101 protein-coding genes, 3 pseudogenes and 1 riboswitch (2 of these 105 cut by a window edge) are annotated in these 115,343 nt (G+C 45.4%); of the genes and pseudogenes, 88 read left to right on the plus strand and 16 right to left on the minus strand.

The features are described from left to right. The 5 genes and pseudogenes from EIZ58_RS00575 to EIZ58_RS00595 all read left to right on the plus strand — a co-directional run. A pseudogene (locus tag EIZ58_RS00575) lies at positions 1–155 on the plus strand (adenosylcobalamin-dependent ribonucleoside-diphosphate reductase) (its annotated part extends 508 nt beyond the left edge of the window); the annotation flags it as partial. 211 nt (positions 156–366) lie between these two features. Continuing rightward, positions 367–1,245 (plus strand): LAGLIDADG family homing endonuclease, encoded by an 879-nt coding sequence (locus tag EIZ58_RS00580; RefSeq protein WP_134698586.1) that lies wholly within the window; start codon positions 367–369, stop codon positions 1,243–1,245. A 98-nt stretch (positions 1,246–1,343) separates the two neighbouring features. After that, a complete protein-coding gene (locus EIZ58_RS00585; RefSeq protein WP_370297586.1) occupies positions 1,344–1,739 on the plus strand; it encodes a glycyl radical enzyme family protein in 396 nt (131 codons plus the stop codon). Positions 1,740–2,099: 360 nt separating this feature from the next. Then, positions 2,100–3,563, plus strand: a pseudogene (locus tag EIZ58_RS00590) (TSCPD domain-containing protein); the annotation flags it as partial. An 833-nt stretch (positions 3,564–4,396) separates the two neighbouring features. After that, positions 4,397–4,591 (plus strand): hypothetical protein, encoded by a 195-nt coding sequence (locus EIZ58_RS00595; RefSeq protein ID WP_134698587.1) that lies wholly within the window; start codon positions 4,397–4,399, stop codon positions 4,589–4,591. A 784-nt stretch (positions 4,592–5,375) separates the two neighbouring features. Here EIZ58_RS00595 and EIZ58_RS00600 read toward each other — a convergent pair. Then, complete coding sequence (locus tag EIZ58_RS00600; protein ID WP_134698588.1) at positions 5,376–5,777, minus strand: VOC family protein; 402 nt, start codon at positions 5,775–5,777, stop codon at positions 5,376–5,378. Between the two features lie 259 nt (positions 5,778–6,036). Beyond that, positions 6,037–6,990 (minus strand): EamA family transporter, encoded by a 954-nt coding sequence (locus tag EIZ58_RS00605; protein ID WP_134698589.1) that lies wholly within the window; start codon positions 6,988–6,990, stop codon positions 6,037–6,039. 110 nt (positions 6,991–7,100) lie between these two features. Between EIZ58_RS00605 and EIZ58_RS00610 the strand changes: the two genes are divergently transcribed. From EIZ58_RS00610 to EIZ58_RS00740, 27 genes are all read left to right on the plus strand, one after another. After that, positions 7,101–7,991, plus strand: coding sequence for an AraC family transcriptional regulator (locus EIZ58_RS00610; RefSeq protein WP_134698590.1), 891 nt, complete (start codon positions 7,101–7,103; stop codon positions 7,989–7,991). Positions 7,992–8,009: 18 nt separating this feature from the next. Next, positions 8,010–9,320, plus strand: a complete 1,311-nt coding sequence (locus EIZ58_RS00615) for a TolB family protein (protein WP_167577413.1) — start codon at positions 8,010–8,012, stop codon at positions 9,318–9,320. Positions 9,321–9,579: 259 nt separating this feature from the next. Then, positions 9,580–10,674, plus strand: a complete 1,095-nt coding sequence (locus EIZ58_RS00620; RefSeq protein ID WP_134699585.1) for an MBL fold metallo-hydrolase — start codon at positions 9,580–9,582, stop codon at positions 10,672–10,674. A 172-nt stretch (positions 10,675–10,846) separates the two neighbouring features. Continuing rightward, on the plus strand, positions 10,847–11,308 hold the full coding sequence (locus tag EIZ58_RS00625) for a glutathione peroxidase (protein ID WP_370297615.1): 462 nt from the start codon (positions 10,847–10,849) through the stop codon (positions 11,306–11,308). A gap of 494 nt (positions 11,309–11,802) precedes the next feature. Then, the gene (locus EIZ58_RS00630; protein ID WP_134698592.1) at positions 11,803–12,807 is read left to right on the plus strand and encodes an LLM class flavin-dependent oxidoreductase; all 1,005 of its coding nucleotides are present in this window, start codon (positions 11,803–11,805) and stop codon (positions 12,805–12,807) included. Between the two features lie 360 nt (positions 12,808–13,167). Next, the gene (locus EIZ58_RS00635; protein WP_134698593.1) at positions 13,168–14,142 is read left to right on the plus strand and encodes a carbohydrate ABC transporter permease; all 975 of its coding nucleotides are present in this window, start codon (positions 13,168–13,170) and stop codon (positions 14,140–14,142) included. A 27-nt stretch (positions 14,143–14,169) separates the two neighbouring features. Next, complete coding sequence (locus EIZ58_RS00640; protein WP_134698594.1) at positions 14,170–15,006, plus strand: carbohydrate ABC transporter permease; 837 nt, start codon at positions 14,170–14,172, stop codon at positions 15,004–15,006. A gap of 13 nt (positions 15,007–15,019) precedes the next feature. Next, a complete protein-coding gene (locus EIZ58_RS00645; protein ID WP_134698595.1) occupies positions 15,020–16,849 on the plus strand; it encodes a cache domain-containing sensor histidine kinase in 1,830 nt (609 codons plus the stop codon). Next, positions 16,842–17,603, plus strand: coding sequence for a response regulator transcription factor (locus EIZ58_RS00650; protein WP_134698596.1), 762 nt, complete (start codon positions 16,842–16,844; stop codon positions 17,601–17,603). Before EIZ58_RS00645 ends, EIZ58_RS00650 begins: the two co-directional genes overlap by 8 nt. Positions 17,604–17,705: 102 nt before the next feature. After that, the gene (locus tag EIZ58_RS00655; RefSeq protein WP_134698597.1) at positions 17,706–19,196 is read left to right on the plus strand and encodes a sulfatase family protein; all 1,491 of its coding nucleotides are present in this window, start codon (positions 17,706–17,708) and stop codon (positions 19,194–19,196) included. An 8-nt stretch (positions 19,197–19,204) separates the two neighbouring features. Next, positions 19,205–20,764, plus strand: coding sequence for a sulfatase family protein (locus EIZ58_RS00660; RefSeq protein ID WP_134698598.1), 1,560 nt, complete (start codon positions 19,205–19,207; stop codon positions 20,762–20,764). Continuing rightward, on the plus strand, positions 20,730–22,277 hold the full coding sequence (locus EIZ58_RS00665) for a sulfatase family protein (protein ID WP_134698599.1): 1,548 nt from the start codon (positions 20,730–20,732) through the stop codon (positions 22,275–22,277). Before EIZ58_RS00660 ends, EIZ58_RS00665 begins: the two co-directional genes overlap by 35 nt. Beyond that, positions 22,274–23,755, plus strand: a complete 1,482-nt coding sequence (locus EIZ58_RS00670) for a sulfatase (protein ID WP_134698600.1) — start codon at positions 22,274–22,276, stop codon at positions 23,753–23,755. Before EIZ58_RS00665 ends, EIZ58_RS00670 begins: the two co-directional genes overlap by 4 nt. A gap of 193 nt (positions 23,756–23,948) precedes the next feature. Further along, complete coding sequence (locus tag EIZ58_RS00675) at positions 23,949–25,493, plus strand: ABC transporter substrate-binding protein (protein ID WP_134698601.1); 1,545 nt, start codon at positions 23,949–23,951, stop codon at positions 25,491–25,493. Positions 25,494–25,575: 82 nt separating this feature from the next. Further along, the gene (locus EIZ58_RS00680) at positions 25,576–27,015 is read left to right on the plus strand and encodes a sulfatase family protein (protein ID WP_134698602.1); all 1,440 of its coding nucleotides are present in this window, start codon (positions 25,576–25,578) and stop codon (positions 27,013–27,015) included. 9 nt (positions 27,016–27,024) lie between these two features. Next, the gene (locus tag EIZ58_RS00685) at positions 27,025–28,362 is read left to right on the plus strand and encodes a sulfatase family protein (RefSeq protein WP_134698603.1); all 1,338 of its coding nucleotides are present in this window, start codon (positions 27,025–27,027) and stop codon (positions 28,360–28,362) included. A 19-nt stretch (positions 28,363–28,381) separates the two neighbouring features. Continuing rightward, positions 28,382–29,752 carry a sulfatase family protein gene (locus EIZ58_RS00690; protein WP_167577414.1) on the plus strand — a complete coding sequence of 457 codons (1,371 nt, stop codon included), beginning with the start codon at positions 28,382–28,384 and terminating at the stop codon, positions 29,750–29,752. 93 nt (positions 29,753–29,845) lie between these two features. Beyond that, entirely contained in the window at positions 29,846–30,013 is a 168-nt protein-coding gene (locus EIZ58_RS00695; protein WP_205672087.1) for a hypothetical protein, read from the plus strand. Between the two features lie 296 nt (positions 30,014–30,309). Further along, a complete protein-coding gene (locus tag EIZ58_RS00700; protein ID WP_134698605.1) occupies positions 30,310–30,555 on the plus strand; it encodes a hypothetical protein in 246 nt (81 codons plus the stop codon). Between the two features lie 135 nt (positions 30,556–30,690). After that, on the plus strand, positions 30,691–31,941 hold the full coding sequence (locus tag EIZ58_RS35085; RefSeq protein WP_370297616.1) for a glycoside hydrolase family 3 protein: 1,251 nt from the start codon (positions 30,691–30,693) through the stop codon (positions 31,939–31,941). Beyond that, positions 31,875–32,699, plus strand: coding sequence for a glycoside hydrolase family 3 C-terminal domain-containing protein (locus EIZ58_RS34710; RefSeq protein ID WP_134698607.1), 825 nt, complete (start codon positions 31,875–31,877; stop codon positions 32,697–32,699). Before EIZ58_RS35085 ends, EIZ58_RS34710 begins: the two co-directional genes overlap by 67 nt. 231 nt (positions 32,700–32,930) lie before the next feature. Then, positions 32,931–35,189 (plus strand): glycoside hydrolase family 3 protein, encoded by a 2,259-nt coding sequence (locus tag EIZ58_RS00715; RefSeq protein WP_240688904.1) that lies wholly within the window; start codon positions 32,931–32,933, stop codon positions 35,187–35,189. Next, a complete protein-coding gene (locus EIZ58_RS00720; protein ID WP_134698609.1) occupies positions 35,186–36,130 on the plus strand; it encodes a fumarylacetoacetate hydrolase family protein in 945 nt (314 codons plus the stop codon). The genes EIZ58_RS00715 and EIZ58_RS00720 overlap by 4 nt, the downstream gene beginning before the upstream one ends. Positions 36,131–36,132: 2 nt before the next feature. After that, on the plus strand, positions 36,133–36,633 hold the full coding sequence (locus EIZ58_RS00725; RefSeq protein ID WP_134698610.1) for a DinB family protein: 501 nt from the start codon (positions 36,133–36,135) through the stop codon (positions 36,631–36,633). 18 nt (positions 36,634–36,651) lie between these two features. Next, a complete protein-coding gene (locus tag EIZ58_RS00730) occupies positions 36,652–37,773 on the plus strand; it encodes a cupin domain-containing protein (RefSeq protein WP_134698611.1) in 1,122 nt (373 codons plus the stop codon). Between the two features lie 14 nt (positions 37,774–37,787). Then, positions 37,788–38,414, plus strand: a complete 627-nt coding sequence (locus EIZ58_RS00735) for a chromate transporter (RefSeq protein ID WP_134698612.1) — start codon at positions 37,788–37,790, stop codon at positions 38,412–38,414. Then, entirely contained in the window at positions 38,411–38,950 is a 540-nt protein-coding gene (locus EIZ58_RS00740) for a chromate transporter (RefSeq protein ID WP_134698613.1), read from the plus strand. Before EIZ58_RS00735 ends, EIZ58_RS00740 begins: the two co-directional genes overlap by 4 nt. A gap of 475 nt (positions 38,951–39,425) precedes the next feature. Here EIZ58_RS00740 and EIZ58_RS00745 read toward each other — a convergent pair whose 3' ends face one another. Both EIZ58_RS00745 and EIZ58_RS00750 read right to left on the minus strand, forming a co-directional pair. Beyond that, positions 39,426–41,720: a copper amine oxidase gene (locus EIZ58_RS00745; RefSeq protein WP_134698614.1), complete on the minus strand. Its 2,295-nt coding sequence runs from the start codon at positions 41,718–41,720 to the stop codon at positions 39,426–39,428. 88 nt (positions 41,721–41,808) lie between these two features. Continuing rightward, on the minus strand, positions 41,809–42,582 hold the full coding sequence (locus tag EIZ58_RS00750) for a helix-turn-helix transcriptional regulator (RefSeq protein WP_134698615.1): 774 nt from the start codon (positions 42,580–42,582) through the stop codon (positions 41,809–41,811). 160 nt (positions 42,583–42,742) lie between these two features. Between EIZ58_RS00750 and EIZ58_RS00755 the strand changes: the two genes are divergently transcribed. Further along, positions 42,743–43,390 carry a TraX family protein gene (locus EIZ58_RS00755; RefSeq protein WP_167577415.1) on the plus strand — a complete coding sequence of 216 codons (648 nt, stop codon included), beginning with the start codon at positions 42,743–42,745 and terminating at the stop codon, positions 43,388–43,390. 814 nt (positions 43,391–44,204) lie between these two features. On the opposite strand, the gene EIZ58_RS00760 is transcribed toward EIZ58_RS00755, so the two are convergent. Continuing rightward, positions 44,205–45,821, minus strand: a complete 1,617-nt coding sequence (locus EIZ58_RS00760) for a PucR family transcriptional regulator (protein WP_134698617.1) — start codon at positions 45,819–45,821, stop codon at positions 44,205–44,207. A 176-nt stretch (positions 45,822–45,997) separates the two neighbouring features. Here EIZ58_RS00760 and allC point away from each other — a divergent pair, with 176 nt between their 5' ends. The 6 genes from allC (at position 45,998) to EIZ58_RS00790 (ending at position 52,534) form a co-directional block, all read left to right on the plus strand. Then, a complete protein-coding gene (gene allC / locus EIZ58_RS00765; RefSeq protein ID WP_134698618.1) occupies positions 45,998–47,245 on the plus strand; it encodes an allantoate deiminase in 1,248 nt (415 codons plus the stop codon). Next, positions 47,246–48,463, plus strand: coding sequence for a pyridoxal-phosphate-dependent aminotransferase family protein (locus EIZ58_RS00770; RefSeq protein ID WP_134698619.1), 1,218 nt, complete (start codon positions 47,246–47,248; stop codon positions 48,461–48,463). 62 nt (positions 48,464–48,525) lie between these two features. Further along, positions 48,526–49,113, plus strand: coding sequence for a chromate efflux transporter ChrB (gene chrB / locus EIZ58_RS00775; protein ID WP_134698620.1), 588 nt, complete (start codon positions 48,526–48,528; stop codon positions 49,111–49,113). After that, the gene (gene chrA / locus EIZ58_RS00780) at positions 49,113–49,652 is read left to right on the plus strand and encodes a chromate efflux transporter ChrA (protein WP_167577527.1); all 540 of its coding nucleotides are present in this window, start codon (positions 49,113–49,115) and stop codon (positions 49,650–49,652) included. Before chrB ends, chrA begins: the two co-directional genes overlap by 1 nt. Before the next feature lie 27 nt (positions 49,653–49,679). Then, positions 49,680–51,023 carry an allantoinase gene (locus EIZ58_RS00785; RefSeq protein ID WP_134698622.1) on the plus strand — a complete coding sequence of 448 codons (1,344 nt, stop codon included), beginning with the start codon at positions 49,680–49,682 and terminating at the stop codon, positions 51,021–51,023. 248 nt (positions 51,024–51,271) lie between these two features. Continuing rightward, on the plus strand, positions 51,272–52,534 hold the full coding sequence (locus tag EIZ58_RS00790) for a nickel pincer cofactor-dependent isomerase, group 22 (RefSeq protein WP_240688905.1): 1,263 nt from the start codon (positions 51,272–51,274) through the stop codon (positions 52,532–52,534). A 120-nt stretch (positions 52,535–52,654) separates the two neighbouring features. On the opposite strand, the gene garD is transcribed toward EIZ58_RS00790, so the two are convergent. Continuing rightward, positions 52,655–54,184 (minus strand): galactarate dehydratase, encoded by a 1,530-nt coding sequence (gene garD, locus EIZ58_RS00795; RefSeq protein WP_134698624.1) that lies wholly within the window; start codon positions 54,182–54,184, stop codon positions 52,655–52,657. 195 nt (positions 54,185–54,379) lie between these two features. Between garD and EIZ58_RS00800 the strand changes: the two genes are divergently transcribed. From EIZ58_RS00800 to gudD, 10 genes are all read left to right on the plus strand, one after another. Further along, the gene (locus EIZ58_RS00800; protein ID WP_134698625.1) at positions 54,380–56,284 is read left to right on the plus strand and encodes a sigma-54-dependent Fis family transcriptional regulator; all 1,905 of its coding nucleotides are present in this window, start codon (positions 54,380–54,382) and stop codon (positions 56,282–56,284) included. A gap of 139 nt (positions 56,285–56,423) precedes the next feature. Beyond that, the gene (locus tag EIZ58_RS00805) at positions 56,424–57,422 is read left to right on the plus strand and encodes a tripartite tricarboxylate transporter substrate binding protein (protein WP_134698626.1); all 999 of its coding nucleotides are present in this window, start codon (positions 56,424–56,426) and stop codon (positions 57,420–57,422) included. Between the two features lie 217 nt (positions 57,423–57,639). After that, positions 57,640–58,974, plus strand: coding sequence for a hypothetical protein (locus tag EIZ58_RS00810; RefSeq protein WP_134698627.1), 1,335 nt, complete (start codon positions 57,640–57,642; stop codon positions 58,972–58,974). Between the two features lie 163 nt (positions 58,975–59,137). Further along, positions 59,138–59,854, plus strand: coding sequence for a FadR/GntR family transcriptional regulator (locus EIZ58_RS00815; protein ID WP_134698628.1), 717 nt, complete (start codon positions 59,138–59,140; stop codon positions 59,852–59,854). 55 nt (positions 59,855–59,909) lie between these two features. Then, positions 59,910–60,389 (plus strand): tripartite tricarboxylate transporter TctB family protein, encoded by a 480-nt coding sequence (locus EIZ58_RS00820; protein ID WP_134698629.1) that lies wholly within the window; start codon positions 59,910–59,912, stop codon positions 60,387–60,389. A gap of 16 nt (positions 60,390–60,405) precedes the next feature. Further along, entirely contained in the window at positions 60,406–61,905 is a 1,500-nt protein-coding gene (locus EIZ58_RS00825; protein WP_134698630.1) for a tripartite tricarboxylate transporter permease, read from the plus strand. 80 nt (positions 61,906–61,985) lie between these two features. After that, on the plus strand, positions 61,986–62,984 hold the full coding sequence (locus tag EIZ58_RS00830) for a tripartite tricarboxylate transporter substrate binding protein (protein WP_134698631.1): 999 nt from the start codon (positions 61,986–61,988) through the stop codon (positions 62,982–62,984). Between the two features lie 176 nt (positions 62,985–63,160). Continuing rightward, complete coding sequence (gene kdgD, locus EIZ58_RS00835; protein ID WP_134698632.1) at positions 63,161–64,090, plus strand: 5-dehydro-4-deoxyglucarate dehydratase; 930 nt, start codon at positions 63,161–63,163, stop codon at positions 64,088–64,090. A 23-nt stretch (positions 64,091–64,113) separates the two neighbouring features. Beyond that, positions 64,114–65,577, plus strand: coding sequence for an alpha-ketoglutaric semialdehyde dehydrogenase GucD (gucD, locus tag EIZ58_RS00840; RefSeq protein ID WP_134698633.1), 1,464 nt, complete (start codon positions 64,114–64,116; stop codon positions 65,575–65,577). Positions 65,578–65,644: 67 nt separating this feature from the next. Next, entirely contained in the window at positions 65,645–67,006 is a 1,362-nt protein-coding gene (gudD, locus tag EIZ58_RS00845; protein ID WP_134698634.1) for a glucarate dehydratase, read from the plus strand. Positions 67,007–67,039: 33 nt separating this feature from the next. Here the strand turns inward: gudD and EIZ58_RS00850 are convergent, their stop codons facing one another. Then, the gene (locus EIZ58_RS00850; protein WP_134698635.1) at positions 67,040–68,134 is read right to left on the minus strand and encodes an iron-containing alcohol dehydrogenase family protein; all 1,095 of its coding nucleotides are present in this window, start codon (positions 68,132–68,134) and stop codon (positions 67,040–67,042) included. A 201-nt stretch (positions 68,135–68,335) separates the two neighbouring features. Here EIZ58_RS00850 and EIZ58_RS00855 point away from each other — a divergent pair, with 201 nt between their 5' ends. The 8 genes from EIZ58_RS00855 to EIZ58_RS00885 all read left to right on the plus strand — a co-directional run bounded on the left by EIZ58_RS00855 (position 68,336) and on the right by EIZ58_RS00885 (position 75,104). Continuing rightward, positions 68,336–69,037 carry a FadR/GntR family transcriptional regulator gene (locus EIZ58_RS00855; protein WP_134698636.1) on the plus strand — a complete coding sequence of 234 codons (702 nt, stop codon included), beginning with the start codon at positions 68,336–68,338 and terminating at the stop codon, positions 69,035–69,037. A gap of 136 nt (positions 69,038–69,173) precedes the next feature. Then, positions 69,174–70,058, plus strand: a complete 885-nt coding sequence (locus tag EIZ58_RS00860) for a YitT family protein (protein WP_134698637.1) — start codon at positions 69,174–69,176, stop codon at positions 70,056–70,058. Positions 70,059–70,136: 78 nt separating this feature from the next. Further along, positions 70,137–70,313, plus strand: a complete 177-nt coding sequence (locus EIZ58_RS32990; protein ID WP_167577416.1) for a hypothetical protein — start codon at positions 70,137–70,139, stop codon at positions 70,311–70,313. A gap of 121 nt (positions 70,314–70,434) precedes the next feature. Continuing rightward, positions 70,435–72,030 (plus strand): ATP-binding protein, encoded by a 1,596-nt coding sequence (locus EIZ58_RS00865; RefSeq protein WP_134698638.1) that lies wholly within the window; start codon positions 70,435–70,437, stop codon positions 72,028–72,030. Positions 72,031–72,036: 6 nt separating this feature from the next. Then, positions 72,037–72,735 (plus strand): response regulator, encoded by a 699-nt coding sequence (locus EIZ58_RS00870; protein ID WP_134698639.1) that lies wholly within the window; start codon positions 72,037–72,039, stop codon positions 72,733–72,735. A 152-nt stretch (positions 72,736–72,887) separates the two neighbouring features. Beyond that, positions 72,888–73,937 carry a tripartite tricarboxylate transporter substrate binding protein gene (locus tag EIZ58_RS00875; protein WP_134698640.1) on the plus strand — a complete coding sequence of 350 codons (1,050 nt, stop codon included), beginning with the start codon at positions 72,888–72,890 and terminating at the stop codon, positions 73,935–73,937. Positions 73,938–74,043: 106 nt separating this feature from the next. Then, positions 74,044–74,526, plus strand: a complete 483-nt coding sequence (locus EIZ58_RS00880) for a hypothetical protein (protein ID WP_240688906.1) — start codon at positions 74,044–74,046, stop codon at positions 74,524–74,526. Positions 74,527–74,597: 71 nt separating this feature from the next. Next, a complete protein-coding gene (locus tag EIZ58_RS00885; RefSeq protein WP_134698641.1) occupies positions 74,598–75,104 on the plus strand; it encodes a hypothetical protein in 507 nt (168 codons plus the stop codon). Between the two features lie 101 nt (positions 75,105–75,205). Here EIZ58_RS00885 and EIZ58_RS00890 read toward each other — a convergent pair whose 3' ends face one another. Beyond that, positions 75,206–75,493 (minus strand): hypothetical protein, encoded by a 288-nt coding sequence (locus EIZ58_RS00890; protein ID WP_134698642.1) that lies wholly within the window; start codon positions 75,491–75,493, stop codon positions 75,206–75,208. Positions 75,494–75,631: 138 nt separating this feature from the next. Between EIZ58_RS00890 and EIZ58_RS00895 the strand changes: the two genes are divergently transcribed. Continuing rightward, entirely contained in the window at positions 75,632–76,696 is a 1,065-nt protein-coding gene (locus EIZ58_RS00895; protein WP_134698643.1) for an NAD(P)H-dependent flavin oxidoreductase, read from the plus strand. A 28-nt stretch (positions 76,697–76,724) separates the two neighbouring features. On the opposite strand, the gene EIZ58_RS00900 is transcribed toward EIZ58_RS00895, so the two are convergent. Beyond that, on the minus strand, positions 76,725–76,877 hold the full coding sequence (locus EIZ58_RS00900) for a BH0509 family protein (protein WP_167577417.1): 153 nt from the start codon (positions 76,875–76,877) through the stop codon (positions 76,725–76,727). Between the two features lie 297 nt (positions 76,878–77,174). On the opposite strand from EIZ58_RS00900, the gene EIZ58_RS00905 reads away from it, so the two are divergent. Next, the gene (locus tag EIZ58_RS00905; RefSeq protein WP_134698645.1) at positions 77,175–78,251 is read left to right on the plus strand and encodes a metal ABC transporter solute-binding protein, Zn/Mn family; all 1,077 of its coding nucleotides are present in this window, start codon (positions 77,175–77,177) and stop codon (positions 78,249–78,251) included. 93 nt (positions 78,252–78,344) lie between these two features. Then, on the plus strand, positions 78,345–78,764 hold the full coding sequence (locus EIZ58_RS00910; protein WP_134698646.1) for a hypothetical protein: 420 nt from the start codon (positions 78,345–78,347) through the stop codon (positions 78,762–78,764). 36 nt (positions 78,765–78,800) lie between these two features. Here EIZ58_RS00910 and EIZ58_RS00915 read toward each other — a convergent pair whose 3' ends face one another. After that, positions 78,801–79,049: a type B 50S ribosomal protein L31 gene (locus EIZ58_RS00915; RefSeq protein ID WP_134698647.1), complete on the minus strand. Its 249-nt coding sequence runs from the start codon at positions 79,047–79,049 to the stop codon at positions 78,801–78,803. A gap of 64 nt (positions 79,050–79,113) precedes the next feature. Continuing rightward, positions 79,114–80,286: an FAD/NAD(P)-binding protein gene (locus EIZ58_RS00920; RefSeq protein WP_167577418.1), complete on the minus strand. Its 1,173-nt coding sequence runs from the start codon at positions 80,284–80,286 to the stop codon at positions 79,114–79,116. Between the two features lie 172 nt (positions 80,287–80,458). Here EIZ58_RS00920 and EIZ58_RS00925 point away from each other — a divergent pair, with 172 nt between their 5' ends. From EIZ58_RS00925 to EIZ58_RS00955, 9 genes are all read left to right on the plus strand, one after another. Continuing rightward, a complete protein-coding gene (locus EIZ58_RS00925) occupies positions 80,459–81,676 on the plus strand; it encodes a GTP-binding protein (protein ID WP_134698649.1) in 1,218 nt (405 codons plus the stop codon). Positions 81,677–81,701: 25 nt separating this feature from the next. Further along, on the plus strand, positions 81,702–81,851 hold the full coding sequence (rpmG, locus tag EIZ58_RS00930; RefSeq protein ID WP_134698650.1) for a 50S ribosomal protein L33: 150 nt from the start codon (positions 81,702–81,704) through the stop codon (positions 81,849–81,851). A gap of 212 nt (positions 81,852–82,063) precedes the next feature. Continuing rightward, on the plus strand, positions 82,064–82,447 hold the full coding sequence (locus EIZ58_RS00935) for a (2Fe-2S) ferredoxin domain-containing protein (RefSeq protein WP_134698651.1): 384 nt from the start codon (positions 82,064–82,066) through the stop codon (positions 82,445–82,447). Between the two features lie 40 nt (positions 82,448–82,487). Further along, a riboswitch (cobalamin riboswitch) is annotated at positions 82,488–82,685 on the plus strand. A gap of 451 nt (positions 82,686–83,136) precedes the next feature. Then, on the plus strand, positions 83,137–83,259 hold the full coding sequence (locus tag EIZ58_RS34715) for a hypothetical protein (protein ID WP_255438228.1): 123 nt from the start codon (positions 83,137–83,139) through the stop codon (positions 83,257–83,259). Positions 83,260–83,376: 117 nt separating this feature from the next. Then, positions 83,377–85,065 carry a PucR family transcriptional regulator gene (locus EIZ58_RS00940; protein ID WP_134698652.1) on the plus strand — a complete coding sequence of 563 codons (1,689 nt, stop codon included), beginning with the start codon at positions 83,377–83,379 and terminating at the stop codon, positions 85,063–85,065. A 204-nt stretch (positions 85,066–85,269) separates the two neighbouring features. Next, the gene (locus tag EIZ58_RS00945; RefSeq protein ID WP_255438106.1) at positions 85,270–86,361 is read left to right on the plus strand and encodes a hydantoinase/oxoprolinase family protein; all 1,092 of its coding nucleotides are present in this window, start codon (positions 85,270–85,272) and stop codon (positions 86,359–86,361) included. Continuing rightward, positions 86,264–87,307 carry a hydantoinase/oxoprolinase family protein gene (locus EIZ58_RS34720; RefSeq protein ID WP_255438222.1) on the plus strand — a complete coding sequence of 348 codons (1,044 nt, stop codon included), beginning with the start codon at positions 86,264–86,266 and terminating at the stop codon, positions 87,305–87,307. Before EIZ58_RS00945 ends, EIZ58_RS34720 begins: the two co-directional genes overlap by 98 nt. A gap of 2 nt (positions 87,308–87,309) precedes the next feature. Continuing rightward, positions 87,310–89,070 (plus strand): hydantoinase B/oxoprolinase family protein, encoded by a 1,761-nt coding sequence (locus tag EIZ58_RS00950; protein WP_134698653.1) that lies wholly within the window; start codon positions 87,310–87,312, stop codon positions 89,068–89,070. Further along, positions 89,071–89,544, plus strand: a complete 474-nt coding sequence (locus EIZ58_RS00955) for a DUF3830 family protein (protein ID WP_134698654.1) — start codon at positions 89,071–89,073, stop codon at positions 89,542–89,544. 25 nt (positions 89,545–89,569) lie between these two features. Here EIZ58_RS00955 and EIZ58_RS00960 read toward each other — a convergent pair whose 3' ends face one another. Then, positions 89,570–90,136: a helix-turn-helix domain-containing protein gene (locus tag EIZ58_RS00960; RefSeq protein ID WP_134698655.1), complete on the minus strand. Its 567-nt coding sequence runs from the start codon at positions 90,134–90,136 to the stop codon at positions 89,570–89,572. Between the two features lie 231 nt (positions 90,137–90,367). Between EIZ58_RS00960 and EIZ58_RS00965 the strand changes: the two genes are divergently transcribed. The 9 genes from EIZ58_RS00965 (at position 90,368) to EIZ58_RS01005 (ending at position 101,115) form a co-directional block, all read left to right on the plus strand. Further along, entirely contained in the window at positions 90,368–91,120 is a 753-nt protein-coding gene (locus EIZ58_RS00965; RefSeq protein WP_134698656.1) for an aspartate/glutamate racemase family protein, read from the plus strand. Positions 91,121–91,156: 36 nt separating this feature from the next. After that, the gene (locus EIZ58_RS00970; protein WP_134698657.1) at positions 91,157–91,906 is read left to right on the plus strand and encodes an aspartate/glutamate racemase family protein; all 750 of its coding nucleotides are present in this window, start codon (positions 91,157–91,159) and stop codon (positions 91,904–91,906) included. A gap of 143 nt (positions 91,907–92,049) precedes the next feature. Continuing rightward, positions 92,050–93,408 (plus strand): MFS transporter, encoded by a 1,359-nt coding sequence (locus tag EIZ58_RS00975; RefSeq protein WP_134698658.1) that lies wholly within the window; start codon positions 92,050–92,052, stop codon positions 93,406–93,408. Positions 93,409–93,444: 36 nt separating this feature from the next. Further along, positions 93,445–93,987 (plus strand): helix-turn-helix domain-containing protein, encoded by a 543-nt coding sequence (locus tag EIZ58_RS00980; RefSeq protein ID WP_134698659.1) that lies wholly within the window; start codon positions 93,445–93,447, stop codon positions 93,985–93,987. A 50-nt stretch (positions 93,988–94,037) separates the two neighbouring features. Further along, entirely contained in the window at positions 94,038–96,080 is a 2,043-nt protein-coding gene (locus EIZ58_RS00985; protein WP_134698660.1) for a hydantoinase/oxoprolinase family protein, read from the plus strand. A 4-nt stretch (positions 96,081–96,084) separates the two neighbouring features. Further along, complete coding sequence (locus tag EIZ58_RS00990; protein ID WP_134698661.1) at positions 96,085–97,827, plus strand: hydantoinase B/oxoprolinase family protein; 1,743 nt, start codon at positions 96,085–96,087, stop codon at positions 97,825–97,827. A 16-nt stretch (positions 97,828–97,843) separates the two neighbouring features. After that, entirely contained in the window at positions 97,844–98,179 is a 336-nt protein-coding gene (locus EIZ58_RS00995; protein ID WP_134698662.1) for a cupin domain-containing protein, read from the plus strand. Positions 98,180–98,246: 67 nt separating this feature from the next. Beyond that, a complete protein-coding gene (locus tag EIZ58_RS01000; RefSeq protein WP_134698663.1) occupies positions 98,247–99,359 on the plus strand; it encodes a M24 family metallopeptidase in 1,113 nt (370 codons plus the stop codon). A gap of 1 nt (position 99,360) precedes the next feature. Continuing rightward, positions 99,361–101,115 carry a hydantoinase B/oxoprolinase family protein gene (locus EIZ58_RS01005; protein ID WP_134698664.1) on the plus strand — a complete coding sequence of 585 codons (1,755 nt, stop codon included), beginning with the start codon at positions 99,361–99,363 and terminating at the stop codon, positions 101,113–101,115. 293 nt (positions 101,116–101,408) lie between these two features. Here the strand turns inward: EIZ58_RS01005 and EIZ58_RS01010 are convergent, their stop codons facing one another. The 4 genes from EIZ58_RS01010 to EIZ58_RS01025 all read right to left on the minus strand — a co-directional run bounded on the left by EIZ58_RS01010 (position 101,409) and on the right by EIZ58_RS01025 (position 104,989). Beyond that, complete coding sequence (locus EIZ58_RS01010; RefSeq protein ID WP_134698665.1) at positions 101,409–102,617, minus strand: NAD(P)/FAD-dependent oxidoreductase; 1,209 nt, start codon at positions 102,615–102,617, stop codon at positions 101,409–101,411. Further along, positions 102,618–102,953, minus strand: coding sequence for a (2Fe-2S)-binding protein (locus EIZ58_RS01015; protein WP_134698666.1), 336 nt, complete (start codon positions 102,951–102,953; stop codon positions 102,618–102,620). Next, positions 102,934–103,221 (minus strand): (2Fe-2S)-binding protein, encoded by a 288-nt coding sequence (locus EIZ58_RS01020; protein ID WP_205672089.1) that lies wholly within the window; start codon positions 103,219–103,221, stop codon positions 102,934–102,936. The genes EIZ58_RS01015 and EIZ58_RS01020 overlap by 20 nt, the downstream gene beginning before the upstream one ends. Before the next feature lie 121 nt (positions 103,222–103,342). Continuing rightward, complete coding sequence (locus EIZ58_RS01025) at positions 103,343–104,989, minus strand: sigma 54-interacting transcriptional regulator (protein WP_240688907.1); 1,647 nt, start codon at positions 104,987–104,989, stop codon at positions 103,343–103,345. 159 nt (positions 104,990–105,148) lie between these two features. Here EIZ58_RS01025 and EIZ58_RS01030 point away from each other — a divergent pair, with 159 nt between their 5' ends. The 10 genes and pseudogenes from EIZ58_RS01030 to EIZ58_RS01075 form a co-directional block, all read left to right on the plus strand. After that, a complete protein-coding gene (locus EIZ58_RS01030; protein ID WP_134698667.1) occupies positions 105,149–106,342 on the plus strand; it encodes an NAD(P)/FAD-dependent oxidoreductase in 1,194 nt (397 codons plus the stop codon). A 39-nt stretch (positions 106,343–106,381) separates the two neighbouring features. Next, positions 106,382–107,371 carry an ornithine cyclodeaminase family protein gene (locus tag EIZ58_RS01035; protein ID WP_134698668.1) on the plus strand — a complete coding sequence of 330 codons (990 nt, stop codon included), beginning with the start codon at positions 106,382–106,384 and terminating at the stop codon, positions 107,369–107,371. A 54-nt stretch (positions 107,372–107,425) separates the two neighbouring features. Further along, a complete protein-coding gene (locus EIZ58_RS01040) occupies positions 107,426–108,556 on the plus strand; it encodes a DUF819 family protein (RefSeq protein ID WP_134698669.1) in 1,131 nt (376 codons plus the stop codon). Between the two features lie 24 nt (positions 108,557–108,580). Beyond that, positions 108,581–109,597 carry a dipeptidase gene (locus EIZ58_RS01045; RefSeq protein ID WP_134698670.1) on the plus strand — a complete coding sequence of 339 codons (1,017 nt, stop codon included), beginning with the start codon at positions 108,581–108,583 and terminating at the stop codon, positions 109,595–109,597. A 175-nt stretch (positions 109,598–109,772) separates the two neighbouring features. Next, a pseudogene (locus EIZ58_RS01050) lies at positions 109,773–110,023 on the plus strand (L-dopachrome tautomerase-related protein); the annotation flags it as partial. 66 nt (positions 110,024–110,089) lie between these two features. Then, positions 110,090–110,299: a hypothetical protein gene (locus EIZ58_RS01055; protein ID WP_167577419.1), complete on the plus strand. Its 210-nt coding sequence runs from the start codon at positions 110,090–110,092 to the stop codon at positions 110,297–110,299. 40 nt (positions 110,300–110,339) lie between these two features. Continuing rightward, the gene (locus tag EIZ58_RS01060) at positions 110,340–111,746 is read left to right on the plus strand and encodes a sigma-54 interaction domain-containing protein (protein ID WP_134698672.1); all 1,407 of its coding nucleotides are present in this window, start codon (positions 110,340–110,342) and stop codon (positions 111,744–111,746) included. A 220-nt stretch (positions 111,747–111,966) separates the two neighbouring features. After that, positions 111,967–113,085, plus strand: a complete 1,119-nt coding sequence (locus EIZ58_RS01065) for an S-methyl thiohydantoin desulfurase family protein (RefSeq protein ID WP_134698673.1) — start codon at positions 111,967–111,969, stop codon at positions 113,083–113,085. Position 113,086: 1 nt separating this feature from the next. Continuing rightward, positions 113,087–114,457: a hydantoinase/oxoprolinase N-terminal domain-containing protein gene (locus EIZ58_RS01070; protein ID WP_134698674.1), complete on the plus strand. Its 1,371-nt coding sequence runs from the start codon at positions 113,087–113,089 to the stop codon at positions 114,455–114,457. Between the two features lie 48 nt (positions 114,458–114,505). Continuing rightward, positions 114,506–115,343: the 5' portion of a purine-cytosine permease family protein gene (locus EIZ58_RS01075; RefSeq protein ID WP_134698675.1), read on the plus strand. Its footprint extends 482 nt past the window's final position; only the first 838 of its 1,320 coding nucleotides appear in the window; it begins with the start codon at positions 114,506–114,508; its stop codon lies off the right edge, out of view.

Consider the following 115,343-nt stretch of genomic DNA (forward strand, 5'->3'; position numbering starts at 1 on the left):
TCATGTCACGTGGAGGCGGTGTTGGAATCAACCTATCCTCCTTACGACCAAGAAGAGCTTTAGTTAAAGGCGTCAACGGATCCTCCAGCGGTTCTGTAAGCTGGGGCGGATTGTTTAGTTATACGACTGGATTGATTGAGCAAGGTGGAAGTCGTTAAAACCATGGCGACTTAATCCCGTGAATTGCTGGGACACCCTTAGAGTCATAGACACTACAACGCAGCTGGCAACAGCAAGCGTGAAGGTTTGAAAAGGCTATGAATTGGGCAATCAGCAGCGAAGCATCTTTGGAAACGAAGATGAACGTTCAGAGACTATTGAAAGTCCCTAAAGTTTCCAGTATCCTTAAATTGGGAGGGGAACAACATGGGAACAAAGGGGCGAGTAAACCATATTAGACGGAGACGCTATTATGGGGCACGGGACAGGGATTTATTAAAACAGAGGGTAAAAGAATTCTATAATGAAGGTTTCAGTCAACATGAAATAGCTAGGATTATGGATATCCCAAGGGGAACGCTCTCTAGATGGATGACGGAAGATGGATTCATTGGACGAGACCCTGGACAGATGGGAAAAGAAAAATCGAAGATATATCAGTATGATGAAAATATCTTTGAAAATATCAATGATCCTAATTTAGCGTATATAGTTGGTTTTATAATGGGTGATGGTTGTGTCCACGATAGAGTGAAATCAAAAAGATTAGTTATTGCCATTGCAATCACTGATCGGCAAATACTGGAAGATATAGCGGATTACCTCGGTATGGTAGAACTCCTTAAGATTAGAAAAGCAAAGTACGAAAATGAACAGGATAAAATCAGCTTAACAATCAACAGTACAAAGCTATGTCATGATCTAATGAAGTATGGAGTTTTACCTCAAAAAACAGGTAGAGAATGTTTTCCAATATTTCAAGGAGAAAATCTTAGGTGGGCTTTTTTAAGAGGATTTTTCGATGCTGATGGTTATATACGACGGTATTATCGATCCAACCTTGAAAAACCCAAATTCACTCTAACTGGAAATGAAAAAATGATGCTACAAATCAAACACTTCTTAATAGCCCATGGCCTTTCTATTCCAAAAAAACCAATTTACCAGAAGGTCGGCTGTGTATCGTTTGAGTTAGCAAGCATTAAAACCATCAGGTTATTAGCAACCCATTTATATGCTCCAAATACTGGAACCCTCAGCTTAAAACGAAAACAAGAGATCTTTTTATCCTTCTTAAATTCCTGATGATATAGTCCGCTCTCATATGAAAATATGAGAGCTAGGCAGAAATGTCCTAGCCCACTCTTAAATAGAGTGAGTAACAATTTTTGCGTGGAGCCCTTATGTTAATGCTTTGGGACTGGCACCCAGATGTTCTTGAATTCATCACCATCAAGCAAACCGCAGGTCTAGTAACCAATGCGAATCTATCAGTATGTGTTAGTAATGCCTTCATGAAGGCTGTAAAAGAAGACTTGGATTGGGATTTCGTCTTCCCAGACACGAACGATCCAGAATACGATCAACTTTGGGACGGTAACCTAGACAAGTGGAAAGAGCTTGGAAAGGCCGTTAAAGTATATAAAACAGTTAAAGCAAGAGAGGTCTGGCACACCATTATCGAATCCGCTTGGAAGTCAGCCGAGCCTGGTGTGGTGTTCATGGAGTATTATAACCAGATGTCGAATTCTTGGTACTTTAATCCTGTAATTGCGACGAATCCATTGAAGGTTGCTTAAACCATAGTGGATGTAAAACCTCTTGAATTGCTGGAAGTTCCTTAGAGTCATATGGACCACAACGTGACTGGAAACGGTGAGCGTGATGGTACGAAAATCATATGAATTGGATAATCAGCAGCGAAGTGCCTAAGGGAAGTAATTCCTATGGCGAACGTTCAACGACCATCGAAACCGTAAAAAGGTTCAATTCTTTTTATAAGGGAGTAGAGTAGGTTACCAAGTGCTTAATGGGTAGCCGAAGTGGGAGGGACGGTAAACGAATGCCGTTATGATATGGTCTGTTCTGTATTGAAAAATACAGCTGTGAATAACACAGGAGGGTTAGTTTAGTGCACTAACGCTTTAACGTATAAAGGTGGAGAACAAGGCCTCCCAGCATGGGGTGTCTGCAATCTTTCTGCATTAAATCTATCAAAATTCTATGATGAAGAGAACCACGATGTAGCTTGGGACGAGCTCGCGAAGAGTGTGAATTATGCTGTTCGTTTCCTAGATAACGTTATTGATACAACCCCTTATCATTTTGATGAAAATGAAGCCAATCAGAAATTGGAACGTCGTGTAGGCTTAGGCAGCATGGGTCTTGCCGAATTGCTAATTAAGATGAATATCCGTTACGGAAGTCCGGAGTCTCTTGAGTTCCTAGACAAGCTTTATGGATTTATGGCCCGTGAATCCTACTTAGCTTCTGCTGAGATTGCAGCGGAAAAAGGATCTTTTGGCGCCTTTGATTCAGAAAAGTATTTACAGAGTGGATTCATGAAGAACCTAGTTGCTACTTACCCAGAGGTAGGTGCAACAATCCAGGAAAAAGGAATGCGTAATGTAACAGTGATCACCCAGGCTCCTACTGGCAGCACAGGAACCATGGTCGGAACAAGCACCGGTATCGAGCCTTACTTTGCATTCGAATACTTCCGTCAAAGCCGTCTTGGCATGGACAAGCAGTATGTTCCAATTGCCCAGAACTGGATAAATGATAATCCAGGCGAAGACTTGCCGTTCTACTTTGTTACAGCTCAAGATTTATCTGCTGAAGATCACGTGCGTGTACAAGCAGTTATTCAGCGTTGGGTAGACAGTTCCATTTCGAAGACGGCTAACGCACCACATGACTTTACAGTAGAAGATACGAAAAATCTTTATGAGCTAGCCTTCGACCTTGGTTGTAAAGGAGTTACTATCTACCGTGATGGAAGCCGTGACGTACAGGTTCTTTCTACAGAAAAGAAAGACAAACCGGAAGAGAAGAAGCAGCAAGTAGTTGAAGTGAAAGTGAAGAACGTGGAAAAGGAAAAAGAATATCAGCGCAGACCTCAGATTCTTCAAGGCGCAACGTATAAGATGAATACACCGCTAGGTAAAGCGTATATCACGATTAATGATTCGAACCACGCACCGTTCGAGGTTATCGTTAACGTTGGTAAAGCGGGATCAGATGTATTCGCGATGTCCGAGGCGCTTGGACGCGTTGCTACTCTATTCTTACGTTTTGGAGAGCTTCCTGATGGAAACAAGGCTCGTCTTCTCATCAAGCATTTGAAGGGTATTGGTGGCACAGGAGCTGTAGGATTTGGACCTAACCGTGTAGAATCCGTAGCGGATGCGGTAGCAAAAGCGATGGAACTTCATTTGGATGGACCGGATACGAATGGACTTGTAGCAGCAACCGAAACCCCAGCTATTGAAGATAAGGACGTCCATGATGATCAGTTTGATTTTGGAGTGAAAGACATTTGTCCTTCTTGTGGAGCGGCTTCCCTTGTTAATAGTGAGGGCTGCAAGAGCTGCACGAATTGTGGATATAGTCGCTGTGGGTAGACGCTATTTTTGGTAGTGAAAATGTAGTTAAGTTGAATGTGGCTGTAAATCGTCTGATTGAAACAACCACACCAACGTTAAAATAAGGCATCTAGAGGTATTCATGACTCTAGATGCTTTTTCTTTGAGATTAATATTTTCACATAATTTGAGAAAAATTTCTTGCCTATGGGCGATGGGGCAATAGTTCAGCTGGGAGAGCGCTACACTGGCAGTGTAAAGGCGTAGTATCAGTATGGGCACTGTGAATGTGGAGCAGAACTGATTTTGCGCGGCATGGATGGCTAATACGAGTCGATAGGAGGGGGACGGGTATTTGGCACATCATATCCCCCTGCTTTTTACAGTGGTAAAGGAATGGGAATAACCGTAATTAATAAAAATTGGTTATTCAATAATCTTACACGACACTTAGACCACCGACGACTGTATAACCTGAAAATATGAGTGCCCCCGCAAATCTCTTTGATTTAACATCGTATGAAGCAGACGTCCGATATCTTCCAAAATCAAAAGAGTTTGTCGTGGAGTTCCTCGATACAAACAGAAAAACAGTAAAGACGTTTACGAGGAAAGCAGATATCAAGACGTAAGGTGATGTCAATAATGAATTCTTCTCCTTTTCATTACTTTTAACCCCTATATATTCAACAGACATCGAATAAAGCAAATCATGAGGAGCGTCGAGAGACGCTTCATCTTAGTGCTTTAACTCATATAGTTAATTTTGGGAGTCTAGAGTTGAACAAAACATCCCGTTATTATTCGATATCTCTTTCTTTCAGATTTCATGGTAAAATCATTTTACTTAACTTGACCGGGAGGGTATATTCATGAGTGATAAATTGGACTTGATTCTAGACCAGTTGAAGGAACTGACCCAAATGGTTAGTGCTGTTCGTCATCGACAGGAAGAAATGGATGCTAAATTGGAAGCTTTGACGCTGGACTCAGCCAAGATACACGGTGAAGTAGTAGCGATTAAGGAAAATATGACTACCAAAAATGATCTTCGCTATACGATTTGAAGACAGGTGAATTGGAACGGGAACTATTCAAAATCAAGCATGATTAATAATAAATGCACCTAACGCAAGACGGGATGGGTGCATTTAATTTATTTATGAGACATTACGCTTTGGCTATTTGCGCCTACTTCGGCAGCCGTTTTTCATTACTCAACAAAACGGGCCGGATAGCTCTATCATACTTTAATGGACATACGATCCGCTATTTGAGTTGAAAAGGGGAGTTTCTCGATAAAAGCGGACATTGGTTCCGTTGATTCTTCATTTTAAAGGATTTTCTCTTGAATTTTGATGAAATAAGGGAACCTATGTCCGTGAACTCCTCTAAAATGAGGTTTTTAAGAAAATAGCGGATTCTATGTCCTCGTGGTTTAATGATCTGCATATTATTCAACAAACGGAATCGATAGCGTAGGAGTGGCTTTTTATAGCTACTCCTATTTTTTATTACTTAACTAATTGATTTTATTTGACAACTGAAAAACGGTTTTATGCCCAAAGAAAAGTTCTTCAAGATTCCTTGTTTGACGGGATTCGATAGCGGGGGAACGGGATTGGAATTCATCCCCTACTTTTTTGTTGCGCTAAAGGGAGGTTAGTTCCAATGTGCTAGTATATTTTATGTAAGACCAATAAATTAACATGGTCTAACCTAGGTGATTTGTATTAGTTTAACCCACGAATTTTTCCTTCTAAGCAAAGACTTTGATTTGAATGAAAGATATGAGATTTTACGGGGTGTAAAAAAACGCCGGTGACCTTAAGCAGGTGACTGTCGTTTACATTAGCGTTTCGGCATTTTGCTCTCATCCATGTACAGCAGGTTCCAGCGGTGACCGTCCAAGTCGGCAAACCCTGCGCCGTACATCCAGCCGTCAATTTCACTCGGCTTGCTAAAGATGCTTCCTCCAGCAAGCACTACTTTTTGAATAAAGGCATCTACTTCTTCTCTGCTTTCAGCGCCAATGGAAAATATTACTTCTGCGCTATGGGAAGTATCTGCGGTTTTTGAACCTGTAAATTTCTCAAACGCCGCATCCGGGAACAGCAGAATCGTTGTTTGACCTATAGCAAGCTTGGCTCTCTCGTTACCAACGTTCACCGCATGGAATCCAATCTCATTGAAAAAGGTAGTTGACCTCTCAACATCTTTGACCGGTAGGTTAATCCAAATCTCCTGTGACATGGCTGTCGCCTCCTGGAATATATTTTCAACTACTCCTACTATACTCTACTTCTGGCCGCAGAAGCGAATCTTATAAAAGAAACCGCAACATAAATGATACAAGGACCATTTCTCATTAGCAAAGAAGTCGGCTGGGGAGGTTTACCAACTGATGATGAGTTATTATTAAGTTAAACGGGGATTCGATAGCTAGATGGGCATCCGTCCCTTGCTTCAAAAATGCGGTAACTGGCAGAAGTAGTAAGTCCCTCAGAGCAAATTAGCTAACTCTGAGAGGCTTTTTATTTTTAAGGGGCTCGTTATTCGGTGAAGAAGACTTTTTATTTAATGCTAATAATAACATCATCCCAATGATACAAGATGTACCCATCCATTGAAAAAATCCAAAAGGTTCTTTTAACCAAATGACCGTTGTTAAAACAGCCGCTAGTGGTTCTAGGCTACCAAGGAGGCTTGATTCTTTAGGGGAAAGACTTTGTAAACTTTCTATATAAAACCAAAATGCAATCATTGTTCCGAATATAATAACGAATATTAAGTATAAATAGATTTCTAGCGTCATGCTTGTAAAGTTTATTTGCCAAGGTGGATGGATAAAACTTAATGCAAAACCACCGATGATCATAGCCCAGCCAACAATGACAAGAGAATCGTATTGCTTCAATAGAGGAACAGCATATAAGGTATAAAATGCTAACGTTAACCCAGATAAAACACCCCAAACGATGGCAAGTGTCGGCACGGATAGTTCAGAAATTGAGCCGTTTGTTAATAAGAAAAAGCAACCCACTAAAGCAAGTAAAACAGTCAACAAATCTCTTCGTGTTAAAATGGTTTGTTTTCGTAGGACTAAATAGATGATAATCATTGTAGGCGCCAAATATTGTAATAGGGTTGCAACCGCAGCATTACCATGTTTAATAGATGCCATATAAGTGTATTGAACCGCAAGCATACCAAGTAACCCGAAGATCATCAGTTGAACGGCTGTCCTTCTAGTTTTCCAGACATCAAATACCTGTGAACGGTCTTTCAGAAAAAATTGAACGGTTAAAAGTAAAAAACCAGCTATCAGCAAGCGTGTCGTTACAAGCCAATTTACATCCATTGCGTATTGTTGAAAGAGCTTTTGTGCAACGGTACCACCAATACCCCAAAATATCGCTCCCGTTATGACGAGAAATAACCCTGTTCGTCTAGTTTGTCTATCCATGGTTCATTTTCTCCCTTCAAATATAATAATAGTGTAATATTAAGTGGAAAATTGTTTTATTAATACTCATATCGAACTAAAAAATATAAAGATATTGAGGTGGTGGGAACTTGCAAATAAAAAATTTCATGGTTGACCAAAGCTTGAAAGAGCTAACCGAACACCGTACCGTTGTGTTGCCGATTGCATGTTACGAAACAACCATTAACCAAAATATACATGGATATATCCCGCTTCATTGGCATGACGAAATTCAATTTGTGTTGATTCTAAACGGGGAAGCCATCTTTCAGGTAAATGAAGAAAAACTTGTGGTTCGAGAGGGTAACGGGCTATTTATCAATAGTGGTTGCCTGCATATGGCGGAAGAGAAGAATCAATCTGATTGTGTCTATATTTGTTTAAATGTTTCTCCTCATTTCGTTTTATCCCAAGAACTTTATTCAACCTATGTAAGTCCCTATATTCAAGCGACTAATTTACCTTACATATACATCAATGCAAATGAGCCTTGGGGGAAAAACATTTTAGATTCCATTATAAATATTAATCAATGGATTCAACAGAAATCACCTTACTATGAATTTGACATCACCATTCAGCTAACATGCATTTGGAAAAACTTAATCATTAATGGCTTTCCATTAGAATACGACCAGACGGAAATGTTGAAGAGTCAACGTATGAAGCAAATGTTAAATTGGATACATCTACATTATGCTGAGAAAATTAGGTTAGACGATATTGCAAGAGCGGGTCAATTAAGCCGTTCTGAATGCTGTCGGTATTTCAAACGAATGCTGAAAACAACACCTTTAAATTACGTTATGGATTATCGAATTCAAAAAAGCGTACTCCTCCTGCAACAAGCAGAATCTAATGTTACTGATGTTGCCTATCAAGTAGGATTTAATAGTACAAGCTATTTTATTGATAAATTCCGAAGGGCGATGAATATGACACCATTAGCCTATAAAAAGTATAAAATGGATGACAGGTAAACTTTAATAACTGTGGATGTGGATATCAAGACTCTTTCTTATAGGGTCTTTTCTTATGGAAATAATAACATTGATTTGGGAGGTGGTGAGTTGAAAATATTTCAATCTATCTTAATTTTTATATTATGTTTTCAGAATTCACTGGTGGCACATGCAGAGAGTTCAATGAAAGCTGCTTTTATTCGCGAGGGAAACCTTTGGGTAAAAATAGATGACAAGGAATTACAGATTACCGATAATGGAAATGCCGGATCTCCTGAATGGTCCCATGATGCTAGGTGGATTGCTTATTCTAAACAAGGTGAAAAACCCGAAAATCTAGAGATCTGGGCTTACAATATTGAAGCCCAAAAAAACTATCTTGTGTTTCATCACGGATACAATTTTCAATGGGCACCTGACAGAAATCTTCTGGCATATCAGCCCCAAATAGGAATTAATCTTACTGACTTAAGGGGAGATAAACCCGCACGAACTTACGATGTTGCACATGGAGTTGATCATTTCTCCTGGACACCTGACGGAAGAGGCTTTTTGGCATCGTCTAGTGCCTGTCCACGTCCTGATGGATGGTCAAATCCTGTATTGTTTAACATCAAGTTAGAGGACGACTTTGAACCGGACAACGTATTTGCGAATGCGAAGGAATTTTTCACGATTCCTGGTACACTGAAAAAGAATAATATCGAGATTCTATCTATTGGCACATCATCGTTTAAATGGTCACCAGATAAAAAGTGGATTTCCTTTATTGTTAATCCGACAGCTTCATGGTCCATGGACAGTAATATGTTATGTATTTTATCTTCGGATGGTCAGAAGTTTGAACCTTTGGATGAGATGGCTTCGGGGTTCCCTTTTGATTGGGCACCAACCAGTAACTTATTGGGATATATACAAGGTGGCGGCAGAATGGTTTTTGGATTCAATAACAAAAATTTAAAGGTAAAAGAACTCCCTGCTTTACAGCAGCTTGTTTTAACACCGAAAAATTTTGTGGATCTAAGTTTTACTTGGCAGAGCGATGAGAACGTAGTTGTTTCCCGGTCGCCTGAATTGGAGTGGTCAAACGTACCATCCAAGAGGGCATTGCCAATATTGTACAGAATTAATATTCTAAATAAAGAACAATTGCAGTTAAGTTTCCCACCTAATGGTTATGGTGATTTTAACCCTGAAATCCTGCAAACGAATAAAAAGTTATCATGGACAAGATCGAATTGGGAAAAAAATAATATTTGGATATCCGAATTAGACGGAACATCGCCCGAAAAATGGATCGAAAACGTAGATTATCTAGGGGCAGTAACTTGGTATGACCCTCAATAGTAAATTCTATAATATGTCGAGTAGATTCTTAACCTCCTGCTTGCAACGCAGGCGATCTCCCAAGTGAGCTAAGCCGGCAATATGGCTAGGGAATTTAGGACGGACTCGCCTGTCTTGAAAGGGGAAACCACCAGCCTACGGATAACAGACTGTTGCTCGGCCATTGAACTACTGAGGAATGTCTCTTTGACAAAAATGATTACAGCGGCGAGTTCATATTTATGAGCTTAATCTTAGAAAGGATCCCATGAAAAAAGTTATGATATATCTATTCGTCTTATTGATTGTATTAGTTGTAGCCATTTTATGGTTTGTGAACCTACATCCCGTGTTCGGGGGAAACCCAAGTAATGAGCAGAAAGAGCTATATAGCAGGTTTAATAATAATAGTAAGGGGAAATTTGTAAATTTGGTACCGACCGAGATGAACTTAAGTGTATCTGACTACTATTCTATGATGAAGGAAAATTTGTTAGGTGGTAAAGATCGCAATCCTGCTGGTCAAATTCCAGTTACCGCGATAGATTGGAACGAAATAAGTAGTGGGGAAGATAGCTTAACATGGTTTGGTCATTCTGCGTTTTTACTGAGTGTCGATAATAAAAAGCTGCTCGTAGACCCGATGCTTGGTCCTATTGCTTCACCCGTTTCTTTTATAGGAAGCAAGCGTTACAGTGAGGACCTATTGCATATAATTGATGAAATGCCACCTATTGATGCCGTGTTTATCACACATGATCACTACGACCACTTGGATTATCTATCCATTCAAAAGCTAAAGAGCAAAGTCGGTCAATTTTTCGTTCCTCACGGTGTAAGTGCTCACTTGATTCGATGGGGAGTTGAGCAAGAAAAAATTATAGAGCTCAATTGGTGGGATGAAACCAAGTTCCAAGGGTTAACCATTGCCTTGACTCCATCCAAACATTTCTCTGGAAGAGGGATGTTTAATCGAGATACGACCCTGTGGGGGGGATGGGTTATCCTTGGACAACAGACGCGTTTCTATATCAGCGGGGATGGCGGTTATGATGGACACTTTAAGGAAATTGGGAGTATATACGGCCCCTTTGATATTACCCTAATGGAAGGCGGCCAATATGATGATCGTTGGTCTTGGGTTCATATGACACCTGAAGAAGCGGTGCAGGCTCATCTTGATGTAAACGGGAAGAATATGATGTTAGTTCATTGGGGAGCTTTTACCCTAGCATTTCATGGTTGGACAGACCCGATACAACGAGCATTAATAGAGGCACAGAACAGAGCTGTGAATTTGATTGTTCCTCAGATTGGTGAGACGGTTCCGTTAAATCGTGATTTTGCTCCTGTTTCCCCCTGGTGGGATATATAAAATCGGCACCAACAACTCAATCATAACATAGGGTGGTGACAGCATTAACATGTATCGTCTAATCTTAGTTTTAATCCTTATGTTGATTTTGGCCTCTTGTCAAACTACCGCTCTAAATGAGGATCCAATCCCAAGTCACACAGACAACCCAGAGATACCTTCTCTGTATGGAATCTCTGTAAAAAATACTAAAGGTGAAGATATTCCCTTGTCCGACTATAAAGATAAAGTTCTGTTAATCGTCAATGTCGCTTCACGTTGTGGTTACACTTCTCAATATCAAGATTTGCAAATGCTTCATGAACGCTATCATGATGAAGGCTTAGTCATTTTAGGGTTCCCATCAGACGACTTTAACCAGGAGCTGGACACCATTGAAGAAGTAGTGGAGTTTTGCTCCGTGAATTACGGGGTGGAATTTCCCCTATTTGACTTCATTCATGTGAAAGGTGGAGACAACCAACATCCTCTTTATCAGTGGTTGACGTCGCATTCTGGGCGGGATGTAAAATGGAATTTTGAGAAGTTCTTGGTTAGTCGAGACGGTAGTCTCAAAGAGCATTTTGAAAGCTCTACGAATCCTCAGTCCACGGAGGTCATTAATCAGGTAGAGCAGCTTTTGTTAGATAAATAACAATTACTAAGGGGCTGACCTACATCTCTAGTGTAGGACAGCCCCGTTTTCAAGTGAATAATCAAGAAGACATGCTCAACATAAAATACCCCCTATGGGGTATTCCTAAAGACAAAACGCCAACTATAACCCATGAAAGTACCTAGCTATAAGCGGTATTTAAGTTTTAATTGACAATTTTCCACTTGTATTTTGTTAAATCCCTCCTGTTCTTCTGCATAAGTGGGCTTGCTGCCACTATACAAAATTACCACGTCATGCCAACCTTTACTTTGCTGGATAACCAGTTCATAGTCAAAATAATTCCTAACTTTTGATGGGGTTCACCGATGACACTCTTTATCTATTAGAGGAGTATTGACGAAAATGAACTGTATATAATATTATTACAGTATCCTTTGCGGCGCAAAGAATTCTATATCGGTGGAAATATATAACCATAGATTAGGTTTGATCATTTTTACAACCTCAAATTGTGAAAGGAATAAATCCAAATGTCTAATATACAAGTTCCAGTGTCAGTTTTAAATCTTGCTCCTATCCGTGAAGGGCAGAATACAAAAGATGCAATTGATGATATGGTAAAATTGGCTCAAGCCACGGAGAAATTAGGTTATAAGCGTTATTGGATTGCCGAACATCATAATACCCAAACCCTAGTGAGCTCAGCGACTTCTATATTAATAAAGCACACCTTGGAACATACGGATCACATCCGAGTGGGTTCTGGCGGGGTGATGTTACCTAATCATTCCCCTTTGATTGTGGCCGAGCAATTTGGAACCATGGCCACCATCTATCCTGACCGACTGGATCTTGGCCTTGGCCGAGCACCAGGTACGGATATGAGAACAGCCAATGCGATTAGACGTACTACTCACGATCCGGCCTACACTTTTCCTGAAGATGTTAAGGCGTTGCTTACCTACCTAGGGCCCGAAGATCGTCAAAGTCAAGTGAGAGCTTTTCCGGGTGTAGGCACGAATATCCCCATATATATTCTCGGTTCCTCGACCGATTCTGCTTATCTGGCGGCTAAACTTGGATTACCGTATGTGTTTGCGGCCCACTTTGCACCCCGATATCTCGAAGAAGCAATCTCGATCTATCGCAGCCGTTTCGAGCCCTCTGAGTATTTGGACAATCCGTATGTGATCGTATGCCTCAATGTTATTGCCGCAGAGAGTGATCCGGAAGCCCAATTGGAGCTGACAACCATGCAGCAATTTTTCCTCAATGTGGTTCGAGGCACCCAAATACCGTTAAGACCTCCGGTCGAAAATATGGATGAACTATGGACGATGCCTGAGAAACATATGGCCACATCGATGAGCAGTGTAACGTTGGTTGGCGGCAAAGATACCATCCGTCAACAGCTCACAGATTTTCAAGAGCGATATCAAGCCGATGAGATTATGGCGGTATCGTATATATATGATCCAGCTAAACAAGTTCGTTCGTATGAGATATTTAAAGAAGTGGTTGACGGCAGGTTTTAACCGTAGGAATTGGCCATTTTTTCACTAACATCAGCTAATATGAAGATGTTTAAATTTTCATATGCAACCCCCTATATTTTATCCCGCGTGTAAAGCGGGATTTTTTTTTGGAAAATTAATGTTAGTCGACCATGGTGGAACCGCAAGGATAGGCGTTAAGATTTGGATTTGTGCGTAAATTTCGGAGCTTTATGCGTGGAAAATAAGACTTGCGCGCAAACAAAAAGAACGGGGACTGCTCCCGTTCTTTTTTGTATCACCACAAAAAAAGCCCTTTCAAAGTCAAAAATGGAACGTTTAATGAGCCAATGACAGCGATTACAATAGGATTAAGAAAACCGAAAGTGAGGAGGAAATGGTGTGAAGAACACAGTCGTTGAAAGCAATGCGGGTGCCTTACCGCTACCGAAGACGAAATCAAAGATTTCACCACAAACAAAACGAAAATGGCTATGGTGCTACTTGTTTCTATTACCGCAAACGGTATTGTACTTATCCTTTACGTTGTATCCTATCGTCATGAGCTATGTGTATGCTTTTTATGACTGGAGCGGGATCGGGCCGATGAACGACTTTGTCGGGTTTGAGAATTTCACCGAAACATTCTTCGATCCATTATTCTGGAATGCCTTTAAGAACAGCTTTATCTTTATGGGAGCGTTAGTGCTCGTCCAAGTTCCTTTGGCCTTGCTTATGGCCATACTGTTCAGCGCATCATGGCTAAAGGGATCAGCCTTTTACCGTACACTTTACTTTTTGCCCGTCGTAACGACGACAGCTATTGTGGGATTGGTTATGCGATTTATTTTTGGCGCCTATAAAGGGCTGTTTAATGAGGTTCTTCTTCGATTAGGGCTAATTAGCCAACCGATCGATTGGCTCGGCAGTGTAGATACCGCTTTATTAATCGTATGCATTGTAGGGATTTGGAAAACTTTTGGAATCAAGGTTATTTATTGGTTGGCGGGACTGCAATCTGTGCCTAAAGAATTGTATGAAGCGGCAAAGGTAGATGGAGCAAGTCCGTTTCAAGTTTTTCGTTTCATTACCATTCCACTGCTCATTCCTGTCGGTTCGGTCATTGTCCTATTGTCTGCCGTAAATGCTCTCCATGTATTTGATTTAGTTCAAGCCATGACGGGTGGGGGACCTTCGTTCTCAACTGACATGGTGGATGTATACATTTATCGCTATGCATTTGGAGGCGGCGGAGAGTCGCGAGTCGGTTTTGCTTCGGCAGCAGGGGTTGTATATGGGTTTGCCATCCTTATCGTTTCCCTAGCCTTAGGTGCGCTGGCACGCAAAACGGGCGGCAAAAAAGGCAGAGCTCATTAATTTATAGGAAAGGAAGGGATCAATGATATGAATAGCAATACTAAAAGATGGGGTATCCCATTTGCGCATCTGTTTTTAGTCGGTCTCGGGATCGTTTGGATTTACCCGTTTATTTGGATGATAACAGCCTCGTTTAAAACCAATACGGAATATATTGCGGGCGGGTTGTCGCTTATTCCAAAATCTTTTCAGTTTGAAAATTATGTACGGGCTTGGGAAACGGCCAATTTCTCCACTTACTTTTTTAACACGTTGATCATTACAGTTTCTGTAGTTGCGATCGTTATTACCCTTTGTGCCATGACGGGCTACGCGTTGGGACGCTACGAGTTTCCAGGAAGAAAAATTTTTCTAGTGGCCATTACAGCTACCTTGTTCTTGCCTAAAGGGTACACGATTATCCCGATCTATACCCTTGTGAATTCCCTGGGATTGAACAATACTTTAGCTGGTATTATTTTAGCGGAGGCAGGCGGGGCACATGTGTTGTTTATCTTGCTCTTTACGGCTCATTTTCGCGGTCTGCCGAAGGAGTTGGAGGAAGCGGCCCAGATTGATGGAGCAGGTTTTTTTCGGACTTTCATTCAAGTCATGCTCCCGCTATCCAAACCTATCGTAGCCACAACCGGTATTTTACAGTTTATGTGGGCTTGGAATTCTTTCTTAATTCCGTTAGTATTTACTTTAAACAAGCCGGAGTTAAGAACGCTTGGGGTAGGGATGTACCAGTTCGTCGGAGAAAATTCGATCGACTGGACAGGAGCTGCAGCTGCAGCAAGCATCTCTCTCATCCCGATCATCATTGTTTTCATTCTCTTCCAACGTTACTTCGTAGATGGGATTGCCGGCGCTGTAAAAGGATAAGGGGAGAACGAATGTGAGAAGGCTAGCCGAGAGGTTAGATCGTTGGACAAGTCAAATCAAACTTCAGCCAAAATTACTGATTACTTTTTATTTTGTCAGTTTTGTGCCGCTCTTTACAACAGCGGCCTTCTTTTATTTCGCCATGACGGAGTCGCTGGAAGAGGAAGTAGGGACATCTCTAGTCCTAACCACTCGTCAAGTCGACGAAAGATTGAGTTCCTTTGTAGAGGAAACCACACATTTAGCCAAAATTCTTCACTTTGATCCGAATGTCCAGGAGCTATTGGGGTGGGAGGATCCGTCTGATCTATCCGTAATACCTAGCCTGCAGGAACTTCGCCGTTCTTTGGAACCGATTGTCTATCATCGTGCTCATTTAAGGTCCATCTATGTGATCAATGATTATGGCAGGTATATTTATTCTGGCAAAAATATGGGGAAATTGGACTATGATTTTGAAGGCGATCCCTGGTATAAGGAAGTGGTAAAGGATAAGGATTTTCGGTTGTTGGCCGTTCACCCGCAGCAATACGTGTTGGGGGCACCTGTGGTCAGTTTTGCGGGCCGTCTATATCACAACTTAGATTTCAAGCAGCGAGGAACGTTACTCTTTGATTTTGACCCTGAATATTTTTCCAGTATGATAGACTCCATCCGGGTAGGGAAAACAGGATCCTTTTTTATGGTTTCACCTGAAGGCCAACCCGTCATTCAAATGGAGGAAAAAAATCATGGCCTGATCGAGCAGCTTATGAAGCTCTCCATTCTAGAGAAGAAGAATGGATACTTGTTAACTCAAATAGAGGGGGTTCAAACACTCGTTGGTTTTTCTACGTCAAGGACAACCGGATGGAAAATTATTGGCGTGGTCCCTTTCCAGGAGGTATCAGGCAAAATTGAAGCGGTTCGATACGGTGTGGTCATCTTTTCCTTAATTGCGACCCTATTTATTTTGTTGTTCTCCAAATATTTAAGTCGAGCTATAACCCGTCCGATGTTTCAGCTTCAGAGATATATGGGACGTGTGGAAAAAGGGGATTTTTCTACTAGAGTCCCAACGGATCGAGGTGATGAGTTTGGGATGCTGACGAACAGGTTCAACCATATGCTTGAACGGCTGCAGCAATTGAAAGAAGAAGTGTATCTGGCGGAAATCCGTGAAACCAAGCTGCAGCTGCTGAATCGCGAAACAGAACTAAAGGCTCTGCAAATGCAAATCAACCCTCATTTCTTGTACAACACACTAAACACCATGAAGTGCGTGGGTGAAGTCTATGACGTGAAGGAAGTATCGGAAATGAGCGAAGGGTTAGCGGAAATGTTTCGATACAGCATAGATAGTGATAAATATAAGCTCCTCTCTGAAGAGCTGGATCATGTCAAGGCATATTTGCAAATTATCCAGGTTCGTTATCCTGAGCGCATTCAATGCCATTTTGACATTCCTCAGGACCTAAAAGGAGTTTCTGTCTTAAAACTGATATTACAGCCACTCGTTGAAAATGCAATTGAGCATGGTTTAATTCCTAAGTCGGAGCAAGGGGGCATCTGGATATCAGCAAAACGGACAAAAGACGGGATGTCCCTTCTTGTTAGGGATAATGGAGTAGGGATTCCAGAACATCGCCTAATGGAAATCAAGCAGAAGCTTTCCGGAGAGGCAGGGGATGAAGATCAAAATCTCCTTTCTGGGCACATCGGTTTGCATAATGTTCAGCAGAGGTTGTTATTAAACTATGGTTCAAATGGGAAACTGACCGTGGAAAGTGATCAGGTTCAGGGCACTCGTGTGGAGATTCATATACCGCTTGATAAAGAGAGCGAGGGGGATTATCGTGTATAAGGTTCTGGTCGTGGATGATGAAGTGTGGATGTGCGAGGGCTTGCGAAAAATAATTGGAAAGTTGAATCTCGAGTTTTCCGTAACTGATACGGCGCATGATGGCAGACAGGCTCTTTCTAAACTAGCCAATGACGATTTTGACTTGGTGATCACCGATATCCGTATGCCGACCATGGATGGGCTAGCATTGATGAAGCAGATGCGGGAACTGCATTATACCCAGCCTGTGGTCATCATCTCCGCCCATAATGAATTTGAATATGCGAGGGATGCTCTTCGTATGGGGGCTGTGGATTATCTGGTAAAGCCAGTCAAAAACGAAGAGTTATTCTTGGTCCTAACGAATTTGCAGGAACTTTGGCAAGGGGAAGATACAAAGGCGCCTCAGGAAGAAATGAAAGTAGACTTGAACCAGCTTAACGGTGGGGTGGAGCTGGTTCAATCCATCATGGGTATTATTGAACATTCTTATATGGAAGATTTATCTCTTGCGATCTTAGCAGAGCAAGCGGGCTTCAATTCATCGTATCTTAGCAGGTTGTTCAAGATGGAAACAGGCAAGGGCTTTGTGCAATATTTAAGAGAAGTTCGGATGAAGCACGCCTGTGAAATGCTAGCGAAAACCAGCTTGACGAATATAGAAATTGCCAAACGAGTCGGGTTTTGGGATGAGAAGCATTTCCGCAGAGTCTTTAAAAAAGATTTTGGATTAACTCCCGGAGAGTATCGTGAGCAGTACGCGGTAAAAAATTGACCCTCGAATGTAAAAATATGAATCTTATTTCCAGTCCGGGTAAGCGATTACAATAAGGGGAGTAGATAGTCCAAAAGCACTAGTTGAGGATGGTGGAAAAGTATGTCACAGCAAAAGATGAACTTTGTGTTTTTCTTCCCGGATGAAATGCGCGCTGATAGCCTAGGATGCTATGGTCACCCTGTGGTTCAAACTCCTAACTTCGATCAGTTTGCCGAAAAAGCGGTTCGCTTTGATCAATGCCATGTACAGAATACTGTTTGTACACCATCGCGCTCCAGCGTCATGACCGGGCTGTATCCGCACGTCTCAGGTCATCGAACGCTATGGCACTTATTGCGCCCGCATGAGCCGAGTTTGTTCCGCTATTTAAAGGAAGAAGGATATCAAATTAAGTGGTTTGGCAAAAACGATCTCTATTCAGAAGACTATCTTAAAGAGATCTTGGGAGAAGAAGCCTACCAAGACCTTGACGAAATGAAGCGCGAAACCTTTACAAAACATAATCCGTTCTCAGAGGATGATCCTCGTTACTACAGTTTTCTTATGGAGCCGGATGTAAGTAAGAGCAGCTTAACAGAGACCGATGTGAACATTCAGAAGGCCATTCAATTTCTAGAGTCCGATGAGGCTAAGGAAAAACCGTTTATGATCTTTTTGCCTACGTTTGCCCCTCATGCTCCGTATGTGGTTCCAGAGCCTTTTTACAGCATGTATGAGCAAGAAACCTTACCGGAGCTTCTTCCTGCGGGAACTCCAAATAAACCGTCTTATCATGAACTCATTCGAATTTATCGAAGACTGGATGAATTGACAGATGATACGCTGAAAAGGATTCAGTCGGTTTACTTGGGTATGATTAGCCATGTTGACACGGTTTTCGGGCAATTGATGGATGTGCTTAAGGGGCATGGTTTTACCGAAAACACGTCCGTTATTGTAGCTTCCGACCATGGGGACTATGCGGGAGATTATGGCTTGGTAGAAAAGTGGCCCAATGCCATGGAGGACTGCCTGACTCGCGTTCCGCTCATGATTCAAACGCCATCTTGTCAATCGGGCCATGTCGTTTTGGAGCAAGTGGAATTGTTTGATATTATGGCAACCGTTTTAGATCTCGCGGGAATCGAAGCAAGGCATGATCATTTTGCAAGATCCCTTGTACCACAACTTCGAGGAGAGGCGGGAGACCCTAATCGAGCCGTATTTGCCGAGGGGGGCTATGATCTTAGAGAGCTCCATTGTTTCGAAGGCCACAGCTCTAACCGTGCTGCTTTTTCCGCCAATGACATTATGAAACTTTACTTACCCAAAGCTAATCAGCAGCAGGAGCACCCTAAAAGTGTCTGCCGGACGACGATGATGAGAACAATGGACTATAAATTGATCCGGCGAACCTCGGATGTCAGTGAGCTGTATGATTTAAAGAAGGATCCGAGCGAACTCCATAACGTTTATGAAGCACCGCAATATTCCGGGGTGAGGCAGCAATTGGAAAGTAGAATGCTAGATTGGTATGTGCAGACCTCGGATGTGGTACCGAGAATGAAAGATTCAAGGCATTTTCTATCAGCGATTGATAGGGAAAAGTGAGGTTATCTATGGGCAAACCCAATATTCTCTTAATTACAACTGATTCCCAACGTTGGGATACACTGTCCTGCATGGGAAGTCCCTTTGCCATCTCGCCAAATCTAGACCGATTGGCAAGAGAAGGTGTGCTATTTGAACAGGGGCACACGTCCTCTCCGGTATGTATGCCCGCCCGATGCAGCCTAATTACGGGGCTCCATACACCTGTTCATGGATGTATCGAGAATGGGTTAAACAGACGGCCGGATGTGGTAACATTACCAGATTTGCTTAAAGAACATGGCTATTACAATATCATGGTCGGCAAGACCCATTTCGGTGACATTCCTTCTTCATTCGATGTGGTGCACAACGTAACCGAGAAAATGATAGATGCATCCGATAGTTACGCGAAACACTTAAAAAAGCACGGGTATAACCGGGTAAGCGAGCACCCTAACCCGGTGCCGGAGCATTTATTTATGGAAGCCTTTCTTGTGGATCAAACGATTGAAGAGCTCAAAAAATGCACAGAGGATAAGCCATTCTTTGCTTATTGTTCGATGGTAAGCCCTCATGAACCTGTGGATCCTCCGGGGAAGTGGGCGACACTTTATGAGAACGTCACCTTACCAGAGGTTCATTATCAGGAAGGCGAAATCAGCAATTTTCCGGAACAGATGAAGACACTGCTCGGGTTCGCAGGCTATGAACCCAGCAAGCCCCTTTCAAGTCAAGTAGAACTGCAAGACTTGTATGAAGCACATGGGGGTATCTATCATGAAGGCATTAGGGAGAAAGTGGATGAATTAAGAAGGTTATATTATGGATTGGCCGCGTACTGTGATGATCAGGTTGGCAGGCTTATCCGTTTTCTTGACGAGTCCGGTTTGCGGGAGAATACCTTAATCATTTTTTCATCCGACCATGGTTTGCAGCTTTTTGATCACGGGTTCAACGATAAGCACAATTATTATGATGCCTCGTGGAGAGTGCCTTTCATCATGAGTATGCCGGGCACATTGCCAACCAATGAGAGGCGGGAATTTGCCTTGTGGAATGATATTCCCACCACGATTTTAGGGGCTGCAGGGATTGCATCAGATACCATGCAAGGGTTTGACTTATTTACGCCTCTAAAAGAAGGAAAGCCGTCTCCGAGACGATGTGCCGTTGCCACTTTATTTAAATCGGCTGCTTTGGCAACGAAGCGTTGGAAATTATCCTATTATTTTGATAAAGCAGAAGGTCGGCTGTTCGATCGCCAGCAAGATCCACTCGAAACAAATAATCTCTACAATGATCCACACCATGTAGACGTACGCAATCAGCTTCTTCATGCTTTACTGACTTGGCGTGCAGATATGATGGATCTTCAGTTTTATCATGAAACAGGGGACCGTTTTATAAAGCGTGCTAATTCTCTGAAATTAAAAGTCCCTGTTGCAAGAAGAGTCATTAATGAAGTCCGATCAATCCAGGGATGGCAAGGGGAAGAGCGGTTAAATCAACTTGCGGAGCGGATTGATCAGAGATATGAAGGAGGAACAAAGGATGAGAATTCTATTTCTGGACTTGGATTCCACTAAGCCTGATCACTTAGGTTGTTACGGGTATCACCGAAATACCTCGCCTAACCTTGATAAAATAGCGGCGCAAGGAGTTCGCTTTACGAACTATTACACTTCTGATGCCCCGTGCGCTCCGTCCAGAACGGCCTTGATGAGCGGCCAATTCGGTATTCGCAACGGTCTGGTCGGCCATGGAGGGACAGCTGGAGATATGAAGCTAGAAGGTAGCAAGCGTCAATTGATGGGAAAGCTGACACGCGGAGGTTCATTCCCTTCTTATCTCCAGCTGATGGCTGATTTGAATACGGTATTGATCAGCCCGTTTGCCCAACGACACTCCACCTTCGGATTTTATGCAGGCTTTAATGAGATTCTCAACACGGGGCGATACGGCAATGAATCCGCAGAGCATGTGACTCCGGTGGCTCTTGACTGGGTCGAACGCAACGCGAAAAAGGATGATTGGTTTTTATATATCAATTACTGGGATCCCCACACGCCATACCGCGCTCCCCTGGAGTTTGGAAACCCGTTTGAAAATGATCCGCTGCCTGAATGGTTGACTGAAGAAGTGTTGGAAAGGCATCAACAAAAGGTCGGTCCGCACTCCGTGCATGAACTGAATATTGATCACAGGAACAAAAAGTTTAATAACGATACCATTCCTCACTTTCCCCGTCACCCTGGAGAAATTGCCGATATGGATGGTATGAGAAGGATGATCGATGGCTACGATTGTGGCATCCGCTATATGGACGAACACATTGGGCGCTTGTTTGCTAGCCTTACGGAACAAGGCGTGATGGACGACCTCATCATTATCATTTCAGCTGACCACGGAGAGAATATGGGCCAGTTGGGAATCTATGGGGAGCACGGGACTGCCGATCAAGCGACCTGCCGATTGCCGATGATTATCCGTTGGCCAGGCATGAAGCAGGGGATTGTCAATGAAGACCTTCATTATCATTTAGACCTGCTCCCTACGATGGCAGAGATGCTGGAGCTCCCGGTAATCTCCGAGTGGGACGGAGAAAGCTATGCTTCTGTGTTGAAAGACGGAGTATCATGTGGAAGAGATTACTTGGTTCTCTCTCAATGTGCCCATGTTGCACAGCGAAGCGTCCGTTTTCGGGATTGGATTTATATTCGAACTTATCATGATGGATTCCACCTATTTGATAAAGAAATGCTGTTCAATCTTTCAGAAGATCCTCATGAGCAGCACAATATCGCGGTGGAAAACAAAAACGTATGCATGGAAGCCGTCTACTATTTAAACGAGTGGCATGATGAGATGATGCACCGTTCCGGGGATGATACGGATCCCTTGTGGACTGTTATGAAAGAGGGAGGCCCATTCCATGCCAAGGGCTACCTGAAAGGATACATCGAGCGGCTAGAAGAAACAGGAAGGGGAGAATACGTAGAGGAGTTAAAGCGCAGGCACCCAAGCGAATTCCCGGAAGAAGCAGACCCAGTGTTAGCGGCAGTACAGAAGAAAATCCAGTCAAGGATGGCAGGGCTATGAAAACGATCGTTATTTTGCTAGATACGTTAAATCGCCATATGCTAGAAGCTTATAATAATCAGACCTGGGTAAAGACCCCGAACATCTCCAGATTGGCAGAGAAGTCGGTTGTATTTGGCAACCATTGGTCGGGATCTCTCCCGTGCATGCCGGCGAGAAGGGATATTATGACAGGGAGGCTCGGTTTCTTGGAACGGGGCTGGGGAGGGTTGGAACCCTTTGATGTGACGCTTACGCAAAAGCTGAGAGAAGGAAACGTGTTTTCTCACATCGTGACCGATCATTATCATTACTTCGCGACAGGCGGAGAGAACTATTGCCAAGCCTTTAACACGTGGGATTTTTACCGGGGCCAAGAAACCGATCCGTGGATATCACGGGTCAATCCCCCTGGCTTGACGGAAACCACCTATGGTCAAACGCGTTCACAGTACGAACTGAACCGCAAGACTTTCCTGGAAGAGGAGCAGTATCCAGGTCCCAAGACGATTCAAGCCGCTTGCCGGTGGTTAGAGGAAAATCAAGAGGCGGATAGGTTTTTTCTGATGGTGGAAGCCTTTGATCCTCACGAGCCGTTTGATTGCCCTCAGCACTATTTGGATCTTTATGAAGATGATTACAGTGGCCCCCGCTTTGATTGGCCGACCTACGGAAGGGTCAGTGAACCTCCGGAGGCCATGGAGCATGTGCGAAAACGCTATGCGGCTAATTTATCCATGATCGATCATTGGCTGGGCAAGTTGCTTGATACGATGGATCAGCAACAGTTGTGGGAGGACACGATGGTCATCTTTACGACGGATCATGGCTTCTTGCTTGGCGAGCATGAATGGACAGGAAAAAACTTTATGCATGTCTATAATGAAATAGCCCATCTTCCCTTGATGATCCATGTTCCAGGAATGGGTTCGGTGGGCAAACAGATCGATTCGATTACACAAAATATCGATCTCATGCCGACTATTCTGGAGTATTTTGGAATCGAGATTCCGGTAACCGTCAAGGGCCAATCCCTGCTCGGGTTAATTGATGGGACGAAGGAAAAGCTGCGTGATTATGCTTTATATGGCATGCACGGGATGACCGTCAACCTTACCGATGGGGAATACACGTATTTGCGAGCCCCTGCGAGGGAAGATAACCATCCTTGCCATGTCTATACGGCCATGCCGACTAGCTTTCGCAGCTTTCATGGTGTAGTCGATCCAGGTAAAATTGAAGTAGGTAGATTCTTAAGCCAAACGGATTATCCTGTTTTTCGCATACCAACTAGCCAAGAAGGCAGTCCATTTAAGTTTTCCAAGAATTTCAGAGAATCGCTGTTGTTTCAACTGTCAACCGATTACGCCCAAGTAAATCCTGTTCAAGACAAGGAGCTACAGGTATTCTATGAGAAGCGATTAATTGAAGCTATGGAAAGGGAGCAGGCTCCTGCTGAGCAATATGTCCGCTTGGGTTTGGAGGATTCCCCTAATTGAGGGGAATCTTTTTTCAGCAACTCATCTTTGAAAGATAGATTTAAAGATTTACTTTTAAAAGAACTCTGATAAGCAAGTAAAAAATAGACCCCATAAAAGTAAAAATCTGAATCTTATGTAGAATGCCGGTAAGCGATTACAATCAAAACAAGAAACAAAACATTCTAAAAACGTTTACCAAGGGGGAAGGGAAATGAAAGCACTTAAATACCGCGGTATTTCCAAAATGCTGGTGGCTGCCATGGTGTCGATGCTAGCTTTGACGGGGTGCGGCTCCTCTAATGAAAGTGCGCCAAGCAACGCGGCAAACAGCACAGAAGCAACAAAGGGAAGCCAAGAGGAAGTCGTCCTAAAGATTTGGGTGGCTGCCAATATTCTGGAAGGTCCAGACAGTCCAGGAATGAAGATCATTACTGATTTTAATGAGAAGTATAAAGGGCAAATTCGCGTAGAAGGTACGTATGCCCCATGGGAAACGCACAACACCGCCATTCAAGCCGCGTTTGCGTCAGGAGATGTGCCCGATTTGTTCCAATTGCCTGTAGGGGCTACAGTATCTAGGTATGTTAGTTCTGACTTGATTCAACCGATCTCCGGTTTGGTATCCGATGAGTGGAAAAAAGTTTTTGCTGAGGGATCCTTTCAAGAGGGCGTAAACCAACTAAACGGAGAAATCTACACTTGGCCGATGGATGGACCGAGCATGAGCTACATGCTCTACTATAATAAGGATGTATTGAAAAATGCCGGTTTAGACCCAAATAATCCGCCTAAGTCATGGGACGAGTTAAGGGAGATGGCTAAAACCGTTACGAGCAAAGGAAACGGAGACATTTATGGTGTAGCGTTTCCTGGGGGAGCCCTTCCTCGATTTACCCAAAACACGGTCGCTGGATTTGCCATTGGTGCAGCTCCAGGCAGCAATCCATTCGGCTTTAATTACCAAACGGGAAAATATGATATAGACTCGAAGGCTTGGGTCGACAGTGTGAACTTCTTATTAGACTTAAAGAAAGACGGAAGCATTCTTCCTTCCTCATTTGCTCTAAAGGTTCAAGAAGCCCAAGTGTTATTTGCAGAAGGGAAAATTGCATTCCTTCTAGACGGCAGATGGGCCATGTCGAATATCAAGAAAAGTCATCCCAATGCCCAGTTCGGCATGTCACACATTCCAACCCCGGATGGAAGTATGCCAGTCTACCCATACACCTTGGCATTGAATGAGCGCGGGATTGTAGTTTCGAAAACAACCAAGCATCCGGAAGCTGTAGCGAAATTCATTGAAGAAGGTATCGGATCCGAAGCTTTCTATAAGTATAATCTCCAGGCAGGTACATCCTTGACCCCTATCCCGAAAGTGAATGAGGACAAGAGCAACTATCCTTATCCTGAAATGGAACAGTTCGAACAAGTGCATAGCAATGTCTTAAGATTAGCGCCTGATGTCCTCGTCAGAAATCCAGAGCAAACGGCCGTCTATTCGGAGATTGGTGCATTAGAACAATCCAAGCTAAAACCAAGCTCTGCTGAAATATTCAAGATGCTACTGAATGAAACGGAAAAAGATGTACAAGGAAAGCTGAAGGAAACGGCAGATAAGATGAACAAACAGCTTGCAGAAGGCATTGATAAGGTAAAAGGAAAAGGTTCAAATGTCACTTTGGATGACTATGTTTTCCCGAACTGGAATCCTTCCCAAGATTACTTGAAAAAGGATTATGAATCGATAAAGAAATAGGTTAGAGCATTCGCTTCGGCCGGTCGTACCTCTTCTTCAGAGATGTCAGTACGGTCGGCCTTAGTTTTGGAGCGGAGAAAGGATGATTAAATTGAACGAAGCTCATCAAAGCAAAAGACCCAATGTGATCTGGATCCTGGCAGATCAGATGCGCGCTCAAGCCATGAGTCACCGCGGTGATCCCAATGTGAGTACCCCGAATCTGGACCGCATGGCGATCGAAGGTGTGAATTTCACCCATGCCATTTCCGGAACGCCTTTGTGCAGCCCTTTTCGCGGTTCGATGCTCACAGGCAAGTATCCTCACCGGTCCACGGTGCCTGCGTTACATTCTCCTATGTCTACCAAAGCTTATACTGTTGCTCACTCTTTTCGGGAGCATGGATACCGAACAGCTTACATTGGCAAATGGCATGTCGACGGAAATCGGCCTGAGCTGGATATGAATTTGCCGGAGAATCGTGCTTCACTTCGTCACATTCCGCCTGAAAGGCGCGGTGGATTTGAGGATTGGTGGACATATGAAAATAACAACCAGCCGTTTCATTGTTATGTTCAAACCGATGGGCCATCGGGTGAGCCGGTTTCTATGCGGCTGCCTGGCTATGAAACGGACGCCTTAACCGATCTGTTGATCGACTGGATGAAAAATCGAACCGAACAAGCACCCAACCAGCCATTCTTTGGCGTTCTATCTGTACAGCCGCCTCACGATCCCTATGTGGCACCCGCAGAAGACATGGCCAGACATAAGCCGGGAGCAATACAAGTGCCAGCGAACGTTCCTCCCATTCCTAGCTTGCGGTCAAGGGTTCAAGTGGAGCTGGCTGGGTATTATGCGGCTATAGAACGCATCGATGCCAATGTTGGCCGGATTCGTGATGAGCTTCGCAGATTGGGAATCGATCAGGAAACGTATGTCATTTTCTTCAGCGATCATGGGGATATGCACGGGGCGCACGGCCAATTCCGGAAGATGGCGCCATGGGAAGAATCCATTCGAATACCGTTCCTGGTCGCGGGACCAACCAGAAAAAGCTACAAGAATCAGGAGTGCAGAGCCTTGCTGAACCACGTGGATATTGCTCCGACCACTCTCGGATTATGCGGAATCAGCCCTCCCGCTTCGATGGATGGTTTTGATTATTCGCGTTGGATCGTAGATCGTTTTGCTCCAGCAGATGAACTTCCAGAAAGTGCTTATCTCAGTCTTCCTGTACCTACCGCGCTGAGCGAGCCCTTAGTTGAGGAAGGAATTGATCGTCCTTTCCGAGGCATTGTTACCCGCGATGGCTGGAAGTATGTCGCTTTTGAGAATCAACCATGGCTCATGTACAATCTCAACGAAGATCCGCTCGAGATGATGAATCTGGTTTATGACTTTAAGTATTGGGGGAAGCGCAAGGAGCTGCATGAGAGGCTTCTCGGTTGGATCGAAAAGACAGGAGATGAATTTGCTTTGCCGTTAAGCCCTTCCCTTCCCAGATGGCAACAGAGTATGGTTGGAAACCTAAGGAGGTAAGAATAAGCCATGATGAAAAAACCAAACGTTTTATGGATCATGACCGATCAGCAGCGAAGCGAGGCCATGGGATGTCTTGATCCAAGCTATAAATCGCCGAACTTGGACGAACTGGCCAGCCGCAGCATCCGGTTTGACAAGCACATCACCACAGCTGCCCAGTGCACGCCGGCACGAGCTACATGGATGACAGGACGTTATCCCCATCAAGTCGGAGTCAATCAGATCGGGCACGGTTTATCCACAGAGCTTCCAACGGTGGGTAAGGAATTCCAAAAGCACGGGTATGAAACGGCCTATTTTGGAAAATGGCACTTGTTTACACCGGTTGAGGAGCACGGATTTGAGATTACGGAAGGTCCAACGAATGGGTATCTGGATTTCGGAGGAGGCCAGGCAGAAAATGTGCGGGCATGGAGTCACCAGGATGCTATTGCCACAGCACAGGCTCTCCATTATCTGGATCATTATAGCGGGGATAAACCATTTTTTACGATTCTATCTTGGAATATGCCCCATCCGGGGGGCGGTCCGTTTGAGTTGATTGAGCAATTTGCCGGAGAGCATCCGCTTGAGAAGATGCCAGTGCCTCGAAGCTTTTATGAGGACGATCTATCAACCAAGCCGGAGCATCAACGGATGAGGGCGACGTCAGAAGAATCCGAAATGGACGAGGAGATAATCCGGCAAGACGCGCAAAAATATCGGACGATGATTCAACAGATGGATTGGCATTTAGGCCGTGTCTTGAAGATGCTAAAACACCGCGGGCTTGCAGAGAATACTGTCATTCTATACACGAGCGACCATGGCGATCTGCAAGGTGCGCACCGCTTGCGCTTAAAGGGGGTTGTCCCGTATAAGGAGCTATACGAGGTGCCGCTCCTGCTGCATATTCCCGGACGGACAGAACAGGGAGGCGTCGTCACCCGAATCACGTCCAGCGCCGCGGTTCCAGGCACGCTGCTCGACATTGCCGGGGCCCCGGTGCCAGATTGCTTTGAAGGCGGTTCGCTGCTCCCCATGATCGAATCACCGGATAGCATGAATGCCACGGAAGATGATTACGTCTTTATTGAGCATTATAAGGCCTATTGGGGGTTCCACCCGTTCCGCGGAATCCAAACGCACCGTTGGAAATATGTTTATTACTATAACGAGGACGTTGAAGAGATGTATGACTTGGTAAACGATCCCGACGAGTTGCGTAATGCTGCCTATGATCAGGAAAACGCTGAGATCAAAAGGAAGTTCCGTCAACAGGTGGATACTTGGTGGGAGCAGACAGGTGCACTCCGTGTTCAGCCGGTTAAATTTCCGGGGAGAGGACCTTGGGCGGAAGTGTAAGGTAAGGGAGATGAGTGATATGACTAAAAAACTAAAACCGAACGTTTTATTTATCATGACAGACCAGCTTCGCTCTGATTTTTTGGGTTATATGGGAGCGGATTTTGTCCGTACACCAAACTTGGATCGATTAGCTTCACGGGGAATGGTGTTCACAAACTGCTTCACAAACTCTCCTCTTTGCGCCCCGGCACGGATAGGACTGGCAGCAGGTGTGAACCCGGGACGTCTCGGTGCACTAACCAATGCGTCCTACCTGCCCCCGCACGTCCCTACGTTCTATCAACGCTTTCGTGACAATGGCTACCGGGTGGGCGTTGTTGGGAAGTTGGATCTGGCGAAACCTGACCCTTACAACGGACGTTATGGGGATCGTCCGCGCGTGTATCAATGGGGGTTTACGCATCCAGAGGAAGTAGAAGGAAAGATGCATGCGGGCTTGTTTCCGACACCCCAAGGTCCCTACGGCTTCTATCTGCAGGATAAGGGGCTGTACGATGCCTTTTACGAGGATTATCAACAACGTAGGAGGACTGGATTTTCCCTTGAATGTGAAGATTCGGTTCTTCCGACTGAAGCGTTTGCGGACAGCTATATTGGAAGGCGGGCGGCAACCTGGATCGACAATGTGCCAGAAGACTTCCCGTGGTTCTACTTTGTCAGCTTCGTTGGTCCACATGATCCTTATGACCCGCCAACAGCCTATGCTGAACGTTACCGGGGTTCGGAGATGCCTGAGGCCATCAAGCCTGCTCTCGAGGGAAAGCCAGGTTGGGTTCATCGCCGTGTGAAAACGGAGGATGCAGAAAAGATCCTTGAAACTCGTCGCCAGTACTGCGCGTCTATCGAGGCGATCGACGATCATATAGGAATGATCATGGATAGTCTAGAGAGAAGAGGAATGCTGGAGAACACGTACATCATCTTTACAAGTGATCACGGTGAAATGATCGGCGATCACGGTATGTATACAAAGCAAGTGGCTTATGAACCTTCCATTCGTATACCGCTTATTATCGCAGGACCTAACATCGAGGCGGGCAGGATCTCAGAAGCGCTAGTCGAGCTGATCGATCTAAACGAGACGTCTTGTGATCTAGTGAATCTACCTCCGGATGGCAGATTGAGAGATTCCCTGTCGTTTATCCATGTTCTAAAGGGACAGGGAAACCAGCATAGGAGTGATATCGTAACCTGTGGAGATAACTTCCAGTGCATTCGAACGGAGCAATATAAGTATATACACAACGTTAACGACATTCCTGAGCTTTACGACCTGCAAAACGATCCTAACGAAACGGTTAACATTGCACCAGAGCATCCGGATATGGTTAAAGAGCTGTCACGGAAACTGACTAAGAGGTTCCTTGATCACTCTACGATTCGGTAAAAGACGATGGGATGCCTCAACACAAAAGGGTATCCCATTTTCTTTTTCATAGAAAGTAAAGCATAAATTGAATTGAGAGGAAAAGAAACTGAAATGAAGCTTGCTTTTGATGTGCCCGAGCAGAAAAAAATTAGATTGATCGTGAACACGGACGCCAAAAATGAGGCTGACGATCAGTTCGCGATTGTTCATGCGCTGCTCACCCCGCAATTTTTGATCAAAGGTTTGGTGGCTGCTCATTTCACCAGACAGAACGAATGATCCGAGTGTATAACTATGTGGACTCTCGTTTTACATTAGAGGACATGTACGCGAAGCTAGCGCTGCATTATGGCTAATACCATACTTGAAAATAAGATAGCAGATTCTCCCATTACGTGGAGAATCTTTTTTCTGCGGAGAAGTAAAAAATACGCACACTCATGTAAAAACCCACACCGTATCGGGAAAGTGTAAAGCTTGCTATGATTAATTTATAATCAGAAAGCGGTTACAACTACAGGAGTGTGCTGAATAGAACCTATTTGAAGCCCAATTTTAATGAGGAGAGAAATCCAATGAAAACCATAGAGTTTCCTTACCAAAACAGTTATCTTCCTGTTGAAGAACGGATAGACGATCTCCTATCAAGAATGACTCTCGAAGAAAAAATTGCTCAATTAGGCTGCGTTATGTGGAATCCTCATCTAACCGATAATCGACAGGAACTTGCGATAAGGAATGGGATTGGGCAAATCTCAGCTATCTTATTTGGTAAATTAGAGGGGCCTAAAACCGTAGCCCAACTTATTGAAGAGATTTAACGTCTCTTAGTGGAGAAAACCAGATTAGGTATTCCTGCTATTTTTCATGCAGAGGCATTATCTGGGGGTATGGTGCCTGGGGCCACCAATTTTCCATTAGCTATCGGTTTGGGTGCCACATGAAAGCCGGATCGTATTCAGGAAATGGCTGAAGTCGTTAAGAAGCAATTTCGTTCTCTAGGAATCCGTCATGCTCTTTCGCCTGTATTGGATGTGGGGCGCGATCCGCGCTGGGGCCGAATAGGTGAAACCTATGGCGAAGACCCGACGCTGATTTCTCAGTTGGGTGTCGCTTATGTTACAGGGTTACAGGGTGAAACTGTAACGGAAGGAATCGCGGCTACAGCCAAGCATTTCCTGGGATACTCCATGACGGGCGCTTTAAATATGACAGAGGAGCTTATTCCTCCGAGAACGCTGCGTGAGGTTTATGCAAAACCCTTTGAGGCTGTTATCCAGAAAGCGGATATTATGTCCATTATGAACTCCTACAGTACCTTGGATGGTGAACCGATCATTGCATCCGAGTCCATGCTGAATGATTTCCTTCGTAGTGAACTGGGCTTTGAGGGCTTAACTGTATCCGATTATCGATCTATTGATAAGCTGGTTACGTCCTTCAGAACGGCGGGGGATATAAAGGATGCTGGAATTCAGGCGATTAAAGCCGGGATGGATATGGAGCTTCCACATAGGAATGGGTATGGAACCCATTCCTATGTGGAAGCTGGAGAAGTAGACATAACCTTTGTAGATCGATCCGTTCGGAGAGTGCTAGAAATGAAGTTCCGGCTAGGCGTTTTTGAGAAGCCATATCCTGAAATGGAGCTAATCAAGGCTGTATTTGACCAGCCTGAGAATGACGAATTGTCTCTTTCCATTGCACGAGACTCGATGGTTTTTGTCAAGAATGAAGGGGACCTGTTGCCATTAGCCAAAAGCATGAAGAAAGTGGCAGTCATTGGACCCAATGCCCATAACTTGCGCAACATGTTCGGTGGGTACTCCCATCCTGCCAGCAAGGAGTTATTTTTTGGCCTGGCAAAAATGGTTGGGGTGGAAACGACAGGGAACTTGAATAGGTCCTATGAAGATCAATTGAACGAGCTTGAAACGGAATATTTACCGAAGGCCTATCCTAATATGACAACCCTTTTTAGTGAACTGCAAAACCGACTTCAAGATTCAGAGGTTACATACAGCAAAGGCTGTAGTCTGACTGACCCCGATAAAGCAGGTTTTGAAGAAGCCATTCAAAAGGCAAGCCGTGCAGACATAGTTATCATGGTGATGGGGGGAAAAGATGGGTTCGGTAAACCATGTACAACAGGGGAAGGGAATGTTCTTCCCAGATTGGCCTTCCTGGTGTACAGGAAGACCTTGTAAAAGCAGTACATGCATCCGGTACGCCTATCGTTCTCGTTCATATGAGTGCCCGTCCGCTGAGCAGCCCGTGGATATCGGAACATATTCCTGCCATTCTAGAGGTATGGCACCCTGGACAAGCGGGGGGACGAGCTATCGTGGACATCCTCCTCGGGGTTTACAACCCAGGGGGCAAGCTTCCGGTTACTGTGGCTAGAAGGGCAGGCCAAGTACCGGTCTATTATGCCCATCGCTATGGCAGCGGTTCTGAAGGCCGCGGGGTGGATTTGTTCGTCTCTAAGGAGGGATATGTTAACGAATCCTTGGAACCACTATATCCTTTCGGTCATGGCCTTTCTTATACACAATTTTCCTTCTTAGATTTGGAATTGTCCCGTGATCAGGTGCATCCGGAAGGAAATTTGACCGTGTCTTGTACGGTAAAAAACATCTGCTTAAGAGCCGGGGATGAAGTAATCCAATTGTATATCGCCGATTTATTTGCGTCGATAGCGCGACCTGTCAAAGAACTGGTCGGATTTCAACGAATTCATCTGCAACCGGGTGAAAGTAATCGAGTATCCTTCGAGGTGGCGATGAGTCAATTAGCTTTCTTGAGCCGGAAGATGGAGTGGATAGTTGAGCCTGGCATGATGTCGATCATGATTGGATCTTCTTCGAAGGATATGAAACTGGAAGGTACCTTTGAAATTGTCGGGGAGTTGACCGTTGTGGGCAAAAATAGAGAATTCTTTGCCGATGGAAGGATAATAAATTAGTAGATTTAACCTGGTTACCTATATTGCTAGATAGCAGCGAGGAAGGATACTTCGGATACGGAGTATCCTTTGTGTTCAAATCGGGCATGAGTTCTAAAAGTAAAAAATACGCACTTTCAAGTAAAAACCTCCACCTACCGAGACGGACTGCTGCTTGGTATGATCATATTAGGTGAAAAGAAAACGGTTGCAATCAACCTTTTGCTATCCATTTTGAAAGGGTGAGTGATTTTGACCATTAATTATATAAAAAACGAAGGTGGACCTACCTTAGGTTATTCGACCACATCAGGCGTGTCCATATTGGAATTAGACGGTAAGTTTTTCAAGGACTTGAGCCGGGATGGAAACTTAGATAAGTATGAGGATTGGCGATTGCCAGCAGAGGAACGAGCGAAGGATCTAGCCTCCAAGATGACGATCGAACAGATTGCTGGCTTAATGCTCTATAGTAGGCACCAATCGATCCCAGCGGTTAATAGAGGGCGCTTTATCAGCACGTATGGTGGAAAACCTTTTGCTGAAAGTGGAGCAAATCCATGGGATCTTTCCGATCAGCAACTGGAATTCTTGGCAAAGGATCACTTAAGGCATGTACTGCTCACGACGGTGCAAAGCCCTGAGATCGCCGCTCGTTGGAATAACCGCGTACAAGAATTGGCGGAAGGGGTTGGACTAGGCATTCCGGCTAACAATAGCTCGGATCCGCGCCATGGTTCGGACTCCAGTAAAGAGTTTAATGAAGGAGCAGGAGGAGCGATTTCCATGTGGCCGGAGTCACTGGGCTTGGCTGCCTCGTTTGATCCGAAGGTTGTTCGTAAGTTCGGGGAAGTCGCTTCAAAAGAATATCGCGCGTTGGGACTGGCTACGGCGCTTTCTCCCCAAGTGGATATCGCAACCGATCCTCGCTGGTATCGGTTCAACGGAACGTTCGGCGAAGATCCTCATCTATCAGCAGATATGGCCCGTGCTTTTGTGGATGGGTTTCAGACTTCTGAGGGTGAGCAGGAAATTTCGGATGGATGGGGCTATGACAGTGTAAACGCTATGGTAAAGCACTGGCCAGGTGGCGGCTCAGGTGAAGGCGGACGGGATGCGCACTGGGGTTTTGGTAAATATGCCGTTTATCCAGGAGAGAATTTTGAGCAACACCTGATACCGTTTGTGGATGGAGCTTTTAAATTGGATGGAAAGACGGGTAAAGCCTCCGCGGTGATGCCGTACTACACCATCTCCTATAATCAAGATTCTAAAAATGGGGAAAATGTAGGCAACTCCTACAATACCTACTTAATCCAGGATTTGCTTCAGACTCAATATGGCTATGATGGCGTGGTATGCACCGATTGGCTGATTACCGCAGATGAGCCTGAAACGGTGGATCAATTCTCCGGAAAGCCTTGGGGAGTGGAGCACTTGAGTGTCGCGGAACGCCATTACAAGCTCATTATGTCCGGTGTGGATCAGTTTGGCGGGAATAATGAAGCAGGACCTGTGCTGGAGGCCTATCGTATGGGGGTGGAGGAGTATGGAGAAGTCTTCATGCGCCAAAGGTTTGAAGAATCAGCTGTCAAGCTGTTAAAAAACATCTTCCGGCTTGGTCTCTTTGAAAATCCATATCTTCAAGTCGAGGAGACCGTAGAGGTGGTGGGGTGTCCGGTGTTTATGGAAGAAGGATACAAGGCTCAGTTGAAGTCGATGGTCCTGCTGAAAAACAAGAGACAGGTCTTGCCGCTTGCAAAAGGAAAAACCGTGTATGTGCCTAAGCGATACTTTCCGGAGAAAATCGATTGGTTTGGAAACCGAGTCGAGGACAAGGTCGATTATCCCGTGAATATGGAGATTGTTAAAAAATATTTTAATATAACGGAACAACCCGAAGAAGCCGACTTTGCTCTCGTTTTTGTCCATGGTCCTGATTCGGGAAGCGGCTACAGCAAGGAGGATCGCGAGGCCGGAGGGAATGGATATGTTCCAAAAAGTTTACAGTATGGCGTGTACCACGCAGAGGCAGCTAGAGAGGTGAGTCTCGCCGGGGATCCGCGGGAGGTGCTGAACCGATCGTATAAGGGCAAGACCGTGACGGCTAGTAATGCCACAGATTTGGAACTGATTTTAAAGACGAAGGAAGCCATGAAGGGAAAACCAGTGATCGTATCCCTTTTCTTATCTAATCCGGCTGTGGTCGAAGAGTTCGAAAAAGAAGTAGAGGTTATTCTCGTCAACTTTGGTGTGCAGGATCAGGCAGTACTCGATATGGTAATAGGTGCAGCAGAACCATCGGGACTTTTGCCCATGCAAATGCCGGCTCATATGCGGACCGTAGAAGAGCAGTTCGAGGATGTACCCCATGATATGGAGTGCCATGTGGATTCCGAAGGCCATGTCTATGATTTTGCATTCGGCTTGAACTGGAGCGGTGTAATAGAAGATGAGCGAACTATGCGCTATCGTCAAAAAAAGAATGAAAAGGGAGAGGTTTATCTATGAAACTAGTTACATTCCAAATCAACGGCTTCAGTCGTATCGGTTATCTCAATGACAATCAAGTGATCGATTTGAACTATGCTTATCAGGCTCTACTGGAATCCCAAGGACAAATCCGGGTGAAACAAATTGCAGAAGCTTATATTCCTCCAAGTATGGTGGAGTTTCTCCAAGGTTGCGAGCAGAGCATGTCCTTGGCAAAAGAAGCCATCGCTTTTGTGCAAAATCACGCGGGTACATTCCCGTATCCAGTTCTACACTCGGCTGCTGACGTGCGTATGGAAGCCCCTGTGCAGAATCCTGGGAAGATGATTTGTGTAGGCCATAACTACAGAGAGCATATCTTGGAAATGGGTCGGGATTTACCTCCGTATCCCGTGGTCTTCGCGAAATTTGCCAACACGATTATCGGGCCAGAGGATGATATTCCGTTCTATCCTGTATCCGAGCAACTAGACTATGAAGCCGAATTTGCTTTTGTCGTTGGGAAGCGTGCACGCAATGTGACAGCTGATCAAGCGTTAGATTATGTAGCAGGTTACACCATTGTGAATGACGTGACTTATCGGGATATTCAAAGAAGAACGATCCAGTGGCTGCAGGGAAAAACCGTGGAGGGCAGCGCTCCGATGGGACCATGGCTGGTAACCGGGGATGAAATCGGAAATCCTGCCGGATTGGAAGTGGTTCTCACCGTCAATGGAGAAGAGCGTCAGCGTTCCAATACAGAGAATCTCGTATTTACCGTTCCTTATTTGGTAGAGTTTCTTTCCGGACTTATGACTTTAGAGCCTGGGGATGTCATTCTAACAGGCACACCAGGTGGAGTAGGTGTCGCACGAGATCCTCAAGTTTTCTTGAAGGATGGAGATGTCGTACGAATTGAAATTGATCGAATCGGGGTATTGCAGAATCAAGTGAAAAAAGCGGGGCAGGGGGAGTAACCATGAGCCAGATACAAAAAAACATCCAGTCGATAAATCGGTTGATAGATGACATTTTGGTAGCGGTGGAGTCGCTCACCGAGGAGCAAGTCCGTTGGAAGCCCTCCGCTGAGGCTTGGTCAGTCCAGGAAGTGTTATGTCACGTGGAAGAAGCGATTCCTTATTGGCTTGGTGAAATTCAACGCGTTGTCGAGGCACCCGGAATGGAATGGGGACGAGGCTTGCAGCATGAAGGAAGACTGGAGGCAGTAGCTAAAGCGGATCAGCGATTGGTTTCCGATGTTGCAGAGGGCATTCGTAAGACGAAGGAGGAAGTAGAAAGGGTATTAGGAGGGTTAACCGATGAAGCCTTAGCCATCGAAGCCCCCAGCCGAAACCCTCGATTCGGGACGAAGGCGTTGTCTTTTGTCGTAGATCATTTATTGGTTGAACATCTAGAAACGCACCTGCGCCAAATTAATCGGAATGTTGGGCAGTTTGGGACGGTAAAACCAGTTAGCTAAAAAGGGGGAAGGTTAAATATGGCAGAAAAATTAGATTTCTTCCAAAGTACCATGGTGAAGGAATTTACCAAGGACATTGAGGGCTACCATTTGGGTCCACTCTGGAGTGCGATCCCTGATCTGATGCACAGGCAGCCGCAGCCCCAAGCCATTCCTTACTTATGGAAGTGGGAAACGCTTTATGCGAAATTAATGGAAGCAACAGAAATCTTCACACCAGAACGGGGAGGGGAACGACGTGCCATCTATTTACAAAACCCGGGGCTAGTGAATCGTCAGCCTTGGGGATGGGCGTCTACTACCCAAACCCTATATGCAGCTGTTCAGTTGATTCTTCCTGGCGAGACAGCCCCTTCACACAGACACACGCAATGCGCTCTTCGGTTTATCACCAAGGGGGAAGGGGCTTATTCGATCGTCCAGGGTGAAAGGATTTTTATGGAAGAAGGCGATTTCTTAATTACCCCCCAGGGACTGTGGCATGGACATTCTCATTTAGGCGACAAGCCGATGATCTGGATGGATTGCTTAGACATTCCGTTCATCTATGGACTAGGGGGAACCTTCTTTGAAAATTATCCGGAGAAGATTGAGCAGCCCAAACTGCCCGACAATTATTCCGCTAAACGCTATGCGGGAGGCATGGTAAGACCGATTTCGGATCGTACTCCTAAAATCGCTCCTCTCGGAGCATACAAATGGAGTCCAACTCAAGCAGCTTTGAATAGCCTGAGCGAGTTTGAACCCGATCCATTTGATGGGCATGCAGTGGAGTATATTAATCCATCCAACGGTGCAACGGCTCATCCGAACGTGGCCTCATGGATGCAACAGTTACCTAAGGGATTCCATTCCAAAGCTCATCGTCACACCAGTGCGACCATTTTCCATGTATTCAAGGGATCCGGATATTCGATCATTAATGGAGTAAAGTTTAATTGGTCTGAAGGAGATTTCTTTGTAGTGCCGAACTGGGCATGGCATGAGCATGCGAACACGGGTGCTCAGGATGCCTATCTATTCTCGACGAGTGATTTACCCATCATGGAAAAGTTTGGACTGCAAAGAGAAGAGGTCTACACCGAAAATAACGGCCATCAAAGCATTCAAGATGAATTCGTCCCGTTACTTCCACGCTGAGAGGATAGATTCTCATGAATAAGGACTGGAAGTTAATTTGGGATATTTTCATCACCTTTTTGAAAATTGGCCCTGTCACGTTTGGCGGGGGATATGCCATGATCCCCTTAATCGAAAGAGAAGTGGTAGTACGAAGAGAATGGCTAAAAGTCCATGAGGTAACTGATATCTTTGCGGTTGCGGAATCCGTTCCTGGCGCCATCGCCATCAATTCGGCAACCTTCATTGGCTATCGCATCGCTGGACTAAGAGGAGCAATTGCCGCGATGGCAGGGATCATGCTCCCCACGTTTCTAATCGTTATCGCCTTAGGTGTCTCCTTTCTTTATTTTAAGGATAATCCTAAAATGAAAGCAGCATTTGAAGGGATTCGGCCAGCGATCGTGGCTTTAATTGCTTACGCTGGGTATAAGCTTGGTAAGATCGCTGTCATTGATAAGACGACTTTTGTACTGACAGGAATAACGGTACTCGTTTTGTTATCTATCCATTTTCATCCGGTCTTGATTATCGTAAGCGGCGCGGTAATAGGGATCGGATTAGTAAAGCTCAAGGATAAATTAGGCTATGCAACTCCAATCGAAGCGGAAGAACAAAACGATGGCATTCCTTCTGACTACTTTCTAGGAGCAGGGATATGATTCTATGGGAGCTCTTTAAAACGTTCTTTGTCATTGGTTCGGTGTCGTTTGGCGGAGGCTATGCTATGATCCCGGTGATCGAAGCGGAAGTTTCCAGACATAAATGGTTGACGACCCAAGAGTTTACGGATGTCATCGCCATTGCAGGGATGTCCCCGGGGCCGATTGCGACAAACAGCGCCATCTTTGTCGGTTACCAAACGGCGGGGCTGGCGGGGGGCATTGTCTCGGCTCTGGGGATGTTGCTCCCTTCCTTAGCGATTATCTTGCTGGTAGCGACATTTTTTTATAGAGCAAATAAAAATAGAGTGGTTCAATCGGCGTTTTATGGGTTGCGCCCCATCATCGTCGGGTTAATTATCTATTCAGCGATCAAGTTTGCTATATCTAACGGAATTATAGGTTCCCTATCCTATCATTCACTTAGTCTTCTTTTCCTGTTTATGATGGCCTTCTATGCCTTGATGCGTCTTCGCATGCATCCTGCTGTTGTGATTGTCCTCTCTGGGCTTATTGGTGTAACCTTATACTCATAATTATCAGAAAAGGGTTCCGGAAACATTAGGAACCCTTTTTGCTATTATTCTTTCTACGGTAAATTCGACGGCTCTTACAGTAAACATTTTAATAATGAATATTTTCCAAATATTTTTGGAAAGGCTTCTCTGACTTCTGATCAGACACTTGAGAGAGTAAATGAATGCATATTTTATTTTATAGCTAGTGTACTGCCTCTAATTCTTAATCGAAACCAGTTTAAACCCTCAAAAAATGGTTTCCTATGGAAATCGGCAACTGTATTAAGAGAGAGTTTTATGGATTCGTATATTAATTATGTTGCAGATAATTTTGAGTAAAGGTACATGTGGTCGATTCCGCTTTTATTGAAGGTGGAATTATGCTGTGCTCAACGACTCTCGCTATGATGGATTGGGAGAACTACTTGGGTCTCCACGACAGTAAAGAGTCTAGCGATGTTCGCTAGACTCTTAATTAGGTATTGGAGTTGTTCTACTCCTTCTTCGGCAAATTCAACGTTGGAGTACGATCAAAGAAATTCCAAGGCTTGAGCAACGTGTAGACCCATTCTGTCGGCATCATTGGCCACTCTTCTGCTCGGGCGACATGGGTAGTGCCAGTAGACATCCAGAGAACGATGTCGGTGTTTTCAATAGATTGATTGTCCGCCGTAAACTGCTTGAGGCCAGTATCCGTCTTGCTGCGGTTAGAATATTTGCCTTCTGGGTATTTCTCATTTGGATCATAGGCGGTGACCCAGATCTGCTTGTCCATAAAGTTCACTCGTTTAAACAACCAATCGTCTTCGGTAAAGAGGGCTCCTTTCGCAATCGGATGCGTTCCTCCAGCAAAAGGGATCACCTGGTAGGAAACCGGGTTGCCGACTTTATTTCCTTTATTGGGGTTGCTGATCAGGCGAACGGTAGAAGGATCAAATTTCTGAATGGCTTCTTGCTCGGTTTGGACGGTCTTTTGCTCTGTAATCATGACACTCTTGCGAGGGCCACCTTCAGTATTCGGGACCGCTTTCGGATTGACCTCCATCAAAGAGTTATTCTCGCCATCGACATCCAGATCCAGGCGGAAATTATAGATATGCTGGTGGGTTGTCCCTACAATGTTGTGGTCAATCAAGGTTCCATAACGTGTGTCTTTCTCCGCTGTGTCGTCTTGCATCGTTCTTGTAACGACTCCTTTAACAGCTTCAATGCCTGAAGCTCCCGCGTTGATTTGGATATTTCCGTTCTGTGCGAATACCCAATCGATAATGTAGTCATAGTTGCCGATGGTACTGACCCAACGAACAACGAGCTCACGGCGCTCTCGGCTTTGGTTGTCTTCTGTAAAGGTAACTAGGTCCGCATGCTTATATTCAGGGCCAGCATAGCGTTCAAAGATGGCCATGGCATTCGGGATCGTATAGGGATTTCCTTCATTATCTGCTATCGTTGCATCGAGGAGAACGGCGTTCTCTGGTACGTCTGTCCCTTTTTCCAGGGAAGAAGACAAGCCGCCCATTCCATATTCTCCCGCATCCAGATAGGACTTAAAATACCAGCCGATATCAGGATCTCCATAAGGTACAATCATGCCGCCGAGATTTCCTTCATACATGATTTTTCGCTTGGTGCCTTCATCGGTATAAGTTAGTGTGGAAATCACCGGACCGACTCTGGAGTCTAATCGCAGATGAAAGTCCCAGTTCTGCCAGTTGATGGTATTGCCTGCAATTTGATAGTTTTTTCCCTCTGGCTCGGTGATATGTAGAGGTTTTACCGTCGCTTTGTTCGGATAGTCCCTTCCGTCAATAGCATTCAACTGCATAGGAACGGGAATGACTCCACTATCCTCAATTTTGATGACTTTCTTCGTTTCCAGATCGACCACAGCTACGAGATTTTCAATCGGATGAGCCCAGAAGTTTCCGTCGCGGGTATTTAGATAGGAGACGACCTTCAGCAATCTTGCATCATGCTCCAATTCATCTTCCCCGCCGAAATACCCGACGGTTAGTGGCGTAGCCACCACATCCTTGACATTTTGAATGCCTCGTTTTTTTAGTGCGGCAGCATACTCGGCACTTGCCTCAATGGCCTCCTGTGCAGCCACAAAGTCATCCATGATAATCATACCATGAACGCCTGAGATTTCTTTCCAAGCTATTAGCTGTTGGGTGGAAAGATCGACTTCCCCTTCAATGACGCTTCTTCCGTCCAACACAATAAATTCAGCTTTGCGGGTTAATGGCGATCTAGCCTCTGGATTCAGTGTCCAGGCCCAAACTTGATCTTTAGGAGGAGTCTTCACAGAAATCTCGGTAAAGCGGAGATGATCCTGCCACTTGCCAGACTTTTTGATCGTTTGTACCACGGCCTCGATTTCTTTGGGCGTCAATGGATTCAGTGGATGGTCTTGAGCTTGGATTTGCACGCTCTGATCTAACTGAGATTGAAACACATCATTCACGAAGTGATGGGATACATAGGCCGAACCTTGCTTGACGGTTACCGGTCCTTCAAGTGTCACTGGTTTCCCATTGACGAGGGCTTGATTGGAATTTGGCTTGACTTCCACTACAACCCCATCCTTGATAATGCGAATCGTCTTAGTGGCCGGATCCCATTGAACTTTTGCGCCAAAATCCTCAAGGGTTTTCCGCAATTCAACATAATCCGCTTCCCCGCCCCCATGTGCATTGGCTTGTTGGGACGGAGTCAATACAGGGAAAGTGAAAGCAAGCGCCATACTGAGTGCTAACGTGGCCCGGATCCATCTTTTCTTGTTCATGTGAATGTAAGCCTCCTTGGTAACTTAGTTTTCTAAGTTAACTGTACAACTTCCTATCCTCTCTGTATTGCACAAAGCGGAAATGGAACTATAGGCTTTCTAAAAAAAGTTTGGGGGAGAGAGATCCAAACTTTTTAAATTCACGGATGAAATGGGCCTGATCATAATAGCCGTTATCCCAAAGATTTTCTTTCCGTCGATGATGGAGCAAATCTTGAAGCGCATACTGAAATCTCGTAATTTGAGAAAATAATTTGGGTGGAAGTCCAACGTATTCCTCGAAGAGGAGCCGTAAATACCGAGAAGAGTAATTAACCTCTAATCCAAGATCCTTTATGCTAATGTTTCCTTTGGTTTCTGCAATTCGTTCTAATGCATATCGGATCAGGTGAGAAGGGGTTGGGGAAAAGATCCTTTCCCCTATTTCTCGAAGAAACAACTCTCTCTTGTCGGCAAAAGTTCCTTGATCGGCAATCTTTTCTATACAATAGAAATCAATTTTTGAAAAATCGTGGAGCGGTACGCGGTTACTGGTGAGTTCTTGGATAGAAAGGTTCGTGCGTTTCAAATGATGGGGAAAGAAACGAACGCCAAAATACTTCGTATTAGGCAAAAGATCCAGGGGGATTCGTTGGAGTACACTTCCGTATAGGTAAGCTTCCGGCTTTTGCGTGCAGCTAATGAGGATGTCAATACATCCATCGGGAATAGCGGTAATAGGTTTAGAGAAGGTTTCATCGGTTAGAAACTCATAACATAATAGAGGAACTCTACTATTGTCCGTTGCAAATTGCTCCCTTTGTTCCATATAAGTAGCAAAGCAGTTGAATTCGGGCTGTAAAGGCATATAACCATTCATCATGAACACACTCCTACGTAGAAAGCAAATATCATTTATAGTAGGGCTTAATAAAGATAAGTGGTTAAAGATTGGAAGATAATCTGACTAAAAAAAACCTATGACTTGGGGAGAAGGTATCGTTGGGGTATACTTGTTAAGTAATGTTATAATTATACCAAGTATGGAAGGATTTTGTAAGATGCTGCAACTCATTGCGATGGCCACGATGCTCATCGATCATATCGGATACATCTTTTTCCCTGATTCTCAGCTCTATCGAATTGTCGGTAGATTGGCTTTTCCCCTATACTGCTGGTTTTTGGTCCAGGGTTATCTTCATACGAGGAATCTGAAGAACTATATGTATCGTTTATTCGGACTAGCTTGTCTTTCACAAATTCCCTACAACTTGGCTTTTCAGCAAGTAGAGGAATTAAATGTGATCTTTACTCTTTTACTCTCCATCATCGCCTTATACATACTGGATCATGTTGAGGGTTACCGATTGAAATCCATCTTGCTTTTAGGTGTCATGAGTACAGCTATACTTGTGCCGATGGATTATGGGTTGTATGGGGTTGCTCTGGTGCTGATCTACCGATATCTTGATCAACGGAGACTAGTTCGTTATCACATGCTATTGAATCTGTTCTTCTTTGCCGCCTATGGCATAGGATATTGGATTCAGTTTTTTAGTATCTTTGCGACCATCCTGATTGGTTTACCCTATTCGTACCGCTTCATGCCAAGAATCAAGCCACTTTATAGAAGTTTTTATCCTCTTCACTTGGCGGTGTTGTTTGTTATATCGATGTGGTTGGGGAGATAGCAAATTTTGAATAGAAGCGGGCCACAGCTTTACAAAAAATAACCCTACTTCGTTCCGGATCAGGAATGAAGTAGGGTTATTCGCTTTTGTGGCTGGTAAAAGGTGAACTTAAATCCATTCCCATGTGCCATCTTCACGGATATAAAGAACTCTCTTCTCGATTTCTACATTTTCAATCAACTCTAGATATTGATCGTATTCGTTGTTCATGTTAAACATCTCCTTTTGTTTTTTTGTTATTCGTTTTTCCTGGGGAGGATGGTTCTATCATACAATCTAGTGAAAAAATTCACAATATAGTTGTTCAGTGTTTCACATTTTTGTCATTAATGTTTGAATATTTCTTGAACTTACTAGTCTTAAGAGTGTCATGGCTTCTGATTGGTGCGATCCGCTGTTAATTGCCCTGCATGTACATGCTGCTGTCAAGAAAGGCATATACCCTAACATGTATATTTCTGCCTTCGCCAACGAAGTTGCCGGTAACCGGGTTCAAATTGCTTGTAAACACACCTCAGTTGCCGGTAAAGGAGAGGAACTCGCCGGTAAAGAATGGAGGGTGGAGACCGGTCTCCATAGAAAAGTAATAATACTAAAAGAAAGTTTACCCAAGACATAACAATACCCCTTCGTTTCAAAGGGGTATTGTCTTCCAATCACCAACTTGCCGGTATCCATCTTAAAGTTGCTGGTTGACCCTTGGAAGTTGCCGGTGTAACCGTAAAAGTCGCCGGTACATGGGGCATTCTCGCTGGTAGCCTCAACAGGAGCTGCTTCTTCAGAATGATCCTCGATGTCTGGGGCAGTCGACCCGTTAAGTTTGCAATAAAGATCGGGCCATGAGAGCGATCCGCAGCTTTAGGACTTCGGTGGGATCTTTTAAGCTTTTTCCAAGGATCTCTTCACATTTATTCAGGCGGTAGGAAACGGTGTTTCGATGAATGTACAATTGTTTGGCAGTTTCGGTGATCAGGCAATGGTTCTCGAGATAGACAGCCAGCGTTTGAATCAGGTCTGCATCTTCTTTATCAGGTGAGTCTGCTAGTCCTTTCAGTGTATTGTCATAGAATTGCTTGAGATTTTTATGAGGGATCATTTGCAGCAGCTCTGTCAGCTCCTGCACCCGATAGGATTGGATGAAACGAGTTTTTTTCGATTGGTAACCAGATGCTAAAGCTTCCAAGGATTTCGCATAACACTGTGGAATGTGCATGAGCTGCTCGGCGTAATCGCCCACTCCAAACGAAAGGCTGACTTCTAATTCCTCATAGAGGTTTTGTTGGATCCTTCGCAAATGATGATGCCAAGCCTGCTCTTCACTTTCTTGCAAGGGAGCGCCGAGAATTAATAGGACAAAATGGGGTCCTTTGGTAAATAGAATATAGGGTTGCTTGATCCTCGTAAAAGCATCATCCAAATATTCATAGACCTGGTCCTTGAAAAGGCTAATGGCTTCCTCGCGATGAAGCAATTTTTTTCTGAAAATGACCGAGGTATCATCAATTTCAGCAACCATGCACTTGTAAGGCTGTTTTTTCAAAAGTCCATAGTGTTTCCCGCGATTCAAGATTTCATCTTCCGAGGAGATCTGTCCATCCAGAAAATCGGCAAAAAACTCATTTTTGATTCGTCTGGAGCTTTCCTCTAGGGCATACTGCTTCATAAATTCGAAGCGGATCACGTTTGTTGCTTGTTCTGCAGCCAACATGGAGAACGGATCCGTCAGCGTGACGCCAAGGATGACTAAAAACCCTTTTCGTTGTTGGTAGGTTTCGAAAGGGAGAATGGTGAGAGGCTCTCGATTCCCTAACAAGGAGAGATAAGAGATTCGGTCCGTATGAATGGAGCCAAGCAGTTGGGCAAGCGGTCTATCTTGGGTAAGGCCAATCGGGGCGTTAGCATGGACCCGCCCTCGGTGGTCAAGCAGCAGTACGGGATACTGGATCAATCGGTTCAGGTGGTAGATGACGCCTTGCATCCCCTTTCCTTCCATCACAATTTGGGAAAAGGTTTGATGAATTTCTAATGCATAACGCAATTCATCCGTCCTTTTTTCTAGAATATAGCCTAAGATCTGGGAGGTGAGCTCACCTAAAGGAGAATCAAGTGGAATTTCGATGATAGGAAACGCTAGTTCATTAGCCAATTGGAGGACGGAAAACGGAATTTCGGATATGAAGCGTTTGGTTTTAATCCCTAATCCGGCACATCCTTTTTCCGTCATTTGTTTCACCAGTTCGAGGAGGTGGTTAGGAGATTCTTTGATGGCAAATGCGGTGGTGAGTAATAATTCATTCGGCTTTAAGTAGTGAATAATATCGGGAGCGTCCATCATATTCACGCTTTCAACTCTTCTCGCTAGGCCGAGATGTCCTGCAGCGAGCTTAGCGTTTTTTAGAAGGGGCATTTGCATGACGTCCATCATTTTCATAGCAATCACCTCAATTGTCAATATGTTATGTAAATTAACCTATACATTGTATATCATGCACATTCTGTTCGTAAAGTTTTATTCAAGGGATACAATGACTTATCTGAAAAGATTCAATACAATAGACTTATCCGTTTTAGGTTAGAAAAATTAACATGAAAAGAGGAGGCGTGTGGATGAAGATAACAGATCTGCAGAATAGAATCGAGGAAATGGTTCAGTGGTTAGCTCAATTCGGCGCTGATCCGGAAGGCGGGGTAACACGCCTATTATATACATCATCTTGGGTGGAGGCACAACGAGCGCTTGAGTTAAAAATGAAAGAGATGGGTCTAAAGACGTGTTATGACGAGGTAGGTAACTTGTACGGAAGGCTGTTATCCGACCAATCCGCAGAAGGCTCCATCCTTACCGGTTCACACGTGGATACGGTGAAATGCGGAGGGAAATATGACGGAGCCTATGGGATTCTTGCGGGGATGCTGGCTCTACAATATCTAAAGGAAACCTATGGAGCGCCGAGCCGATCTCTTGAAGTGGTCTCCTTGTGTGAAGAGGAAGGCAGTCGCTTCCCCCTTACCTTTTGGGGATCTTCGAACATTACGGGTACGGCGCCTGTGGATAAATTAAACGAAGTAAAGGATAGCAGGGACATTCCTTTCATTACAGCCATGAAGGAAGCCGGCTTTGGGCTCGGCCACTATTGCTCCCCGCGCCGAGAAGATGTGGTGTCCTTTATTGAGCTTCATATTGAGCAAGGCGCTATCTTGGAGCGAAACCAGATGCCGATTGGAATCGTGGAGCAGATTGTCGGGCAAAAACGATATACGATTGAGTGTGTCGGAGAAGCGAACCATGCGGGAACGACGCCCATGGCCTGGAGAAAAGATGCGTTGCGGGGGGCTAGTGAGATGATCACCGCCATCCTCGAAGCTGCGGATCGAGTGGGGGCTCCATTGGTAGCCACTGTGGGAAAGATGACTGTGGAGCCCAATGTCTCCAACGTCATCCCGAATCGCACGGTGTTTTCCTTAGATATCCGCCATCCTCATGCGAAGGTGCTGGATGCTTTCGGTGAGGAAGCGATTTCCCTATGCCATAGCATAGGGGAGGCTCGGGAGTTGCGAATGAAGGTGGAAAAACATCTGGATGCTCTTCCGGTAGAAATGGATCCAGATTTGCTTCGGCGCGTGGAAGGGATCTGCCAAGATCAGTCTCTTCCTTATACCATCATGCCGAGCGGAGCGGGGCATGATGCACAAATGATGGCACGACATTACCCCACGTCGCTCATCTTTGTCCCTAGCCATAAAGGGATAAGTCACAACCCTGATGAATATACCTCAAAGGAGGATTTGGCAGCGGGTGTGAAGGTCTTGATTGAATTGCTATATCAGCTAGGCTACAAGAAGGAGACGGAGTAGATGAAATATAGAGACTTGAATCCCTCAACCCGAACCATTATGACGCCTGGTCCAGTAGAAGCTGAACCTCGGGTGTTGCGGGCGATGGCGACCCCGATACTGGGTCAGTTTGATCCTGAGTTTACGTATATTATGAATGAAACGATGGAGATGATTCGGGACTTGTTTCAAACTCAAAACCACTGGGCGTTTCCGATCGATGGAACCTCTCGAGCAGGGCTAGAGGCGGTATTAGGCAGTATGATTGAACCAGGAGACTCGGTCTTCATTCCGATTTATGGTCGTTTCGGGCATCTGCTTACGGAAATTGCAGTACGTTATGGGGCGGAAGTTTACAATATCGAAACCGATTGGGGCACCGTATTTGATCCGCAAGACGTTATCCGGGAAATTGATCGTGTGCGACCGAAAATTGTGGCCATGGTGCATGGGGAAACTTCAACAGGATGTATGCAGCCTCTCAAGGCGATCGGCAGGGCTTGCCGAGAACGTGATATTCTGTTCGTTGTGGACGCTGTAGCTACGGTTGGCGGTGTAGAGGTAAAAGCGGATGAATGGATGATTGACGCAGTCATCGGCGGAACGCAGAAATGCTTGTCTGTGCCCTCAGGCATGGCGCCGATTACGTTTAATTCCCGGGTGGAAAAGCTGCTTCTGCAACGGAAAAAGATTGAACAAGGCTTGGTGGAGCACGGCGCAAAAAGAGTGGAGCAGACTCGCATGATCCGAAGTAACTACTTTGATTTAAGCCAGCTGATGGATTATTGGGGTCCAGCACAGTTAAATCACCATACGGAAGCGACTTCCATGCTTTACGCCTTGAGGGAAGGCTTGCGCATTGTATTAGAAGAGGGATTAAGTCAACGTTTTGAGAGACATCAGTTAAACGCGACCGCTCTCGTCAAAGGAATTCAAGCGATGGGCCTCACATTGTACGGAAATCCAGCTTGTAAACTACCTGTGGTCACTTGCATATCCGTTCCAGAGGGCATCGACGGTGAATCGGTCCGTTCGATGCTACTAAATGACTTTGATATTGAAATTGCGAGTTCTTTTGGGCCTTTAAAAGGGAAAATCTGGCGTATCGGCACCATGGGATACAGCTGCCGGAAGAAAAATGTTCTCCATGTCCTTGGCGCGCTGGAAGCCGTTCTTTTGCGCCATGGGGCGGAGATTGAGGTAGGAAAGGCTGTGCAAGCGGCGCTGGATGTTTATTAGGCTTGCGCTTCGCTATCGGAGAAGGATCATAAAGTTTTCTAGTTGCTAGAAGGGAGAAAAAGATGGGGAATTCATATAAAGAACTGATCGTAGCAATGGTTCGCACCGGAATTTTGGGATTTGGCGGCGGGCCTTCTGTAATACCGTTGATCCGATACGAGGCGGTCGCTCGCTACAAGTGGATGGAGGACGAAGAATTCGGGGAGATTCTAGCCATTGCCAATGCCTTGCCAGGTCCGATTGCTACGAAAATGGCCGCTTATTTGGGCTATAAGCAAAAAGGCACCATGGGGGCCGTGATAGCTGTACTGGGTCATATCTTGCCTTCTAGCGTCGTGATGGTGGCGCTGTTAACTCTAGCGAATGTTCTCAGTTATTCAACGGTCGTAACAGGGATGATTGCGGCAGTCATGCCGGTCATTGCCGTAATGCTCGGTCAGATGGCCTATGAGTTTGCGGAAAAAGCAGTAAAAGGGTTAGGGATACTGGTGGGAGGACTTCTATTCGTTTTGTCCTTTCTTTTGCTTCAAGTGGTTACCCTTCATCCGGCTATTGTCATTATCATTTTTCTTGCCTATGGAGCGTTCCATTTTAGATTGAAGCACAAGCTTGAGGAAAGAAGGGAGAAAGGAAAGGGGATGTCAGCATGATCATAGGGCTCAGTTTATTTCTCGGATTCTTTCTGGCTAATGTATTTGGATACGGCGGGGGCCCGGCTTCCATTCCGTTAATGTATGAAGAAATTGTGAATCGGTACCATTGGCTGGACAACGCCCAATTCTCCAATATGCTGGCCGTTGGAAATGCGCTGCCCGGACCGATTGCCACCAAGATTGCAGCTTATGTAGGCTTTGAAGTGCTAGGTTGGTTGGGCTTCGTTATAGCCCTAGTTGCTACGGTTGTACCTTCAGCGCTGGCTTTGATTTTACTGTTAAAGGTCATTTCGCGACACCGGCAATCTCCTGTTGTCAAGGGAATGACGTTACTGGTTCAACCTGTCATTGCCGTCATGATGTTGATCTTAACCTGGCAATTTGCTGGGGACGCTATCGCTTCCATGGGATTATGGCAATCCCTTGGGATCGCGCTTTTGGCTTTTCTAGCTTTAACCAAGTGGAAGGTTCATCCGGCTTTTGTCATTGTTGCCGCCTTCGCCTACGGAGGTTTGATTTTTCCATTGATCAATTAGAAGAAAATCCATGTTGGAGGTGATCGTATGAAGGATTTGGACTTAGTCATTAAAGGAGGCCTTGTCGTTCTAGAGGGGGATGTGAAGCTCGTAGATATTGGGATCCGCAACGGGGTCATTGTTGATTTGGGTGAGCGTATCGATGGGGAGAACATCTTGGATGCCTCAGGTCTGACCATTATGCCGGGCATGATCGATATTCACGTTCACTTTAATGAGCCGAATCGCGAGGACTGGGAAGGCTTTGTGCATGGATCTCGCATGATGGCAGCCGGTGGCATTACAACCTATTTCGACATGCCGCTCAATGGTAATCCTCCGACCATCACGGTGACTAACTTGATTGAAAAGCAGGCCTTAGCGGATGGCCATTCCTATGTCGATTATGGTTTATGGGGCGGGCTTGTTCCAGGAAATGAAGAAGAGTTGGCTGGATTGACAGAACAAGGAGTAATTGGCTTTAAAGCCTTTATGTCCTCAGCTGGAACGGAGTTTGGGAGAGCGGATGAAAGGACGCTTTATCGAGGAATGAAGCAGATTGCCCAATTGAATAAGATCCTGGCCTTACATGCGGAGAGTGAATCAATCATTCAGGAATGGACGGAAGAAAAGCTTGCGAAAGGACAGGTAACGGTCCGAGACTACGTAGAATCTCGTCCGCCGTTGGCTGAAATGGAAGCTGTTCAACGGGCCTTGATATATGCAGAAGAAACGGGTTGTCCTCTTCACTTTGTGCATATTAGCCACCCGAAGTCAGTGGAACTCATTGAACGGGCGAGACAAAGAGGGGTAAATGTAACGCTAGAAACATGCCCTCACTATTTACTCTATACGAATGAGGACTTTGAACGCATCGGTCCCTCGGCCAAGTGCGCTCCACCGCTTCGGGACAAACAAGCTCAAGAAGGGTTATGGGAGAAGCTTGTTGCTGGGAAGATTGATATGATTTCTTCGGATCATTCTCCGTGCCCGGCATCAATGAAATTCAACGGAGACAACATGTTTCAGGCTTGGGGAGGGATCCTGGGAGGCCAGTTTTCCCTTGAGGCGATCGTTACCGAGGCGCATGTGAATCGGAAAATTTCCTTGCCGCAGATCTCCAAATGGTTATCCACGAATCCGGCCATTCGATTTGGCTTGTATCCTCGCAAGGGAGGGATTGCGCCAGGTTTTGACGCGGATCTCGCTCTACTCGACCTGAACCACGAGCGGCAGGTGCAAACCGAGGAGCTGTTATCCAAACACCCACACAGCCTGTATGTGGGACATCATCTGAAATGCGCGGTTCAAACCACGCTATCACGCGGTAAGGTGGTATACGACCGTCAGTCGGGAGTGCAAGGAGAATGCGGGGGAAAGTGGTTACGTTAAACCGGACCAAAACGATGGTGATTTAGGAGTCGTAGATCTAGGAGGATTCCCTTCTATTTCTGCGGCTTTTTTATTCGAAGCACTACGAATGTAGCATATTGATGCAACAATTGATGGCAGATACTACATTTATAGTTATTCATCCTGTGTCTTTTAGCGGTGTTTTCAATTGGTACAATATTTGCATATCTAGAAGAAAATGAAGAAGTTGGACAAGTTTTGATTCAGGCGATGGTATGGAGGATGAAATGGAGAAATTGTTTAAAGGTATAAATATTCCTAGAATGATTAAAATCAGACAGCGATTTGCAAGAGAAGCGCTCGCAGACATATCTAGAGCCATTAGGCAAGAACTCGACAGAGAAGAAATTATGGGAAGGATTAAACGTAATGATCGTGTTGCTATAGCAGTAGGCAGCAGGGGGATCGCCAACATGCCACAGATTGTAAAAGAAATTATGATGGCGATCAAAGAGCGAGGCGCCCACCCTTTTATCGTGCCAACAATGGGGAGTCATGGAGGAGCAACGGGTGAAGGACAGACAGAAGTGCTTGCGGAGCTTGGGATAACCGAAGAATCCACGGGTGCTCCTATTATTTCTAGTATGGAGGTGGTCCAGATTGGGGTTTCCGAGAACGGACTCCCTGTCCATATGGATAAAAATGCGTATACGGAAGCGGATGCGATTATTGTTACGGGGCGGATTAAGCCTCACACCTCTTTTAGGGCTCCCTATGAAAGCGGATTGGCCAAAATGATAGCTGTCGGGCTAGGTAAGCAAGTCGGGGCTGAAATCATCCATGCGGCAGGCGTGGAGAATATACCATTTAGAGTCGAGGAAATCGCAAGAGTGGCGATAGAGAAATCAAAGATCGCTTTTGCAGTAGGAATGATAGAAAACGCCTATGATGAAACCTTAAAAATCGTGGCCATACCCAGGGAGAGAATTATGGAAGAAGAACCTGGTCTGCTAGATGAAGCAAAGCTACTCATGCCAAGTATTAGGTTTGATAAATGCGATGTGCTTATTGTGGATGAGATGGGGAAGAACATTTCAGGCAGCGGGATGGATCCGAATATCATTAGAAGGAATTACTCCGGGTCCCTCACGTACCATCCGCTAGCCCAACGAATAGCTGTTTTAGACCTTACGAGAGAATCGCATGGCAATGCTAACGGGATGACCAATGCTGACACCTGCTCAAGAAGATTTTTTGATAAAATTCAATTTGAGTCCACGTATCCGAATCCTTTGACGAATAGGCTTGCCCAGAGCGTAAAGATACCTATGGTCATGGAAAACGACAGTTTGGCTATCCGAGCAGCCATGAAAACCTGTTTTGACGTAGATTATAGCCAAATGAGAATCATTCGGATCAAAAATACGCTGGAGCTTGAGCACATGCTCATTTCGGAATGCTTGCTTGAGGAAGCTAAGGCAAATCCCAATATCGAAATCCTAGGTGATCCGGAGTATATGAGGTTTAACGAAGACGGAAATTTATTTTAAGATATGGAGCTGGAAATGAGCAGTTGCGTTTAGGCAGCTGCTCGTTTTTTCGGTAACGACTTGAAAGAAAAAAACACTAGGATCTGCCATTTTTGCAGTTCCTAGTGGTCTTCTTTGTCTTTAGGTCACTGGAGCGGGATTGAACAGAGTCAGAGCATTGTGCAGTCCCCAGTGCTCTGCCCAGGTTTGTTTGCGGCCGCTTGCTACGTCTAGGATAAAGTGGAATAGCTCCCAGCCTACTTCTTCAATTGTGGCTTCTCCGGTTGCAATCCGTCCAGCATTGATATCGATCAGATCCTGCCATTGATCGGCGAGTGAATTGCGGGTCGATACTTTAATGACTGGGGCAGCGGCTAACCCGTAAGGCGTTCCGCGTCCGGTTGTAAATACTTGCAAGTGCATGCCGGAAGCGAGCTGCAAGGTTCCGCAGACAAAGTCACTTGCAGGGGTAGCAGCAAAAATAAGTCCTTTTTTCGTTGCTTTTTCTCCGGGCGCCAATACATCGACGATCGGGCTGCTGCCAGACTTAACAATGGAACCCAGCGCTTTTTCTACAACATTGGACAATCCGCCTTTTTTGTTTCCAGGCGAAGGGTTCGCACTTCGGTCTGCTTCTCCTCTTTGCAGGTAGTTATCATACCATTTCATTTCTTGGATTAAGGCGCGTCCAACCTCTTCGTTTACAACTCTAGGTGTCAGAAGGTGAACTGCATCTCGTACCTCGGTCACTTCCGAGAATAATACAGTTGCCCCTGCGCGTACGAGGAGGTCGGCGGCATAGCCCACGGCTGGATTGGCCGTTACCCCGGAGAAGGCGTCGCTTCCACCGCATTGCATGCCGATAACCAAATCGGAAACCGGACAGGTTTCTCGTTTTCTGGCATTAAGCTTAATCAAACGTTCTTCTGCCATTTCCATAATAGATTGAATCATATTGGAAAACCCTTGTTGATCTTGAAGGGAAATGATGCTGTTATCGTTCCCGTTTTCTACCAAGCGGCTTGGAACAAGCTTTTCGCAGCCTAAGCCTACCACCATGACTTCCCCTCCGAAATTCGGATGTGTTGCCATATTTTGAATGGTCCGGATGGGGATGATGGCTTCAGGAGCGTTAATCGCGACCCCACATCCGTAGGTATGGTTTAAAGCAACGACATCATGAACTTCTGGATATTTGGGGAGAAGCTCTTGTTTGATTCGTTTAACCGCAAAGTCAAGCACGCCGGCAACACATTGAACGCTGGTTGTGATTCCGAGAATATTTTTGATGCCTGCAGTTCCGTTTGAATTTCTATACCCTTCAAAGGTATAGCCTTCTAGAGGTGGCAGGGGTTCAGGGATGCGATTGGCCAACGGGAGTTCATCTAGCTTCGGAGGCTCGGGAAGGGTTAGCATGGTTTCCTCTACCCAAGTGCCTTGAGCGATCGGTTGATTGGCGTGTCCGATGATCTCACCATAACGGATGATTGGATCTCCTTCGCTGAAGCTTTTTAAAGCAACTTTATGGCCTTGAGGGACTTTTCCTTTGAGTTCAAGTCCACAAGGAAAGACGGTTCCTTCAGGTAGCCCTCCGGTATTGACGATAATGGCAACGTTGTCTTTTTCATGAAGCTTGATATAAAGTGGCGTTTCATTTTGAACGATATTCATAATCGATTCTCCTTTATGATGTTTAGCAAATTCAGGTGTCCTATACTCATGCAAGCATCATGCCAAAGGTTTAGGGTGAGTTAGAATAGGGGGATGGGAGGACAGTTGTAGCAGTTTTGCTACAACTGTTGTTTTGGGCAGTGCAACAACTGTGGTACAATGAAGCAATCATGAACCAGGGAGGGGCAACGCCCAATGTCACGAATCGTTTTTATTGCACCAGACAAACCCCTGTTTCTACAGGGGAAGAAAATCATCGAGGAACTAGGGCTCACTCAGAAAGTAGAAATCTATCTTGCTCGGTTGAAAAGGGCGGTGAGATTGGCCCGTGCCCTGCAGCATGCCGATGTGGATGTTATTGTCAGCAGGGGAGGAACTGCCCGGTTAATTATGGAATCGAACGTCCTAATCCCCATTGTAGAGATTCCGATTACGGGTCAGGACCTTGCTCAATCTTTTTATGAAGCGAAGAAAGTGGCAACCTTGGAAAATCCGAGAGTGGCGATTCTAGCCTTTAAAAATATGGCCTATGATATTGAGGTGCTCTCTGATATCTTAGGGATCAAGCTCTCCATTCTTCCGTTAGAACGAACGGAAGATATTCCTTCGAAGCTGGAGGGATTGTCGATTCGGGACGTTGATGTGGTTATCGGGGGAACAAAAACAGTTTCCGTAGCCAAGCAGAAAGGTTTTCTTTCCCTTCCCGTGCGTTCAGGGGACTTTTCTATCCGAACCGCTTTTCTTGAAGCGGAGAAGATTGCTTTAGGACGAAAAATTGAAAAAGAGCGTGCACAGGAATTTAAAGTGCTTGTTGATTATTCCATCCAAGGCATTATCAGTACTGATCGTCAGAAAGTAGTTAGAGTCTTTAATCCGACTGCCGAGCGGCTGCTGAATCTGGATGCAAAGGACATCATCGGCAAAAAGCTGGAATCAAGCTTAAGTTTTATAGAGATAGAAGCTTGTTTAAGTGAAGGAAAGGAAAGCTTCGGTCAAATTGCAAACACAGGCAATGGCTGGATTATGTTGAATGTGGCGCCCATTATCGTAGACGAAGCCATCTTAGGAGCCATTATCACCTTTCAGGATATTACCCGGATCCAGGAGATGGAGATGAAAATACGCAATGAGGTGATGGCTAAAAAATTAATGGCTAGATATCGTTTTGAAGATATCGTAGGGGTATCTCAGGAAATCACCGAAACTAAAAGAATTGCCCGAGAAATCGCCCAGGTGGATGCTACGGTCCTCATAACAGGAGAGTCGGGAACGGGTAAGGAGCTGTTTGCCCAAAGTATTCATAACGAGAGTCCTAGGCGGAATGGGCCTTTCATCGCCATCAATTGTGCCGCTTTGCCGCCGAACCTGCTCGAGAGTGAACTGTTCGGCTATGTGGAAGGCGCTTTTACGGGGGCGACGAAGAAAGGGAAGGCTGGCGTCTTTGAGATGGCTCATCGGGGGACGATTTTTTTGGACGAGATCTCAGAGATGGATAAATACGGACAAAGCCGCCTTCTGCGCGTACTCCAGGAGAAACAGGTCATGCGGCTCGGCGACGATAAGTATATTCCTGTCGATGTGAGAATTCTAGCCGCCACAAATCAGGAGTTACCGACTCTTGTCAGGGAGGGACAGTTCAGGCAGGATCTGTATTACCGGTTGAAGGTATTGACCGTCGATATTCCGCCTTTGCGTAATCGACACGGAGATGTAGGATGTTTAGCGAAGCGTTTCCTCGAATACTATAATGAAATCCATGGCAGGCAAGTGGAAATCACAGATGAAGCTCTGAATCGGTTAGCTCAACATGATTGGCCGGGGAATGTTCGGGAACTGGTGCATTTTATCGAGAGGCTGGTTGTAATTGCCGGAACCAAGAGGTTAGATGAACAGGATATCGAGAAATACCTCGATGTGTCGGAGATTCCGAAGGGCACCAGGGATGCCTCATGGACGACGACGGAAGAAGGAAGGATCCGTTCAGCTTTGCAGCAATGCAACGCCAATATTACGCGGACAGCTCAACAACTGGGGATGGATCGCAGTACTCTTTATCGGAAATTAAAGATGTATAAGATTGAAGTCAAGAAGAATTACTAAGTATAAACCCTTACATCATCATGTAGGGGTTTATTTTATTAAAAAGTATTAATTGACATATTATTATATTTGTCTTACAATATTAACATCTTATGAAAGCGATACCAAGAGAAAAACAATCATTAGGGAGGGTTATGAAATGAAAAAAGTTTTTAAAGGCATGCTTTTATCTTCTTTGGCACTTATGTTATCCGTTGCTGTAGGGTGTTCCAGCCAACAAAGCTCGCAGTCAGCACCAGCAGATCAGCCGAAGGCAGAGGAAAAGGCATCTTATCCGACTAAACCGATTGAGGTCGTTGTTCCTGCTGGCGCAGGTGGAGATACGGACCGTAATACGCGTGTTATCGCAAAATACTTAGAGAAAGAGTTAGGACAACCTGTTGTTGTGACGAACGTAGGGGGAGCAGGTGGAAGCACAGGGACAAAGAAGGTGCTCGATGCTAACGCTGACGGCTACACCGTTCTTTCCTTCCATAACTCCATGCTGTTAAATAAGATCATGGGACTTGTTGATTTCTCATACCCAGATATGGAGCTTGCCGGGATTGGGATTTCTGACCTTGGCAATACCTTCATGGTAAACAGCAATTCTCAATTTAAGGATTTGCAGAGCCTTATTGAATACGCTAAAGCCAATCCAAAAAAGGTTTCCATCGCAACGGAAGTGGGTGGCTTTACTCACTTGCAGCTATTGGCCCTACAACAAGCAACGGGAACTGAATTTAACATCGTAGACATCGGTGGAGCGGCTGAAAAGTTAACGGCATTGCTTGGCGGACAAATTGACATCAATCCAACCGCTATCGGACTCGTGAAGAGCTATATTGATTCCGGTGAGTTAAGAAGCTTAGGTGTCATGGCTGACGGAAGAATTTCTTCTATGCCAGATGTACCAACCTTCAAAGAGCAGGGTGTAGATATTGTGTTTGACAAGTTCTTCTTCTGGGGATTCCCGAAGGGTACTCCACAAGACGTGGTTGACACTTTCTCTGCCGCTCTAGAAAAAGTAGTAAACAATGAAGAGTTGAAGAAAGAGCTGGATGGATTCGTGGTCACGCCAGTATTTATGAACGGAGCAGATGCTGTGAAGCATATGACTGACGCTGAAGCTTACTATAAGCAATTGTTAGGAAAGTAAGGTAAAAGATGGAGGGTGTCCTTTTGGGACACCTTTTTTTATTCTTGCAAGTATTTGGATTAATTTCAATTGACATACATTACTATTTGTCTTACAATAAACTGGAAGTTGGCGTCCGCCTCAAGTCATGTCTTGACAAGTATTTGAAAGCCTCTTACCATTGAGTTACTGATATATCGCGATTCTCAAAATAAAAAGAGAAAATAGGGAGAGGAACATGAAAGTTTATTTAATTTTGGGGATGTGCGGAATTTTCCTCGTAAATTATTTTCTGCAATGGTACTGGCTGAACTATCTCGTAGTCGTTATGGTGTTTATTGCTTTCGCAGGGAGTGCCTTGATGGCTAGAGGGTTTCCACGTATCCTTGGGCTGGGCATGATGGCAATGGGAATTTATCTGGAATTCCACAAGGGCAACGGTCTAGAAGGAATCAGTCAAGGCATTATGCTCGTCCTTCCTTTATTATGCCTGATTGTGTTGGCTCCATTAATTGCTCTACCCTTACGGGTAGGTGGATATTTTACAGCCATTGATACTTTGCTCCGTAATCTATTACACCACCCCAAAAGATTCTTTGCAGGAATAACGGGGACCATGTTCGTACTGACACCTGTACTTAATTTAGGCTCAGTAAGAATCATTAATGAATTTCTCAAGGACCTTAAGCTTCCTTCGGCCGTATCCGCGAAGAGCTATTTAGTAGGTTTTTCAAGCTCTCCCATGTGGTCGCCGTACTTTGCTTCCGTTTCCATTGTGCTCTACTATTTGAACATCCCTGTTGGAGATTATATCTTGTATGGCTTCTGTTTTTCGTTAATTTCCTTAGTCATTGGAAATGTCCTATTCGCCGTGTGGGAGAAGAATCACCCCCTCGTTACAGAAGGGATGGTACAGGAAGTACCGCTTCAAGAGAAGCAACGCAAACAGTTGATACAATTAGTTGCGTTTGTTTTTATTCTGATGAGTGGATCCTTACTGATTGAGTTCGTAACGCATTGGTCTATGCTTGTGATCGTAAGTCTCATTTCTATTGTTTTTCCTTTTTTGTGGTCCTTGTTATTTAAGGGCTGGGATCGAATTGAACCTCAGTTAAAAAGTTATCGAAACGAAACCGTCCCGATGATGAATAATGAAATCATGCTTTTTACGAGTGCGGGTCTATTAGGCCATGCCGTACAAGGTACCCAGTTTGCTAATGGGATCAGTCAATTCCTAACGAATACGGCTCACCACTCCTTTTTCCTTTTTGCCTTTGCAGTCATGATGATTATCTTAGTCTTTACTTATATTGGATTACACCAGTTGGCTGTGATCTCGGCGCTAGCCATGCAATTAAATGCTCAAGAACTGGGGATTAGCAATTTATCCTTAGCTATGCTGCTGCTACTGGCCTGGTCTACCTCTACTGCCTTAAGTCCCTATTCAGGTCTCAACTTGATGGTCAGTAGGATTGCTGGCATATCGGGGGTCCAAGTTGGATTGCGTTCTAACGGAGTACACTTGTCTATCGTTGCCATAGTGGGTATCGTCATCATAGCTTTGATCAAATAGAATACAGCCGAAGCGAGCTTTCGCTTCGGTTGTTTTTTTTTGCTTGTCTAAGCGTAAAATAAAATATTCTTACATATTAAAATTATTAATTGACTTATAAGTGTATTTGTCTTACAATTAAAAATGTAAAATTCAACATTACAACTAACTAGAGGTGAGCGGCATGGAGGAAGTCACACTTAAAGAAATTAGCCTCAAATCCATCAAGCGTGAGACGCTCTCTCAGCAGGTTATTGATCAGATCATTGAACTCCTTTTGGATGGGAAGTTAAAGCCAGGCGATAAGCTTCCGACGGAAGCGGAATTGACGGAGTGGTTTAGTGTAAGCAGACCTGTGCTTAGAGAAGCTTTGAGTTCTTTAGAAACGATGGGGATTATTAATAGGAAAACAAGAGAAGGAACTTTCTTCTGTAACAAAATTGGCAGTGAACCTTTTTCTATTATGTTAGCGATTTCAACCGGCAATATGCAGTCTATTATAGAGGGTAGGATGGCTCTTGAATTAGGGCTGGTGACGATGGCTGCATTAAAGATAACGGAAGATCAACTGACTGCACTTGAGGATGCTTTACAAAGAATGGCAGAAAGTCCCGAGGCCTACCATTCGGCGGACCGAGAGTTTCATAAGACGATCGCTTACAGTGCAAATAACCCAGCGCTTGATGGGTTGATTGAGCCTTTGTTGCAGCTATTTGATCGAACTTTGAAGCAAATTCCTTCTTTTCAGCGCAATCATGAATTAACCATACAGCAACATCATGAAATCTTGAAGGCGTTAAAGAATCGAGATCCTATTGCTGCCTATAGAAGCATGTATGAACATTTAAATTTTGTTCGAGTCAAGGTTCTAAACGAGCTGCTAGAGCAGCAGGCCAACTAGCAGCTTACTTATAAAAGGGATTTGAAAACGATTAAATTGAGTGAGGTGAAGAAGTGTGATACGTAATGGAGATGTTTATTCTGGAATTTTCTTTATCGCCTATGCGATCGTATTATTTATTGCCACCTTTAGTATTAGACAACTAGATGTGGCTACGATTGGTTCCGATTTTGTTCCGCGCCTTGTACTAGGAGGCATGTTCGTTTTAAGCGCGATCTTGGTTGTGCAGGGCCTGAGAAAAAGAAAGGCAGTAGAAGAAAATAGTACAACTGAAACGAAGCAGGAAGAAAAAGTTAATTATAAGTCAGTTCTTTCAACGATATCTTTGATGATTGTATATGTCGCTTTAATTGACTTGTTAGGATTTTTGATCTCTACAGTCGTATACTTAGTGCTTCAATTTATTTTATTGACAGACCGTTCGCATTGGAAGATTCCCATGTATGTGGTTATTGCGATTGTAACATCAGGTCTGATTTATTACATCTTTAGAATGGTTCTTCACGTGATGTTGCCAACAGGAATTTTGGGTTAGAAAGGAGTGAACGTGAATGTCTGATATGATGCTAGCCGGTTTTTCTATGATTTTCGATTTATCAACGATTATTCTCATCGTTGTTGGGGTGTTCTTGGGTCTGATCTTTGGTTCCATCCCTGGACTAACCGCAACAATGGCGATTGCGATCTGTTTGCCGATCACGTATGGGATGCCTACGAGCGAGGGGATGGCCTTGTTGATGGGTCTCTATATTGGAGGGGTATCAGGGGGATTGATTCCTGCCATCCTTATGAAATTACCAGGAACACCATCATCGATTGCCACTACGTTTGATGGATATCCCATGGCTCAAAAGGGCCAAGCGGGGCAAGCGTTTTCTTGGGCTATTATTTCCTCCTTCATTGGTGGTTTGCTAGCTATTATTGTGTTGATTATGATTTCGCCGCCACTGGCAAAGTTTGCGATCAAGTTTGGGCCGTTTGAATATTTCGCCATTGCTATCTTTTCCTTAACCCTCATTTCCAGTTTATCTGGGGATTCAATCATCAAAGGAGTCATTAGCGGTCTGTTAGGGATTACCTTAGCTATGGTCGGTTCCGCACCGATCGATGCGTTTCCTCGCTTTACCTTTGGAATGAGTTCACTAGATGCAGGATTCAACTTGCTTCCGGCTTTGATTGGTCTGTTTGCCGTATCGGAGATTCTGATTATGGCTGAATCAAAGTATAAAGGAAGTACGACAAAGATCAGTTATAAAATGAAAGGAATTGGCATCTCCATTAAAGATTTTTTCGGCCAGACTTGGAATTTGATTAGATCTTCCTTCATTGGAATCGCTATCGGAATTCTACCAGGAATCGGCGGTGGAACAGCCAACCTCATTTCTTATATTGCTGCGAAAAACCAATCCAAGACCCCTGAGAAGTTTGGTAAAGGGGTGCCGGACGGGATTGTCGCTTCGGAATCATCCAATAATGCGGCAATCGGGGGAGCACTAGTCCCTTTGATTTCGCTAGGGATTCCAGGAGATACCGTAACCGCGATGCTTTTGGGAGGACTGGTTCTTCATGGATTGCAGCCGGGTCCACTTCTGCTAAAAAACAATGGAGATATTGTCTACGCGATCTTTGCAGCACTTCTGATTGCTAATGTTGTGATGATGATTATGATGTTCTCGGGAATGAGAGCTTTTGTCAGACTACTCAGCATTCCACAAAATATCCTGTTGCCTATTATTATGGCCCTCTGTGTGGTGGGTGCCTATGGCGTAAACAGCCGTTTGTTTGATGTAGGTGCATTGTTGTTCTTTGGTATTCTGGGTTATGTGTTGCTGAAGTTTAAGTTCCCATTAACACCGATTATTCTCGGCTTTATCTTGGGGCCCATTGCAGAAACCAGTCTTCGTAGAGGTCTTATGCTTTCCCAGGGAGATTTCACCCCGTTCCTAACCAAGCCCATTGCAGCGTTTTTCCTAGCTGCTGCTGCCCTGTCCGTTGGACTGAAGATCTGGCAGGGGATGAAAAAGAAGTCTAGCCAATCCGTAGAGTTGTAGAACGTAATCTTTGTTTTTAATAGAGTTCTTTCTATTAAAATATACAAAAAAACATACACATTATTGGGAGGGTTAATTCAATGAAAAAAGTCTTCAAAGGAATGCTTTTATCTTCTTTGGCACTTATGTTATCTGTGGCTGTCGGTTGTTCTAGCCAGCAAAATACATCTTCTCCAACTGCTGAGCAGCCTAAAGCTGAAGAGAAGTCTGCTTACCCTACAAAACCTATTGAAGTCGTTGTTCCTGCTGGTGCAGGTGGAGATACGGACCGCAACACCCGTGTTATTGCCAAATATCTTGAAAAAGAACTCGGACAGCCTGTGGTGGTAACGAACGTCGGCGGAGCTGGCGGTAGCACAGGGACAAAGAAGGTGCTAGATGCTAATGCTGATGGGTACACCGTTCTTTCCTTCCATAACTCTATGCTGCTGAATAAGATCATGGGATTAGTCGATTTCTCTTACCCAGAAATGGAACTTGCCGGTATCGGAATTTCTGACCTTGGCAACACCTTCATGGTAAATAGCAATTCCCAATTTACGGATTTACCAAGCCTGATTGAGTATGCGAAAGCCAATCCAAAGAAGGTTTCTATTGCAACGGAGGTGGGCGGATTTACTCACCTGCAACTATTGGCCCTTCAACAAGCAACAGGAACCGAATTTAACATTGTAGACGTTGGTGGTGCGGCTGAAAAGTTAACGGCATTGCTTGGCGGACAAATTGATATCAATCCAACGGCAATTGGACTAGTGAAAAGCTATATTGATTCCGGTGAATTAAGAAGCTTGGGTGTCATGGCTGACGAAAGAATTTCTTCTATGCCAGATGTACCAACGTTTAAAGAGCAAGGCGTAGATATCGTTTTTGATAAGTTCTTCTTCTGGGGATTCCCGAAAGGTACTCCGCAAGAGGTCGTGAGCACTTTCTCCGCTGCTCTTGAGAAAGTGGTAAACAACGAAGAATTAAAGAAAGAGCTTGATGGTTTTGTTGTAACTCCTGTTTATATGAACGGTGAGGAAGCTGTGAAGCATATGACTGAAGCAGAAGCCTACTACAAGCAATTGCTTGGTAAGTAATATTTCTATATAGCCGTCATGAAATCCGCCCACAAAAGTTGTTTTTTTGTGGGCGGAATACTTTTCAAAGAAAAGAAGTTTTTTCTCAAATTAAGAATTGACATACTTTTTTATTTGTCTTACAATTAGACATATAAACAATACGATAAACTGAAAAGTGAAAGGGGATTAATCACATGTCGAACAAAAAAGTACCTACAGGAATTATGGGTTTCCCAGTAACACCATTTGATCAAAGCGGGAAAGTAGACTTTAAAGGATTAGAAGCTAATATTCAATTCCTGTTAGATGAAGGATTAGGATCGATTTTTGTAGCTTGTGGGGCAGGAGAGTTTCATGCGTTAAACCAGCAAGAATACAGAGATATCGTAAAAGCATCTGTAGCACAGGTGAATGGTAGAGTTCCTTTGTACACAGGAGTAGGCGGCAATATCGAGCATGCTCTAGATTGCGCTCGAATCTCTGAAGAACTTGGTGCAGATGGATACCTAATCTTGCCTCCATACCTTATTGAGCCTGAGCAAGAAGGATTGTATGACTACCTAAGCACTATCATTGGAAGCACAAGCTTGAATGCGATTGTGTACAACCGTGACAATTGTGTGCTGTCACTCGAAACGGTGAAAAAATTAGTAGAGTATCCTCAATTGGTAGGTTTGAAAGATGGTTTAGGCAACATGGAGCTAAACCTGGAGATTACAGAAACCATCGGCGATCGTTTGATCTACTTGAATGGTATGCCAATGGCAGAGGTTACAATGCCAGCTTATACGAACATTGGTTTTGACTCTTACTCCTCTGCGATCTCAAACTACATTCCGCATATCTCGGCTATGTTCTTTGATGCACTAAAGAAGGGCGACAGAAAGCTTGTAAATGACTTGTATCAGGATGTAATCTTGCCAATTAACCGCATTCGTAGATCCAGAAAAGGTTACGCAGTATCCTTGATCAAAGCAGGAATGCAAATCGTGGGATTGCCGGTAAGCGGTAAGGTACGTGCACCTATTACCCCAGTTGAGCCAGCACACTACGAGCAGCTTGAAGCGATCCTAAAGGTAGCGTTGGAAAAATATCCGAAGCAAAAAAAGGCGGCAACACTTTAGTATAGAAGGGATGATGAATTAAGATGGCTACATTAACACAGGTACAAACCTACCTTAACTATATAAATGGACAATGGGTTGCTTCTTCTACAGGAGAAGTTGAAGGAAGCATCAACCCAGCCAATAAAGGCGAGATTGTTGGATATATTCAAAAGTCTTCTGCTGAGGATTTGAATCAAGCCGTTGCTGCTGCCAAGCAGGCCCAGAAGCAATGGAGAAAGCTTGCAGGAAGCGTTCGAGGAGACTATTTGCGTAAAGCGGCAGATATTCTAGAAAGCAGAATTGATGAGATTGCAGAAACAGCAACCAAGGAAATGGGAAAAACCTTCCCAGAAGCCAAGGGTGAAACTGCTCGCGGCGTGGCCATCCTTCGTTATTATGCAGGAGAAGGCATGAGATCTATTGGGGATGTGATTCCGTCCACTGATGCGGATGCCTTAATGTTTACAACTCGTGTACCATTAGGCGTAGTTGGGGTAATTACTCCTTGGAACTTCCCTGTAGCGATTCCAATCTGGAAGATGGCTCCTGCTTTAGTTTATGGAAATACAGTCGTAATTAAACCAGCTTCTGAAACAGCGGTAACATGTGCGAAGGTGATCGAGTGCTTAACCGAAGCAGGTTTCCCTGCTGGGGTTATCAATTTGATTACCGGTGCAGGTTCTGTAATTGGCCAAGGAATTGCTGACCATCCAGATGTGAACGGAATTACATTTACGGGTTCCAACGGAGTTGGAAAGCGTATCGGTCAAGCGGCTCTTGCTCGCGGTGCCAAGTACCAGTTGGAAATGGGCGGAAAAAACCCTGTTATCGTAGCTAAGGATGCCGATTTGGATCTAGCAGTAGAAGCCACGATCAGCGGCGGATTGCGCTCTACAGGGCAAAAGTGTACAGCAACTAGCCGAGTTATCGTTCAAAGTGAAGTATACGATACATTTAAGGCGAAGCTGTTGGAAAAGGTAAAGGAAATTACCGTTGGAGATGGTATGAAATCCGGTATTTGGATGGGACCTTGCGCCAGCGAAAATCAATTCAAGACCGTTCAGCACTATATCAACAAGGGTGTTGAAGAAGGGGCTACCTTACTCTTCGGAGGAAAGCAACCGGAAGCGGCTGAGCTTGCTCAAGGGTTTTACGTGGAGCCGACAATCTTTGATGGAGTGACCACAGATATGGTCATTGCTCAAGAAGAAATCTTTGGACCTGTTCTTGCACTGATGAAGGTAGAGACCATGGAAGAAGCTTTAGAGTTGGCTAACGACGTGGAATTTGGATTAAGTGCTTCCATCTTCACGACAAACATTAGCAATATGTTAGCCTTCATTAATGAAATGGATGCAGGACTTGTTCGGATCAATGCGGAAAGTGCAGGCGTAGAGCTGCAAGCACCATTTGGCGGAATGAAGCAATCTAGCTCCCATTCCCGTGAACAGGGCCGTGCGGCAATGGATTTCTTTACATCAATAAAAACTGTGTTTGTAAAATAGTTTTTTATAAGATAAGGAGTTATGCTTTGCAAAGCATAGCTCCTTCCCCATAGAGAGGAGCGAGACCATGAGTCAAGAAGCCGTTTTAAATCAAGTTTCTACAACGAGTACACCCATCATTACAGACCTTAAAGTAGTACCAGTAGCTGGATACGATAGCATGCTTTTTAACTTGAGCGGTGCCCATGCGCCTTATTTTACGCGCAACATCGTGATTTTAAAGGACAATGCGGGGAATACAGGGGTAGGCGAGGTGCCAGGCGGAGAACGCATCCGTCAAACGCTAGAAGATGCAAAAGCATTAGTTGTCGGCCAATCGATTGGCCGATTCAATAACATCTTAAATAGCGTTCGCAGACAATTTGCTGATCGCGATGCAGGTGGACGAGGACTACAGACCTTTGATTTGCGCATTACGATCCATGCGGTAACCGCCCTTGAGGCAGCCCTGTTAGACCTTGTAGGAAAGTATTTGGGTGTACCCGTTGCAGCCTTGCTTGGAGAAGGACAACAGCGTGATGCGGTGGAAATGCTAGGTTATCTATTCTACATTGGAGATCGCAAGAAGACGGATCTTGCTTACCGAAGTGAACTCGATGCTGACAACGAATGGTTCCGTGTGCGAAATGAAGAAGCCTTGACGCCTGAAGCGGTTGTTCGTTTGGCTGAAGCCGCACGTGAACGCTATGGATTTAATGATTTTAAACTAAAAGGCGGCGTGTTGCGCGGGGAAGAAGAGATCGAGGCGGTAACGGCTCTAGCTGAGCGATTCCCTGATGCACGCATTACCTTAGACCCTAATGGTGGATGGCTGTTAGAGGATGCGATTCGACTTTGCCGCGATAAGCACCATGTGTTAGCTTATGCCGAAGATCCTTGTGGAGCGGAAAAAGGCTTTTCTGCTCGTGAAGTGATGGCTGAGTTCCGCCGTGCCACAGGTCTTAAAACTGCAACAAACATGATTGCGACTGATTGGCGTGAAATGGGTCATTCTATTCAGCTTCAATCCGTCGACATTCCACTTGCTGACCCTCATTTCTGGACGATGCAGGGATCTGTTCGCGTGGCTCAGATGTGTCATGAGTGGGGATTAACGTGGGGATCTCACTCCAACAACCACTTTGACATTTCCTTGGCGATGTTCACGCATGTAGCGGCAGCGGCTCCTGGAAAAATCACAGCGATTGATACGCACTGGATCTGGCAGGATGGCCAGCGCTTAACGAAAGATCCGTTGAAAATCGTTGGCGGAATGGTTGCTGTTCCGGATAAGCCAGGCCTTGGCGTGGAATTGGATATGGAAGAACTAGAGAAAGCTCATCAGCTGTACCTCAAAGAAGGATTAGGAGCTCGCGATGACGCCATTGCGATGCAATACTACATCCCGGGTTGGAAATTTGATAACAAGCGTCCTTGCTTAGTGCGCTAATGAAAAGGGTGTCCCTGGGGACACCCTTTTCATTTACACGTACTGTAGTTTTTGTCCTAATTGATGAATATAGATGAACGAGTCATAAACCATCTCTTCCGTAACCGGAAACGGGAGGCGGTGGATCGACGACCCGGGTAAGCAGGTTTTGGCTGCTGCTTGGCGAAGCGGATCCTCATCTATGCTCTTCATTCCTAGATCAAAGAGGCTAACGGGCAGGTTAATTTTTTGATAAAATTGGATGAGCTCCGTAAGTTCCTCATCGGATTTGCCTTCTAGTTTTAATTGACAGAGGAGTCCGTAGGCCACAAGTTCACCATGGTAGGCTTCATGCATGTCTGGAATGATCGTCATACCATAATGGATCGCGTGCGCACCAGAGGAAAGGCAGGTATGGCTTCCTAATCCTCCTACTAAGCCAGCCAAGAGGATGTTACAATCTATGACTTGGCGCAGAGCTACCCCCGTTTCGCCTCTTTGACATTCTATTACGGCATCTTCGCTATATTCGAAGAGCATGTCTCGGATGAGCTCGGCCATTTTAAGGCCAGCCATGGTTTTAGCGTTTTTGAATGTTCCTTCATTAATAGGATAAGCTTCATACCATTTTACGAGCGTATCACCAATCCCCGCGGTTAAGTATCGAAGTGGGGCTTCGCGAATCAAGTCCGGATCCACAAGAACAGCTACAGGACAGCGATCGAATTCTTCTAGTCTGACAAAAACATGCTCAGGAGTATAAACAATGGATAGGGCGCTTGACGCTGCACACGTAGAGGCTAGTGTCGATACATTGATGATGGGAACTTTCAAGTGGTTCGCAATCAGCTTGGCCGTATCCAGACATTGTCCTCCACCTACCCCAATGACAATGTCGGTCTCAGGTTGAACTTTGCTCAGCAATCGCTGCAGTTCCTCGTCCGAACAATGCCCTTCAAACGTTTCTAACTGAAAATCGATTTCGCACTGAAGCAAGCTTGCGGAAATTTGTGGGCCGGCCTTAGACCAAGCGGTTGGTCCAGCGATAATGAGGGGTTGAGATCCAAACTTTTGGACCCATTCCCCAGTCTGGAGAAGAATTCCGGGTTCTTGAATGTAGTTTGTAGGATACGCTTTTGCTCTAAACATGGTAAGGCCTCCAGTTTCTATAGTCTTGATAAAACGGTTACATTCCGTTAATATTGTATGACAAATATAATATCTCGTCAATTTATATTAAACAGAAAATTAGATATAGGTTTAGTAATTAAATTCACAGCACCATATTGTTATCTACACTTATTTGTCTTACAATAAAGACAACAAGATTAAAAGGGGGAGGTGTGAGTCATGGACGAGTTTAAACATGATGTAGTCGTAAAGTCGGTTCACCGGAATACGTTATCGAAACAAGTGGTGGAAAGAATCGTACAATTGTTGACAAGCGGACAGCTTAAGCCCGGAGATAAATTGCCATCCGAGATGGAATTAATGGAAATGCTGGAGGTCAGTCGACCCGTGCTGCGGGAAGCCTTGAGTTCTCTAGAAACCCTCGAGGTCATTAAGCGAAAAACAAGAGATGGTACTTATATTAATGACAAAATAGGCAGCAAGCCATTCTCTGTCATGCTAGCCTTATCGGTCGATAATCTACCTGCTATTATCGAGGCAAGGATGGCTTTGGAGCTTGGACTTGTGACGATGGCTGCGGAGAAAATTACAGATGAGCAATTAGCGAAGCTAAAGAAAACGATTGAGGATCTGGCTAATCGAACCGATAACGATTATGGCGACATTGACAAACAGTTTCATCATTTGATTGCTATAAGCGCTAATAACCCTGTAGTTGAGGGAATGATTGATTCTCTAATCATTACGCATGATAAGGTTAATAGCCAAATTAAAATGAGGGAACGCGAGTTGACGGTTCAACATCATACCGCTATCTACGAAGCCTTAGCGAAGCGCGATCCTCAGGAAGCGTTTACACAGATGTACCATCATCTCAGTTATGTTCGGGATAAAGTTTTAAAATATTATACCAACGAGTAACTAGAGCCCTATGGGGCTCTTTACTTGCCCGATGCTTCCATCCTAAGTTACAATGTAACGATAGCGACGCTCAAGATAAGGGAAAAAAATCAATCAGCGCGTTTGCTGATTGATTTTTTTATTTGGAGGAGAGAGAATGGCTGAAGCCGTACAACGACCAATACAGCATAAGAAGCTTTCAAAAAGGAAGATTTTTAGCCGGGGTTTTTTCATCTTCCTAGGAGCTTTAATGGTTTCCGTTTCACTAGAAATCTTCCTAGTCCCCAACAAGATTATAGATGGAGGAATTGTAGGTATCTCCATGTTGTTGGCTCACCTTTTGGATATAAAGTTAGGTATTCTTCTATTTATATTAAATCTGCCGTTCCTGTTTATTGGCTATAGACAAATCGGGAAGACCTTTGCCATTTCTACTCTGTTCGCGATTACGTTAATGTCTGTTGGTACCATATTATTACATCATGTCTCCATTGTAACGAGGGACCCTCTATTAGCTTCTGTATTTGGAGGGATTATATTAGGGGTCGGGGTTGGACTGGTTTTAAGATACGGGGGCTCTTTAGATGGTACAGAGATCATTGCCATTCTTATTAATAAGAAGACACCTTTCTCCGTGGGTCAGGTGGTTATGTTCTTTAATATTTTCATTCTAGGCAGTGCTGGCTTTGTGTTTGGCTGGGACCGCGCGATGTACTCATTGATTACATATTTTATTGCTTATAAGGCAATTGATATCACGATAGAAGGGCTTGACGAATCAAAATTTGTTTGGATAATTAGCGACCTTCACAGTGACATAGGCGACGCCATTTCTTCAAGATTAGGCCGTGGGGTTACCTATCTCCATGGAGAAGGAGGCTATACGGGTGATACGAAAAAAGTAATCTTCTGTATTATCACTCGTCTAGAAGAGGCCAAGCTAAAGAGTATTGTAGAGGAAATTGATCCTGCAGCGTTTCTTTCCATCGGAAACATTCATGAAGTTAGAGGCGGGAACTTTAAGAAGAAAAATATTCACTAAGAAATTTTTCGAGTTTGTTCGACTAAATTATCCCAAATAAGACGAAAATAAAGGTATTCCGAAAAGGAGGATGATTTAGTGGATATTAACATGAGTGCAGACCAAGTGCTTTCCAGAATTAAAGAGCTTCAAGAGAATGGAACACCTCTTGGCAAGAAAAAAGTAAAACAAACGCACCCCGATCTGATGAGAAGTGCGTTGTTTTACTTTCCTAGCTGGGAACATGCTATTCAGAACGCTGAGACCTTCAGCTAAGGCGAATTCGCCGTTCCTTTTGTTGACGTACAATATATAATTTCCCTCCATAAACCTTGTCATACATGTATGACAAGGTTTTTTTTAGTGTACAGCCCAAATTCATAGTATAATAGTTCCCATGAAAACTTTCGTAAAGCTTAAACTTCAAGATCGCATTACTTTATTGATTTCTTTTCTCGTTATTTTGATTATTATGTTATCGAGTGCCTTGTTCTATTATGCCACCTGGTATTCTGTCGAACAGCAAGTAGGAAAAAGAGCCTTACACTTAGCTCAATTTGTTGCCACCATGCCGGAAATTCACGATGCCTTTAAGCAAGAAGAGCCTTGGATATACATTCAACCCATTGTGGAAAGGATACGATTGCAAACGGATGCAGAATTTATTGTGGTAGGAAATGAACATGGTGTGCGTTATTCCCATCCCATTCCTGAACGCATTGGAAAGGAGATGGTGGGAGGAGACAACGAACGAGCCTTATTATATGGGGAGTCCTATATCTCTCAAGCCACGGGTTCTATGGGACCTTCTCTAAGAGGCAAGGTCCCCATTATCAGTGAACAGGGGAAAATTATAGGGGTCGTATCTGTGGGATTCCTATTGGAGGCTATAGAAGATACGACCGAGTTTTTAGGGGTTCGTATTCTTGGCATTGCAGCTCTGGGGCTTTTTTTAGGGACTCTTGGCTCAATCTATCTTGCACGCAATATTAAGAACAAGATGTTTGGTTTGGAGCCGGAAGAGATTTCGATATTATACAAGGAGCGGGATGCTGTTATTCAATCGGTGCGGGAAGGGATCCTTGTGGTTAATAAAAAAGGACAAATTTCCATGATGAATCAAGCGGCTTATGAAATTCTTTCTCTTCCTCCGGGCTATAAGGTAGTGGGGAAACCGGTTTCCGATATTATTCCCCATTCAACGATTTTAGAAGTTCTTTACACTGGGGAGGAACAGTTTGACCGGCAGATGGTCGTACGAGGGAAACAGATTGTTGCCAACCGCTTACCCGTGAAGTCTGGTCCTGAAGTTATTGGCGTCGTATCTAGCTTTCGCTTAAAGTCGGAGCTTGATCAATTAACAGACGAGCTTTCCCAGGCTAAGCGCTACACGGAAGCACTTCGGGCCCAAACCCATGAATTTCATAATCTACTTTATACGCTGTCTGGTCTGTTGCAGCTCGAATCGTACGAGCAAGCTCTTGAATTGATTCATAAGGAAACGGCTGACCAACAGGATATTGTCCAGTTTATCATGAAAAAGCTGCACGATCCTTGGCTAGGGGGAATTTTGCTAGGGTTTTACAACCGTTCAAAAGAATTGAAGGTTCAGTTTGTTCTCGATCGTGAAAGCAGCTTAAAGAAGCTCCCTGATCATATAGACAGCAGTTCTATTGTCTCCATTTTAGGTAACCTGATTACCAATGCATTTGAAGCGGTGGAGAAAACGGAAGAAAAAACCGTCCGCCTCTTCGTTACGGATCTTGGAGATGATATCTTGTTTGAAGTCGAAGACTCTGGTCAAGGGGTGCCCGATGAGCTCTTGCCTCTAATCTTCAGACGTGGATATTCCACTAAGGAAGGAGAAAAGAGAGGTCTAGGATTGGCTCGAATTAAAGAGCTTGTGGAAGAACTGGGCGGGAGCATTGCCATTGAGAAAGGGGATTTAGGCGGAGCGCTATTCATCGTCGCCTTACCGAAGGAGGGGAGTTAAAGGGAGATGTCTATTGAAGTATTAATTGTAGAAGACGATCCCCGAATTGCCGAGATTCACCGTCGCTTTACAGAAAAGCTGGATGGCTTCGCGGTGATTGCTACGGCAACGACGGGAGAACAAGCTAAGGAGTGGCTAGAGGTGTTTCAGCCCCAGCTTGTGCTGCTTGATGTATATTTGCCGGATATGTTAGGCGTCGACCTAGTCTCTTTTATCCGTCAAAACTTCCAGGATATAGATATCATTATGATTACCGCAGCTTCAGAGGTTGCGGTAGTTCGCAAAGCTATGCACGGCGGGGTGTTTGATTTTATTCTTAAGCCGTTAACCTATGATCGCTTTAAAAATAGCTTGGAAAAATACCGGGACCACTTGCTTACCCTTAAGCAAAAAAATCGCTTAGATGCACATGAGATCGAAAATCTTTGGAATAGCAATCCAGCAGTTCCTTCCCACGAGAGCTGGGAAGAGCCAGGTGCACCCAAGGGGATAGATCCGTTAACGTTAGACAAAATCCTTCGATGCGTGACGGGAATGGGAGATAAGGGAATGACAGCCGAAACCCTGAGTAAGGAAGCAGGTGTCAGCCGTTCCACCGCACGAAGATATCTGGAATATCTCATTTCACAGAAGAAAATCTATGCTGAATTGATTTATGGGAATGTAGGTCGGCCTGAACGAAGGTATTTTCGCACTCCTTCGTAATTTTTATGAACAAAAAGAAATCAATGACCTTTATCCTCCTTATGGCCTAAAACTTCAAAAATAGTTAAGGTTCTGATAATTTAAAGACAGGAAAAACATCCTGTCTTTTTTTATTTGAAAAATACACACATATCACAAGGGGGATTGCACGAATGAAAAAGTTTACGGCTCTTTTACTTACGAGTGTGCTTGCACTAGGCTTAACGGCATGCGGCGCGGGTGGGAATCAAACAGCTCCAACACAAGCTACAAAGGAATCTACTCCAGCCAATAATGAAAAGGCTTCCAATTATCCTGAAAAGCCGATTACGGTAGTAGCTCCCTCTGGTGCAGGCGGTGGCTGGGATAAGACTGCTCGCTCTTTAACTAAGATTTTAGCTGAAACGAAATTAGTGGATAAAACCATGACGGTTGAAAATAAACCAGGTGGCGGCGGTGCCGTTTTCCTTGCAGAATATGTGAATCAAGATAAAAAGAACCCATACAAACTATTTGTAAGTTCTCCGCCCATCCTCATTAATAACAACAAAAAAGAAGGGAACAGTCCTTTTGGTTACCGAGATACCATACCGTTGGCACAGTTAACTCGTGATTACGGCGCGATAGTGGTGAAAGCGGATTCTCCGTTCCAGGACTTGAAATCTGCCCTTGATGCGATTAAAGCCGATCCTACGAAAGTGACTGTAGCTGGGGGCTCTGCACCAGGATCCATGGATCATCTGATTGCTGTTTTGCCAGCTTTTAAATACGGAGTGGATCCAAAGGCAGTAAAGTATGTTTCTTATGATGGAGGCGGGGAGGCTATCGCTGCTCTTCTAGGTGGGAATGCTGACTTTATCGCAACGGATGCGTCGGCTGTTGGGGAGTACCTCAAGGCTGGAAAAATACGAGTCTTGGCAGTGAGTTCTACGGAGCGTTTGGGTGGAGAGCTAAAAGATATCCCAACGTTTAAAGAGGCTGGTGTCGAAGCAGAATTTACGATCTGGCGCGGAGTATTCGGGCCCAAGGAAATGCCGGAAGATGCGCTCAAGTTCTGGGAAGAGAGCTTGAAGGCCCTGTCTGAAAAGGAAGAGTGGAAAAAAGAGCTGGAAGCGAATGGATGGCAAAGTGAATATAAAAACAGCAAAGATTTCCGAGCATTCTTGGATGAACAAGACCAGTTAGTAAAAGAAGTGTTAGCGGCTCTAGATATGGCCAAGTAATTTTTTCCTTGTGTAACACTCGCCTTCCTGAGTCAAAATATTGATGTGTCCTTCAGGAGCGTTCCGCTCTTGAAGCTCATTAAATCCACTTGACGGAGGGATCTACATGGAAAGAGATATGGATCTATACGAAGAAGAATTTGCAGAGGAAATTGTTGAATCCATTGCCAAAGAAGAAATTGCTGAGGAACTGATCCCACTTCGCTCTCAGTTGGATCAAATGCAAACTACCCTTTCTCAGCTTCAATCTACTCCTCAAGTTGGATCCACTTCGGGGTATGGTGGCAATGTCCAAAGCAGTGCTCAAACCAACCAGCTTATGCAGCAGATGAATCAGTTCTCCAATCAGATTCAGCAACAGCAACGCCAGGCGTTCCAGCAGCTTCAACAATCCATTCAACAAGCGGCTCAAACGCTAAATCAAGCGAGTCAAAGTGTTCAGTCCTTCCAGACGATGACTCAAATGCAACAAATGGTTTCCCAATCTCAACAGCAGTTAAGCCAAATGCAACAGCAAGCCCAATCACAGCAACAGTTGAATCAGCTGCAGCAACAACAGCAAAACCAAACGAACCAAAACTTACAATAGCAACCTTGGGGGGATACGTTTTAGCGTACCCCTCTTTTTCACACCAAAACCTTTAGGGAGGAATCCTGGGCATGGTTACCGCAACTATTGTGATTCTCTTGATATTAGCTATTGTATCAGCAGCTGTTTGGTTCAGCGGCATGTTTAATCGTGAGGAAGCTATTGAACCGATGCGCTCAGACATGCAGCGTCTGGGACATGAGCTTCGAACCGAGGCAGCAGAGGAGTTCCATCCGAATTTGGCGAGAGAAGGTTCGGACATGCAGCGCGTAGGACAAGAGCTTCGAACCGAGGCAGCAGAGGAATTCCATCCAAATATGACCAGTGACAATTCTGTCCTGCCAGCCGTGCAGCTCCAACCGAATATCGTAAGAGAGGCTACTATACAAGAGCAGCTTCAACATATCGAGGCTACCGAGAGAGAGATTCAGTCTGACTCTTTCCAAGCTGTCCAACAGCAGCTACAAACGGCTTCGATTCTCTTGGGGCAGATGAATCAAACGGTTCAGACGATTGGTGTCCTTATGGACATGGAGCACACGCTTCAGCAAACACAACAACTGATGAAAAATCAGTAAAAAAAGAAGCCCGAGAGGCTTCTTTTTACATAATCTAGGCTGTCGATCCAAGATGAAGCCTTCGCAGCAAAGACATAAAAAAATTGGGGAAATCTCCCCAATTAAAACTTATCTTTAATCGCAAATACATATCGTAGAAATACGGCTAAACTAGCCAAGTAGTAACCAATAAGAAGGATCCACCCTGTTGGGTCGAGGGGAATAAGATTGACGACAATAAATAGAGGAAAGACGTAATTTAATAGATCGCGCAAATAATCCAATACAAGAGCAGTTGAGAACGAGCTTCTTTTTAATGAACGGAAAACGGAGGCAAGGAAGTCAACACCCATCACCCCAAGAACTCCCCACATAGCGTAAAGCATCCAACCGGCAAGGGCAAATGTCATGAACAAATCACCTTTCCTTATTTAGAATGTAAGCGTAGTACATATTATGTGAGGAAGCTTTCTTAGGTCTTAGGCTGTTGTCTAATTTTTAAAGTGAAAGTAGTATATAGGAAGAATGATAGATGGGGAGTGGGTCTCATGGGTTGGAATCAAACCATTGTAGCAAGTCAATTAAACATTACATACCCGATTATACAAGCAGGGATGGCTGGTGGAGCAACTACACCAGAGCTGGTTGCTGCAGTGTCTAATGCAGGCGGGTTAGGGACACTCGGAGCGGGATATATGAGTCCGGAACAAATAAGGCTGGCTATCCAAAAAGTTAAGGCCTTAACAACGCGACCATTTGCAGTCAACTTATTTATACCAGAAGCTTTTGGCTCTCCACATGCGGAAGAAGTAAACGCAATGAATAGTATTCTGAGAATGTATCGAGATCGCTTAGGGCTTATGGGAGAACCTGATCTTACTCGAGTCACTGAATCTTTTGATGAGCAACTGAAAATCCTACTAGAGGAAGCCGTTCCCGTATTCAGTTTTACTTTTGGGATTCCGTCTGATGAGTGGATTGCCAAACTAAAGGAAAAGAAGATCATCACGATTGGTACAGCTACGAATGTTCGGGAAGGTCTTGAACTAGAGAAAAAAGGCATAGACATGATTGTTGGCCAGGGTTATGAAGCAGGGGGACATCGCGGGACTTTCATAACGGATCCTAAACATTCGTTAATAGGCACGATGTCTCTTATTCCTCAACTAGCAGACCATGTCAGCATACCGGTGATTGCTGCAGGAGGAATTATGGATGGTCGAGGGATTGCAGCCTCACTTATGCTCGGTGCAAAAGGAGTGCAACTGGGAACCGCTTTTCTAACCTGCCATGAGAGTGGAGCTCATCAGGATTATCAAAGGATGATACTGGAGGGGACGGAAGAGCAAACGACCCTGACTACAGCCTTTTCCGGAAAATTAGCGCGAGGTATCAAAAATTTGTTTATGAATGAGATGGAGTCTCACCAACAGGAGATTCTTCCTTATCCGATTCAAAATACAATAACAAGAGACATTAGACTAGCGGCTGCCCAACAAAACCAACCAGAGTATTTGTCGATGTGGGCCGGTCAAGGCATACGTCTTAGCAAAAAGCTGCCTGCCAATGAGCTTATAGAACAATGGGTGCGCCAAACCAGTGAGATAATGTAAAAAGATCTGTAGGCTTACCCTACAGATCTTATGCGTCTCGTTGAAGCTCAAGTTCATAATAAACTTTATCATACATTCCCTGGACATCAACATCTGTCATATAAATAAAATCAGCGGATTCCACGCCATAGAGATTTACAATAAAATCAATCATATTTTTTCGTTCTTGTCTTGTTAACATATAGATACCTCCTCGATTGTTATAATACAGATGATTTATTAACATTATATTGTATAACAAAGAGGAGTTGCATAGATCCGTACCCTTTTTTCTGATAAGGTTCGACAAGAAAATTAGCGGATGTAAACCTGCATACAATCACTAGAAAAACACCGAGGAGGTGTTTTTTTTGTGGTAAAAAATCCAAATTGTTCTTTTTAAAGGTTGACCATATACACTATCTATAGTAGTATTAAGTTCGTAAATCATAAGTTTTACGTTTTATCAATAAGAAGGAGAAAAGGGGGGGTGTCACTAATGAGAAGGACGACATTTATTGGGTTGTTTACACTCTTATTTTCATTAGGGATGTTATTAACTGCATGTGGCAGCGGGGCGCCAGCGACAAAGGAGGAACCGCCAACATCAGCCAATACAGAGCCGACCGAAGAACAACCAATTAAAATTTACACAACACTATATGCTCTGACTGACTTTGCCCAGAAAATTGCTGGTGACAAAGCTGTAGTAGAAAATATCGTTCCACCTGGTGTAGAGCCGCATGATTTCGAACCAACAGCGAAGGACATGATTAAGCTTAACGAAGGCCAGCTGTTTATTTATAATGGGGCCGGCTTCGAGGGCTGGATTGAAAAAGCTTTAGGAGCTTTGCAAAGCCAGACGTTGGTTGTTCTTGATGCGAGCAAGGATATTGAGTTATTAGCAGCAGACGAGCATGGACATGATGAACACGCTCATGAGGATGAACATGCTCATGATGAACATGCCAAGAAGGACGATCATGGACATGACCATGATGCGGCTAAGGAAGAAGAGCATGCACACGATGAACACGAGCACGGGGAGTTTGATCCTCATATTTGGTTAGATCCGATAAAAGCGAAACAGCAAGCTGCACTTATTAAAGAAGCTTTAATTCAGATTGACCCGGCTAATCAAGCGCATTATGAAGGGAACTTCGAATCATTAAGTCAACAATTTGATAATCTAGACGCAGCCTTTAAAGATTTGGTTTCACATATCCATCATAAGGAAATCGTAGTTTCTCATGCGGCCTTCGGTTATATTACCAACGCTTACGGTCTTGTCCAAATTCCGATTTCAGGCTTAAGTCCATCGAATGAGCCATCTCCAAAACAACTTCAGCAGATCATCTCAATGGCTAAAGAGCATGAAATAGAATTTATTCTTTTTGATACCTTGGTGTCTAGTAAAGTAGCCGAAGTGGTGAAAAGAGAGGTTGGCGCAGAAGCCTTGACTCTTAATACGCTAGAGAATTTAACACAAGAAGAGCTAAGCCAAGGCAAAGACTATTTCAGTGTAATGTATGATAATATTGAAACCTTAAAGAAAGCATTGGAATATCACAAATAGTAGGCAATAGACTAGTCTTGAAAGAGGCTAGTTTTTTCTATTAGTGAAGCTAAATCTTAATAATTACGGTTAATGCGAGGTGAAATCAATCGTATGGAAATGAGTAAAACCGCGTTTATCAAAGAGATGGAAAAGCTCTATGAGCAAGTCCAAGAACTGGGGATAACGGCCCATCAGCTTGCTTCTCATATCCACAGCAACGTTTCTCTACCCAAGGAAGAAGGTTGGATTGCCTTAGAAGAATTAATCAGGCAAACAGGGCTTATTAAGATCAGAAAAACGCCGCAATGCTATGGGTATGAAGTGACGGCAGAGGCTAGGGAAGGTGCGCTATTTCACATCTTGTTTGAAGAGTCTAAGAATCCGAAGCTCAAGGTCACCATGTATGATGAGGAAGGTCTTCCATGGGGCTATGAAGAAAAGTGGTTTCGAAACCCGAGAGAGGTTGGAAACTGGCTTCGACGTACGATTACCGATTTTTTAACTTCGTATCAAGACAGCGATTCTAAATGAAAAGAGCCGCCCAAATGGACAGCTCTTTTTTCGTACCTATTGCTTCTTTTTGTACTTTTCCATGAACTTGCTGATTCTCCCGCCGGTATCCACGGTTTTTTGCTTGCCTGTGTAGAACGGGTGAGAAGCGGAGCTGATCTCCACTTTAAGTAAAGGATAGGTTTTTCCATCCTCCCATTCAATCGTTTCGTTTGAATGTTTAGTTGAAGCGCTCAAAAACTTGTAATCAGATGTAACATCCCAAAAAACAACGGGCTGGTATTTTGGATGAATTCCTTGTTTCATATGCTCATCTCCTTGGCTATTGATCTTTCAATTATATCATAATCATTACGATTTAACAAATGTATTAGGTTACTTGCAAGATACGATCGGCCCCTCGTCGAGCCCCAGCAATATTTCGGGAAACGGGTCCAATTTCAAGCTCGGCTAATGCTCCAATCACGAACAAATTCGGTGCCCATGCTAGGGAGTTTGCAGAAACAATAGGATATCCGCAGTCAGCACAATGCATGCCGTAATCCCGGAGCGTCGGTTCTAGCCACTCGATCCCAGGAGGCTTAGCATGAAAACCGGTAGCAAGTAAAACACTTCCTGCATTCATTTGTTTTCTGCTTTCAAGCTCGAAAAATATGGTAGACGGTTCAGTTTGAACATCCGTAATCTGATCTGTATGGATGACTAGATTTTCAAGCTTTTGCTCTCTTAATAGAGCGAGATGAAGTTCTATTGGCATGGAACCTCGGTGGCGAGCCGATTGGATGACTTTTCTTCTCTCACTATAATCCTTAATAATTCGATAGGAGTTCATATTTTTAGGTCCTAGCCAACCAGGATCAGAGTCAAATTGATGAACGCGAAGGTGATGCCTTGTAATCAGAGTGACCTGCCCGGGGTACATGCGGCACAGACGCAAGCTCGTATGAGCGGCACTAATCCCTCCCCCCACGACGACAACCGGTGGGGTTAGGCTATCGAAGTCCGGTGGTTGATGGCTGAAAACATGGTCAATCTTTCCGCCTGCTTGCTGTACCGCCTTGGCCCAATCGGGCCACAAGGGGTGTTCACTTAAGCCCATGGCTAAGACAACATTCTTGCTCTCGATTTCCCTTCCATTCTCTAGGGACACACACCAGGAATCTTTTTTACGGCCGATTCCCACTGCTTTACCTTGGATCCAAGCCGAGGGGATCTCTGTTTCCTCCAATACTACTCTGGAGTGCTCGTTAAAAAGTTCTAGAGAAGGTCGGTCGTAAGGAGGGGTAAAGGATGCAGCAAACTTGCTCCGTTCCTTTTTAGCGAACTTCTCGAGAGCAAAGGGTTCAACATCCAAGTGATGAATCGAGGGCGAGCGGAGGTAGGGCATCTGAATGGTCGCCGTATTTTGTATCCATTTATGTAGTGGTTTTTCGTAAGGATCTAGGATCCCAAGTTGTTGGATGCTCGTTTTCTTCTGACGCAAGAGGTAAGTGGCTAGGGTGCAGCCTTGAATGCCTCCACCAATAATTAACCAATGTAACAATTCCTTCACTCCTTTGTTCAATTCGCAATCATTATGATTATAGAACTAAATATACTCATATTAACTTTATTTATTCGGAAACATTACGATTGACCAGATACTAACAATATAGTATCATAATCTAAGAGATAAATCGACATGTTTTCGATTTGTAGGTAGAAGGAGGCAAGGGATGAACGTAGATCGAAGAATACCCGTTACCGTTTTAAGTGGCTACCTTGGAGCGGGGAAAACAACGCTGCTCAACCATGTTTTAAATAATCGACTGGGGCTGAAGGTTGCGGTGATAGTCAACGACTTGAGCGAAGTCAACATAGATGCTGAATTAATAAAAGCAGGAAATGGGCTTTCTCGTACAGATGAGAAGTTAGTTGAAATGTCCAACGGTTGTATCTGCTGTACGTTACGTGAAGATCTGCTTAAGGAAGTGGAACGTTTAGTAGGGGAAGGACGATTTGATTATATTTTGATTGAATCGACGGGGATCGGAGAGCCCATCCCGGTAGCACAAACCTTCACCTATATGGATGAGGAAAATGGAGTGGATCTCTCTGCCATCACAAGGCTCGATACGATGGTCACCGTGGTGGATGCTTATCGTTTTTGGCACGACTTCTCAAGCGGTGAAAGCTTGCTTGACCGTGAACAGGCCGTAGGCGAGGATGATTCGCGCGAAGTGGTGGATCTGCTTATTGATCAGATCGAATTCTGCGATGTTCTGGTCTTGAATAAATGTGACATGGTAGATGAAGCGGATCTTGAAAAACTTGAGTCTGTTCTTCGCAAGCTCCAGCCCCGGGCAAGATTTATCCGATCCGTTCAAGGGAAGGTTGATCCCTGCGAAATCTTAAATACCGGTTTGTTTGATTTCGATGAAGCGAGTCAATCTGCTGGATGGCTTCACGAGCTAGAAAAAGAAGAGCATACACCCGAGACAGAGGAATATGGGATTTCGTCTTTTGTATATCGCAGAAGAATTCCCTTCCATCCCGAGCGCTTGTCTCAATGGTTAGAGGATTGGCCCGTTGAGGTGGTAAGAGCCAAGGGGATTTTGTGGGTAGCCACACGCAATGATTTAGGTTTAACCATCAGTCAAGCAGGGCCTTCCATTCAAATAGGAGAAATGGGCTACTGGGTTGCTGCTCTTCCCGAAGAAGATCAGAAATTGATGCTGGATGAAGAACCAGAGTGGGCCTGTACCTGGGATCCCGTATGGGGCGATCGCATCAACGAGGTCGTATTCATCGGGATCGATCTAAACCAGGAAGAAATCATAGCATCCCTTGATGCGTGTTTACTAACCGAGAAAGAGATGAACATGGATTGGACTTCCTTCCCTGATCCACTGCCAACAGCTGTAGAAGAGGTTAGGGAAGAAGTTACAATATAAAATTTAACACAGAGGAGTGTTTTTTATGAGAGTAACGGTCACATTGGCCTGCACAGAGTGCGGCGATCGCAATTATACTACTACAAAGAATAAAAGGAAGCATCCAGATCGTTTGGAGCTGCGTAAATTCTGCCCAAGATTAAACAAGTATACGATTCATAAAGAAACACGTTAATGAAAGAGGAAGGGTTCTCGTGGGAGAGCCCTTTTTTGTTGAGTGTTCGGCAATATGTTGGTTCTTTGGCAAAAACCAGTCGATGTTTAGTAGCCTAAGGCCCTTCCCTAATATGTAACCACATATTGACGAAAGGGGTAATAACTTCTAATATTAAGGAATAGATTATATTAAAAATCGGAATCATTACTATTGGTTAAGGGGGGATAAGCTTGACTACGTGGAACTTAACAGGTATGCGCCACCATGTCTTGATTTGCAATGGGGGGAGTTGCATGAGAAATGGCGGGGAAGAAGTGACCCAGGCTGTTCGAGAAGAAGTGAAAAGGCTTGGCTTAGACCCGCTAATTCACACGACACGAACGCGCTGTAACGGGAGATGCAAAGAGGCTTGCGCCCTCATTGTATACCCTGAAGGAGTCTGGTATAAGGCAGTGACGCCAGAGGTTGCTACCCAAATTGTTCAACAACACTTGAGAGACGGGGAAATCGTTCAATCCCATCTTATGTATACCTATGGGGAACATGGTTTAGTCCCGACTCTCACTTCGGTAGGTGGGGTTGAAAAAGAGCCTCAAGCAAAAGGACTTGTCTAAAATACCAATTCCTACTATAATGAGCTCCATCAAGTACAATTTCATACCGACATTTTATGGTGTTCTCGTCTATTGTACGAGAACTTAATAGGGAAGTCCGGTGAGAAACCGGCGCGGTCCCGCCACTGTAAGGAAGAGCTTTTTCGCGAACGACAGACCCACTGTTCAGGATGAATGGGAAGGGGGCGAATAGGCAATGATTCCAAGCCAGGAGACCTGCCATAGAATAAAGCGCACAGAATAACTCACGCGGATGAGGAGGTGTTGCAAACAAGCTGCATGACTCAGGGGCATTCCTGTTTATTTATATTTTGTTGCAATGACTAAGCATCTTCTATTCGGAGGTGCTTTTTTATTTGAAAATTGACATGCTTTCCAAACCCTAGTAAAATAATTAAAACGTAGTAATTCTTATTTTCATTAAAAAACAAGGCGGCCTGCCAACAAGCGTAGAGATCATTTGAAATAACATAACGTTGGACTATACCTTTTTTTCATTTAATTCCTATTTAAAATGCGCCTAATCCCAGGTGATATTTTCTTGTCTTTAAATTCCGCTAAATGACGTTTTCGGCACATAAGGTTTGTAGGATACGAGGCCTAAACGCGCGCTGATTTCCGTAACGCTAATTCGGGTTCAGCTAAAGAGAACTGCCGCATAATTTGGATTGCCCCGGACGCGCCCAAGGATGATCGAAGACGGCTGCTTGGATGGGATGGATGTGATCTATGGCGCGGATTTCTGGGCTGCGGAGCCGCTCGGCATCGTGGGAGTAGGGGAAGGGGCCATGATGATATTTATCGGTAGTTAATACCACTGATTAAAACGTTTACAAAAGGGAAAGGAAAATTTAAACTGATGTATAAACGCGAATCTATAAGTCTCTTAGAAGTCGGAGACCTTCGCTTTCACTAGAGGAGGTGTTGTCATGGGGATCACGGTAAGTGATATGCTTCAGCTTGAGCCACTGAAAAGCTTAAGGTTATTAGCTGGTCATAACGGGTTGGACAGGATCATCGAGCAGGTCAGTGTATTAGAAATACCGAGGGATTTTGATCAGTTTTTTATCGGAGGCGAGTTCGTCCTGACCACGTTTCACAGCTTGAGTAATGATATCGATGGCCAAATTGAAGCGATAAGGAAATTCTCGGAGTTCGGTGTGGCCGCTTTGGGGATTCACCCCATGGCTTCCGGTTTGAGGGGCCAGGATGAATTGATGAAAGCGGCAGATAAGTGCGGTCTTCCCCTCCTTTTGTTGCCGCCATCTATGACGTATGCCACCGTTTTTTCTACGGTATTGGGTACGATCTTGAACCGGCAATCCCAAATTTTAAAAAAATCGGAAGACATCAATCGGGAATTGACGCGTGTTATCCTGCATGGAGGGAATGTAGGGGCTATCGCTACAACCCTCTCTGGTTTGATCAAACAGCCTGTAATCATCACTAACGACTTGTTTGAAATCCATGCGGAAGGATCAAGTTCACCCGAAGACTCGTCCTTCTTGCAAAAATGCTTGCAAACACAAGGTTTTCATGAGCCCATCGATCTCCGAAAGACGGGATATTCGGTTAACAAGACAGAGCTGGGGATCGAATGCTATTCCACTTGGCTCGAAGTTGAAGGGATAAAGGTGAAACAGGTGGCTGTCCCCGCAGGTGCGGCAAATGAACCGTTCGGATACATTTTCATCTGGGAAATAGGGGACTCGCTGCAAGAGCTTGATCTGATTGCGATATCGCACGCATCGACTGCACTATCACTGGAAATCGCCAAGCAGCGAGCGGTCGCCGAAGCGGAAAGCCGCCTTCGGAGCGATTTCTTGACAGAGGTGCTGGAAGGGAAATTTACCCGCGAAGAGGACTTATATAGCAGAGGGACATCGGTAGGCCTCAATCTTATGAAAAAACACATGCTTTTGATTGCCCGGCTGGAACGGGAAGAAGCCGCTGAAAGCTCGACTCCCATGGACATCATCCGGCTGGAAAAACGGATTCGATCCATGATTCGGCCAGTAGTTGAAAAACATGGTCCAAAATCCGAAGTTATGCTCAAAGGGGACAGTATCTTTGTCTTCAACCATTTCGGCCGGTCTTTAGAACGCCACGAGGCTAGGCAAAAGACCCGAAATCTTGCTTTGTTCCTCAAAGAAACCCTGGAATCGGAACTGGCATCGGTAACGATCTCTGTAGGAATCGGTGATTATTACCCCTCTCCCCTCCACCTGGGACTCAGCTACAGAGACGCTTTGCAGGCCATTGATGTAGGCCGGAGAATGTTTGGCCCTGGCAGCATTACGGCGATTCAGGATCTTGGGGTTTACGGCATATTGGGAGAGTTGCCTCAGACTTTGTTGGGAGAGTTTACATCGGGTCTCCTTGAGCTGCTTTATCAATACGATGCAAAGAATCAAACCGATCTGGTCAAAACAGTAGAGACTTACCTCGATGAGAAAGAAAGCTTCACCGATGTAGCAAAACGGCTTTTTGTCCATCCGAATACGGTGAAGTACAGAATAGAAAAGGTTCGGGAAGTTCTAGGCTTTGATCCATTCAAGCAGCCCGAACAAAGATTGAACCTCCATCTGGCTTTAAAAGCGCGCAGGCTATTGCCTTAAATCCCAAACAACCCTTTCTTTGTCTTCAACCGACAAAGAGAGGGTTGTTTTTTTGGCACTTATCTAAATTTACAATTTTCAAATAAAATCATATAATTTTTACAAATAAATTAAAGTAATACTTCAATTATTAGGGCAATTAATTTAATCGACACTTTAAATTTATCGTAACGAAATTTCTAGACAAGAAAGAAGGGATATTGAATGAAACGATACCGATTAGGTATAGATATTGGAGGAACGTTTACCGATCTTGTTCTCTTTGATAAACAAGAAGGCACGTATAAAACAGGAAAAGTTCTTACGACGCTCGATAACCAAGCGAAAGGGGTTATGGAGGGGATTGAAAAATTGGCTGGGGACTTGAGTGACATTGAATACTTTGTTCATGGTACCACTGCAGGACTAAATGCCTTTTTGGAACGCAAAGGAGCTCATGTTGCCCTTCTGGTAACCGAAGGGTTCCGGGATGTTTATGAAATTGGGAGAGCGAACCGCGCCGATATCTACAGCATTCAATACAGGAAGCCGGAACCGCTGGTAAAACGCCGGGATATTTTCGAAGTGCCGGAAAGAGTACTTGTAGATGGTACGGTAGAAAAATCGATAGACGAGAAAGCATTGGAAACGATTATCGAAAAAATTGTTGAAAGGGGTTACGACTCGGTTTCTGTATGTCTTTTGCACGCTTACAACAATCCGAAACATGAATGGATGATCAAAGAAGCTTTCCAAAGAAAAGGAATTCAAATTCCTGTCTCTTTATCGCATGAAATTGCCCGGGAGTGGAGGGAGTATGAGAGAACCAGCACGACCGTCATTAACTCGTACGTTGCCCCCATTGTTAGAAACTATTTGACGAAGCTTGAGCTGGAAACCAAGGAGCGGGGATTGGAAAATCAGGTTTACATTATGCAATCCAACGGCGGGGTGATGACTTCGGAAATTGCCAAAGAACTGCCTATTCAGACTTTGATGTCCGGTCCTGTCGGCGGGGCTATAGGAGGAATTAACCTCGGCGAATTGACCGATTACCGCAATCTGATTTGTGTAGATATGGGAGGGACAAGCTTTGATGTCAGCCTCATCATTGATGGAAAACCGGATGTAACGGCCGAAACACAAATGGAAGGATTCCCCATTCTCTCCTATGGTGAATATACATACCATCGGTGCTGGGGGAGGGTCGATTGCTTGGATAGAAAACGGAGGCTTGCGCGTCGGACCGCTAAGTGCAGGGTCCAATCCGGGTCCGGCTTGTTATGGAAGAGGCGGGAAGCAGCCTACCGTAACTGATGCCAATCTGGTATTGGGGAGAATTGATGAATACGGGTTCTTAGGCGGTGAAATGCAACTGGATAAAGAAGCCGCTTATCAAGCTGTCAAAACGGTTGCAAACCAATTAGGACTAAGTGTCATGGAAACAGCGGAAGGGATTTGTTCCATTGCCAATGCCAAGATGGCTGATGCTATTCGAACATTAACGGTCAAAAAAGGGATCGATCCTCGAGACTTTGTCCTGGTAGCCTTTGGCGGTGCCGGTCCGATGCATGCTGTATTCATCGCCGACTTGCTGGGAATTAAGAAAGTTCTCATTCCTACAGAGGCCGGAACGTTCTCGGCTTGGGGAATGCTGCAGACCGATATTCGATATGATGCCGTCCGGAATTTTGTGCATATCCTTTCTTCTATTGATCGAAAAACGACGGAAGCCATTTTCTGCGAAATGGAGAATGAGGCTTCTGCCATGCTTGCTCAGCAGAAGATCGAGGAAAAAAATCGAGCCTTCTATCGTTCGGCGGATATGCGCTATGTAGGTCAAGAATATACGGTTAATGTGCCTTATATTCTGGACCCTTCGAAAGATGGGGAAGAAAACCAACGGAACCTTATCAACTTATTCCACGAGATGCATCTCAGGATCTATGGGCATAACAACCCGAAAGGAACGGTTGAAGTTGTTAACCTAAGAGTTGCGGGTTATGGGGAATTGGAGAAGCTTCAGATTAAAAGAAGTGAAGAAACGGCCGGGGAACAGCTACTCAAGCGGATCGTCAAGCAAACGGTTTGGAATGGGGACGTGATTGAGACGCCGGTTTTCACCACGAAAAACTTGAGATTCGGCCATACCCAGTCAGGACCGACGATCATTGAAGACCCAAGCTCAACCACGGTAGTTCCGCCAGGATATTATGTGGAAATGGATGCCTATCGGAACATTCAAATCAAGAGGGAGGCGTAAAAATGGAAGCGACAACCATTCCGCAATTTCTAGAAAACCCGGTCACAACGGAAATCATTCGAAATGCATTCATCTCGGCGGCTGAAGAAATGAACGCGAGGCTCGCGAGAAGTGCGTATTCCCCCATTATCTATGAAATGAAAGACTGCAGTGTTTGCCTTTTCAATAAAGATGCGGAACTGCTGGGTCAGTCCGCCGGCCTTCCCATCTTCATGGGAAACCTGGACGGGTGCATCAAATATACGACGGAATTGATCGGCGGAAGAGAAAATTATCGCGAAGGCGACCTTTATATCATGAATGATTCCTACATTACGGGGACACATCTGAATGACATTACCGTATTTTCCCCTATTTTTTATAAGGATCAGCTGGTCGGGTTTACTGCCAATCGCGCCCACTGGCTGGACATTGGGGCAAAAGATCCGGGGTATCCGATGGATGCCACGGAAATTTACCAAGAAGGGGTAAGAATTCCTCCGACCAAAATCTACGATGCGGGAAAAGCTCGGCAAGATGTCATTGATCTTATTGTGGGGAATAGCCGTTTGCGGGACGCAGCGATGGGCGACTTAAATGCACAAATCGCCGCATGCCGCACCGGGGAGCAGCGTTATCAGGAGATTATGGAACGGTTTGGAATGGAGACCGTTGAGCGATCGATTGCAGATATATTTACGCAATCCGAATTAATGGATAAGGAAATTATTTCGTCTATTCCAGATGGGATATATGAAGCACAAGGGTGTTTAGATAATGATGGAGTCACGGATGAGCCAGTACCGGTAAAAGTCAAGGTTGTCATCCAAGGGGATGCCATCACGATAGATCTGACCGGATCCAGCCCTCAACGTCCTGGACAAACCAATTGCGGTTTTTCCCAAACCATTTCAGCATGCCGGGTAGCCTTCAAAAATCTGATCAGCCCGCATTCTCCGGTTACAGGAGGAAACTTCAGAACCATGCATGTGGTGACTCCGGAGAGGACGATCTTCCATGCCCAGCAGCCTGCCGCATGCGGATGGTATTTTACGCCGCTTGGCATATTGATTGACTTAATTATCAAGGCCCTTTCGCCTGTTCTGAAAGACCGATGCGCTGCAGCTCATTATGGGGATTCGATGGTTATTACTTTTGCCGGGACAGATCCCGTAACTCAGTCACCTTTCCTAAGCGTAGAGGCAACAGCGGGCGGATGGGGTGCGTTTGCTGCGGGGGACGGGGAATCAGGCTTGATTAATAATGTGAATGGCGATTTTAAGAACCTGCCTATTGAAGTTATCGAATCCAAGTATCCATTGAAAGTTCTTCATTATGGATTTAGGCAGGATACAGGCGGTCCAGGCGCTAATCGCGGAGGACTCGGCATTTCTAAAGGATACCAGGTATTGGCCGATCTCGCTTCTCTTTCCCTCTGGTTTGATCGCTCCAAAACGACGGCCTGGGGACTTTTCGGAGGGAAAAGTGCAGTCGCTCCCGAGGTTGTGATCAAGAGCTCGGAAACAGAAGAAAAATGGTTGAAAGTCAATGCAAAATCTCTCAAGTTAAACAGCCGGGTCATCGCCAATTCGGGAGGCGGAGGTGGGTTCGGCCATCCGTTCGATCGTGATCCGCAAAAAGTCCGTGATGATGTCATCGATGAATATATTTCCCAAGAGGCTGCTTTGTTGCAATATGGAGTCGTTTTCAAGTCCGGAACAGCAGAGGTGGATGAAGAACAGACGCGGAATTATAGAGAACAGAATAGGGTGGCCCGCGAATAAATGAACAAAGAAAACAAACAAGTCATGATTCATTTTGAAAGAGGGGGCAGCTTTAAAGCTGCCCTCAACGTCCAAGCAGCCCCGGATTTGTGCCGATCGGTATGGGATGTCCTGCCGATTGAGAGTGTCGCCACGCATTCCAGATGGTCGGGGAGAGAAGTAAACTTCCAATTTCAGTCTCGCAGTCTCCCGAAGGATGAAAACCAAACAATATACACAAGCATTGGGGAGCTGGTCTATTGGCGGGGATGCTACAAAGTCAGTGACGATCAGCCTGCGGAAGTGCTGGCCATCTATTATGGACCGGAAGAATCGCGGAGTTTTCGAGGACCGGAAAAAGTGAGTGTCATTGGGCAAATCGATTATGGGCAGCTGAAGGAATTAGCGGCGGTTGGAGAGCGAATTTGGTTACATGGGACGGAAAAAATCCGGGTTGAAAAGCGGGAAGAGCAGAATAGGCAAATGGATGCGTGAGGGTGACTTCTGAGTCACCCTTAATTTATGGGCGAGAGCCGCCTAAATGCAAGGGAGGGGAATTCACCCATAGGACTTGTACAGGTTCTTGAGTTCTATTGATCCAGTTATGGGGAATGGAAGAATTGATATGGATGCTGTCTCCTGCATTAAGATCGTGTTCTTCATTTTCCAATAGAATCGTCAATGTGCCTTGCAGAACATATCCAAATTCTTGGCCTTCATGACCGTAGGGCGTTGCCTTTTTTTCTCCTGGAAGCAACGTGGCAATCATCGGTTCAAAAATGGGATCCTCCATGTCTCCGACTAAAGATGTGTATATGAAATTAGAATTTTCGAATTTAAATTGCTTACGGTCTTCTTTCCTGAGGATGCTGGCCTTTGGTATATGATTTTGAGGGAAGAAATCATGGATGGAAACCCCTAGGGCCTGGGCAATTTTATTCAGAGACGTAAGGGTAACGGAGGACATGGAACGCTCCACTTGGGATAGGAAGCTGATCGAGAGGTCTGTTTTTTCCGCAACCTGTTTTAACGTCATCTTGTTTTTCTTGCGCAATTCTTTCAATCGTTCTCCTACATTTAATGACATAATATCACCTGAATTTTTGTAATGCTCTAAGTATACTAGGATTTCTTATGGGTGGAAAGGGTAGGAAGCTACGATTGTCGCAAACAAACAAAGATATGTGTATAATTTTGTCGCTTGGGAATATTCAGATTGTTTATAGGTTATGAAATAATTACATTAAATCGGAATTATTTTTTCAGCACCAAAATTATTGAAGTAATATCAAAAAAATTCGTAAAAGGGGGAATAAATTTGGGAAAAAAGCTTTTATGGATCAATCCTTTTAAAACCGATTTGTTTGATGAAACGTTCAGAAATGAATTGGCGAAAATCAAACAGCCCGATACTGTCGTGGATGTTGTTTCCTTGCCGCCTGCTCTGGGACCGACTCATCTGGAGTACAGTAGCTATGAAGTGATGATTATGCCGGATATGCTCAAGGCGGTGAAAAGGGCAGAAGAAGAAGGATACGATGCGGCCATTATAGGTTGCTTTTATGATCCGATGTTAAGGGCTGCCCGTGAGATATCGAAGAAGATGGTGGTAACGGCACCGGCGGAGGCATGTTTGCACATTGCCACAACGCTTGGAGAAAGCCTATCTATTATTGTCGGGCGCCGGAAGTGGATTCCGGAGATGAAAGAAAATGTCCATAAATATGGGTTTGCGGATAAATTGGCCTCATTCAAGCACATTGAAATGGGCGTCCATGATTTTCAGAAGGATCATGACGAAACCTTGAAGCGAATGAAATTTGCCGCAAGAGAAGCCGTGGAAAAGGATGGAGCGAATGTCATCGTTCTAGGGTGTACCGTGGAGTTCGGCTTCTACCACTCGCTTCAGGAGGAACTTGGGGTACCTGTGATCGATGCCAGCATAGCCCCTGTAAAATATGCCGAATTCCTGGTAGAGATTAACAAGAAATTCGGATGGGGACACAGCAAGTTAGATGGGTATCAGTCACCGCCTGAAGAAGAAGTGAATCATTGGAAGTTGTTTGGATAGGGTATATCAAAGCAAATACGAAATGAGGGAACCCCATTGGAAAAAAAGATCTTATGGATCAATCCTGTAACCACGGATATGTTTGACGCGGCTTTCAAGAGCGAATTTGAAAAGGTCAAACAGCCAGACACGGTCGTCGATGTCGTCTCTTTGGCTCCCGCACCAGGTCCTCTTCATCTGGAGTACAACAGCTATGAGGTCATGATCATGCCGGAAATCCTCAAGCTGGTGAAGAAGGCGGAAGAAGAGGAATATGATGCAGCGGTAATCGGTTGCTTTTACGACCCGATATTAAGGGCCGCTCGTGAGGTTTCGAAGAAAATGGTGGTAGCCGCCCCGGCAGAGGCAAGCTTGCACATTGCGGCAACCCTTGGCGAGAACATTTCCATTATCGTCGGGCGCCGGAAGTGGATTCCGGAGATGAAGGAAAATGTTCACAAGTACGGATTCGGGGATAAGCTAGCGTCGTTTAAGTCCTTGAACATGGGAGTCCATGATTTCCAGAAAGACCATCAGGAGACAGCAAGGCGAATCCAACAGGCGGCAAGGGAAGCCGTGGAGCAAGATGGCGCGAATGTCGTGATATTGGGCTGCACCATGGAATTTGGCTTTTACCGCAAAGTTCAGGAAGAACTAGGGGTTCCGGTGATTGATGCAAGTTTAGCTCCGCTTAAATACGCGGAATTCTTAGTGGAAATCAACCAAAGATTCGGATGGGGACACAGCAAGCTGGATGGATATCAATCCCCGCCGGATGAAGAATTGAACGCTTGGAAGATTTTCTAGAAGCCAATGTTTTCGAATTCCTTCTATGCAATGGCTAGGCTGACCAACAATATCCATGTTGTTTCTGCCCCAAGGCTCGGCGCCAGCCAAGTTTTATATAAAGAATTTCTAGCCATATAAGTGAACGAAAAAGGGGGATTATCATGAGTTTACAAACTAATCTGCAATCAGTAGAAGAGAATTCGAAATCATCTAAAAGAACTGTACAGGTGGGCGCTCTTTTCGAAAATATGCCCGTTACCGGCCAACATTGGAAAGCGGGGTTGGTGCTGTTTTTCACCTTCGTCATCGAAGCCTGGGAAATGATGATTATTATTCTCGCGAGTGCCTCTATTGGTGCGGAATTTAACCTGGATGGAGGTCGAATCGGCTCCCTGATTGGTTCTATATTCCTGGGGATGATCCCCGGATGTCTCATTTTTGGGAAACTGGTTGATAAAATCGGGCGCAAGCCATCGATGATGATTAGTTTAGCCTTGTATGGAGTTGTATGTCTTATCAGTGCCTTTTCCACAAGCTACGAGATGCTTTGGTGGACAAGATTCCTTTCGGGAGCTGTCCTCGGTGGGGTATTGGTAGCAACGTTCCCTTACTTTGAAGAGTTGCTTCCGGTGAAAGTCCGCGGGAAGGCAACGGTATATCTGGCTTCCGGCTGGCCGGTTGGTTTCTTGATCGCTATCGGTGTTACTTATCTGTTTATGGATCTTGGATGGCGCTGGATTATTGGGGTCAGCTCCCTTGCCGGTCTATGGTTCCTGGCTATAGCTGCCTTCGTTCCGGAATCTCCCTATTGGCTGGCTAGCAGAGGCCGTCAGGCGGAAGCGAAAGAGGTAGTTCTCAAGCTTTCCGAAGGGAAGATGAGTACCGTGATCGATAAGGTTGATCTTGTCGTGGATGATGTGAAAGAAGGCTCTTTCTTGGAAATCTTCAGAGCCAAATTCCTGCGTCCGACAGTATTGCAGATCATTATCAACTTCTGCTTTTCCTGGGGATATTGGGCCCTTTCATCCTGGATGCCGACCCTATTGGCCAAAAAGGGCTTAAACGCACCGGAGGGATTAGGATTCATGGCTCTATCGTGCTTGTTCATGTTCCCCGGTTATATGGCCTCTTCTTATTTGACAGGCAAGTTTGGCCGCAAGAAGGTCATGACGACATTCGTATTCTTTGCAGCGGTTGGAGGCTTTGGCTTTGCTTCTTCCGATACGATGGCTCAAATGTATTTTTGGAATTTTGTTCTTTCGTTCTTCAGTTTAGGAGCATGGGGAGTATGGAATACCTGGATGGCTGAGCTCTATCCAACCGAGATCCGCGGGGTGAGCTATTCCGTTGGCGTTACCGGCCAGCGTGTGGCTAATGCGATTGCACCGACTATCATCGGAGCGATGCTCGCAGCCAATACCAGCTTTTTGGCAACGGTTTCCTTTATCTCGGCATTCTTGGTCATCACGTTTATTGCCTGTCTTTTCCTGAAGGAAACGGAAGGCGCAATTCTTCATTAATCACAGAAAAACAAACAGACGATAGGTGGAGTAGGAATGGATGAAATCTACAAGAAAATCAAAGACCTGAGGAAGCAGCATGATATGACGCTGAAAGATTTAAGCGAAAAGACAGGGTTATCCATCAGTTTCCTTTCTCAGGTCGAAAGGGGATCGACCTCCCTCGCCATTACATCTCTCAAGAAAATTGCGGACGCTTTTGAGGTTCCGATTACCGATTTCTTCGAGAATGAGGGAAACCAGAATTTTCATGTCAGAGCAGATAGCCAAAAACCGTTTCGGATTGAAGGATCTCCCGCAGAATACACTCGCTTGGGAGGAAACTTCAACGGAAGGGCGCTTGAGCCGATCATTGTAACCCTGGGACCTGATGTGGTTCAAGACAATGTGTTCAGTCATCCTGGCGAGGAATTCTATTATGTGATGGAGGGTGCGGTCATCTTTCATGTAGATGGAAAAGAATATCTGGTGAAAGCTGGAGATTCGATCCATTTCCCTTCCCATTTGTCGCATTTTTGGTCTAATCCGCTCCATCAAACCTGCAAGATCCTTTGCGTGTTAACACCGGTTATTTTTTAAATCTGACCGGGTTTCATATCTATTCTCTCACATCAAGAAAGGTGGTTATTATGCGCGTAGCAACTGATATCGGAGGAACTTTTACTGACCTTGTCTATTTGAATGAAAACGGGCGCATCGGCACCGCAAAAAGCGATACGACTCCCCCTAATTTTGAGCAAGGAGTTTTGGATGTTATTCAAAAAAGCGGAATTTCTCCGCAAGAGATCTCCACGTTCATTCATGGAACTACGGTGATCATCAATGCGTTAACGGAACATAAAGGGGTTAAAACCGGATTGATCACAACCAAGGGCTTCCGCGATGTGCTGGAAATTGCCCGCGGAAACCGCCCCGATTTGTTTAATGTCCGTTATGAAAAACCGGCCCCATTCGTTCCCCGCTATCTTCGCCATGAAGTTAGCGAGAGGCTGAATTATAAAGGAGAAGTCATCGATGAGCTTGTACTGGAAGAAGTAAAGGCTGCGGTCGAACAATTGCGCAGCGAAGGCGTAGGAGCGATTGCGGTTTCCTTCCTGCATGCTTATGCGAATCCTTCTCATGAAAAGTTGGCTGTGGAAGCCATCAAAGAAGTTTGGCCGGAAGTGGCTGTCACCGCTTCCCATGAGGTAACCAAGGAATGGCGCGAGTACGAGCGTACGAGTACCGCCGTCCTAAACTCCTATGTCAAACCGATTGCTGCATCTTATATCAATAAATTGGACAAGCATCTCGGGGAAATCGGAGTGGACGGAAACAAGTACATCATGCAATCAAACTCTGGAACCACGACGTTTGAGCAATCCAAAGAAACTCCTATCAATATGGTAGAGTCCGGTCCGGTAGCCGGCATTTTCGGCTCCGCCATTTTGGGCAAAATCCTTGGGGAAGAAAATATCATCGCCTTTGATATTGGCGGAACGACGGCAAAGTGTTCCCTGATCGATAAAGGAGAGGTAAAGGTCACGACGGAGTATAAGATAGAGAAAGATGACCGCAACGCCGGATATCCGATTAAGGTTCCTGTGGTTGATATCGTGGAGATTGGAAATGGCGGGGGTTCTATTGCCTGGATCGATGATGCCGGTTCGTTGAAGGTCGGACCGCAATCTGCAGGTGCGCTGCCGGGTCCAGTAGCTTACGGCCGCGGCGGGGAAAATCCGACGACCACAGATGCCAATCTTGTTGCTGGCCGCTTATCGCCTAAAAATTTTCAAAATACAGTCAATATGGATGCGGTCAAGCAAGCGATTCATGATAAGGTGGCCAGCCATTTCGACATCTCTGTAGAAGAAGCAGCGCTGGGGATTATTCGCATCGCGAACTCCAACATGCTGAATGCTTTAAAATTGATTTCCGTTCGAAAAGGCTACGATCCCCGAGAATTCTCCTTGGTAGCCTTTGGTGGCGGCGGCCCGATGCATGCACTAGCCTTAGCCAAGGAATTGGGCGTGAAAAAAGTCATCATCCCGATTGCTTCCTCTGTGTTCTCTGCATGGGGCATGCTGATGACCGACCTTCGCCATGACTATATTCAAACTTACATTCGCCGCGTGAATGGATTGAACTTGGATGAGTTCAATAAGGAATGGAATCAGCTAGAAGATGGAGCTACAAGTCAATTCGCCCAAGAGGGGATTGAACGAGACCAGGTCGTATTTGGCCGCTATGCCGATATTCGATATGTCGGGCAAGAGCATGCAGTAAAAGTGCCTGTGCCTAACGGCTCTATGGATGCTGAGGCTATCGAGGAAATCGTCCGACGTTTCCATGACCTTCATGAGCAGCACTATACGTTTAAATTGGAAGGAGCTGCTACAGAAATTGTGAACTTTCATTTAACGGCATTCGGTCGGGTTCAAAAGCCCGAGATCGGCCGTTTGGAAAAGGTAGGGGACAATGCGGAGCAGGCGATAAAAGAAATTCGTCCTGTCTTGTTTGAAGAACAGGGGTGGATTGATACCAAAGTTTATGACAGAGAGATTTTGAATGCGGGCAGCTTGATTCAAGGGCCTGCCATTGTCGAAGAGCAATCTTCTTCTACCGTAGTGTATCCAGGGCAAAGTCTGGTGGTAGACGAGTATGGTAATTTAATCATCAACACGGGGGTGTAATGACATGATTGATACGAAAGTGAAACGCGACCAATTTACACTCGAAATTGTCAAAGATTCGTTGATTGCGATAGGGGAAGAGATGTTCCATACGCTCGCCCGCACATCGATGAGCCCAATTATCTATGAAGTTCTTGATTTTGCCAGCGGTTTGACGGATGCGAAGGGTCAGCTGCTCACGCAAGGAAACGGGGTTACCGGATTTATTGGAATGTTGACCTTTATGGTAAAGGAAACCTTGCGGAAATTCGGCAAAGAAGGAGACCTGAAGCCGGGAGATATTATTATCATCAACGATCCGTACGGCGGCGGAGGCTCCCACTTATCCGACGTCGGACTGGTGATGCCGATCTTCCATGATGGCAAACTGGTGGCATTTTCCGCCAATAAGGCTCACTGGACCGAGGTAGGCGGGAAAGATCCGGGGTCCTGGACGACGGATTCCACGGAGATTTTCCAGGAAGGACTTCAATTCCCGTGCGTCAAGCTCTACGATGAAGGCAAATTGAACCAGCCCTTGGTTGATATCATTGCGGCCAATGTCCGCTTCCCGGATCTGTCGCTGGGAGATATGTGGGCTCAAGTAGCCGCCCTCCGTACCGGAGAAAAGCGCGTGCGTGAGATCTGCGACAAGTACAGCCAGGCTGTCGTGCTAGATTCAATTGACCACCTGTTAAACCATGGTCAGCAATTAGCGCTGAAAGAAATCTCCAAATTACCGAAGGGTGTATTTGAAGCGCAGGATTTTATTGATGATGACGGGATTGGAAACGGTCCGTTCAACGTACAGGTGAAAATTACCATAACGGACGATGAGTTTATCTGCGATTTCCGCGGAAGCCATCCGCAAGTTTTAGGTCCTGTCAATTGTTCTTACACGGCGTTAGTATCCGCGGTTCGGACGATTTTCTTAGCGGTGACGAATCCGTCTCAAGACGTAAACGATGGGGTATTCCGTCCATTGCAAGTCATCGCCGATGATCGTTCCATCTTCTCGGCAGAGCGTCCGGCAGCCGTATCTACCTATTGGGAGACGATGCTATACGGGGCTGACCTGGTCTGGAAGGCACTGGCTCCAGTCGTTCCTCACCGCCTGAATGCCGGGCACTTACTATCCGTTTGCGGTGTGGTTCTCTCCGGACTTCACCAGGATACCAACGAGCCATTCTTGATCGTTGAGCCGTCCGTTGGCGGATGGGGTGCTGGCGAAGGGTTGGACGGAGCCGCAGGACAATTCTGCATCGGGGACGGAGAAACCTACAACGTGCCGGTTGAAGTAGCTGAAACCCGCTACGGTGTATTGATCGACGAATACAGCTTCCGTGCAGACGGTGCCGGCGCTGGTGAAAACCGCGGGGGTTCCGGATGCATCCGCTCTTACCGGGCTATGACCGATGGGCAAACCATCACGGCAACTTTCGGACGTCACAAGTATCTGCCATGGGGCTTTAACGGCGGTCTTGAAGGTTCCCGCAACGAATTTGAAATTGTGAAAGCGAACGGAGAAGTGGCCGGGCCATTCGGCAAATATGCCCGTTTCCCGCTCAGTAAGGGAGATGTGGTGCGTTTGATTACCGCAACGGGCGGCGGATATGGCAACCCTTACAACCGTCCGGTGGAAAAAGTAGCTTTGGATGCGAAGAACGGCTACATTTCTGTGGAACAAGCCAAAGAAATCTATGGGGTCATTTTGAACACAAACACATTTGAGGTGGAAGGCGTAACTCTGGAACGTCAAGCTTCATAAAAGGGGAGGAATATCCATGATCGTTATCAGCGCGGATTCGGTAAAGGCCGATGATCGCCCGGATGTGTCATTAAAGACATTGTTTTCGGAAGAACATGTAGAGGGTGGAAAAGCTAAATTCGGGGTTGTGAGTGTTCCCCCTAAAGCAAGAATTCCATTGAGTGGAACGGGTGCTCACGATGAAGACGAGTACTCGATTGTCGTAAAGGGTTCCATCCTTGCGGGGATCACGGGTCAAGAATATCGGCTGACTGTTGGAGATGCATCCCTCATTCCTGCCGGTGAAGCTCACTGGGCGTACAATGACGGGGAAGAGGAGTGCCAAATCGTCTGGGTTCTTGTAAAACGATAAGCTGTGATTGGGGTTGTCGCTTTCAGACAGCCCCTTTTAACTACTCGAAGAGAGGAATGGGAACAAGATGAGCATTTATGTGGAAAGAATTAATAAAGCACAAGCGATATTAGCTCAGAACGGATGGGAGGCAGCGGTTGTCACGTCTCCGGCGAATTTCTTCTATTTTACGGGAACCTGGCTTGACTCCCATGAGCGGCTTCAAGCTGTAGTTATTTCAAGAACGGGTGCTGCATCCATCGTGGTTCACGAAATGTCGCGGGAAGAGGTTTCCCCTCTAGATGGCGTAACCATGGTCTTCTGGAAAGACGGAGAGCCTTCGGTAGAAATTCTGGCAGGGCTTTTACCTAAGCAGGGTGTCATCTCCTTCGACAACCAATGGCCCAGCGAAAAGCTGATTGATCTCATGTCTTTCAAAAAAGAACTTACTTATATCAAAGGTACACCTGTTATCGGAGCCCTCCGTTTAAAAAAGGATAGGGAGGAAATTGACCTTTTGCGCAAGTCGGGAGAAATCGCGGATCGAGTCATTGGAGAGGCAATTCGTCTTGCCAAGCCGGGAATGAAGGAATCGGAGCTGGCGAAAGAAATCAAACGACTCTTTCATGAGCAGGGAGTGGAGCAATTATCCTTTAGTCCCATCATTGGGGCGGGAGCCAATGGGGCGATTCCCCATCATCAATCCGATGATACCGTGCTTGCGGAAGGGGATATGGTAGTCGTTGATATGGGCGGCATTAAGGATCATTATTGCTCGGATATGACCCGGACGATCGCGATTGGGGAACCGTCCGAAGAAATGGTTCAGGTATATGAGATTGTTCGCAAGGCTCAGGACGAAGCGGTGAAAGCAATCAGACCGGGCGTCTCGATGCGTTCGATTGATCAAGTGGCGAGAAGCATCATTTCCCAAGCGGGCTATGGAGAATTCTTTACCCATCGCACTGGGCATGGCTTAGGGATTGAAGTTCACGAGGAACCTTTCCTGACCTCAGACAATGAACAGCTTCTCGAGGAAGGGATGGTGGTGAGCGTCGAACCCGGCATCTATTTAAGCGGAAAGTTCGGAGTAAGAATCGAGGATATTGTCGTCGTCACAGCCCATGGTGCAGAAAGGCTGAATCATTATCCACGGGAACTGATCACGGCAGGGAAAAACGTCACGACTGGGGGGGTATAGCATGATTGAAGCTAAAGTAAAGCATGACCAATTTACCCTGGAGATTGTAAAGGATTCCTTGATTGCCATCGGAGAAGAGATGTTCCATACACTGGCCCGAACCTCCATGAGCCCGATTATCTATGAAGTGCTTGACTTCGCAAGCGGGTTGACGGATGGAAAAGGCCAACTTCTTACCCAGGGGAACGGGGTTACCGGGTTTATTGGGATGCTGACCTTTATGGTCAAGGAAACACTGCAGAAGTTCGGCAAGGAAGGGGACTTAAAGCCGGGAGACATCCTGATCATCAACGATCCTTATGGCGGCGGAGGCTCCCATTTGTCCGATGTCGGGCTTTTGATGCCCATTTTTCATGAAGGAGAACTGGTTGCTTTCTCTGCGAACAAAGCTCACTGGACGGAAGTGGGCGGCAAGGATCCCGGTTCCTGGACGACTGACTCCACGGAAATTTTCCAAGAAGGACTGCAGTTCCCATGCGTAAAATTATTCGATGAGGGAAAATTGAACCAGCCCCTGGTTGACATCATTGAAGCAAATGTACGTTTTCCGGATTTGTCGCTGGGGGATATGTGGGCTCAAGTGGCCGCGCTGCGCACCGGCGACAAGCGCTTCCGCGAACTGTGCGATAAGTACGGCAAGGATGTGGTGCTGGATTCGATTGAGCATCTATTATACCATGGCGAACAATTGGCATTAAAAGAAATCAGCAAATTACCCAAGGGTACGTATGAAGCACAGGACTTCATTGATGACGACGGGTTAGGGAATGGGCCTTTCTCCGTACAGGTAAAGGTTACCATCACAGATGATGAGTTTATCTGCGATTTCCGCGGCAGCCACCCGCAAGTGCTGGGTCCAGTGAACTGTTCCTATACCGGGTTGGTGTCCGCGGCTCGGACCATTTTCCTAGCCGTGACGAATCCGTCCCAAGACGTAAACGATGGCGTATTCCGTCCATTAAAGGTCGTAGCGGAGCCACGTTCCATTTTCACAGCTGAACGGCCGGCAGCCGTTTCGACTTATTGGGAAACGACGCTTTACGGGGCTGACCTCATCTGGAAAGCGCTCGCGCCTGTTGTCCCCCACCGATTGAATGCCGGACATTTCTTATCCGTTTGCGGTGTGGTTCTCGCCGGCATTCACCCAGATACGAACGAGCCTTTCCTGACCGTGGAGCCGACCGCTGGAGGGTGGGGGGCTGGCCAAGGGTTGGACGGGGTGACCGGACAATTCTGCGTTTTCGACGGGGAAACCTACAACGTTCCGGTAGAAGTGGCTGAAACGCGCTACGGTATTATGGTCGATGAGTACAGCCTTCGCACGGACGGAGCTGGCAGCGGAGAATATCGCGGGGGTTCGGGATGCATCCGCTCATATCGGGCCATGACCGACGGCCAAACGGTAACCGCAACATTCGGACGCCATAAATTTCTCCCATGGGGCTTTCACGGCGGACAAGACGGATCCCGCAATGAATTTGAAATTGTCAAAGCGAATGGGGAAGTTGTCGGGCCATTCGGCAAATATGCCCGTTTCCCGCTTAATAAGGGAGATAGGGTACGTTTGATAACCGGAACTGGCGGCGGATATGGCAATCCAATTGATAGATCAGTAGAAAAGGTAGCCTCAGATGCTAGAAATGGCTATATCTCTTTGGAGCAAGCTAGAGAGATCTATGGAGTCATTTTGAATAGGGATAGCTTTGAGGTGGAAGGCGTTATGCCGGTGCGGGAATTGAGGGAAAGAAGACAATAAAATAATAGAAGTCATAGGGGGTGTCCGGTCTGGGCGGCCCCTTTCATTTGTGGGCATAGATATCAAGCGTGGTGAATCATTCACTACCTCCCAGGTTAAATGGTAGAGCTTGTGAAAGCAAGTTTCAATTATTGTGTCTTAATCCGGACCCTATTCGGACAGAAAACGTGGAAAAAAGAGAATCGAGTCCGAATTCGGCTCTATTCTCTTCCGTAGGTCTTTAAGGTTGTGGGTGAGTTCTTCAAATAACCTTGATAAGGCTACTGTCCAACTAGCCCGATCGATTCAGCTGTTCAAACACCGATGCCATGCTGCTCAAACAAACCCGACATAATTGATCGCCCTTGCTGGATATCAGGATGAAATTGGATAGCTGCTGTTTGCCGAACGGATTCGACCTTGTTGATAGAGGTATGGAGGAGGTCTTGATCCGGGAGCATGCCGAAATCGTCTGCTATAGATAGACCGGCAACCGTTCCTTGGGCCATAGCGATTTTGGCGCTTTCGATGCCTGTGATATTGCCAGCCACATATAATCCTTTTACGGTGGTTTGCATCCGTTCGTTATGCAGCGGAACATGGCCGCCGAGTTCTGGGAGATAGGTCAGTGTGCATCCCGCTACTGCAGCGAGTTCAACAAGCGGCTGCAGGCCGCCGGCAATACAAACAAAGTCGGCGGGGATGATGGTTTCCGTCCCGGCGATAGGCTCTCCCTTGGCTGTTACTTTGGCTATTTTGACACCTTCCACCTGGTTTTCGCCGATGATGGATAGGGCGGCTGTGTTGAGCTGAATCGGAATATCCCATAGGTGAATGCCTTGATCGGGCAGGAACCGTAGCGCCAGCTTTTGAAGAGCTTCTGATTTCATCATTTTACTGCCCATTCGGATCAAAAAGGAAGGAGCCAGATGGGCCGCATGCATCATCGACTTCATGACTTTCTCCGGATTTCCAGCGTCCATCGTTAATAGATTGCGGGCAGGAAGCACCATGCGGTCTATAGGAATTCCCGCAAGCTGGAGTTCGCGCATGATCGCGATGGACAATATGTTAATGCCGACAACCACGCCTCGAGATCCGACTTTTACCCGCTGTACATTAGTCATGACTTGAGCGGCACCGATGGACATAACACCCGGTAGCGTCCAGCCATGGATCGGGATAGCCGTTTCCGCGGCACCGGTGGCGAGCAGTAAGGCGGGCGACTCAATAGGTCCATGAGAGGTCTCCATTCTCCAACCTTGATCCGTGTTCGTTGCGTCATGAACTGACACGCCACACTCCAAATCGACGCCAAGGCGTATAGCCTGCTCCTGAAGCTGTTTCCCTTCTTCGAGTCCATTCCACCATGTGCCGTTTGGCTCTTCATGAAGCTGACCGAGAAGCCGTCCCCCCGGACGGATAAACTCATCCACGATTTTTGCCTTGAGCCCATGCTGCGCGCATGCGATCCCTGCGGAGAGTCCGGCTGGACCTGCTCCTACAATGACGACATCCCACATTTATAGGTCCTCCTCCTTTCGGAAGGGAGTTGGCAGTCTGACACCTGATTCAACTGTCATGCCTTCTTCGACAAGTGACAGGCACGCACGTTGGCCCGCTGTGCCATTAACCGTGACTCGGCATTCAAAGCAGTGGCCGATATTGCAGTAAATTCCCCGGGGAGTTCCGTTTTCTTCTTGAACACGCAGCGTGCGTATTCCGTTGGCCAGCAAAGACGCGGCGATCGTTTCAGATTCATAGGCAGAATAAGCTTTTCCGTCAAAGAAAAATGTGATTTTTTTGCGGCTCTCCATCGATCCTAGAATAGGGTGATGTTCAATTCTTCCGTATCTCATTGATGCCTCCCAAAAGATGAAAAGAGATAGGACGGACAGGAGGTTGGTAGCGGAGCGTCATGGTGTCCGCAGTTGCTTTTCCGTTTACTTCCTTTACAATGGCATCCACCAGGCTTCGGCACGTACGGCCACCGCAAAATCCCATTCCTGCCCGGGTTCTAAGTTTCAATTCCCTGGAAGAACATGGGTAGTTGGTTGATGTCTCTAGCAACTCACCCAAGGTGACTTCTTCACATCGACAGACTATGATTTCCTTTTGATCGATCATGATTTTCCTCCTATTATATCTGCATGATGCACGGTGAGATTTTCTGCTCACCATTGAGGGATTACTTTTTCTGTCAATTAAAAATGCAAAATTCATGCCAAATAGGAGGAGCCTTCTAGTTTTACTTTATGGGTATATTCAGCTTGTACATTTTGTTATATAACGTTCTGCGCGAGATCCCCAGTCTTTTTGCAGCCGCTTGCTTATTGCCTTTCTCCTTTTCGAGCGCTTGCAGAATGAGATTTCTTTCATGATGATCCCGGTCTTCTGACAGCATGGGTTCGTCAAGCTTGTCCTCCCGCGAAGATGTGGGAAGCACTTGGAACTTAGAATGCTGCAAAAAAGGCAAGTATTCTTCATCAATCACCCCGTCTTCATCAATCACCCCGTCTCCAGCAAAAACCACTAGCCGTTCCATTGTATTTCGCAGCTCGCGGATATTGCCGGGCCAGTGATATTCCTGCAGACAATGCATGAGATTGGGGGATAGGCCTTGAATGGGGCGTTCGTATTGCCTGGAAAACTCGTATAAAAAGAACAGCGAAAGCTCGATGATATCTTCTTTTCGATCGCGGAGCGGGGGAATCAGAAGACTGAAAACATTTAATCGGTAGAATAGATCCTCCCGAAACTTCCCTTCCGCAATGAGGGCCTCCAAATTCCGGTTTGTCGCGGCGACAACCCGAAAATCAGCCTCCACTTTTTTGGTTCCTCCTAAGGGATAAAAGGACTTCTCTTGCAGAACACGGAGCAGCTTCACCTGCATATCGAGGGGCATTTCCCCAATCTCATCCAAAAAAAGAGTACCTCCGCAGGCTAGTTCAATCATCCCTTTTTTGCCTTTTTGATCGGCCCCAGAGAAAGCACCTTTGGCGTACCCGAATAATTCGCTTTCAAATAAGCTAGGTGAAATCGCTCCGCAGTTGAGTTCCACGAACGGCGCATGTTCCTCTTCTCTGACGTTGTGAACGGCCCTGGCAAACAACTCTTTTCCTACTCCGCTTTCTCCTAACAGGAGAACCGTGGTTTTGGTAGATTTCAGCATGCTGATCATATTTTTCAGTTGTTTTATCGATTTGCTGGTTCCCTTGATTGGGTGAAACGGGTCGGAAGATACGCTCAGCTTCTCCATCTGCTGCTGCAGGTGATGAACTTTTTGGGTGGCATCAAATAGCTCCTGCTTTAATCGGACTTGGTTTGTAATATCCGTTTCGGCTGCAACCGACCCGATGATCTTTCCGTTTAAGTAGATCGGTTTCGTATTGATCTGAACGACGAGGTCCTCTTGCGGCTGATGCTGTATTTGATAGACCCCATTCCCGGTTTGCAGGGTTTTGAGCATCGCCAGGTTTTCCACGGTAAAAAAATCCGTAATCGGCTTCCCCAATAGATCCTTTTCTTTAATAGAGAAGATTTTCTCTGCCCATTTTGACCATACAGCCACATGGGCGTTTTCATCTATTATCGATATGGACAAATCAACGGTATCGATCAACGTGCGAAAATACGCTTCAAGATATTGATACGACTGGAAAATAGTCTGCATGACATCCGTTTGGTGTACGCTTCCCACCAGATGGCCATTAGAATCGGTGACAAAAAGGCGATCGTTCCCCTGAAAGAGGGGGAACGTTTCCGACACAGGGGTTTCTATGGAGATACAGATCGATGGATCTAAATGGTTTTGTTCTTTTACATCATGATCCTGGCGTATTAATTGCTCGAGAGAAGGAAGTTGATGTTTGATAACAGGTCCCTCCGAATACAAGTGTGTAAAAATATAGACTCTTCACACTTATTATACATTTTGTGGGTTTACATGTGAAATAAAATGCACACTATTTCTTCCCTATCTAATTATTTTCGTTTGGCATGCTCCTTGCTTGATAGATGAATCAAAAAATCATAGACTCAGGGAGAAACGAACATGGTACACACCCCTCATTCGGAAGTCATCGTCATTGGCGGAGGGATCATCGGCAGTGCGATCACTTACTACGTGGCTAAAGCGGGACTTGATGTAACGGTCATTGAAAAGGGAGATCTGGCAAGCGGTACTTCATCGCGCTGTGATGGAGGGATCTTGGCTATTGATAAAGACCCGGGTTTCGATAGCCAAATGTCCTTAATCAGCCAAAAATTGATCCGTGAAATCAGCGGCGAACTGAAGCTTCCTTTTGAGTACCATTCCCGCGGCAGTCTGCTTGTATGCGAAACCGAGGAAGAGATGGCGGCGGCAGAAAAATGGGTGAAGCAGCAAAAAAAGGCGGGTCTAGCTTTTCGGATGCTCGATCGGCAGGATATCAAGCAGGAATCGACCTTTCTCGCGGATGATCTGTTGGGCGGACTTGAATGTGCGACGGACTCCATGGTGAACCCCTACCTATTAACTTATGCTCTTTTTGATAAGGCTCAGGAGTTCGGGGCTAAGATCTTGACCCATACCGAGGTAACGGGTATCAAGAAGGATGCCGGGGGATCCTTCCGGATTGAAACCCCGAAAGGGGAGCTGACGGCCAAGAAGGTCGTGAATGCGGCAGGGGTGTGGGCTCCCCGCATTGGGGAGATGGCGGGTATTGATATTCCCATCCTGCCAAGAAAGGGACATATCCTCGTAGCCTCAAGGCAGGAGCCTGTCGGTGAGCGTATGGTGATGGAGTTCGGATATCTGCTTTCCAAATTTGGCGGGGAAAGAAAAGTGGATCCGGAAACGGAAAAATACGGGGTCGCACTGGTATTTGAGCCTACAGAGAGTCAAAACTTCCTGATCGGAAGCAGCCGCCAATTTGTCGGGTTCGACTCTACAGTGGACAGGAATGCAATCCGTGTCATGGCACGAAGAGCCATCCGGTTTTTTCCGAGAATGTCGGACATGAACATGATCCGCACGTATACGGGATTTCGTCCCTGGACCGAAGACCATTTGCCGATTGTCTCTGAAGTTCGCGAGCTGCCTGGTTTTTATATTGCAGCAGGCCACGAAGGGGACGGAATCAGTTTGGCGGCCGTGACAGGGAGGTTGATCTCTGAGCTCATCCTGGAAAAATCGGACACGATTATTCCGGCTGAACCGCTACGCTACGATCGTTTTACCAAAGAAAGGGGTGGTGTTTTGCTCTAAACATGCTAGGGATAACTGAGTTCAAGGGAGGGATCATATATGCTGGTACTTAGTGCAAATGATCAGCAGCAATTGTTAACGATGTCAGAAGTTATTGATTCGGTGGGGGTGGCGCTGAGTGAATTTTCCAACCATCGGGCCATTACCCCGATTCGAACATCCATTCCGGTAGTGAAAGGGAACGGTACGTCTCTATTCATGCCTTCCGTTGTAGAAGCGACCGACAGCTTGGGCGTGAAATTCGTTTCGGTTTTTCCGGATAATAGACTTCATGGAAAGAAGACGATATACGGGATGATGGTGTTGGCCGATGTAATGACGGGAGAACCCTTAGCGATCCTGGAAGCTTCTTATCTTACGGTACTCCGTACAGGAGCCGTTTCTGGACTGGCTACGAAATTCTTGTCGCAGGAAAAATCCAAGGTGCTGGCCATCATCGGTACGGGTGCTCAGGCAAGAGGCGTGCTCCAGGCAATCAAAGCGGTTCGCTCGATCGAAACGGTCCATTTGTATAATCGCAATGAGTCCAAAGCGCATGAGTTTGCTAGAGAAATAACAGACCAATTTGGCTCAGAGAGTCTTCAGGTTCACGTGTTCCCAAATGCGGATGAAGCCGTAAAGGGAGGGGACATCGTGGCCACGGCTACCAATGCCAAAACACCTGTCTTTTCCGCAGAAAGCCTAAAACCAGGTGTTCATATCAATGCCATCGGTTCCTTCCGTCCCACCATGCAGGAAATTCCCACAGCAATCGTGGCAAGGGCCTCTAAGATCGTTGTGGAGTCGAGAGAAGCGGCTTTGGAAGAAACGGGTGATTTGATTATTCCCATCGAACAAGGGGCCATCACAAGCGAATCGATCTATGCAGAGCTGGGGGAAATCGTAAATGGCGTCAAATCGGGACGGGAAAGCGATGAAGAGCTGACCCTATTTAAATCGGTGGGGCTGGCCGCCATGGATGTGGTCGTGGCAAAAGCACTTTATGACAGAGCTTTGGAGTTGGGTGTCGGGCAAAAGGTATCGATATAAGGCAATGATCAACAACCGCTGGGGTCTGACCGCAAAAAACGGGGAGGAAAATACATGATTCAAGACTCAAATATTATCATGATCATTTTTGTATTGTTAGCTTTTTCCGGTATATGGCTGCAAGGTAAAGTGCAATGGGTGCGTAAATTAAGTGCAGCGATGTATTGTATTTTTGGGGCTATGATACTTGCCAACATTGGTGTCATTCCCACGTGGAGCGGAGCCCACGAAGTCATCATGACGTATGTTGTCCCTTTCTCTATAGCGATGATTCTTATGAATGCGAGGTTAAGCGATTTGAAAGTGGCAGCGCCTGCAGCGATCAAAGCGTTTATCATATTTGCGCTGGTCGTTATCGTTGGTTTTGCGGTTTCATCATTATTATTTAAAAATATTATCGGAGAAGAGACATGGCAGGCGGCAGGTGTTTTCATTGCCGGGGCTATCGGTGGAACCGTAAATAATATTGTCGTTGCCAAATCATTGGGTATTAGTGAAACGATGCTTTCTGCCGTCCTGACGGCTGCAATGGTTGGATTTACCCTGTTCTTATTCTTTATTTTTACAGCTCCGACCTGGATGCCGAAATTAGGGTTTAAAGCTGCTTACAAGACTTTAAACAAAGAAGAGGCTCAGGAGTTTTATAATAATTATTGGAAAGAAAAATCAATCGATTTGAATGGCGTAACCACCATTATTTCCGTTGGCATCATTTTGACATCGCTATCTTTTCTATTAAAACAGTATGTATGGAATATCCCGATTGAAGTATATGTTTCCACATTGACTCTGATTGTCGCTAACGTTACAAAAATAAGCCATATCAATGGTTCCGAGGAAATCGGTTCGTACGGATTCCATTTGTTTTTTGCCTCATTGGGCGGCTTAGTCAGTCTAGAAAAATTGATTGCGACAGGACCTATGCTTTTAGTCATGTATGTCATTGCTATTACTATCACTATCATCCTGTTTTTCCTTCTCTCAAAAGTTGCAGGAATCGATTACGAAGCCATTTGCATTGCCAGCAATGCTGGAGTCGGCGGTCCTACCACGGCGCCGGTTATGGCGGTTGCCTTTGGGTGGAAAGAATTAGTGTTAACGGGTATTATTTTGGGTATTCTAGGATATTCGATCGGTTCATATATCGGCATTCTAGGCGGATATCTGATTAAATTCCTCATGTAAAAAAAGATAGGAGGGTTGACAATCATGGATGAAAAGGAAAGATACTGGGAGCTCCACAAGGAAGCGATTGTCATCGATGCTACTTGTCCGTTGGGAGCAGTAGATCATTATTATAAAAGGTGGATAGAAGGCGGGGTAACCGTCATGATTCCTACCATAGCCGCTAACCATTCTTGCCGGGAAACCATCGGTAGGATTGCAGCATGGCACCGAACAATTGAAACGCACTCTGATGAGCTGTTATTAGTAACATCTGTGGATGATATTTATAGGGCAAAAAAAGAAAGAAAATTAGGAGTCATCTTTCACTTTCAGGATTCTTTGCCCATAGAAGGCGACTTGAATCTTCTTACTATCTATCGTCAATTGGGAGTAAGGATTATTCAGCTTTGCTATAATGTCAGGAATTTTATTGGTGATGGCTGCGATGAACGAACGGATAGCGGTTTGAGTCAATTTGGTGTGAGCGCGGTGAAGGAAATGAATCGTCTAGGGATAGTGATAGATCTATCCCACACAGGCTATCAAACGACCATGGAAGTGATGAAAATATCGGAAAAGCCGGTGATCTTCAGCCATTCGAATGTCTATCAATTATGCCCGTCTCCCAGAAATATAAAGGATGATCAGATCAAAGCGGTTGCCGAAAAAGATGGAGTAATCGGTATCGTCGGTTTCCCTGCATTCGTATCGAAAAGCGATACACCTACTGTAGACAATTATGTGGATCATATTGATTACATAGCGAAATTGGTAGGGGTACGACATGTCGGTATTGGAATCGATTATTATGAGGGGATGGATGGCATCGCCTCGATGGAAGAAGCGACCAAAATCTATGACCAATTAATCACTTCCGGCAAATGGAAGGCTGAGTCTTACCCGCCCCCTCCATGGAAGTATCCTTCAGGTATTGAAGATCCATCGAAATTTCCCAATTTGACAAAAGCTCTCCTGAAAAGAGGGTATTCGGAAGAACATGTTCTCCAGATACTTGGCGGCAATTTTATAAGAGTATATGAAGAGGTGTGGGCTAAATAAATAGTGTTATACGGCTCCAAATATGTGGAACTATATATTGAAGCTTAACAAGCAGGAACTAAATAGTCACCTGCTTGTTTTTATTCGCAGGTATAAGAGCTAAAATAGATTACTTTGGGTGATAGTTTCTCAAGGATGAAATGGAACCGGTTCCAGAGGTTCAGTTAAAACCTAAATTAGTATCGGAGACTATGAAAACAAACAGTATTCGAAAGATATTGCCGAATGGCACAATGGCAACCATCGCACAAGATCCGAGAATTTTATGGCCGGATACGTTTCCGATTGGTCCGGATCAATACTTATATGTCATTGTGAACCAATTACATCGGCAATCAAGATTTCATTATGGAAAAGACCTACGCCAAAAACCGTACTTTACTTCGTATGAAAATTAATGAATTGCCTGCTCCAACCTTTTCATAAGGAAAAATAGTGGACTCCCACTTTGTGGATACCCCTTGGGGTAATGGTGTTTATTTCACCATGTTGATGATTATGATCAGCCATATTCGCCAGCAGACGGAAGGGCGTCGGAATATCTGGAAGGTCATCGTGGCCAATAAGCCGTTTGGTAAAGCCTCTTCCCCGCACATCCTGGAAACGGTCTTTCACGTGGCCCGAGCCAACCGCATTCAATTAATCTGTTTAACCTCCCATAAACAGGAAGGAATCTTACAGCGATTCCTATTGAAATTCTAAACTATACTAATTATTAAAAATGTTGAGAAGGGGATTGTCAATGGATAGCATAGAATCGTTGAAAAGTGAGAAAAAAAGACTGTTACAGGAAACCGAAGCCCTTTTATCCATGATTTCATCTCCCGTCTTGGTCGTTGACCAGCAAGGGAATGTGGTCCACACCAATACGTTTGCCGAAAATATATGGGGACGCTCTCAAATCACGTTGATCAATAAACACTTGCTTGAGTTGATGGAGGCTTCGAAACTGCTTGGGTTTATTCAACGCGGGAAACCTGCTGTAGATTTACCGGTTCAAATCAAGGATTTCACAGGTGGATGTTACCCTTATAGCTGTCGCCTGCATCCCCTTATTGTGAACAAGCAAGTGGAGGGTGCGGTGATGCAGCTTACAAAACAGGTCTCATTGCCTAGTATAGAAAAGCAAAAGAAATTTACGACCCGCTATTCATTCGCTGACATTCGCGGCAATAGCGAGGCGATTACGGCTTTAAAAGCACAGGCAGAAAAAGTAGCAAAAAGCAATTCTACCATATTGATTCGAGGGCAGAGCGGAACGGGGAAGGAAGTCCTTGCCCAGGCCATTCATGGCGCCAGTCACCGCAATAAAGGTCCGTTTGTCGCCATTAATTGCGCGGCCATTCCAGAGTCTCTTTTGGAAAGTGAGCTGTTTGGCTATGATGAAGGCTCCTTTACAGGAGCGAAAAAAGGGGGGAAACCCGGCCGTTTTGAAATGGCTCATGGAGGAACGCTGTTTCTAGATGAAATTGGGGATATGCCCCTATTTTTGCAAGCCAAACTTTTGCGGGTGCTGCAGGAACGGAGAGTGGAGCGAGTCGGGGGTTCGGAGAGTATTCCCATCGATGTTCGAGTGATTGCCGCCACTCATAAAGATCTTGAAACGCTGATCGCTAAGCAGCATTTCCGGGAAGATTTATACTTTCGCTTAAACGTCATTCCCTTTTCGATTCCTCCCTTGCGGGAGAGAAAGGAGGATCTATATGAGCTGATCCAATACTTTATGAAGCGGTATGGAGAAAGACTCGGGAAAGAAACCAAACGGCTGTCTTCACCCGTGCTGAAACGGTTAAATGATTATCACTGGCCGGGTAATGTGCGTGAACTGGAAAATGTCATAGAGTATATCATCAACCTTGAAATCGGGGATTTGGTTACGCTAAGCAGTTTGCCTTCAACCTTGCGTTACAGGGAGGAACCTGAAGAGACGGTCGTAAGGTTAGAGATAGTGCCAGAACAAGCTAGTCCTTTTGATTCGTCATTTTTGAACGTTGACGAATCCGAAGCATATCTAATCGAACAAGCCCTGCGTCGTTATGGAACGAGTACGGAAGGAAAAAGAAAGGCAGCCCAGCAATTGGGGATGAGTATGGCTACACTTTATCGGCGGATCAAAGCGATTTCTCGTGAGAAAAAATTCTCAAAGTGAGAAATAGTGATAATAGTTGATAAAACGTAAGAAAAAATGAGAAATTATTGTGTTTAGTAAGAATTATTGCTAGTTGATTCCACTCAAATCATCCCTTATTTAAAAACTTCTTATTATTCTCATTATCATAATTTTAGTATTGTTTGGTATTTTGATGTCGTTTCTGCTGAAAATTGAATTGGCATGTAAATTGCTAAATAGAAAAGTGAGGGGATAAGCCATGAAAAAGCAACTAACCGAACACGACATTCCATCCTTAGCGTGCGGGGCCAGGTATCTTGGATCTGGAGGTGGAGGAGACAGTACATTGCTTCAATTCTTAGCGCTCCGAGCGATTCGCGAGGAAGGACCTGTTACCCTCCTCTCTCCGATTGCCTTAGCAGATGAAGAGTGGGTAGTACCGGTAGCCATTATGGGTTCTCCTACGATTTTTAGCGAAAAACTTCTTAGAGGAAGCGAAATCGTTGGCGCCATTCACATGCTAGAACAAGATAAGGAGATTTCCGCTCGAGCTGTAATGGGGATCGAAATCGCCGGAATGGAAGCCATGGTACCTGTTTTGGCAGCGGCCATATCTAACCTTCCTCTGGTGGATTGCGATGGGATGGGCCGAGCCTTTCCGGAGCTGCAGATGACGACGTTCCATGCGTTTGGCATTCACGCTGCCCCATTAATGATGATGAATGAACGCGGGAAATGTTACCGGATTTCAGGAGCCTCGAATGAAGAGGTCGAGCATGAGGCGCGTCATAAGGTGATGGAATTGGGAGGATGGGCAGCGATTGCCGGTTATCCCATGCAGGGGCGGGCCGTGCGGGAAGTGGTCATTCACCAAACGTTTTCTCTTGCCATTCGGCTGGGCGAGGCCGTAAGGGCCGCAATGGGCAATATCGATCAGATTGTTGGCGCTTTAGTCCGCCATTTTGAAAATTCCATTTATGGCACGCCATGCAAATTGATTGAGGGAAAAGTGGTGGATCTGCATCGGAACATGGTTGGAGGTTTATTGCGTGGCAACCTCATTGTAGAAGGAACCGGTTTTTATGTCGGGGAGCAAGTCGAGATCTTATTTCAAAATGAATACTTGTTTGCCAAAAAGGGGGAAAGAGCACTGGCCATGGTTCCCGATCTGATCTGCGTATTGGACGCGGATACGGGGAATCCGATTATGATTGAGGATCTGGAAAATCACCGAAAAGTATGGATTGTTGCTATTCCAAGTCCACCATTACTCAGGGATGCAAAAATGCTGGAGATTGTAGGGCCAAAATGTTTTGGCGTGGGGAAAGAGTTTTATCCGATAGAGCATCTGCTGGTTCAGGAAGGCGGGGAAGAATAGGATGATTCGCATAGGCATTGATGTCGGCAGGGAAAAAACCGATGGTGTTGTGATGAATCAGCATTTACATATTCTTGCCACAGCCTGTCTTCCAACGACTGCGGATGTGCTGAGCGGGATTCAAGTTATCATTGCGCAATTGTTACGTGATTCGAGCGTCCGTGAAGAGGATGTGAAAACGGTGATGATAGGAACAAACCTGTTTCTGGATGCCATGCTGACGGAAAAAGACCTCTCTCAGGTATGTGCCGTTCGCATTCTGCAAGCCAAAGGCAGCATTCCCCCGTTGTATGGGGGAACAGAATCTTTTCGAAAGGCAATCGGACTCGTTTATCATGAACTGCAAGGGGGCCATGAAGTGGATGGAGAGATATCCCAAACTCTCCCTTCTCGTCAAGAGCTAGATAGGTTCCTTCGATCTGTACACTCTCAGGGTATCGATGCTTTTGCCATTACCGGGACGTTTTCTCCGGTGAATGACAGTCATGAACGAATGGTTATGGGTTGGATCCAAGAGAGCATGGGCAAAGATTATTCTTTTACCCTATCCCATGAGTTGGGGAGCATTGGATTTCTCGAACGGGAAAACGGGGCGATTCTGAATGCCGCCTTATCCAAGCTAATCAAGCAAGCCCTGCGGGGCCTTGATCATCTATTGCAGGAACTTGGCATCGAAGCGGGGATCTATCTCGTGCAAAATGACGGATCGCTTATGTCCTACGACTATGCGCTGCATTATCCGATTCGAACTCTTTATTCCGGCATGACCACGAGTCTTAGGGGAGCTTCTTTTCTCGCACAGCTCCAAGACTGCATCGTGGTCGATGTGGGGAAAAAAGCTACGCGAGTTGGCGTGCTAGAGGAAGGATTTCCCAAGGAAAGACGGCAGAATGCTCCTATAGCAGGGATTGATGTCAATGTGCCGAAGCCAGAGATTGTGTCTTTTCCTTTTGGAGGCGAGCATTCTGTCGATGATGATAAATTGGATGCCGTTTTTGAGGCCGTTCAGCGGTTTCAGAGGCGATATGATCCACTTCCCCTTGTTTTTGTAGGAGAGGGTAGTAGGGAGTGGGCGGCAAAGTTTCGATTTCCATGGTCTGATGTTGTTCATCCCCCCTTTTCTGCCCATGCTGGCGCTATTGGCGCATGCATTGCGCCGATCAGCGGAAAGGTGGATCGCATGTATTGGCTCAAAGGGATGGAGCGAGAAGAGGCGGTGCAAATGGCCACGGGGGAAGCGGTTCACGAAGCCGTTCGCGCTGGAGCTAAACCGGAAACCGTGGCAGCTAAGTCCATTAAAGTAACCCCATTCGCTTATGTTCCGAGTCAAGCATTAAGAGTTCAGGTTAAGGCCATCGGTTCGCTTACGTAAGAATCCTTATTTGCGAAAAGGTCGATTGAAAAGAAGGGGCGAACATAAATGTCCAGTAAAGAGAGTATGTCGGATGATTATGCATTAAGCAGGGTGCCTGCCGGGGCAAGATTGCCTTTGTGGGAAGTAACTCTGGTGCGCATAGGTGCCCTTACCAGCTTGGCCCAATTCATGATGGGGGCGGCCATAGGGTACGGGATGACATTTTGGGGAGCATTTTGGGCCACCATGCTTGGTAGTGTGATTTTGGAAGTCGTCAGTTTCCTGATTGGTGTGGCTGGGGCAAGGGAAGGTCTTTCTACGAGTTTGCTTACCCGCTGGACAGGATTCGGAAAATATGGATCCGGAATTTTAGGCTTAGTCATTGCGATTGGATGTATTGGGTGGTTCGGGATTCAAAATTCGGTGTTTGCCAAAGGATTGGATCAAGCCCTTGGCGGTGTGCTAGGCTTTCCGTTAGCTGCAACTTTAACGGGATTGTTTGTTACCTTCATCGTGATCTTCGGTTTCAAATGGCTGAGCTGGACGGCAAGGATTGCGGTACCTGGCTTCATGGCGGTCATTGCCTATGGAATCTATCAAGTATTGAAAGATCACAATATCGGTGAATTGATCGCTTCGCCGCCTCCTGGCCCAGCTCTTTCGATCGGCGTGGCGGCAACCATGGTGGCCGGTGGCTATATGATTGGTGCCATCATTACTCCGGATATGAGCCGCTATAACCGAAACGGCAAAGATGTATTATGGATGACGCTCATTGCGACCATTATTGGAGAATTCGGCGTGAATCTGATTGCCGTTTTGATGGCTCATGCCGTCGGCAGCAGTGATGTGTTAACTATCGTGATGCAAACGACGGGTGTGCTGGGAGCAGCGATCGTGGTGT

The sequence above is a fragment of the Ammoniphilus sp. YIM 78166 genome, from assembly GCF_004522215.1.
Lineage (GTDB): Bacteria > Bacillota > Bacilli > Aneurinibacillales > RAOX-1 > YIM-78166.

Coding starts and splice junctions, on each gene's coding strand:
- EIZ58_RS01010 (WP_134698665.1), bottom strand. CDS start 102,617: ATGTGGGATGTCGTCATTGTAGGAGCAGGTCCAGCCGGACTCTCCGCA.
- EIZ58_RS00880 (WP_240688906.1), top strand. CDS start 74,044: ATGGAAAGAGATATGGATCTATACGAAGAAGAATTTGCAGAGGAAATT.
- EIZ58_RS00605 (WP_134698589.1), bottom strand. CDS start 6,990: ATGGATAGACAAACTAGACGAACAGGGTTATTTCTCGTCATAACGGGA.
- chrB (WP_134698620.1), top strand. CDS start 48,526: ATGGGGAATTCATATAAAGAACTGATCGTAGCAATGGTTCGCACCGGA.
- EIZ58_RS00895 (WP_134698643.1), top strand. CDS start 75,632: ATGGGTTGGAATCAAACCATTGTAGCAAGTCAATTAAACATTACATAC.
- EIZ58_RS00980 (WP_134698659.1), top strand. CDS start 93,445: ATGGATGAAATCTACAAGAAAATCAAAGACCTGAGGAAGCAGCATGAT.
- EIZ58_RS00770 (WP_134698619.1), top strand. CDS start 47,246: ATGAAATATAGAGACTTGAATCCCTCAACCCGAACCATTATGACGCCT.
- EIZ58_RS00675 (WP_134698601.1), top strand. CDS start 23,949: ATGAAAGCACTTAAATACCGCGGTATTTCCAAAATGCTGGTGGCTGCC.
- EIZ58_RS00985 (WP_134698660.1), top strand. CDS start 94,038: ATGCGCGTAGCAACTGATATCGGAGGAACTTTTACTGACCTTGTCTAT.
- EIZ58_RS01065 (WP_134698673.1), top strand. CDS start 111,967: ATGAAAAAGCAACTAACCGAACACGACATTCCATCCTTAGCGTGCGGG.
- EIZ58_RS01005 (WP_134698664.1), top strand. CDS start 99,361: ATGATTGAAGCTAAAGTAAAGCATGACCAATTTACCCTGGAGATTGTA.
- EIZ58_RS00950 (WP_134698653.1), top strand. CDS start 87,310: ATGGAAGCGACAACCATTCCGCAATTTCTAGAAAACCCGGTCACAACG.
- EIZ58_RS00955 (WP_134698654.1), top strand. CDS start 89,071: ATGAACAAAGAAAACAAACAAGTCATGATTCATTTTGAAAGAGGGGGC.
- EIZ58_RS00690 (WP_167577414.1), top strand. CDS start 28,382: ATGACTAAAAAACTAAAACCGAACGTTTTATTTATCATGACAGACCAG.
- EIZ58_RS01060 (WP_134698672.1), top strand. CDS start 110,340: ATGGATAGCATAGAATCGTTGAAAAGTGAGAAAAAAAGACTGTTACAG.
- EIZ58_RS00850 (WP_134698635.1), bottom strand. CDS start 68,134: ATGTTTAGAGCAAAAGCGTATCCTACAAACTACATTCAAGAACCCGGA.
- EIZ58_RS00975 (WP_134698658.1), top strand. CDS start 92,050: ATGAGTTTACAAACTAATCTGCAATCAGTAGAAGAGAATTCGAAATCA.
- EIZ58_RS01055 (WP_167577419.1), top strand. CDS start 110,090: ATGATTATGATCAGCCATATTCGCCAGCAGACGGAAGGGCGTCGGAAT.
- gucD (WP_134698633.1), top strand. CDS start 64,114: ATGGCTACATTAACACAGGTACAAACCTACCTTAACTATATAAATGGA.
- EIZ58_RS00890 (WP_134698642.1), bottom strand. CDS start 75,493: ATGACATTTGCCCTTGCCGGTTGGATGCTTTACGCTATGTGGGGAGTT.
- EIZ58_RS00670 (WP_134698600.1), top strand. CDS start 22,274: ATGAAAACGATCGTTATTTTGCTAGATACGTTAAATCGCCATATGCTA.
- EIZ58_RS01040 (WP_134698669.1), top strand. CDS start 107,426: ATGATTCAAGACTCAAATATTATCATGATCATTTTTGTATTGTTAGCT.
- EIZ58_RS00905 (WP_134698645.1), top strand. CDS start 77,175: ATGAGAAGGACGACATTTATTGGGTTGTTTACACTCTTATTTTCATTA.
- EIZ58_RS00750 (WP_134698615.1), bottom strand. CDS start 42,582: ATGATGAATGGTTATATGCCTTTACAGCCCGAATTCAACTGCTTTGCT.
- EIZ58_RS00825 (WP_134698630.1), top strand. CDS start 60,406: ATGTCTGATATGATGCTAGCCGGTTTTTCTATGATTTTCGATTTATCA.
- EIZ58_RS01035 (WP_134698668.1), top strand. CDS start 106,382: ATGCTGGTACTTAGTGCAAATGATCAGCAGCAATTGTTAACGATGTCA.
- EIZ58_RS00720 (WP_134698609.1), top strand. CDS start 35,186: ATGAAACTAGTTACATTCCAAATCAACGGCTTCAGTCGTATCGGTTAT.
- EIZ58_RS00885 (WP_134698641.1), top strand. CDS start 74,598: ATGGTTACCGCAACTATTGTGATTCTCTTGATATTAGCTATTGTATCA.
- EIZ58_RS00800 (WP_134698625.1), top strand. CDS start 54,380: ATGTCACGAATCGTTTTTATTGCACCAGACAAACCCCTGTTTCTACAG.
- EIZ58_RS00725 (WP_134698610.1), top strand. CDS start 36,133: ATGAGCCAGATACAAAAAAACATCCAGTCGATAAATCGGTTGATAGAT.
- EIZ58_RS00940 (WP_134698652.1), top strand. CDS start 83,377: ATGGGGATCACGGTAAGTGATATGCTTCAGCTTGAGCCACTGAAAAGC.
- gudD (WP_134698634.1), top strand. CDS start 65,645: ATGAGTCAAGAAGCCGTTTTAAATCAAGTTTCTACAACGAGTACACCC.
- EIZ58_RS00735 (WP_134698612.1), top strand. CDS start 37,788: ATGAATAAGGACTGGAAGTTAATTTGGGATATTTTCATCACCTTTTTG.
- EIZ58_RS00815 (WP_134698628.1), top strand. CDS start 59,138: ATGGAGGAAGTCACACTTAAAGAAATTAGCCTCAAATCCATCAAGCGT.
- EIZ58_RS00910 (WP_134698646.1), top strand. CDS start 78,345: ATGGAAATGAGTAAAACCGCGTTTATCAAAGAGATGGAAAAGCTCTAT.
- EIZ58_RS00755 (WP_167577415.1), top strand. CDS start 42,743: ATGGAAGGATTTTGTAAGATGCTGCAACTCATTGCGATGGCCACGATG.
- rpmG (WP_134698650.1), top strand. CDS start 81,702: ATGAGAGTAACGGTCACATTGGCCTGCACAGAGTGCGGCGATCGCAAT.
- EIZ58_RS00855 (WP_134698636.1), top strand. CDS start 68,336: ATGGACGAGTTTAAACATGATGTAGTCGTAAAGTCGGTTCACCGGAAT.
- EIZ58_RS00915 (WP_134698647.1), bottom strand. CDS start 79,049: ATGAAACAAGGAATTCATCCAAAATACCAGCCCGTTGTTTTTTGGGAT.
- EIZ58_RS01015 (WP_134698666.1), bottom strand. CDS start 102,953: ATGAGATACGGAAGAATTGAACATCACCCTATTCTAGGATCGATGGAG.
- EIZ58_RS00810 (WP_134698627.1), top strand. CDS start 57,640: ATGAAAGTTTATTTAATTTTGGGGATGTGCGGAATTTTCCTCGTAAAT.
- EIZ58_RS00595 (WP_134698587.1), top strand. CDS start 4,397: ATGAGTGATAAATTGGACTTGATTCTAGACCAGTTGAAGGAACTGACC.
- EIZ58_RS00660 (WP_134698598.1), top strand. CDS start 19,205: ATGGGCAAACCCAATATTCTCTTAATTACAACTGATTCCCAACGTTGG.
- EIZ58_RS00640 (WP_134698594.1), top strand. CDS start 14,170: ATGAATAGCAATACTAAAAGATGGGGTATCCCATTTGCGCATCTGTTT.
- EIZ58_RS34710 (WP_134698607.1), top strand. CDS start 31,875: ATGTACAACAGGGGAAGGGAATGTTCTTCCCAGATTGGCCTTCCTGGT.
- EIZ58_RS00600 (WP_134698588.1), bottom strand. CDS start 5,777: ATGTCACAGGAGATTTGGATTAACCTACCGGTCAAAGATGTTGAGAGG.
- EIZ58_RS00580 (WP_134698586.1), top strand. CDS start 367: ATGGGAACAAAGGGGCGAGTAAACCATATTAGACGGAGACGCTATTAT.
- EIZ58_RS00960 (WP_134698655.1), bottom strand. CDS start 90,136: ATGTCATTAAATGTAGGAGAACGATTGAAAGAATTGCGCAAGAAAAAC.
- EIZ58_RS34715 (WP_255438228.1), top strand. CDS start 83,137: ATGATCGAAGACGGCTGCTTGGATGGGATGGATGTGATCTATGGCGCG.
- EIZ58_RS00585 (WP_370297586.1), top strand. CDS start 1,344: ATGTTAATGCTTTGGGACTGGCACCCAGATGTTCTTGAATTCATCACC.
- EIZ58_RS01000 (WP_134698663.1), top strand. CDS start 98,247: ATGAGCATTTATGTGGAAAGAATTAATAAAGCACAAGCGATATTAGCT.
- EIZ58_RS00730 (WP_134698611.1), top strand. CDS start 36,652: ATGGCAGAAAAATTAGATTTCTTCCAAAGTACCATGGTGAAGGAATTT.
- EIZ58_RS00700 (WP_134698605.1), top strand. CDS start 30,310: ATGAAAACCATAGAGTTTCCTTACCAAAACAGTTATCTTCCTGTTGAA.
- EIZ58_RS00865 (WP_134698638.1), top strand. CDS start 70,435: ATGAAAACTTTCGTAAAGCTTAAACTTCAAGATCGCATTACTTTATTG.
- EIZ58_RS00740 (WP_134698613.1), top strand. CDS start 38,411: ATGATTCTATGGGAGCTCTTTAAAACGTTCTTTGTCATTGGTTCGGTG.
- garD (WP_134698624.1), bottom strand. CDS start 54,184: ATGAATATCGTTCAAAATGAAACGCCACTTTATATCAAGCTTCATGAA.
- EIZ58_RS01020 (WP_205672089.1), bottom strand. CDS start 103,221: ATGATCGATCAAAAGGAAATCATAGTCTGTCGATGTGAAGAAGTCACC.
- EIZ58_RS00990 (WP_134698661.1), top strand. CDS start 96,085: ATGATTGATACGAAAGTGAAACGCGACCAATTTACACTCGAAATTGTC.
- EIZ58_RS00680 (WP_134698602.1), top strand. CDS start 25,576: ATGATTAAATTGAACGAAGCTCATCAAAGCAAAAGACCCAATGTGATC.
- EIZ58_RS00830 (WP_134698631.1), top strand. CDS start 61,986: ATGAAAAAAGTCTTCAAAGGAATGCTTTTATCTTCTTTGGCACTTATG.
- EIZ58_RS00695 (WP_205672087.1), top strand. CDS start 29,846: ATGAAGCTTGCTTTTGATGTGCCCGAGCAGAAAAAAATTAGATTGATC.
- EIZ58_RS00655 (WP_134698597.1), top strand. CDS start 17,706: ATGTCACAGCAAAAGATGAACTTTGTGTTTTTCTTCCCGGATGAAATG.
- EIZ58_RS00875 (WP_134698640.1), top strand. CDS start 72,888: ATGAAAAAGTTTACGGCTCTTTTACTTACGAGTGTGCTTGCACTAGGC.
- EIZ58_RS00900 (WP_167577417.1), bottom strand. CDS start 76,877: ATGTTAACAAGACAAGAACGAAAAAATATGATTGATTTTATTGTAAAT.
- EIZ58_RS00760 (WP_134698617.1), bottom strand. CDS start 45,821: ATGAAAATGATGGACGTCATGCAAATGCCCCTTCTAAAAAACGCTAAG.
- EIZ58_RS00620 (WP_134699585.1), top strand. CDS start 9,580: ATGATATATCTATTCGTCTTATTGATTGTATTAGTTGTAGCCATTTTA.
- EIZ58_RS00925 (WP_134698649.1), top strand. CDS start 80,459: ATGAACGTAGATCGAAGAATACCCGTTACCGTTTTAAGTGGCTACCTT.
- EIZ58_RS00995 (WP_134698662.1), top strand. CDS start 97,844: ATGATCGTTATCAGCGCGGATTCGGTAAAGGCCGATGATCGCCCGGAT.
- EIZ58_RS00785 (WP_134698622.1), top strand. CDS start 49,680: ATGAAGGATTTGGACTTAGTCATTAAAGGAGGCCTTGTCGTTCTAGAG.
- allC (WP_134698618.1), top strand. CDS start 45,998: ATGAAGATAACAGATCTGCAGAATAGAATCGAGGAAATGGTTCAGTGG.
- EIZ58_RS01030 (WP_134698667.1), top strand. CDS start 105,149: ATGGTACACACCCCTCATTCGGAAGTCATCGTCATTGGCGGAGGGATC.
- kdgD (WP_134698632.1), top strand. CDS start 63,161: ATGTCGAACAAAAAAGTACCTACAGGAATTATGGGTTTCCCAGTAACA.
- EIZ58_RS00860 (WP_134698637.1), top strand. CDS start 69,174: ATGGCTGAAGCCGTACAACGACCAATACAGCATAAGAAGCTTTCAAAA.
- EIZ58_RS00745 (WP_134698614.1), bottom strand. CDS start 41,720: ATGAACAAGAAAAGATGGATCCGGGCCACGTTAGCACTCAGTATGGCG.
- EIZ58_RS01045 (WP_134698670.1), top strand. CDS start 108,581: ATGGATGAAAAGGAAAGATACTGGGAGCTCCACAAGGAAGCGATTGTC.
- EIZ58_RS00805 (WP_134698626.1), top strand. CDS start 56,424: ATGAAAAAAGTTTTTAAAGGCATGCTTTTATCTTCTTTGGCACTTATG.
- EIZ58_RS00685 (WP_134698603.1), top strand. CDS start 27,025: ATGATGAAAAAACCAAACGTTTTATGGATCATGACCGATCAGCAGCGA.
- EIZ58_RS00790 (WP_240688905.1), top strand. CDS start 51,272: ATGGAGAAATTGTTTAAAGGTATAAATATTCCTAGAATGATTAAAATC.
- EIZ58_RS01070 (WP_134698674.1), top strand. CDS start 113,087: ATGATTCGCATAGGCATTGATGTCGGCAGGGAAAAAACCGATGGTGTT.
- EIZ58_RS00665 (WP_134698599.1), top strand. CDS start 20,730: ATGAGAATTCTATTTCTGGACTTGGATTCCACTAAGCCTGATCACTTA.
- EIZ58_RS00945 (WP_255438106.1), top strand. CDS start 85,270: ATGAAACGATACCGATTAGGTATAGATATTGGAGGAACGTTTACCGAT.
- EIZ58_RS00630 (WP_134698592.1), top strand. CDS start 11,803: ATGTCTAATATACAAGTTCCAGTGTCAGTTTTAAATCTTGCTCCTATC.
- EIZ58_RS00870 (WP_134698639.1), top strand. CDS start 72,037: ATGTCTATTGAAGTATTAATTGTAGAAGACGATCCCCGAATTGCCGAG.